Annotated in this window: 107 protein-coding genes and 1 tRNA gene (1 of these 108 running past the window's edge); 50 read left to right on the top strand and 58 right to left on the bottom strand. The window is 70.3% G+C overall.

Going from position 1 to position 110,207, the window contains the following annotated elements:
- The first annotated feature begins 321 nt into the window (after positions 1 to 321).
- Positions 322 to 1,536 (top strand): hypothetical protein, encoded by a 1,215-nt coding sequence (locus J8J14_RS15610; protein ID WP_209380467.1) that lies wholly within the window; start codon positions 322 to 324, stop codon positions 1,534 to 1,536.
- 70 nt (positions 1,537 to 1,606) lie between these two features.
- Complete coding sequence (locus J8J14_RS15615; RefSeq protein WP_209380468.1) at positions 1,607 to 2,326, top strand: DUF1028 domain-containing protein; 720 nt, start codon at positions 1,607 to 1,609, stop codon at positions 2,324 to 2,326.
- Between the two features lie 9 nt (positions 2,327 to 2,335).
- Here J8J14_RS15615 and J8J14_RS15620 read toward each other — a convergent pair whose 3' ends face one another.
- The 4 genes from J8J14_RS15620 to minC all read right to left on the bottom strand — a co-directional run bounded on the left by J8J14_RS15620 (position 2,336) and on the right by minC (position 6,805).
- Positions 2,336 to 4,705, bottom strand: a complete 2,370-nt coding sequence (locus J8J14_RS15620; protein ID WP_209380469.1) for a putative bifunctional diguanylate cyclase/phosphodiesterase — start codon at positions 4,703 to 4,705, stop codon at positions 2,336 to 2,338.
- Between the two features lie 114 nt (positions 4,706 to 4,819).
- The gene (gene minE, locus J8J14_RS15625; protein ID WP_209380470.1) at positions 4,820 to 5,101 is read right to left on the bottom strand and encodes a cell division topological specificity factor MinE; all 282 of its coding nucleotides are present in this window, start codon (positions 5,099 to 5,101) and stop codon (positions 4,820 to 4,822) included.
- Positions 5,098 to 5,916, bottom strand: a complete 819-nt coding sequence (minD, locus tag J8J14_RS15630; protein ID WP_209380471.1) for a septum site-determining protein MinD — start codon at positions 5,914 to 5,916, stop codon at positions 5,098 to 5,100. Before minD ends, minE begins: the two co-directional genes overlap by 4 nt.
- Before the next feature lie 148 nt (positions 5,917 to 6,064).
- Positions 6,065 to 6,805 (bottom strand): septum site-determining protein MinC, encoded by a 741-nt coding sequence (gene minC, locus J8J14_RS15635; protein ID WP_209380472.1) that lies wholly within the window; start codon positions 6,803 to 6,805, stop codon positions 6,065 to 6,067.
- A 143-nt stretch (positions 6,806 to 6,948) separates the two neighbouring features.
- On the opposite strand from minC, the gene J8J14_RS15640 reads away from it, so the two are divergent.
- Positions 6,949 to 7,389 carry an acyl-CoA thioesterase gene (locus J8J14_RS15640; RefSeq protein ID WP_209380473.1) on the top strand — a complete coding sequence of 147 codons (441 nt, stop codon included), beginning with the start codon at positions 6,949 to 6,951 and terminating at the stop codon, positions 7,387 to 7,389.
- Between the two features lie 101 nt (positions 7,390 to 7,490).
- Here J8J14_RS15640 and ggt read toward each other — a convergent pair whose 3' ends face one another.
- The 7 genes from ggt to J8J14_RS15675 all read right to left on the bottom strand — a co-directional run bounded on the left by ggt (position 7,491) and on the right by J8J14_RS15675 (position 14,778).
- Positions 7,491 to 9,140 carry a gamma-glutamyltransferase gene (gene ggt / locus J8J14_RS15645; RefSeq protein ID WP_245215838.1) on the bottom strand — a complete coding sequence of 550 codons (1,650 nt, stop codon included), beginning with the start codon at positions 9,138 to 9,140 and terminating at the stop codon, positions 7,491 to 7,493.
- A gap of 100 nt (positions 9,141 to 9,240) precedes the next feature.
- Entirely contained in the window at positions 9,241 to 10,026 is a 786-nt protein-coding gene (locus J8J14_RS15650; protein WP_209380474.1) for an ABC transporter permease, read from the bottom strand.
- A 4-nt stretch (positions 10,027 to 10,030) separates the two neighbouring features.
- Positions 10,031 to 10,876, bottom strand: a complete 846-nt coding sequence (locus J8J14_RS15655) for an ABC transporter permease (RefSeq protein ID WP_245215839.1) — start codon at positions 10,874 to 10,876, stop codon at positions 10,031 to 10,033.
- Positions 10,873 to 11,955: an ABC transporter ATP-binding protein gene (locus J8J14_RS15660; RefSeq protein WP_209380475.1), complete on the bottom strand. Its 1,083-nt coding sequence runs from the start codon at positions 11,953 to 11,955 to the stop codon at positions 10,873 to 10,875. Before J8J14_RS15660 ends, J8J14_RS15655 begins: the two co-directional genes overlap by 4 nt.
- Entirely contained in the window at positions 11,952 to 12,722 is a 771-nt protein-coding gene (locus tag J8J14_RS15665; RefSeq protein ID WP_342452459.1) for a class II aldolase/adducin family protein, read from the bottom strand. The genes J8J14_RS15660 and J8J14_RS15665 overlap by 4 nt, the downstream gene beginning before the upstream one ends.
- Before the next feature lies 1 nt (position 12,723).
- On the bottom strand, positions 12,724 to 13,659 hold the full coding sequence (locus J8J14_RS15670; protein ID WP_209380477.1) for a 2-hydroxyacid dehydrogenase: 936 nt from the start codon (positions 13,657 to 13,659) through the stop codon (positions 12,724 to 12,726).
- 3 nt (positions 13,660 to 13,662) lie between these two features.
- The gene (locus J8J14_RS15675) at positions 13,663 to 14,778 is read right to left on the bottom strand and encodes an extracellular solute-binding protein (RefSeq protein WP_209380478.1); all 1,116 of its coding nucleotides are present in this window, start codon (positions 14,776 to 14,778) and stop codon (positions 13,663 to 13,665) included.
- Between the two features lie 112 nt (positions 14,779 to 14,890).
- Between J8J14_RS15675 and J8J14_RS15680 the strand changes: the two genes are divergently transcribed.
- Together J8J14_RS15680 and J8J14_RS15685 are read left to right on the top strand one after the other, a co-directional pair.
- Positions 14,891 to 16,543 (top strand): amidohydrolase, encoded by a 1,653-nt coding sequence (locus tag J8J14_RS15680; RefSeq protein ID WP_209380479.1) that lies wholly within the window; start codon positions 14,891 to 14,893, stop codon positions 16,541 to 16,543.
- Positions 16,544 to 16,657: 114 nt separating this feature from the next.
- Entirely contained in the window at positions 16,658 to 17,206 is a 549-nt protein-coding gene (locus tag J8J14_RS15685) for a peroxiredoxin (protein WP_209380480.1), read from the top strand.
- 275 nt (positions 17,207 to 17,481) lie between these two features.
- Here the strand turns inward: J8J14_RS15685 and J8J14_RS15690 are convergent, their stop codons facing one another.
- The 4 genes from J8J14_RS15690 to J8J14_RS15705 form a co-directional block, all read right to left on the bottom strand.
- A complete protein-coding gene (locus tag J8J14_RS15690; RefSeq protein ID WP_209380481.1) occupies positions 17,482 to 18,762 on the bottom strand; it encodes a TRAP transporter large permease in 1,281 nt (426 codons plus the stop codon).
- A 54-nt stretch (positions 18,763 to 18,816) separates the two neighbouring features.
- Positions 18,817 to 19,350 carry a TRAP transporter small permease gene (locus tag J8J14_RS15695; protein WP_209380482.1) on the bottom strand — a complete coding sequence of 178 codons (534 nt, stop codon included), beginning with the start codon at positions 19,348 to 19,350 and terminating at the stop codon, positions 18,817 to 18,819.
- 2 nt (positions 19,351 to 19,352) lie between these two features.
- Positions 19,353 to 20,369, bottom strand: a complete 1,017-nt coding sequence (gene dctP / locus J8J14_RS15700; RefSeq protein WP_209380483.1) for a TRAP transporter substrate-binding protein DctP — start codon at positions 20,367 to 20,369, stop codon at positions 19,353 to 19,355.
- Positions 20,370 to 20,433: 64 nt separating this feature from the next.
- Positions 20,434 to 23,640 (bottom strand): YhdP family protein, encoded by a 3,207-nt coding sequence (locus J8J14_RS15705; RefSeq protein ID WP_209380484.1) that lies wholly within the window; start codon positions 23,638 to 23,640, stop codon positions 20,434 to 20,436.
- Positions 23,641 to 23,657: 17 nt separating this feature from the next.
- Here J8J14_RS15705 and J8J14_RS15710 point away from each other — a divergent pair, with 17 nt between their 5' ends.
- From J8J14_RS15710 to J8J14_RS15730, 5 genes are all read left to right on the top strand, one after another.
- Entirely contained in the window at positions 23,658 to 26,648 is a 2,991-nt protein-coding gene (locus J8J14_RS15710) for a bifunctional [glutamine synthetase] adenylyltransferase/[glutamine synthetase]-adenylyl-L-tyrosine phosphorylase (protein ID WP_209380485.1), read from the top strand.
- On the top strand, positions 26,645 to 27,097 hold the full coding sequence (bcp, locus tag J8J14_RS15715; protein ID WP_209380486.1) for a thioredoxin-dependent thiol peroxidase: 453 nt from the start codon (positions 26,645 to 26,647) through the stop codon (positions 27,095 to 27,097). The genes J8J14_RS15710 and bcp overlap by 4 nt, the downstream gene beginning before the upstream one ends.
- A 125-nt stretch (positions 27,098 to 27,222) precedes the next feature.
- Complete coding sequence (locus tag J8J14_RS15720; protein ID WP_209380487.1) at positions 27,223 to 28,428, top strand: MFS transporter; 1,206 nt, start codon at positions 27,223 to 27,225, stop codon at positions 28,426 to 28,428.
- Positions 28,429 to 28,543: 115 nt separating this feature from the next.
- Positions 28,544 to 29,005 carry a hypothetical protein gene (locus J8J14_RS15725; RefSeq protein ID WP_209380488.1) on the top strand — a complete coding sequence of 154 codons (462 nt, stop codon included), beginning with the start codon at positions 28,544 to 28,546 and terminating at the stop codon, positions 29,003 to 29,005.
- A 106-nt stretch (positions 29,006 to 29,111) separates the two neighbouring features.
- The gene (locus tag J8J14_RS15730) at positions 29,112 to 29,849 is read left to right on the top strand and encodes a sulfite exporter TauE/SafE family protein (RefSeq protein ID WP_209380489.1); all 738 of its coding nucleotides are present in this window, start codon (positions 29,112 to 29,114) and stop codon (positions 29,847 to 29,849) included.
- 21 nt (positions 29,850 to 29,870) lie between these two features.
- Here the strand turns inward: J8J14_RS15730 and J8J14_RS15735 are convergent, their stop codons facing one another.
- Together J8J14_RS15735 and J8J14_RS15740 are read right to left on the bottom strand one after the other, a co-directional pair.
- Positions 29,871 to 31,208, bottom strand: a complete 1,338-nt coding sequence (locus J8J14_RS15735; protein ID WP_342452460.1) for an ATP-binding protein — start codon at positions 31,206 to 31,208, stop codon at positions 29,871 to 29,873.
- Between the two features lie 34 nt (positions 31,209 to 31,242).
- Entirely contained in the window at positions 31,243 to 31,962 is a 720-nt protein-coding gene (locus J8J14_RS15740; RefSeq protein ID WP_209380491.1) for a response regulator, read from the bottom strand.
- Between the two features lie 214 nt (positions 31,963 to 32,176).
- Between J8J14_RS15740 and J8J14_RS15745 the strand changes: the two genes are divergently transcribed.
- Together J8J14_RS15745 and J8J14_RS15750 are read left to right on the top strand one after the other, a co-directional pair.
- On the top strand, positions 32,177 to 32,863 hold the full coding sequence (locus J8J14_RS15745; protein ID WP_209380492.1) for a DNA-3-methyladenine glycosylase family protein: 687 nt from the start codon (positions 32,177 to 32,179) through the stop codon (positions 32,861 to 32,863).
- A 1-nt stretch (position 32,864) separates the two neighbouring features.
- The gene (locus J8J14_RS15750; protein WP_209380493.1) at positions 32,865 to 33,257 is read left to right on the top strand and encodes a VOC family protein; all 393 of its coding nucleotides are present in this window, start codon (positions 32,865 to 32,867) and stop codon (positions 33,255 to 33,257) included.
- 4 nt (positions 33,258 to 33,261) lie between these two features.
- On the opposite strand, the gene J8J14_RS25465 is transcribed toward J8J14_RS15750, so the two are convergent.
- Positions 33,262 to 33,393 (bottom strand): hypothetical protein, encoded by a 132-nt coding sequence (locus tag J8J14_RS25465; RefSeq protein WP_280842968.1) that lies wholly within the window; start codon positions 33,391 to 33,393, stop codon positions 33,262 to 33,264.
- A gap of 267 nt (positions 33,394 to 33,660) precedes the next feature.
- Here J8J14_RS25465 and J8J14_RS15755 point away from each other — a divergent pair, with 267 nt between their 5' ends.
- The 3 genes from J8J14_RS15755 (at position 33,661) to J8J14_RS15765 (ending at position 36,602) form a co-directional block, all read left to right on the top strand.
- Positions 33,661 to 35,145 carry a circularly permuted type 2 ATP-grasp protein gene (locus tag J8J14_RS15755; protein ID WP_209380494.1) on the top strand — a complete coding sequence of 495 codons (1,485 nt, stop codon included), beginning with the start codon at positions 33,661 to 33,663 and terminating at the stop codon, positions 35,143 to 35,145.
- Positions 35,145 to 36,086, top strand: coding sequence for an alpha-E domain-containing protein (locus J8J14_RS15760; RefSeq protein ID WP_209380495.1), 942 nt, complete (start codon positions 35,145 to 35,147; stop codon positions 36,084 to 36,086). The genes J8J14_RS15755 and J8J14_RS15760 overlap by 1 nt, the downstream gene beginning before the upstream one ends.
- A 318-nt stretch (positions 36,087 to 36,404) precedes the next feature.
- The gene (locus J8J14_RS15765) at positions 36,405 to 36,602 is read left to right on the top strand and encodes a hypothetical protein (protein ID WP_209380496.1); all 198 of its coding nucleotides are present in this window, start codon (positions 36,405 to 36,407) and stop codon (positions 36,600 to 36,602) included.
- A 12-nt stretch (positions 36,603 to 36,614) separates the two neighbouring features.
- On the opposite strand, the gene alaS is transcribed toward J8J14_RS15765, so the two are convergent.
- Positions 36,615 to 39,263 (bottom strand): alanine--tRNA ligase, encoded by a 2,649-nt coding sequence (gene alaS, locus J8J14_RS15770; protein ID WP_209380497.1) that lies wholly within the window; start codon positions 39,261 to 39,263, stop codon positions 36,615 to 36,617.
- Between the two features lie 94 nt (positions 39,264 to 39,357).
- Complete coding sequence (locus tag J8J14_RS15775; RefSeq protein WP_209380498.1) at positions 39,358 to 39,948, bottom strand: transposase; 591 nt, start codon at positions 39,946 to 39,948, stop codon at positions 39,358 to 39,360.
- Positions 39,949 to 40,080: 132 nt separating this feature from the next.
- Here J8J14_RS15775 and J8J14_RS15780 point away from each other — a divergent pair, with 132 nt between their 5' ends.
- The 3 genes from J8J14_RS15780 to J8J14_RS25045 all read left to right on the top strand — a co-directional run bounded on the left by J8J14_RS15780 (position 40,081) and on the right by J8J14_RS25045 (position 42,403).
- Complete coding sequence (locus J8J14_RS15780; protein WP_209380499.1) at positions 40,081 to 41,934, top strand: ATP-dependent nuclease; 1,854 nt, start codon at positions 40,081 to 40,083, stop codon at positions 41,932 to 41,934.
- A gap of 112 nt (positions 41,935 to 42,046) precedes the next feature.
- A complete protein-coding gene (locus J8J14_RS25040) occupies positions 42,047 to 42,223 on the top strand; it encodes a hypothetical protein (protein ID WP_245215840.1) in 177 nt (58 codons plus the stop codon).
- A 30-nt stretch (positions 42,224 to 42,253) separates the two neighbouring features.
- On the top strand, positions 42,254 to 42,403 hold the full coding sequence (locus J8J14_RS25045; RefSeq protein ID WP_342452461.1) for a M20/M25/M40 family metallo-hydrolase: 150 nt from the start codon (positions 42,254 to 42,256) through the stop codon (positions 42,401 to 42,403).
- Positions 42,404 to 42,492: 89 nt separating this feature from the next.
- Here J8J14_RS25045 and recA read toward each other — a convergent pair whose 3' ends face one another.
- The 8 genes from recA to J8J14_RS15825 all read right to left on the bottom strand — a co-directional run bounded on the left by recA (position 42,493) and on the right by J8J14_RS15825 (position 48,528).
- Positions 42,493 to 43,530 (bottom strand): recombinase RecA, encoded by a 1,038-nt coding sequence (recA, locus tag J8J14_RS15790; protein ID WP_209380500.1) that lies wholly within the window; start codon positions 43,528 to 43,530, stop codon positions 42,493 to 42,495.
- Positions 43,531 to 43,705: 175 nt separating this feature from the next.
- Entirely contained in the window at positions 43,706 to 45,259 is a 1,554-nt protein-coding gene (locus J8J14_RS25470; protein WP_209380501.1) for an ATP-binding protein, read from the bottom strand.
- Between the two features lie 35 nt (positions 45,260 to 45,294).
- Positions 45,295 to 46,350, bottom strand: coding sequence for an EscU/YscU/HrcU family type III secretion system export apparatus switch protein (locus tag J8J14_RS15800; protein ID WP_209380502.1), 1,056 nt, complete (start codon positions 46,348 to 46,350; stop codon positions 45,295 to 45,297).
- Positions 46,351 to 46,353: 3 nt separating this feature from the next.
- On the bottom strand, positions 46,354 to 47,130 hold the full coding sequence (locus J8J14_RS15805) for a flagellar biosynthetic protein FliR (protein WP_209380503.1): 777 nt from the start codon (positions 47,128 to 47,130) through the stop codon (positions 46,354 to 46,356).
- Complete coding sequence (locus J8J14_RS15810) at positions 47,127 to 47,402, bottom strand: flagellar biosynthetic protein FliQ (RefSeq protein ID WP_209380504.1); 276 nt, start codon at positions 47,400 to 47,402, stop codon at positions 47,127 to 47,129. Before J8J14_RS15810 ends, J8J14_RS15805 begins: the two co-directional genes overlap by 4 nt.
- A gap of 17 nt (positions 47,403 to 47,419) precedes the next feature.
- Complete coding sequence (gene fliE / locus J8J14_RS15815; protein ID WP_209380505.1) at positions 47,420 to 47,710, bottom strand: flagellar hook-basal body complex protein FliE; 291 nt, start codon at positions 47,708 to 47,710, stop codon at positions 47,420 to 47,422.
- Complete coding sequence (gene flgC / locus J8J14_RS15820; RefSeq protein WP_209380506.1) at positions 47,710 to 48,117, bottom strand: flagellar basal body rod protein FlgC; 408 nt, start codon at positions 48,115 to 48,117, stop codon at positions 47,710 to 47,712. The genes fliE and flgC overlap by 1 nt, the downstream gene beginning before the upstream one ends.
- Before the next feature lie 12 nt (positions 48,118 to 48,129).
- Positions 48,130 to 48,528: a flagellar basal body rod protein FlgB gene (locus J8J14_RS15825; protein WP_209380507.1), complete on the bottom strand. Its 399-nt coding sequence runs from the start codon at positions 48,526 to 48,528 to the stop codon at positions 48,130 to 48,132.
- A 96-nt stretch (positions 48,529 to 48,624) separates the two neighbouring features.
- On the opposite strand from J8J14_RS15825, the gene J8J14_RS15830 reads away from it, so the two are divergent.
- From J8J14_RS15830 to fliP, 3 genes are read left to right on the top strand one after another with little or no spacing between them, the layout of a single operon-like run.
- Positions 48,625 to 48,876, top strand: coding sequence for a hypothetical protein (locus tag J8J14_RS15830; protein WP_209380508.1), 252 nt, complete (start codon positions 48,625 to 48,627; stop codon positions 48,874 to 48,876).
- Positions 48,877 to 48,888: 12 nt separating this feature from the next.
- Positions 48,889 to 49,134, top strand: a complete 246-nt coding sequence (locus tag J8J14_RS25060) for a FliO/MopB family protein (RefSeq protein ID WP_245215841.1) — start codon at positions 48,889 to 48,891, stop codon at positions 49,132 to 49,134.
- Positions 49,131 to 49,865, top strand: a complete 735-nt coding sequence (fliP, locus tag J8J14_RS15835) for a flagellar type III secretion system pore protein FliP (RefSeq protein ID WP_408896153.1) — start codon at positions 49,131 to 49,133, stop codon at positions 49,863 to 49,865. Before J8J14_RS25060 ends, fliP begins: the two co-directional genes overlap by 4 nt.
- A gap of 251 nt (positions 49,866 to 50,116) precedes the next feature.
- Here the strand turns inward: fliP and speE are convergent, their stop codons facing one another.
- The 9 genes from speE to J8J14_RS15880 form a co-directional block, all read right to left on the bottom strand.
- On the bottom strand, positions 50,117 to 50,986 hold the full coding sequence (gene speE, locus J8J14_RS15840; protein ID WP_209380510.1) for a polyamine aminopropyltransferase: 870 nt from the start codon (positions 50,984 to 50,986) through the stop codon (positions 50,117 to 50,119).
- Positions 50,987 to 51,059: 73 nt separating this feature from the next.
- Positions 51,060 to 51,506, bottom strand: a complete 447-nt coding sequence (gene speD / locus J8J14_RS15845; RefSeq protein WP_209380511.1) for an adenosylmethionine decarboxylase — start codon at positions 51,504 to 51,506, stop codon at positions 51,060 to 51,062.
- A 159-nt stretch (positions 51,507 to 51,665) separates the two neighbouring features.
- Entirely contained in the window at positions 51,666 to 54,410 is a 2,745-nt protein-coding gene (locus J8J14_RS15850; RefSeq protein WP_209380512.1) for a hypothetical protein, read from the bottom strand.
- Positions 54,410 to 54,964: a protein phosphatase CheZ gene (locus J8J14_RS15855; RefSeq protein ID WP_209380513.1), complete on the bottom strand. Its 555-nt coding sequence runs from the start codon at positions 54,962 to 54,964 to the stop codon at positions 54,410 to 54,412. Before J8J14_RS15855 ends, J8J14_RS15850 begins: the two co-directional genes overlap by 1 nt.
- A complete protein-coding gene (locus J8J14_RS15860) occupies positions 54,957 to 55,337 on the bottom strand; it encodes a chemotaxis response regulator CheY (protein WP_456307524.1) in 381 nt (126 codons plus the stop codon). The genes J8J14_RS15855 and J8J14_RS15860 overlap by 8 nt, the downstream gene beginning before the upstream one ends.
- Positions 55,338 to 55,353: 16 nt before the next feature.
- Positions 55,354 to 55,983, bottom strand: coding sequence for a MotE family protein (locus J8J14_RS15865; RefSeq protein WP_209380515.1), 630 nt, complete (start codon positions 55,981 to 55,983; stop codon positions 55,354 to 55,356).
- Complete coding sequence (locus J8J14_RS15870) at positions 55,983 to 56,390, bottom strand: DUF6468 domain-containing protein (RefSeq protein ID WP_209380516.1); 408 nt, start codon at positions 56,388 to 56,390, stop codon at positions 55,983 to 55,985. Before J8J14_RS15870 ends, J8J14_RS15865 begins: the two co-directional genes overlap by 1 nt.
- The gene (gene fliM / locus J8J14_RS15875) at positions 56,387 to 57,439 is read right to left on the bottom strand and encodes a flagellar motor switch protein FliM (protein WP_209380517.1); all 1,053 of its coding nucleotides are present in this window, start codon (positions 57,437 to 57,439) and stop codon (positions 56,387 to 56,389) included. The genes J8J14_RS15870 and fliM overlap by 4 nt, the downstream gene beginning before the upstream one ends.
- Positions 57,436 to 57,969, bottom strand: a complete 534-nt coding sequence (locus J8J14_RS15880; protein ID WP_209380518.1) for a flagellar basal body-associated FliL family protein — start codon at positions 57,967 to 57,969, stop codon at positions 57,436 to 57,438. The genes fliM and J8J14_RS15880 overlap by 4 nt, the downstream gene beginning before the upstream one ends.
- Positions 57,970 to 58,198: 229 nt before the next feature.
- On the opposite strand from J8J14_RS15880, the gene J8J14_RS15885 reads away from it, so the two are divergent.
- The 5 genes from J8J14_RS15885 to J8J14_RS15905 all read left to right on the top strand — a co-directional run bounded on the left by J8J14_RS15885 (position 58,199) and on the right by J8J14_RS15905 (position 62,925).
- The gene (locus J8J14_RS15885; RefSeq protein WP_209380519.1) at positions 58,199 to 58,942 is read left to right on the top strand and encodes a flagellar hook basal-body protein; all 744 of its coding nucleotides are present in this window, start codon (positions 58,199 to 58,201) and stop codon (positions 58,940 to 58,942) included.
- A 92-nt stretch (positions 58,943 to 59,034) separates the two neighbouring features.
- A complete protein-coding gene (flgG, locus tag J8J14_RS15890; RefSeq protein WP_209380520.1) occupies positions 59,035 to 59,820 on the top strand; it encodes a flagellar basal-body rod protein FlgG in 786 nt (261 codons plus the stop codon).
- Positions 59,821 to 59,825: 5 nt separating this feature from the next.
- Complete coding sequence (gene flgA, locus J8J14_RS15895; protein WP_209380521.1) at positions 59,826 to 60,758, top strand: flagellar basal body P-ring formation chaperone FlgA; 933 nt, start codon at positions 59,826 to 59,828, stop codon at positions 60,756 to 60,758.
- Complete coding sequence (gene flgH, locus J8J14_RS15900; RefSeq protein ID WP_245215842.1) at positions 60,755 to 61,519, top strand: flagellar basal body L-ring protein FlgH; 765 nt, start codon at positions 60,755 to 60,757, stop codon at positions 61,517 to 61,519. Before flgA ends, flgH begins: the two co-directional genes overlap by 4 nt.
- A 95-nt stretch (positions 61,520 to 61,614) precedes the next feature.
- Positions 61,615 to 62,925: a PQQ-dependent sugar dehydrogenase gene (locus J8J14_RS15905; RefSeq protein ID WP_209380522.1), complete on the top strand. Its 1,311-nt coding sequence runs from the start codon at positions 61,615 to 61,617 to the stop codon at positions 62,923 to 62,925.
- Positions 62,926 to 62,967: 42 nt separating this feature from the next.
- Here the strand turns inward: J8J14_RS15905 and J8J14_RS15910 are convergent, their stop codons facing one another.
- Positions 62,968 to 64,419: a M81 family metallopeptidase gene (locus J8J14_RS15910; RefSeq protein ID WP_209380523.1), complete on the bottom strand. Its 1,452-nt coding sequence runs from the start codon at positions 64,417 to 64,419 to the stop codon at positions 62,968 to 62,970.
- Between the two features lie 168 nt (positions 64,420 to 64,587).
- Between J8J14_RS15910 and J8J14_RS15915 the strand changes: the two genes are divergently transcribed.
- Positions 64,588 to 64,953: a YMGG-like glycine zipper-containing protein gene (locus tag J8J14_RS15915; protein WP_209380524.1), complete on the top strand. Its 366-nt coding sequence runs from the start codon at positions 64,588 to 64,590 to the stop codon at positions 64,951 to 64,953.
- Between the two features lie 407 nt (positions 64,954 to 65,360).
- Here J8J14_RS15915 and ypfJ read toward each other — a convergent pair whose 3' ends face one another.
- Both ypfJ and J8J14_RS15925 read right to left on the bottom strand, forming a co-directional pair.
- A complete protein-coding gene (gene ypfJ, locus J8J14_RS15920) occupies positions 65,361 to 66,275 on the bottom strand; it encodes a KPN_02809 family neutral zinc metallopeptidase (RefSeq protein ID WP_209380525.1) in 915 nt (304 codons plus the stop codon).
- A 68-nt stretch (positions 66,276 to 66,343) separates the two neighbouring features.
- The gene (locus J8J14_RS15925) at positions 66,344 to 66,769 is read right to left on the bottom strand and encodes an organic hydroperoxide resistance protein (RefSeq protein WP_209380526.1); all 426 of its coding nucleotides are present in this window, start codon (positions 66,767 to 66,769) and stop codon (positions 66,344 to 66,346) included.
- Between the two features lie 178 nt (positions 66,770 to 66,947).
- Between J8J14_RS15925 and J8J14_RS15930 the strand changes: the two genes are divergently transcribed.
- Complete coding sequence (locus J8J14_RS15930; protein ID WP_209380527.1) at positions 66,948 to 67,391, top strand: MarR family winged helix-turn-helix transcriptional regulator; 444 nt, start codon at positions 66,948 to 66,950, stop codon at positions 67,389 to 67,391.
- Positions 67,392 to 67,399: 8 nt separating this feature from the next.
- Here the strand turns inward: J8J14_RS15930 and J8J14_RS15935 are convergent, their stop codons facing one another.
- A complete protein-coding gene (locus tag J8J14_RS15935) occupies positions 67,400 to 68,251 on the bottom strand; it encodes a Rossmann-fold NAD(P)-binding domain-containing protein (protein ID WP_209380528.1) in 852 nt (283 codons plus the stop codon).
- A 46-nt stretch (positions 68,252 to 68,297) separates the two neighbouring features.
- On the opposite strand from J8J14_RS15935, the gene J8J14_RS25475 reads away from it, so the two are divergent.
- Entirely contained in the window at positions 68,298 to 69,143 is an 846-nt protein-coding gene (locus J8J14_RS25475) for a tetratricopeptide repeat protein (protein WP_209380529.1), read from the top strand.
- A 6-nt stretch (positions 69,144 to 69,149) separates the two neighbouring features.
- On the opposite strand, the gene fzlA is transcribed toward J8J14_RS25475, so the two are convergent.
- The 4 genes from fzlA to J8J14_RS15960 all read right to left on the bottom strand — a co-directional run bounded on the left by fzlA (position 69,150) and on the right by J8J14_RS15960 (position 77,085).
- Complete coding sequence (gene fzlA, locus J8J14_RS15945; RefSeq protein ID WP_209380530.1) at positions 69,150 to 69,818, bottom strand: FtsZ-binding protein FzlA; 669 nt, start codon at positions 69,816 to 69,818, stop codon at positions 69,150 to 69,152.
- A gap of 154 nt (positions 69,819 to 69,972) precedes the next feature.
- Positions 69,973 to 74,490, bottom strand: a complete 4,518-nt coding sequence (gene gltB, locus J8J14_RS15950) for a glutamate synthase large subunit (RefSeq protein ID WP_209380531.1) — start codon at positions 74,488 to 74,490, stop codon at positions 69,973 to 69,975.
- Between the two features lie 14 nt (positions 74,491 to 74,504).
- Entirely contained in the window at positions 74,505 to 75,941 is a 1,437-nt protein-coding gene (locus J8J14_RS15955; protein WP_209380532.1) for an NAD(P)-dependent oxidoreductase, read from the bottom strand.
- Between the two features lie 214 nt (positions 75,942 to 76,155).
- Entirely contained in the window at positions 76,156 to 77,085 is a 930-nt protein-coding gene (locus J8J14_RS15960; RefSeq protein ID WP_209380533.1) for a complex I NDUFA9 subunit family protein, read from the bottom strand.
- A gap of 172 nt (positions 77,086 to 77,257) precedes the next feature.
- Between J8J14_RS15960 and J8J14_RS15965 the strand changes: the two genes are divergently transcribed.
- From J8J14_RS15965 to hpf, 7 genes are all read left to right on the top strand, one after another.
- Positions 77,258 to 77,344: transfer RNA gene (locus J8J14_RS15965), tRNA-Leu, on the top strand.
- Between the two features lie 47 nt (positions 77,345 to 77,391).
- Entirely contained in the window at positions 77,392 to 78,045 is a 654-nt protein-coding gene (locus tag J8J14_RS15970) for a ribonuclease D (protein WP_209380534.1), read from the top strand.
- Between the two features lie 95 nt (positions 78,046 to 78,140).
- Positions 78,141 to 78,908, top strand: a complete 768-nt coding sequence (gene lptC / locus J8J14_RS15975; protein WP_342452462.1) for an LPS export ABC transporter periplasmic protein LptC — start codon at positions 78,141 to 78,143, stop codon at positions 78,906 to 78,908.
- Positions 78,908 to 79,882, top strand: coding sequence for an LptA/OstA family protein (locus tag J8J14_RS15980; protein ID WP_209380535.1), 975 nt, complete (start codon positions 78,908 to 78,910; stop codon positions 79,880 to 79,882). Before lptC ends, J8J14_RS15980 begins: the two co-directional genes overlap by 1 nt.
- Positions 79,879 to 80,631 carry an LPS export ABC transporter ATP-binding protein gene (gene lptB / locus J8J14_RS15985; protein ID WP_209380536.1) on the top strand — a complete coding sequence of 251 codons (753 nt, stop codon included), beginning with the start codon at positions 79,879 to 79,881 and terminating at the stop codon, positions 80,629 to 80,631. Before J8J14_RS15980 ends, lptB begins: the two co-directional genes overlap by 4 nt.
- A 106-nt stretch (positions 80,632 to 80,737) precedes the next feature.
- Positions 80,738 to 82,195 (top strand): RNA polymerase factor sigma-54, encoded by a 1,458-nt coding sequence (rpoN, locus tag J8J14_RS15990; RefSeq protein ID WP_209380537.1) that lies wholly within the window; start codon positions 80,738 to 80,740, stop codon positions 82,193 to 82,195.
- A gap of 73 nt (positions 82,196 to 82,268) precedes the next feature.
- On the top strand, positions 82,269 to 82,874 hold the full coding sequence (gene hpf / locus J8J14_RS15995; RefSeq protein ID WP_209380538.1) for a ribosome hibernation-promoting factor, HPF/YfiA family: 606 nt from the start codon (positions 82,269 to 82,271) through the stop codon (positions 82,872 to 82,874).
- A gap of 58 nt (positions 82,875 to 82,932) precedes the next feature.
- On the opposite strand, the gene J8J14_RS16000 is transcribed toward hpf, so the two are convergent.
- Both J8J14_RS16000 and J8J14_RS16005 read right to left on the bottom strand, forming a co-directional pair.
- On the bottom strand, positions 82,933 to 83,154 hold the full coding sequence (locus J8J14_RS16000; protein ID WP_209380539.1) for a DUF1150 family protein: 222 nt from the start codon (positions 83,152 to 83,154) through the stop codon (positions 82,933 to 82,935).
- Positions 83,155 to 83,248: 94 nt separating this feature from the next.
- Positions 83,249 to 83,686 (bottom strand): Hsp20 family protein, encoded by a 438-nt coding sequence (locus tag J8J14_RS16005; protein ID WP_209380540.1) that lies wholly within the window; start codon positions 83,684 to 83,686, stop codon positions 83,249 to 83,251.
- A gap of 182 nt (positions 83,687 to 83,868) precedes the next feature.
- Between J8J14_RS16005 and def the strand changes: the two genes are divergently transcribed.
- Genes def through truA form a run of 3 tightly spaced genes read left to right on the top strand, consistent with a single transcriptional unit; the run spans position 83,869 to position 86,091 of the window.
- Positions 83,869 to 84,402 carry a peptide deformylase gene (def, locus tag J8J14_RS16010; RefSeq protein WP_209380541.1) on the top strand — a complete coding sequence of 178 codons (534 nt, stop codon included), beginning with the start codon at positions 83,869 to 83,871 and terminating at the stop codon, positions 84,400 to 84,402.
- Between the two features lie 11 nt (positions 84,403 to 84,413).
- Positions 84,414 to 85,325 (top strand): methionyl-tRNA formyltransferase, encoded by a 912-nt coding sequence (fmt, locus tag J8J14_RS16015; RefSeq protein ID WP_209380574.1) that lies wholly within the window; start codon positions 84,414 to 84,416, stop codon positions 85,323 to 85,325.
- Between the two features lies 1 nt (position 85,326).
- Positions 85,327 to 86,091 carry a tRNA pseudouridine(38-40) synthase TruA gene (truA, locus tag J8J14_RS16020; protein ID WP_209380542.1) on the top strand — a complete coding sequence of 255 codons (765 nt, stop codon included), beginning with the start codon at positions 85,327 to 85,329 and terminating at the stop codon, positions 86,089 to 86,091.
- A 117-nt stretch (positions 86,092 to 86,208) separates the two neighbouring features.
- Here truA and J8J14_RS16025 read toward each other — a convergent pair whose 3' ends face one another.
- Complete coding sequence (locus J8J14_RS16025) at positions 86,209 to 87,648, bottom strand: NAD-dependent succinate-semialdehyde dehydrogenase (RefSeq protein ID WP_209380543.1); 1,440 nt, start codon at positions 87,646 to 87,648, stop codon at positions 86,209 to 86,211.
- Between the two features lie 17 nt (positions 87,649 to 87,665).
- The gene (locus J8J14_RS16030) at positions 87,666 to 89,207 is read right to left on the bottom strand and encodes an acetolactate synthase large subunit (protein WP_209380544.1); all 1,542 of its coding nucleotides are present in this window, start codon (positions 89,205 to 89,207) and stop codon (positions 87,666 to 87,668) included.
- A 156-nt stretch (positions 89,208 to 89,363) separates the two neighbouring features.
- Here J8J14_RS16030 and J8J14_RS16035 point away from each other — a divergent pair, with 156 nt between their 5' ends.
- From J8J14_RS16035 to mobA, 4 genes are all read left to right on the top strand, one after another.
- The gene (locus J8J14_RS16035) at positions 89,364 to 91,637 is read left to right on the top strand and encodes a fused MFS/spermidine synthase (protein ID WP_209380545.1); all 2,274 of its coding nucleotides are present in this window, start codon (positions 89,364 to 89,366) and stop codon (positions 91,635 to 91,637) included.
- A 105-nt stretch (positions 91,638 to 91,742) separates the two neighbouring features.
- Positions 91,743 to 93,092 carry a 4-aminobutyrate--2-oxoglutarate transaminase gene (gene gabT / locus J8J14_RS16040; protein WP_209380546.1) on the top strand — a complete coding sequence of 450 codons (1,350 nt, stop codon included), beginning with the start codon at positions 91,743 to 91,745 and terminating at the stop codon, positions 93,090 to 93,092.
- 10 nt (positions 93,093 to 93,102) lie between these two features.
- A complete protein-coding gene (locus J8J14_RS16045) occupies positions 93,103 to 93,501 on the top strand; it encodes a hypothetical protein (RefSeq protein ID WP_209380547.1) in 399 nt (132 codons plus the stop codon).
- Complete coding sequence (gene mobA / locus J8J14_RS16050; RefSeq protein WP_342452463.1) at positions 93,494 to 94,090, top strand: molybdenum cofactor guanylyltransferase MobA; 597 nt, start codon at positions 93,494 to 93,496, stop codon at positions 94,088 to 94,090. The genes J8J14_RS16045 and mobA overlap by 8 nt, the downstream gene beginning before the upstream one ends.
- A gap of 317 nt (positions 94,091 to 94,407) precedes the next feature.
- Here the strand turns inward: mobA and J8J14_RS16055 are convergent, their stop codons facing one another.
- Positions 94,408 to 94,860, bottom strand: coding sequence for a MarR family winged helix-turn-helix transcriptional regulator (locus J8J14_RS16055; RefSeq protein WP_209380548.1), 453 nt, complete (start codon positions 94,858 to 94,860; stop codon positions 94,408 to 94,410).
- A gap of 193 nt (positions 94,861 to 95,053) precedes the next feature.
- Between J8J14_RS16055 and J8J14_RS16060 the strand changes: the two genes are divergently transcribed.
- Together J8J14_RS16060 and J8J14_RS16065 are read left to right on the top strand one after the other, a co-directional pair.
- A complete protein-coding gene (locus J8J14_RS16060) occupies positions 95,054 to 95,773 on the top strand; it encodes a class II aldolase/adducin family protein (RefSeq protein ID WP_209380549.1) in 720 nt (239 codons plus the stop codon).
- Positions 95,774 to 95,787: 14 nt separating this feature from the next.
- Positions 95,788 to 96,750: a Bug family tripartite tricarboxylate transporter substrate binding protein gene (locus J8J14_RS16065; protein WP_209380550.1), complete on the top strand. Its 963-nt coding sequence runs from the start codon at positions 95,788 to 95,790 to the stop codon at positions 96,748 to 96,750.
- 153 nt (positions 96,751 to 96,903) lie between these two features.
- Here J8J14_RS16065 and J8J14_RS16070 read toward each other — a convergent pair whose 3' ends face one another.
- Together J8J14_RS16070 and gtdA are read right to left on the bottom strand one after the other, a co-directional pair.
- Complete coding sequence (locus tag J8J14_RS16070; RefSeq protein WP_209380551.1) at positions 96,904 to 97,170, bottom strand: WGxxGxxG family protein; 267 nt, start codon at positions 97,168 to 97,170, stop codon at positions 96,904 to 96,906.
- A 108-nt stretch (positions 97,171 to 97,278) separates the two neighbouring features.
- Complete coding sequence (gene gtdA / locus J8J14_RS16075) at positions 97,279 to 98,337, bottom strand: gentisate 1,2-dioxygenase (RefSeq protein ID WP_209380552.1); 1,059 nt, start codon at positions 98,335 to 98,337, stop codon at positions 97,279 to 97,281.
- 120 nt (positions 98,338 to 98,457) lie between these two features.
- Here gtdA and J8J14_RS16080 point away from each other — a divergent pair, with 120 nt between their 5' ends.
- Both J8J14_RS16080 and J8J14_RS16085 read left to right on the top strand, forming a co-directional pair.
- Positions 98,458 to 99,678 carry a 3-hydroxybenzoate 6-monooxygenase gene (locus J8J14_RS16080; protein WP_209380553.1) on the top strand — a complete coding sequence of 407 codons (1,221 nt, stop codon included), beginning with the start codon at positions 98,458 to 98,460 and terminating at the stop codon, positions 99,676 to 99,678.
- A 147-nt stretch (positions 99,679 to 99,825) separates the two neighbouring features.
- Positions 99,826 to 101,442 (top strand): sensor histidine kinase, encoded by a 1,617-nt coding sequence (locus J8J14_RS16085; RefSeq protein ID WP_209380554.1) that lies wholly within the window; start codon positions 99,826 to 99,828, stop codon positions 101,440 to 101,442.
- A 27-nt stretch (positions 101,443 to 101,469) separates the two neighbouring features.
- Here the strand turns inward: J8J14_RS16085 and sugE are convergent, their stop codons facing one another.
- The 4 genes from sugE to J8J14_RS16105 all read right to left on the bottom strand — a co-directional run bounded on the left by sugE (position 101,470) and on the right by J8J14_RS16105 (position 105,389).
- Positions 101,470 to 101,790, bottom strand: a complete 321-nt coding sequence (gene sugE, locus J8J14_RS16090; protein WP_209380555.1) for a quaternary ammonium compound efflux SMR transporter SugE — start codon at positions 101,788 to 101,790, stop codon at positions 101,470 to 101,472.
- A 105-nt stretch (positions 101,791 to 101,895) separates the two neighbouring features.
- Positions 101,896 to 102,135, bottom strand: coding sequence for a hypothetical protein (locus tag J8J14_RS16095; protein ID WP_209380576.1), 240 nt, complete (start codon positions 102,133 to 102,135; stop codon positions 101,896 to 101,898).
- 168 nt (positions 102,136 to 102,303) lie between these two features.
- Positions 102,304 to 103,374, bottom strand: coding sequence for a tartrate dehydrogenase (locus J8J14_RS16100; protein WP_209380556.1), 1,071 nt, complete (start codon positions 103,372 to 103,374; stop codon positions 102,304 to 102,306).
- A gap of 68 nt (positions 103,375 to 103,442) precedes the next feature.
- Entirely contained in the window at positions 103,443 to 105,389 is a 1,947-nt protein-coding gene (locus J8J14_RS16105; protein WP_209380557.1) for a sensor histidine kinase, read from the bottom strand.
- A 170-nt stretch (positions 105,390 to 105,559) separates the two neighbouring features.
- On the opposite strand from J8J14_RS16105, the gene J8J14_RS16110 reads away from it, so the two are divergent.
- A complete protein-coding gene (locus tag J8J14_RS16110) occupies positions 105,560 to 106,162 on the top strand; it encodes a hypothetical protein (protein ID WP_209380558.1) in 603 nt (200 codons plus the stop codon).
- On the opposite strand, the gene J8J14_RS16115 is transcribed toward J8J14_RS16110, so the two are convergent.
- Positions 106,143 to 107,111 (bottom strand): mitochondrial fission ELM1 family protein, encoded by a 969-nt coding sequence (locus tag J8J14_RS16115; RefSeq protein WP_209380559.1) that lies wholly within the window; start codon positions 107,109 to 107,111, stop codon positions 106,143 to 106,145. The two genes, J8J14_RS16110 and J8J14_RS16115, sit on opposite strands and share 20 nt — an antisense overlap.
- A 72-nt stretch (positions 107,112 to 107,183) precedes the next feature.
- Here J8J14_RS16115 and J8J14_RS16120 point away from each other — a divergent pair, with 72 nt between their 5' ends.
- Positions 107,184 to 107,906, top strand: a complete 723-nt coding sequence (locus J8J14_RS16120) for an orotate phosphoribosyltransferase (protein ID WP_209380560.1) — start codon at positions 107,184 to 107,186, stop codon at positions 107,904 to 107,906.
- A 47-nt stretch (positions 107,907 to 107,953) separates the two neighbouring features.
- Here J8J14_RS16120 and J8J14_RS16125 read toward each other — a convergent pair whose 3' ends face one another.
- Positions 107,954 to 108,574 (bottom strand): DUF4412 domain-containing protein, encoded by a 621-nt coding sequence (locus J8J14_RS16125; RefSeq protein WP_209380561.1) that lies wholly within the window; start codon positions 108,572 to 108,574, stop codon positions 107,954 to 107,956.
- Positions 108,575 to 108,753: 179 nt separating this feature from the next.
- On the opposite strand from J8J14_RS16125, the gene J8J14_RS16130 reads away from it, so the two are divergent.
- On the top strand, positions 108,754 to 110,207 hold the 5' portion of the coding sequence (locus J8J14_RS16130) for a peptide ABC transporter substrate-binding protein (protein WP_209380562.1). Its footprint extends 226 nt past the window's final position; only the first 1,454 of its 1,680 coding nucleotides appear in the window; its start codon is at positions 108,754 to 108,756; the stop codon falls past the right edge of the window.

Raw genomic sequence — 110,207 nt, forward strand, 5'->3', positions numbered from 1 at the left:
GAGGACCGGGGCGCGCGGATCTCCATCTTGGCAGGGAGCTTGCCTCCGGTGCCGGATACGTTGGCGTAGACTGATCAGACCAGGTCGTGAAAGCTCTTGCGGGCGGGGCGGGCCATACGTTTTGGAACGCGATGTTGTGGTGGCGCCGAAGAGCGGCGCAACACCCTTCCCCTATCCCGGCGGGGCAGCCTGCACGCCTTTCAGAACGCCGCGTGACGGCAGGGCGGGCTTGAGTTACATTATCGGAACATTCCGGCCCCGGCTATGGCCTGGTTGCTGCACCCGCTTGATCGCGCGCGCCAACCCCGCGACCCTGGCGCCATGCCGCACCTGAATCCTGGCGAGAATCCCGCCAACGATCCCGCCTGGGCCGGAGCTGCCCGTTTCCTCGAAGGCCGCGTGCCACAGGGCCAGCGGGTCGTCGCACCCGGGAGCTTCACGCCCGTCCTGGGCGAGGTCGCCGCGCCGGAACCCGATCCGCTCCCGGACTGGGCCGTGGTACCCACCGGCGGTGCCGCCGCCTTCCCCGGCGCCCTGGTCCGGCGCCTGCTCGCCGAAACCACGGCCGTCTATGCCAATGACGGCTATGTGGTCTTCGCCCGCCGGCCGACTTTCGGCCTGGCCGACATGCGGAACGCCCCCCCTGTGCGCGCCCTGGCAGACCGGACGCGAGCCGAGGCGGAGCCCAAGCCCGCAGCCGCCCCCGGCCCGACCCTGATCGAGGCAAGCCTGCCCAAGGCAGGGCAGCCGCCCGAGGCCTCCATCACCCCCCTCACTCCCCCCAAGGCGCCCGGCATCCCCCGCGCCACCCTGCCGCCCGAGGCCCTTGCCCTTCGGGTCCCCGCCCCGCCAGCCCGGCCCGAGCCTTCGCCGGCTGCCGCGCCCCCGGCCGCGGCTCCTCTTCCGGCCGCACTTCCCCCCAGCCTCGCCCCGGCGCCACCCCCGCCTGCCCCGGCCGCCGGGCCCCCGGCGCCCGTGGCACGGCGCGATACAGGCTGGGGCACACTTCCCTCCCGCATCGCCGCCCTGCTCGGCCCTGGCCCCGGGCGGCGCCTGGCGGCTCTCGGCACCGGCTCCATGGAACTGGCTGCGGCCGCCATGGGCCCCGCCGCCCTCCTGGCCGACGCGGCGGAACCCCAGCCCGAGAACTGCTTCGACGCCGTGCTGCTGCTGCCCGACGCCACCTCCCTGGCGCCGGACCTCGCTTCCGCCTCCCGCCTCCTGCGCTCCGGCGGCGTGGCACTGGTGGTGGCCGAGAACGCGGAATCGCTCGGCCGGCGCCTGGCCGCGGCGCTCGGCCGCCCGGCGGATAGCGCGGGTCTCTCGGCCGCAGCCATCCGGGGCGCCCTGCATGCCGCTTCCCTGTCGCCGCTGCGGCTGGAGGGCCACTCCCTGGACGCCTGGCGTGCGAGCGGCGACCAGCCGCCAGCCGGTCTGGCGCCTTCCGCCCCTGCCGCGGCGCTCATGGAGGAGGCGGGCGAGGCCGCCGGGCCCCGGCACGCCGCCTGGCTGCTCTTCCTCGCGCGGAAGGGCTGAGGCACGCGGCTGGCGCGGCTGGCGGACCGGTGTAGTCTCCTGCGTCTCACCAGAGAGAACGAGCCGGTCCATGACCTGGTCCATCGTGGCCCATGACCCCGAGAGCGGCGCCTTCGCCGTGGCCGTCACCACCTGCAGCTTCGCCGTGGGCGCGTCCTGTCCCCATGTCCGGGCAGGGGTGGGGGCGGTCTCCACCCAGTCCTTCACCAACCGCTATCTTGGCCCCGCCGTGCTCGACGCCATGGCCCGCGGCCTCTCACCGGCGGCGGCGATCGAGGGTGCGCTGGCCGGGGATGAGGGCCGGCACCTCCGCCAGATCCATGCGGTGGACCGCTTCGGCCGCAGCGCCGCCTTCACCGGCCAGAACTGCGTGGAATGGGCGGGCGAGCAGACGGCGCAGGGCTTCTCGGTCGCCGGCAACATGCTGGCCGGCCCACAGGTGGTGCATGACACGTTGGCGGCCTTCACCGTGGGGGCCAACCAGCCACTCCCCGAACGCCTTGCCATGGCCCTCGAAGCCGGAGAGGCGGCGGGCGGGGACAGGCGCGGCCGCCAGTCCGCGGCAATCCGCCTCGTCACCACCGAGGACTTCCCCGATCTCGATATCCGGGTGGACGACCATCCCGAACCCCTGAAGGAACTCACGCGCCTGCTCGGCATCTGGCGACGGGACCGGGCGCCCTATCTCGATCGCCAGCCCCGCAAGGCGAATCCCTCGGGGGTGATCGACATGGCGGCGACCGAGGCGGCCTGGAAGGCCGCGGGGCTGGATCTCCGCTTCGGGCGATAGGCAGGCGGCTCAGGCCGCGCGGCTGTCCTGCCGGCCGACCTGCGCCTGGAACTCCGCCGCGGACATGGGGCGCCCGAACAGGTAGCCCTGCGCCTCGTCGCACCCTTCCGCGCGAAGCAGGGAGAGCTGCCCCTCATCTTCCACCCCTTCGGCGTTGGTGGTCACGTCCAGGGCGCTGCCCAGCGCGATCACCGCGCGCAGCAGCGCCACCGCCTTCGCATCCCGGGACAGGTGCCGGATGAAGGAGCGGTCCACCTTGATCTTGTCGAAGCGGAAGCGCTGGAGGGTCGCGAGGGAGGAGTAGCCCGTCCCGAAATCATCCATGGCAAGCCGCACCCCCAGTGAGCGCAGGCGGGAGAGGATGCCCAGCGTCTCCGCGCTGTTGGCCAGCATCGCGGCCTCGGTGATCTCCAGCTCCAGGCGCTGCGGGGGAAGGCCGGAGCGCGCCAGCGCCTGCTCCACCGTGGTGACGAAGCTCGCCTGCCGCACCTGCTGCGCGGAGACGTTCACGGCCAGATGCAGCTCGCCCCAGCCCCGTGCCACGTGGCAGGCCTGCTCCAGCACCCAGGCGCCGATGGGCACGATCAGCCCGGTCTCCTCGGCCAGCGGGATGAACACATCCGGGCTGATCAGCCCACGGGTCGGGTGGTGCCAGCGCAGCAGTGCCTCGGCCCCCGTGATCCGGCGGGTGGCCGTGGAAACCTGCGGCTGGAACAGGATCGTCAGCTCCTGCCTCGCCATGGCATTGCGGAGATCCGCCACCAGCGCGCGGCGGGTGCGCAGCCTTTCGTCCATCTCCGGCTCGAAGACGCGCAGGCAGGACCCTCCTTCCGCCTTGGCCTGGTAGAGCGCGAGATCGGCGTCCTGCAGCAGCCCCTCCGGCCGCCCGTCAAAGCGGCCCGGCGGCATGATCGCCGCGCCGATCGAAAGCCCGACCAACCGGTGATCCGAGGCGACCGGCACCGGCTCCTCCATGGCAGCGAGCAGACGGCCCGCGAAGGTGGCCAGCTGCTCGGGCCCGTCCAGCCCCGGCGCCACTAGCACGAACTCGTCGCCCCCTGTCCGCGCCAGCGTGTCGGTCGCCCTCAGGCAGCCGCGCAGCCGCCCGGCCACCTCGCGCAGCACCTCGTCCCCGGCCGCATGGCCCAGGCTGTCATTCACCTCCTTGAAGTGATCGAGGTCGAGGGCGAGCACGACAAGCCCGGTGCGGTCCCGCTGCGCGGCCGCGAAGGCCAGGTCCAGCCGGTCCCCCAGGAGGGCGCGGTTGGGCAGTCCCGTCAGCCCGTCGAAATTCGCCAGCCATCGCAGCCGCTCGGAAAGGCGGCTCCGCTCCGCCGCGGCATCCCGGAACTGGATGCAGGCATCGGTCAGTTCGATCACCTCCCGCGGGGCGCCCCGGGGAGCGGGCGGGATGGGAACGGCCAGATCGCCGCGCCCGAGCCGCCGCAGCGCCTCGCTCAGCGCCGTCAGCATCGCGCCCAGCCGCCGCGCGGCCCCCGTTGCGAGGGCAACGCCCAGGCCCAGGATCAGCACCGCCGCCGGCAGCATCACCGCCAATGTTTCATTGATGGCCAGGATGCCCGCGCGCGGCGGCAGCAGCAGCAGGATCGCGGGCGATGGCGCCGACGCCCTTCCCGTGGTCGTCCCCGGCAGCGGTGAGAGGCGGGCAAGCCAGCGGCGCCCGGCGATCTCCAGCATCCCGGTCGAGGCCTGGTCCGCCACCACGGCCTGCTGGAGCCAGTCCGGCGCCCATCCCGCCAGCGGGCCGGCCGGCATGGCGATGGTGCTGACCACCACCCACCCATCCACCAGCAGGGCGAGCGCCCCCTGCTCCGCCACCGCCAGCCCCTCGGCCGCCTCATGGCCCAGGAAGGCGGAAATCCGGGCATGCAGCCTGCCCCCGTCCGGCAGGGCATGGCTGGTCAGGCTGGTCACGACGGGAAGGGCCGGGCCAGGGCAATGCGCCCCGGCGCCATGATCGCAGCGATCGGACCAGGAACCGCCGCGTCCGGAATGGCCGGGCCACTCGGCCCAGACCTCCAGCGCGCCGATTAGCGGCTCCCCCACCTGCAAGGCGGCGAGGACACGGCCGGGAAGATCATCCGGCACCGGCTCGTCAGGGGTGAAGCTCCGCGTGATGCGCTCGTCGCGCAGCATCAGGCGCGCCAGGCCATCGAGCCGGCCGCGCAGCTCCCCGATCCTCATCTCGATGCGGGTGCCGGCCGCCTGGATGGCCTGCCGGTCCATGTCCTTCTGCTGCTCGCGCGCGAGCCAGCCCACGCTCAGCGCCATGGCCAGGAGGCAGAGGAGAGAGGGCGCGGCGGAGAGAAGAATCAGCCGCGACCGCAAGCCCCGCCAGGGGAAAATCCGCCCCGCCATGCACCGATTCCCACGTCATTCCGGTGGGATGGTGCGGTCCGTGCCCTTGCCCGATCCTTAAGCTGGGCGGCGGAAGCTGTCCGCCCCGGCCCGGAGGGCGGGGCGGATGCCAAATCAGGAAGCGCGGCGAACCGGTTCCGGCCCCGGGATCTCGACCGCGATGGCCAGGGTGGAAAGATCCCCGCCCCGCTCCAGCGAGACATTCACCCGCCCCGGATCGATCGAGACATGCTTGGCCACCAGCTCGATGATCTCCTTTTGCAGCTTGGGCAGGAAATCCTCGCCCTTGCGGGAGATCCGCTCATGCGCGAGCACGATCTGCAGGCGTTCCTTGGCGGCGGAGGCCGTCGGCGGCGCTTCTTCCTGCTTGCCCCGGAAGAACTTCAGCCAGCTCATGCGGCCCTCCCACCGAACAGCCGGGAGAGGAAGCCCTTCTTCTCCGCATCGATGAAGCGCATCGGCCGGTCCTGCCCGAGGAAGCGCGCCACGGCATCCTTGTAGGCGTGGCCGGCCTGGGATTCCTGGTCGAGGATCACGGGATTGCCCGTGTTGGACGCCTTCAGCACGCTCTCGCTCTCGGGAATGACGCCGAGCAGGGGGATGCGCAGGATTTCCTGGATGTCCTCCAGCTTCAGCATCTCGCCCCTCTCGACCCGCGCCGGGTCGTAGCGGGTGACGAGCAGATGCTCCTTCACCGGGTCGCGCTTCTCCTCCGCCCGCTTGGACTTGGACTGGAGCACGCCCAGGATCCGGTCGCTGTCGCGCACCGAGGAGACCTCGGGGTTCGTCACCACCACGGCCTGGTCGGCGAAGTACAGCGCCAGCAGGGCGCCCTTCTCAATGCCAGCGGGGCTGTCGCAGAGGATATAGTCGAAATCCTTCGACAGCTCCTCGATGATGGTCTGCACGCCTTCCCGCGTCAGCGCGTCCTTGTCGCGGGTCTGGCTGGCCGGAAGGATCGAGAGGGTCTCCACCCGCTTGTCGCGGATGAGGGCCTGGTTCAGCTTCGCCTCGCCATTGATGACGTTCACGATGTCGAACACCACCCGGCGCTCGACCCCCATGATGAGGTCGAGATTGCGGAGGCCGACATCGAAGTCGATCACCACGGTCTTCTTGCCGGACTGCGCCAGCCCGGTCGCGAAGGCGGCGGATGAGGTGGTCTTGCCCACTCCCCCCTTGCCTGACGTTACCACGATCACCTGCGCCATGCGCTCTCTCCAGCCCCCTCAACCCGCCACCCGCCCCTGTCCGGGCAGCGGGACGTATATTCACTCCATCGCATGTCCGGCGCCGCCCCTGCAAAGGGGGAATCCGCCGGATGGACAGGCTCAGCCCCGCTCGGCCGGCCCGGCTCGCTCAGCCCAGCTTGTCGAACCGCATGCTCTCGCCGATCAGGCAGACCTGCACGGCCCGCCCGAGCGGCGCATCCCCCAGCCCGTCCCGCACGGCATAATAGCCCGCGATCGAGACGAGTTCCGGCTCGAAGTTCAGCGCGAAGATGCGGGCGGAGAGATTTTCCGCCCCCCCGGCGATCGCCCGGCCACGCAAGGTGCCGTAAACGTGGACATTCCCGTCCGCGATCACCTCGGCCCCGGGATTCACCGTGCCGCGCACGATCAGGTCGCAGCCCTGGGCCCAAATGCGCTGCCCCGCCCGCACGGCCTGGTCCACCACCATGGTCGGCTGCCAGCCCGAAGGCGGCGGCGGCTCGGGCATGGGCATCGGCTCCGGCGCGGGGGCAGGCGCCGCCTGCACCGGCTGGTCCCCCCCGGCGGCGCGCAGCGGCGGCAGCCCGGCGGCCTGCGCGGCGGCACGGATCTCCGGCCCACCGCCCGTGGTGCCGATCGGGGCAATATGGACGCTCCGCAGCTGGCTCGTCAGATGGGCGAAATCCGGCGCCGCCGCCGGGTCCAGGTCGTCCAGCCCCAGCACGATCGGCGCGTTCCGCAGGAAGCCAGGCGCCCGCCGGAACTGGTCCGCCAGGGCCGGCACGATCACCTCCACCCGCGGGTCCAGCAGCCGGAGCACCAGCAGGTTGAAATTGGCCCCGCGCAGCCGGAACGGCTCCAATCGGGCTTCGGACGCGGGGGAGGACATCGGCCGGGGGGTGATCCTATGGCGGGTTCTTTGCCTCACATTACAGGGAAGTGTCCGGCAGGCGAAGCCTTGCGCACCTGCTCCGGTCCGCAGACCCTGCGCCGCGGCACCCAGGCCACAGCAGACCACGCAGGCGAGGCAGGATGAGCGAGAGGAAGCGCCCGACCCGGGCCGATTACCGGCATTTCCTGGAGATCCCCACGCGATGGGGCGACAACGACGCCTATGCCCACCTCAACAACACCGTGTACTATTCCTTCTTCGACACGGTCGTCTCGCGGTTCCTGCTGGCCTCCGGCGCCATCGACCTGAAGACCTCCGCCGTGATCGGCGTGGTGGTGGAAACGGGCTGCCGCTACCTGGCCCCCATTTCCTTCCCCGACCTCGTCACCGCCGGCCTGCGCGTGACCCGGATCGGCAACACCTCCATCCGCTACGAGATCGGCATCTTCCGCAACGCGGAGGAGCAGGCCAGCGCCGAGGGGCACTTCATCCACGTCTATGTGGACCGCGAAACCCAGGCCCGGCCCACCCCCCTGCCCCAGGCCCTGCGGGACGCCGTGGCGCCCCTGCTGGTGACCTGACCGCCGGCGCCCCCGGGCGGCCACGCCGCCGCGGCATCCCGCCCACTCTCCCGCAGGAGCCGGCAAGGCGAACAACCCGGAACGGAAGAACCGGATGCCCGCTAGAACCGCTGGTCCGGCACGAAGCGCACGCCCGGCCGCGCCAGCCCGCCGCCGATCCCGACCGGCGTGCCATCGGCGCGCCAGCAGGCCGCGCCCGTCATCATCCCTTCCGCCCCGAAGGCCACCGCACCCATCCCGCCACCCACCGTCGGCACGCGCAGGATCGCATGGCCACGGGCGATGAGGGCCGCCTCCGTCTCGGCGCTGATCCCGGGCTCCAGCTCCAGCCGGTGGCCCTGGGTCCAGACCCGCGGCGCCTCCACCGCCTCCTGCAGGCTCATCCTGTGATCCAGCAGGTTGATGATGGCCTGCATGGCCGAGCCGAAGATCCGCAACCCGCCCGGCAGCCCGAGCGCCACGACCGGCACGCCATCCCTCATCACGATCATCGGCGCCATGGAGGTGAAGACCCGCTTGCCCGGCGCGATGGACAGTGCCTTACCCGGGTGCGGATCGAAGTTGTACATGTAGTTGTTGGCCACCATCCCCGTGCCGGGCACGGTGAACCGGGCACCGAACAGGCTGTTGATGGTCTGGGTGGTGGTGATGATGGTGCCCTGCCCATCCGCCACGGTCACATGCGTGGTGTTGGGGGATTCCAGCAGCCCGGCCCCCGGCGCCCAGTCCCGGGCACGGGCGGGGTCGATCTCGGCCCGGCGCGCCGCGGCATAGTCGCGCGAGATCAGGCGCCCGACCGGCACCTTGACGAAGGCGGGATCCGCCGTCGCCACCGCCCGGTCCGCGAAGGCAATTTTCAGCACCTCGGCCAGCAGATGCACCGTCTCCGGCGTGCCGGACCCCATGGCGCGCAGGTCGAAGCCCTCCAGCACCGCCAGCATCTGCGCGATATGAACCCCCGCCGAGGAAGGCGGCGGCGGCCCGATCACCTCATGCCCGCGATAGCTGGCCCGCACAGGCTCCCGCTCGATCGGGGAGACGCCGCGCAGGTCCTCCGCCGTGATCAGCCCGCCTCGTGCCTCCATATGGGCCACCAGCGCATCACCGAGCTGTCCGTCATGCAGCGCATCGGGCCCGACCGAGGCGATCAGGCGCAGGGCATCGGCATAGTCGGGCCGCAGCACGCGGTCCCCGGCGCGTAACGGGGCCCCGTGCGGCAGGAACACGGCCGCCAGCCCCTCATCCGTCGCCAGCTCCCTGGCATTATCCGCCACGCAATCCGCCAGATAGGGCGTGGCCCGCCAGCCCCGGGCGGCACAGCGTATGGCGGGCTGCAGCACATCGCCCAGCGGCATGGTGCCGTAGCGTTCCAGCGTGTGGCACCAGGCCCGCAGCGCACCGGGCACCGCCATGGCCAGCACCCCGAAATGGTTCTGGCGCCCCTCCGTCTCCTGGTAGTCCGGCAGCACCTCCGAGACGGTCCGGTACATGTCCGGCCGCGCCGCGCCGGGGGCGGTGGACAGCCCGTCCACCACCGCGTGCCGCCCGTCGGGGAGGCGCAGATGCGCCACCCCGCCCCCCAGGATGCCCACCATCATCGGCTCGACCACCGTGAGGGCGAAAAGGGCAGCGATCGCCGCATCCACCGCGTTCCCGCCGGCCAGCAGCATCTCCGACCCGGCGGCGGAGGCCAGGGGATGGTTGGTCACCACCATGCCCTTCCTGGCGGTAACGGGGTGCTTCTCAGTCATTCCTGGCCCCTCGGCGGCTCATGCCCGGTGCCCGCCACGAAGCCCGCAGCGCGCGACGGATGAGCAGAATTGGGATTCATGCCGCATCTGCGGCGCCGCGTTAATCCCTGCGCTGCTGGCGAAGAGCGAGGTCGAGCAGCAGGAGCAGCACGGTCATCCCCACCAGCAGCACGGCAACCGCCGCCATGGCGGGATCCAGGTTCTCGTTGATCCCGTCCCAGATCTTCCGGGGAAGGGTGAAAACCCGGCGGGAGGCGATGAACAGCACCACCACCAGCTCATCCCAGGAATGGATGAAGGCGAAGATCGCGCCCGAGACAATGCCGGGCATGATCCGGGGCAGGATCACCCAGCGGAGTGTCTGCCCCAGCGAGGCCCCCATCCCCCGCGCGGCGCTCTCCAGCCGGGGATCGAAGGCCGCGAGCGCAGTGGAAACGGTGATGACCACATAAGGTATGCCCGTCACCCCATGGGCGATCACCACCCCGGTGAAGCTGTCCAGAAGCCCCAGCCCGGCGAAATACCGGTAGAGCCCGATTGCATAGGCGATGCTGGGGATGATGATCGGCAGCAGCATCAGCGCCCGCACCAGCTCCGTGCTGCGGCGGGACAGCCGCCAGCAACCGATGGCGCAGAGCGTGCCCAGCACCACGGCCACCAGGGTGGAAGCCGTGGCGATGTAGGCGGATTGCAGGATGGCGTTGATCCAGGCCGGCGTGGTCAGCAAGCGGGCATAATGCTCGCCCGAAAGCGCGTGCTGCGGCAGGGAGAGGAAGCGCTGGTCGGTCAGGGAGACCGGCAGGATGATGGTGATGGGCAGGATCAGGTAGATCACCGTCGCCCAGGCGATGGTGCCGTTCAGCCAGCCCGGCCGGTATCCGCCCATCGCCTCAGCCCCCCGCCCCGAAGAGCCGCCGCAGATTCACCAGCCGCGAGAACACCGCGAGGGTGGCCAGGATCGCCACCACCAGCATCGTCGCCAACATGGCGCCCAGCCCCCAGCGGATGAGGTCCAGGATCTGAAGCTTGATCCATTCCGCCGCCATCAGCGTCTTGCCGCCGCCCAGGATGGCCGGGGTGATGTAGAAGCCCAGCGAGAAGATGAAGACCAGCACGCCCGCCGCGATCACCCCCGGAAGGGAGAGCGGCAGGAACACGCGCAGGAAGGCCCCTGCCCGGCTGGCCCCCAGCCCCCGGGCCGCCGCCAGCACGCGCGGGTCGATCTCCCGCATCGCCGAGAGCATGGGCAGCACCGCGTAGGGCACCATGTAGTGCACCATGCCAATGACGATGCCGAGCTCGTTCCAAACCAGGGCGAGCGGCTCCTCAATCACGCCCGCGGCCAGCAGCCCCTCATTCACCAGCCCCTGCCGCCGCAGCAGAGTGACCCAGGCGAAGGCGCGCACCAGCACCGAGATCCAGAGCGGAACCAGCACCGCCAGCAGCCACCAGCGCTGCGCGCGCGGCCCGGCCAGCGCGATGCGATAGGCCAGCACATAGCCCAGCAGAAGCGAGATCACGGTGGTGATGAAGCCGATCCGCAGCGTGGTGCCGATCACGCGCTGCACGCTCTCGCTGGTGAAAAGCCGCTCGTAATTGCCCAGGCCGGGCTGCGGCTCCGTCACGCTGATCGCCAGCACCTGCAGAATGGGTGCGACATAGAAGGCCGTCATCAGCAGGAAGGCAGGCATGATGAGGGCCCACCAGCCCAGCGCGTGCCGGCCCCGCGGGTTCAAGCCGCGTCCTCCGCCACGGCCACGGCCGCATCGCGCGACCAGCCCAGCCGCACCGCAAGCCCTTCCGAAGGCGCCACCGGGATCCGCCAGGCCGGCAGATGCACGCGAAGCTCTCCCAGGTCCTGCGTCGCCACCGTCACGGCATAGCCCGTGCCGAGATAGGACCAGGCCGCGATCCGCCCCTCCACCACATTGTCCTCCACCCCGCCCCCTGGCAGCAGCGCGATCTTTTCCGGCCGGAGGGAGAGCAGGGCCTTGCCCGCCGGCGCCGTGCCGCGCGCCAGCACCACCGTGCCGCCGCGCCGCAGCGCCATGCCACCCGCATCCGGCGCGGCCTCGCCCTCGATGAAGTTGGACTTGCCGAGGAAATCCGCCACGAAACGGGTGGCCGGGCGCTCATACAGCCCTTCCGGCGAGCCGACCTGCACCACATTGCCATGGTTGAGGATGGCGATCCGGTCGGAAAGGCTGAGCGCCTCCTCCTGGTCATGCGTCACGTTGATGAAGGTGCGGCCCACGCGCCGGTGCAGCGCCTTCAGCTCCTCCTGCAGCTCCGCGCGCAGCTTCTTGTCCAGCGCGGAAAGCGGCTCGTCCAGCAGAAGCAGGGCGGGATCGAAGACGAGCGCGCGCGCCAGCGCCACGCGCTGCTGCTGCCCGCCCGAAAGCTGCGCCGGACGGCGGTCCGCGAAGCGGTCCAGCTGCACCAGGTCCAGCGCCGCCCGCACCTTCGCCTCTCGATCCCCCCGGCTCATCCGCCGCACGCGCAGGGGAAAGGCCACGTTCTCCGCCACCGTCATGTGCGGGAACAAGGCATAGCCCTGGAACACCATGCCGAAGTCGCGTCGCTCCGGCGGAAGCGCCGTGATGTCGCGCCCATCCAGAAGGATCCGCCCCGCGCTCGGCTCCACGAAGCCCGCGATCATCATCAGGATGGTGGTCTTGCCCGAACCGGAAGGACCGAGCAGCGTCAGGAACTCGCCATTCCCCACCTCCAGCGTGGCGCCCTGCACGGCGGTGAAGTCGCCATAACGCTTCGCGACACCCTGCAGGGAAAGCGCATGCCCGGCCACGGCGCTCATTCGGCGTAGTCCGGCTGCTCGCGGTCCAGCTTGCGGCGCAGCGCCTGCCAGGGCAGCCAGCCCTTCACGGGGCTGTCGCCCATCTGGTCGCGCGCCCGGACCACCACATCCTCCGGCGGGATATCCAGCGGCGCGCCGCTGGACTGCGCCGCGATCTGGATGCGGCAGGACTGCTCCAGGTAATACATCCAGTAGAAGGCCTCGGCGACGGTGCGGCCCACCGTCAGCAGCCCATGGTGCCGCAGGATCATGCAGGGCTTGTCGCCCATGTCCCGCACCAGCCGCTCCCGCTCCCCCAGATTGTCGTCCGCGGCGATCCCCTCATACTCATGCACCGCGACGCGCCCATGGAACTCGGTGCTGATCTGGTTGAGCGGCAGCAGCCCACCCTTCTGCGCGGCCACGGCCATGCCGGCCAGCGTATGGGTATGCATCACGCAATGCGCCTGCGGCGCGCCCAGATGCAGCGCGGAATGAATGACGAAGCCCGCCGGGTTCACCGGCCAGGCCGTCTCCTGCGCCGGCGCCCCGGCCGCGTCCACCAGCACGAGGGACGAGGCCGTGATCTCCTCGAAGAGCAACCCGTAGGGATTGACGAGGAACCGGTGCCCCTCCCCCGGCACGCGCACCGAGAGATGGGTGAAGACGAGGTCTGTCATGCCGAACAGCGCGATGAGCCGATAGGCCGCCGCGAGGTCGCGCCGCAGCTCCGCCTCCGTCGGCACATGGTTCGGATCGGGACGCCGGGGCGGCGGGGGAAGTGGCACGTCAGTAACCCCGCTCGGGATCATACAGGTTGGGAAGAGGCCCGCCCGCCTCGAAGGCGGCGATCGCATCGGCCACGTAGCGCGCCCGTTCCCGGCGCCGCGCCACGCTCGCCACATGAGGGGTGACCGTGACCTTCGGATGGGCCCAAAGCGGGCTGTCCACGGGCAGCGGCTCGGGATCGAACACATCCAGCACGGCGCCGGAAAGCTGCCCCGAATCCAGTGCCTCCAGCAGGTCGGGCAGCACCACATGCGGCCCGCGCGCGGCATTCACCAGGGAAGCGCCCCGCGGCAGCTTCGCAAGCAGGGCCGCATCCACGATGCCCATCGTCTCGGGCGTGGAAGGCAGCAGGCAGACCAGCACCTGGCTGCGCGCCAGGAAGGCATCCAGCTCCTCGGGCCCGGCGAAGCTCTCCGCCCCCTCCACCGTCTTGCGGGTGCGCGACCAGCCAACCACGCCGTAGCCCAGCCCGCGCAGCATCGGCACGGCCGCCGCGCCCAGCGTGCCCATGCCCATGATGCCCACGGTCAGGTCGCGCGCCGTGTCCTCGCCGACCTTGTAGGCCCAGCGGCGCTCGGCCTGGGCGATCGCGTGGTCGCGCCCGTCGCGCAGAAGGGTGAGGCAGGCCCAGGCGATGTACTCGCCCATGCGCTGCCCCGTCTCCTCGCCGCCCATCCGGACCAGCGGCACGCCGCGCGGCCAGCTCGGGTCGCGGGTGATGTGGTCCACCCCCGCGCCCAGCGAGAAGATCACCCGCAGCTTCGGCATGCTGGCAAGCCAGCCCGGCTCCGGCTCCCAGGCCAGCGCATAGGTCGCGTCTTCCACCCGGATACCCGGCGCGTCATAGGGCCTGGCCACCAGCCCCGGGCGGAACTCCGCGAGCAGGTCGCACCAACTCTGGCGCACACGCGCGCCCTCAGCCTTCACCAGAAGCATGAATCAACCCGTGATGATGTCGATCACGTCCTGGTTCAGCTGGGCGTAATTGTCACCCCACCAATTCCCGTCCAGCGTCACCTGCTGCGCGGCATTGGCCGGATCGGTGGGGTTGAAGCGCTTGAACTCCTCCGGCACCAGCGCGGCCGCGCGCGGATTGGTCGGACCGTTGCCCAGGAACTTCAGCAGCTCCACCTGCGGCTCCGGATGGGCCAGCATGCTCGCGAGCAGCCGTTGCGAAGCCTCACCGCCCGGCGCGCCGCGCGGGATCACGAAGATGCCGGCCTGCAGCAGTCCCTGGTTCCAGATGAACTTGATCCGGCCATTCGTCTCCTGCTCCAGCACCTTCGCGCGCGTGTGCCAGATCTGGCCCATCACCGCCTCGCCCGTGCGCATGAACTGCTCGCTTTCCGAGCCATTCGCCCAGAACACCGCGTTCCGGCGAATCTCCTTCAGCTTGTTCAGGGAGGCACGCGTATCCAGCGGGTAGAGGTTCTTCGGGTCCTTCCCCAGTGCCATCTGCGCCGCATCCAGCACCGCGAGCGCGTCGCGCCGCATCAGCCGCGTACCCGGGAACTTCCGCAGGTCGTAGAAATCCGCCCAGTTTTGCGGCCCGCCATTCGGGAATTTGCTGCTGTCATACGCGAGCACGGAGGAGAAGGAATAAGGCGCCGCACCATGCTCGAGGGCAAAGGCCTCCGAGATCACGTCGCTCTTCTTCACGATGTCATAGTTGATCTTCGCAACCAGGTTCTGCTTGCCCAGGAGCCGCGCGGAGGTCGCTGAACTGTCGCAGATATCCCAGGTGACGGAGCCGCTATCCACCATGCTCTTGATGCGCCCGGCCGAAGGGCCCGTGCTGTTCTGCACCACCTTGAAGCCCGGATTCGCCGCCTCGAAGGGCGCGCCATAGGCGCGGGCGAAGCCCTCATTCGCGATGCCGCCCCAGTTCACCATCACCAGCTCCCGGGTGCCCTGCGCCTGAGCGGAGCCGCCGGCCGCGAGCGGCGCGAGGCCGAGCGCGCCCAGCAGGCGGAGCGCGCCGCGGCGGTCCAGCCCGCCTCGGCCGAAGGCATGCTGCGCGCGCTCGACGCAGTCCTCGTGGAAGCTCTGCAACATCGGTGCTCTCCCCTCGGCTTCGCGCCCCTTGCCGAAACGCCGGCGCGGCGCAACCCTGCCATGTCCTGAGAAGGATGCCAGCAATTTTGATACCAGCCGGGGCGCCGCCGCGATGAGCCACCCACCTCTCACCCCGGAAGCGCGGCCGTCAGGCGCCGTCCCGGAGCTGATCCTGCTGAATGGCCGCGTGGCCACGATGGCAGATTCCGGGGACTGCACGGCCTTTGCCGTGCTGGATGGCAAGTTCATCGCAACAGGAGATGACCAGGCCATCCGCGCCCTCGCCGGCCCCGGCACGCGCGTGCTGAATGCCGAAGGCCGCCGCGTGATTCCCGGCATCATCGACAGCCATGCCCATCCGGACACATACGCCGTCCGGCTGCGAGGCTGGACTCTTCTCTCGCCCGAGCAGGTGGGCGACCGCACCGAGCTGCTGGCGGCCATCCGCGCCCGCTGTGCCGCCCTGCCGCCGGGCCGCTGGTTCGCCGGCCACCGGCTGAACGAGCGCGCGATCGGCGGCTATCCCAGCCTTGCGGAGCTGGACGAGGCCACCGGCGACCGCCCCGCCTTCATCCTGCGCACCGACGCGCATATGGGCCTCGCCAATTCCGCGGCCTTCGCCGCCTGCGGCATCACGCCCGAAACCCCCGACCCGCCCTTCGGCCGATTCGACCGGGCGGATGGCAGGCTGACCGGCCTGGTGCGCGAAACAGCTGCCCATGTCTTCCTCAACGCCATCCATGGCCAGGACACCGAGGAGGACATTATCGAGGGCATGGAGATGGTGCAGGATACCTGCCTCTCCCACGGCATCACCTCCGTCTCGAATGCGCTCTGCCCCTCCAAGGCCATCCGCGCCTACCAGATGATGCGGCGCCAGGGCCGCTTCCGCATGCGGATGGGCATCATGGCCTCGGGCCGCGAGGATGGGCTGGTGGAAGCGCTGATCGCCGCCGGAATCCAGTCCGGCTTCGGCGATGCGACGCTGCGGCTCATCGGCGTGGAGTGGTGCCCGGACTGCTCTACCTCCGGCCGCACCGCCGCCTACTACGCGCCCTATCGCGGCAGGCCTGCCGAGGGCGAGCCCGTGCCGAACACCGGCATGCTTCTCTACGACAAGGAAGACCTCACCCGGCGCGCCACCGCCGCCCACAGGGCCGGGTTGCAGCTGATGATCGAGGGCGTGGGCGACCGCGGCATCGATTTCGCGCTGGACGTGATGGAGGCCGCCCTCGCCGCCCATCCCGTGCCCGACCACCGGATGCGCGTGGAGCATTGCTGCAACGTCACGCCGGACATCCTGGCCCGCCTCAGGCGCGGCGGCTTCATCGACAGCTCCGCCACGGGCTTCATGGACGAGCTGGGCGAGGCCTATGTCGCCCATCGCGGGCAGGAGGAGATGGTGAATATGTGGCCCCACCGCTCCCTGATCGATGCCGGCATCCCCGCCCCGGGCCATTCGGACTTCGCGGTGTGCCGCGCGAACCCCTTCACCGCGATCGCGGCCATGGTCACACGCCGCAGCGCCAGCGGTGCTGACCTGGATGCGCGGCAGGCCATCACCCCGCGCGAGGCCCTGGCGGCCTACACCACCCTCGGCGCCTTCGCGCAGCGCGAGGAAGACGAGAAAGGCCGCATTGCCCCCGGCCTGCTGGCCGATTTCGCCATCCTCGACACCGATATCCTCACCTGCGATCCCACCGCCATCGCAGGCACCCGGGTGCTCTCCACCCATGTCGGCGGCATCGAGCACTTCCGGGCCTGAGTACATCCGCGCGCTGGAGAACAGTTCATTGGAGCACCCGCAGCGCAGCCGGCATAGTCCCGCGCGTCGCGGGCCGCGCTCTCCCGCCCCAACCCGAGCGGGAGAACCAACTGCATGCTCACCATCGGCGACCAGTTCCCGACCTTCCGGCTGACCGGCGTGGTGGGCGGCCCGAAAGGCCTCGATCCGAAAACCGCCTTCACCACGGTCACGGATGCCGATGACCCCGCCCTTTGGAAGGTGGTCTTCTTCTGGCCGAAGGACTTCACGGTGCTCTGCCCCACCGAGATCACCTCCTTCGGCAGGCTGACGGACGACTTCCAGGCCCGGAATGCCGCCCTCTACGGCGTCTCGGTCGAAAGCGAACTCGCCCATATGAACTGGCGCATCCACCACGCCGACCTGCGCGACCTGCCCTTCGTCATGCTCTCCGATATCCGCCGCGAACTCTCCCAAGCCTGCGGCATCCTCGACCGCAACGAGGGCGTGCCAATGCGCGCGACCTTCATCCTGGACCCTGACGGAATCATCCGCTTCGTCTCTGTGAACGACTTCTCGGTGGGCCGTAATCCGCAGGAAGTACTGCGCGTGCTCGACGCGCTGCAGAGCGGCGAGATCTGCCCGAGCGAGTGGCGGAAAGGCGATCCCGTCCTTTCCGCATGATCCTGGCCTGCGTCGCTTGTGGCCCCGGGGAGAGGAAGAAGGAATTCTTCCTCTCCCCGGCCCCCTCACCATCATCTTTTTCTATCAGTTGGGGCGGCTCGGCTGGTGGTGCGCCTCCGGTCCATGACCGGAGGCGACTGCCAAGGGCAGGATGAGGGGCAGAAACCCCTGCTTGCATCGCATCCGCGGCAGCCAGCCGGGGTTCCAAGGGCCTCAGGCCCTTGGCGGGCGAGGTCCGGAGAGGGCAGAGCCCTCTCCGGGAACCGCAGCCGGGCTCAGTTCCCGTAGCCGGCCAGCCGCGGCAGCCAGAGCGCGATCCCGGGAAAGGCGATCAGCAGGCCCGTCCCGAACGCCATCATCAGCATATAAGGGATGATGGAGCGGTTCACCTCGCTCAGCGGCGCGCCCGTGATGGCCTTGATCACCACCAGGTTCATCGCGACGGGCGGGCTGATCAGCGCCATTTCGAGCGAAAGCGTCAGCAGCACGCCGTACCAGACCTTGTCGATCTCCAGCACGCCCATGGCTGGCAGGATCGCCGGCATGGTCAGCAGGATGATGCTGAAGCTCTCCAGCACAAGCCCCAGCACGAAGAGCAGCACCATCATCGCCACAAGGAAGCCGGTGCGCGAAAGCCCCATATCCGTCACCAGCGCCGCCAGCTCCTGCGGGATGCGCAGCTTGGTCAGCATGTAGCCATACACGGCCGCGCCGGCGATGATCATCAACAGCATCGCGCTGGTGCGCGTGGCATCCTGCACCCCGTCCCACAGGTCACGCCAGGTCAGGGTGCGGTAGATCAGGGCGGCGATGGCGATGGCATAGAGCGTGCCCGTCCCCGCCGCCTCGGTCGCGGTGAACACGCCCATATAGATGCCGCCCAGCACGAAGATGGGCAGTGTCATGGACCAGCCCGCGCGGCGCATGGAGGTTCCGATGCTTTCCGGCGGTGGCTCATCCGCCGGCGCCACTGCCTTGCCCTCGGTAAGGAACACATAGGCGGCGAACAGGAAGGCCATCAGCAGCCCGGGCAGCAGCCCCGCAAGGAAAAGCGCGCCCACGCTCGTCTCGGTCACGAAGGCATAGAGCACCATCGGCGCCGAGGGCGGGATCAGGATCCCAAGCGTGCCGCCCCCCGCCACCACGCCGAAGGCCCCGCGGCGCGACATGCCGTAGCGCAGCATCTGCGGGATGGCGATCTTGCCGATCGTCAGCGCGGTCGCGACCGAGGAGCCGGAAATGGCCGCGAACACGGTGCAGGCCAGCACGGTCGCGATCCCCACCCCGCCGCGGATGCCGCGCAGCAGCGCGAAGGCCGCACCGTAAAGGTCGTCCACCACCCGCCCGCGGACCATCACATGGGCCATCATCATGAAGAGCGGGATGGCGACCAGCAGATAGCCGTTGATGTTCCCGATGACGATCTCGCCCAGCGCGGGAACGCCGCCCTCGACATAGAGCAGCACGCCCAGCGGCAGCAGGAACAACGCCGCGAACATCGGCAGGCCGAGATAGAGCAGGCCGATCAGCACGGCCATCAGGATCAGGAAAGACATCGGGATCCCCGTTGGAGAAGCCGGCCAGGCCGCCAGTCCGGGCGGCCGCCGGCCCTACTCGCCGTGCGCCAGCGTATCGCGCGGCAATTCCTCATCGCCGCTGGGCAGGTTCTCCGGCCGCCCGCCCGTTGCCAGCACGATGCATTGCGCCAGCGCGACCAGCAGCAGCACCGCCGACCCCACCGGCAGCAGCAGCTGGATCCACCACTCCGGCACGCCCTCGATCTCGGTCATCAGCCCGACCATGCGGGAGAACTCCACGGCCTCCCACCCAGCCCAGAGCAGGATGGCCGCCACCGCCGCCACCGAGGCGGCGCCCAGCAGATGGGCCGCCCGCGCCAGGCCAGGCCCCATCCGGCCCACCGCGACATCCACCCCGATATGCTCGAAGCGCCGCTGCGCCTCGGGCGCCGCCAGCAGCACCAGCGCCACCACCAGCCAGCCCGCCACCTTGTCGATCCAGGGCTGCGGCGTATGGAAAAGGTAGCGCGCCACCACCGATGCCCCGATCAGCACGAGGCAGACCACTGTCGAAACCGAGGCCAGGCCACAGGCGAAGCGGGACAGGAGGGCGATGGCGCGCTGCATTGTCACACCGCCCGCAGCAGCTCGAGCACGCGGGGGCCGCCTTCAGGGGCCAGCCGCAGGAAGGCGTCCATCACCGGCTTCTGCATGGCGTCGCGCCAGCGCGCCACCTCCTCGGGGGACTGCTCATGCACGGTCATGCCCTTCTCGCGCAGCTCGCCCACGGCCGCATTGGCCGTGCGGACCGTGGCCTCCACCGCATCCGTCTCGGCCTTCGCCAGCGCGGCCTCGATCGCCTGCCGCGCCTCGGGCCGCAGCCCGTCCCACCAGCGCGGATTCACATAGACCTGCGTGGAGACGCTGAAGAAGGGCGACACCGTGCCGAACTTCTGCACCTCATAGAAGCGCCGGGACACGGCGGCGGAGACATCCGTCAGCCCCGCATCCAGCACGCCCGACTGCAGCGCGCCCACAACCTCCGGCGCGGGCGTCGCGGCCGGCGCGGCGCCCACGGCGGTCAGCGCGTTGTCGATCAGGCTGTTGATGCCGCGGATCTTCACGCCGCGGAAATCCTCGGTGGCCAGCAGCGGCTTGCGGGAGGAGGTGAAGATCGCCCGGTTCGTGGTGAACAGCCAGCCCACCGAACGCACGGCGCGCCGGGCGGTCAGCTGGTCCAGGAACCGCCGCGCCTCCGATTGCGGGAAGCGGCGGTTCTTCTCCAGGTCCGAGAAGAAATAGGGGATGGTCGGCGCCGACATCTCGGGGATGGTGTTGCCCCAGGTGAAGTTCGTCGCCACCGCCGCCTCGAAGGCGCCGCGGGCCACGCCGGGGAAGTTCTCGGCCACCTTCGCCAGCTGCTCCGCCGGGAAGACCTGCACATCGACCGCGCCGTTGCTGCGCGCCTTCACATCCTGCGCGAAGGCGTTCAGCACCCCGGCGATATGATGGGAGGGCGGATACTGGTGCGACAGCCGCATCACCGCCGCCGCCTGCGCCCGCGCCGTGCGGACCGCCGGGAACGGCAGGGCCGCCGCGGCCGGGCCGGCAAGGGACAGAGTCAGGAAATTGCGTCGCGAGGCCATCTTGCGCCCTCCGGATTGCGTTCCGCCGGGTTTGCGGCGCCGCTTCCGATCGGTCAAGCAGGCTTCAGCGCCTGTCCGTTCCGCCGAACAGCCCCCGCAACGCACCGGGGACAAGGATCGAAAGCGGGTCGATCTGGATGTCCGGATCGTCCAGCTTGCCCGTCATGCGGAAATTCGCCGCGAACAGCCCTCCGTTCCGCTCGGATGTGAACAGCTGCCCGATGCCGGGAAGCCGCCCCAAGGCGCTGTTCACCGCATAGGACGGCACGATGGTTCCACGCAGGTCATAGCGTTCCGCCTGCCGCAGGATGCGCCCCTGCACAGTGACCCCCAGTGAGGCGGACACGGCCCGCGCATCGGTCAGCGTCAGGGCCTGGGGCGTGAGGGTGAAAGGCGCGTTCGCCAGGGTGAAGCGCAGCCCCGGGCCGCGCATCGCCTCGGCGATGCCGTAGATCGAGAGCGCCTGAAGCAGCTTGCCGATCGAGGCCGCCTCCCGCACCCCGAAATCCCGCAATTCCGCCACGCCCCGCAAGGGCGCGTTGGGGCCATTCCCCGGCCATTCTCCAGAGGCATGGAAGCTCCCGCCATCCAGGGCGTCGAACAGGTCCAGCCCGCGCAGCAGCCCCCCGAAATTCTCTGACTTCACCTCCATGGCCCGGCCGGCGCCCCGGGGCACCACCACCGCGTCGAAGCCCCCGCCCCGCACGCCGCGCCCGCTCGCGCGCAGTTCGCGCAGCACGCCCTGGGCATCCACGAACAGCTCCGCCATGGCCGGCGCCAGCTCCCGGCCGCCGGAGAGCACCACGCGGTCGAAGGTCGCGCGCACCCGCATCGGGGTGGAGCGCCCATTGCCCGGCCCGTCGCCCTCCCCGTCCAGCCCCAGCTCGCGCATGATGCCGCGCGCATCCAGCACCGCGCCCCGTGCCTCGACCTCCCATGGGCCGCCGCGCGATGAAGGCGCCGCCACCCGCCCCGTGAAGCGGCTGGCCCCGACACGGGCTTCCAGCACCTCCGCCCGGGAGAAGTCGCTGCCGCCGCGGAAATCCACCCCCCCGCGCGCCGAAAGCCCCGGCCCCTCGATCCGCACATCCTTCAGCGCGCTCAGGTCGTCGCCACGGAACACCACGGTTCCCTCGGCCTGCGCAGGCGCCCCTGGCGCCTTGGAATAGGCCAGCGGCGCCAGCGCGATGCGCGCATCCCGCATGTCCACGCGCCCCGATATCCGCGTCTCCCCGGAACGGCGCCGCTCCACCAGGATGTTGTAGTTGAGCGGCCCCTGCACATAGGGCGCCGCCTCCACCCCGATCCGCGCCAGGTTCGCCGCCGGGGTCCGCCCCTCGGCCCGCACCCGCTCCGTCACCTGGCCCGGCGGGCCGCTTGTGAAATCCAGCTCCGCCTGCACCCGCCCGGGAATGGAGGCCAGCTCCGCCGTGCCGGAGAGGCGCATGCCGTTCGGGTCCACCTCCACATCCATCTGCGCCCGCTCGATCATGTGCCCCGCCACCGCATTGGCGACGCGGCCATCGATCACCTTGCCCCGCGCACTGATCCGCAGCGCCTCGACCGGCAGGTCCTTCACAAGTGGCAGCCCCACCGAAAGCCGCGCATCCACCGTGCCGGATGCGGGTCCCAGCTCCAGGGGCCGCCGGTCGAACAGGTGCAGGCGCGGATGGCGGATCAGCGTCAGCACGTCGTTCAGCGGCCCCTTGACCTGCCCGTCCACCTCCAGCTTCTCCACCTCGGGCCGGGGCGCGGCGAGGTCATAGATCCGGATCCGGGCTTCCGGGACGGAAAGCCCCGTCCCCGCCTGCCGCGCAGCGCGGGCCTGGATCCGCACCTCATCCACCGAGAAGGTGACGGTCCCATCCACCCCCTCCATCGGCGCGATCGGGCGCAGCCAGTGCACCGTCAGCCCCTCGGCCTGCAGCGTGCCGCTCGCGGCGGTTATCCGGCCGCCGGAGAAATCGACCGGCGTCTCGCCCTCGATCACCCAGCGCCCATCCCGCGCCCGCCCGGCCGTCAGGTTCTCGACAATCCAGCTCCGCGCGCCCTCCGCCACGCCGGGCGGCCAGTAGAGGGAAAGGTCGGGCACGGCGATCGCGCTCAGCCCAAGCTCCAGCCGCCCCTTCCACATCATGTCCTGACGGTCCGCATGCGCGCGCGCCGTTATCCGGGGCGACGGATGGCCGGGCCGCCCGGGCGGTAGGTTCAGCTCCAGCTGCTCAAGCTCCAGCCGCCGCCCATCCCCGGTCAGCACGGCCCGCGCACCCTGGAACGGCGTGCGCGCCTCCCCCGTCACGATCCGGCCGGGGGAGGCATTCAGCTCCGCCCGCCCGTTGAACTCGCCGGAGCTGAAGTCGTAGAGCGCCGAGAACCGCGCCGCCAACTCGGATTCCAGCATCGCCAGCGGGCGGAGCGAGGGCAGCGCCATCGCCAGGGCGGGCGGGGTCACCGCCTCGATCGCCAGCGAAATCTCGGCGACGGGCGGCTCTCCGCCGGCCCGGCCCGCGATACGGACAGGGATCTCGTCCGCCCCAAGCCGCAGCTTCCCCGCCCCCGCAAGCCGGGTGCTGCCATCCTCCGCCCGGGTTACGGACAGGGCGGCCCCGTGGATCGCCCAGGCCAGGGGGATCAGCTCGTCCCGCACCTGCAACACCGCCCCGTCCACCCGGATCTCCCGCAGGGCGGTCAGCGGCGAATCCGGATCGGGGCGGCGCAGCAGCCGCGCGATCGTCTCCGCCGTGGCATCCGGCTCGGTCTCGGGTGCGGGTTCGGTGCCGCTATCCGGCACCGCGCCGGAGGAGATGCCGAGATCGATGGAGAGATCGCCCGCGGCATCCCGCCGCAGCAGCGCCACAGGCTCCTGCAGAACCACCGCCACCGGCGCCACCACCCCGCGCAGCAGCGGCGGCACCGCGATGGAGACCTCGGCCGACCGGAGCGAGGCCCGGGTGCTGCCGGCGCCATCCACCGCCCGCAGATCCTCCAGTCGCAGGAAAAGAGGCTCCGGCGCCCCGTCCTTCCAGCCGTCCCAGGCCACCCAGGCCTGGCCGAAATGGATGTTCAGCCCCGGCGCGAGAATGGCCAGGCGCGCCGCCACCGCCTCGTTCAGCGCGGTGATGGAAGGCAGCGGCAACGGGCCCTGCGCCAACCGCCATCCCAGCGCGGCAATCCCCACCCCACCCGCCAGGACCAGCAGCATCGCGACCCGCAGCAGGAAGGAAACGCCCTGCAGCAGCAGCCCTGCCACTTGACCTGACAGGCGCCTCACGCGTTGCCTTCCCGCGCATGCCCGACGCCGAGCCCCCCCGCCGAAGCCCGCCAGCCCCCTATGATGCCGCCGCGGCCAGCCGGCTGGCGGAGGATTTCGCCGCGAAGGGCGCGGCAGAGGCGGCCTTCGCCGAGGCCCCCGCCGGCGCCGCCCTGCTGGCCGCGCTGGGCGGCCACAGCCCCTTCCTGGCCGATCTCGCCCTGCGCGAGGCGACCACCCTGCTGCGCTTCGCCGAGCGCGGGGCGGATGCCGCCTTCGCCGCGGCGCTGGACCCGCTCGGCCGCGCGGATCCGGCCGCCAGCTTCGCCCAGCTCGGCGCCGCGCTCCGCCTGGCCAAGCGCCAGGCCGCCCTTATCATTGCCGCCGCCGACCTGTCCGGCGAATGGGCGCTGGATCAGGTGACGGGCGCCCTCTCCTCCCTCGCCGATACCTGCATCGACCTGGCCTGCGTTCATCTCCTGCGGGAGTCCGCCGGGCGCGGCGAGATCCACATGCCCAACGCGGCCAAGCGGGACCCACGCGGCGCCGGCAAGGGCTCGGGCCTCGTGATCCTCGGCATGGGCAAGCTCGGCGGGCGCGAGCTGAACTACTCGTCCGATGTCGATCTGATGGTCCTCTTCGATCCGGCGGCCGCCATCGATCCCGACCGGGCGCAGGCCATCTTCGTGCGCCTCGCCCGCGACCTCGTACGGCTGCTCGAGGAACGCACGGCGGAGGGATATGTCTTCCGCACCGATCTCCGCCTCCGCCCCGATCCCGCGGCCACGCCGCTCGCCGTCTCCATCCCCGCCGCCATTTCCTACTACGAGAGCTTCGGCCAGAACTGGGAGCGCGCGGCGATGCTGAAAGCCCGCCCCGTGGCCGGGGACAGGGCGCTGGGCGAGGGCTTCCTGGCGGAGATCCGGCCCTTCGTGTGGCGCCGCCACCTCGATTTCGCGATGATCGCGGACATCCATTCCATCAAGCGCCAGATCCACGCGGTGCACGGCACCAAGCGCGGCGCAAGCGCCGAGATCCCCCATCTCGACAAGCTCGCCGGCCACGACGTGAAGCTCGGCCGGGGCGGCATACGCGAAATCGAGTTCACGGCACAGGTGGCCCAGCTCATCTGGGGCGGGCGCGAGCCGGCGCTGCGCGACCCCACCACCCTCGGCGCCCTCGTCGCCCTCGCCGCCGCGGGGCGGATGGACCGCCGCGCCGCTGCGGATCTGGCGGATGCCTATGTCTTCCTGCGCGATGTCGAGCACCGGTTGCAGATGGTGGCGGACCGCCAGACGCACCGGCTGCCCGAGGACCCGGAGGGACTCGCCCGAATCGCCTCCTTCATGGGCTTCTCCGATCCGGATTCCTTCGCCTCCACCCTCTCAGCGCATCTTCGCCGCGTCGCCAGCCAGTATTCCCGGCAATTCGAATCCGCGCCCCCCCTCAGCCTAGCGGGCGGCGACGGGTTCGAGGGCGGCAACCTCGTCTTCACCGGCCCGGAGAACGACGCGGCGACGCTCGAGACGCTGAAAACCATGGGCTACGGCAATCCCGCGGCCGCGTCGGGCATGGTGCGCGCCTGGCATCACGGCCATCGCCGCGCCACGCGCACCGAGCGCGCACGCGAACTGCTCACCGCCCTCATGCCATCCCTCCTGGCCGCCTTCGCGCGGCAGCGCGAACCGGATCTCGCGCTCAGCCGCTTCGACCAGCTCCTGGAACGCCTGCCCGCCGGCGTGCAGGTGCTGAGCCTTTTCCACCGCAACCCCGTCCTGCTGGACCGCGTGGCCGGCGTCCTCGGCGCCGCCCCGGCGCTTGCCGATCACCTCGCGCGGGATCCGGGCGCGCTCGAAGGCCTGCTGGCCGGCGGCAGCGGCATGGCCGCCGCCTCCCTCCCCGCCCTCGTCGGCGCCGCCCGACATTACGAGGAGGCGCTGGAGTCGGTCCGCCGCATGGTCACGGAGGGCAAGTTCGAGGTGGATGTCGCCGCGCTCGAGGGCAAGCTGGACGTGGACGCCGCCGGTATCGCTCGCAGCGAACTGGCGGATGCGGCGATCACCTGCCTGCTTCCCCAGGTCTCGAAGGACTTCGCCACGCGCCACGGCAAGATCCCGGGCGGCGCCATGGCCGTCGTCGCCATGGGCAAGCTGGGCGGGCGGGAGATGCTGCCGGGCTCCGACCTCGACCTGGTCCTCATCTACGACCACGCGGAGGACGCGACCGAGAGCGACGGCCCGAAGCCGCTGCCCGTCCCCACCTACTTCTCCCGCCTCGCGCACCAGTTCGTCGCCGCCCTCACCGCCCCAGGTGCTGAGGGCAAGCCCTATGAGGTGGACATGCGGCTCCGCCCATCGGGCAACAAAGGGCCGGTCGCCGCCAGCATCGCGGCCTTCGAGCGCTACAACGGCCCGAAGGAGAACGGCGGCCAGGCCTGGACCTGGGAGCGCATGGCCCTCACCCGCGCCCGCCCGGTTGCCGGCCCGCCCGCGCTCCGCAAGCGCATCGCCGAATGCTGCCGCCAGGCCCTGGCCATCCATGCCGGCCCACAGGCCATCGAGGACGCGCGGGCCATGCGCATCCGCATGCTGCGCGACCTTCCACCCGACGGCCCCTGGGACGTGAAGGCGATCCCCGGCGGACTTGTGGAGGTGGAATTCATCGCCCAGGCGCTGCAATGCGCTCATGCCGCCGAGCATCCGCGCATCGTCGCCCCCACCACGCGCGATGCGCTGGCCAACCTCGCCCGCGCCGGCCTGATGCAGGAGGCGGAGGCTGCGCGCCTCATCCGGGCGGAGCGCTTCTGGCGCAGCCTGCAGTCCCTGCTGCGCCTCACGGTCGGAAGGATGCGGGCGGAGGAGCTTCCCCCCGCCTCCGCCCATGCCCTTCTCCACGGCCTCGCCCCGGCCTGCGGATCACCGCCCGTTGACCTCCCCGCACTCCAGGGACAGATGCAGGAGATCGCGGCCGGGGTGCGCGACTCCTTCGAGCGCCACCTCGGCCCATTGCCGGTCAGGGGGGCCGCATGATCGCTGTCGGGGACAAGGCGCCGGAATTCGACCTTCCGGCCGCGGGCGGCGGGCGCGTCAGCGCCGCGCTGCTGCGGGGCAGGCGCTACGCGCTGTATTTCTATCCCAAGGCCGATACCTCCGGCTGCACCGTGCAGGCCCAGGGCGTGCAGGAAAACCTGGCGGCGCTGGAAAAGGCGGGCATCACCGTGATCGGCGTCTCGCCGGACCCGGTGAAGAAGCTGGACGCCTTCGCGAAGAAGTTCGGGCTGACCTTCCCCCTCGCCTCGGATGCCGACCAGTCCCTCGCCAACGCCTATGACGCCTGGGTGGAGAAATCCATGTATGGCCGGACATATATGGGCATGGAGCGCAGCACCTTCCTCGTCGGCGCGGACGGCACGGTCGAGGCCATCTGGCGCAAGGTGAAGCCGGCCGAGCACGCCGCCCTTCTGCTCAAGGCGGCCTGAGCCGGTTGGGCCGGGCGGGGAGAAGGCACCTCCGCTGCGCGCGCCCCTGCCCAGCGCGCGGCGCGATGGACCCCTTTCCACGCCCCCGCTAGCCTTCCCTTAAACAGGGACGGGAGCGGGACGTCATGCAGGGCCGGCCACTCGCCATTCTCCTCATGCTCGCCGTCGCCTGCGCCGCCCTCGCCATGGGGCTGCGCCAGTCCTTCGGCCTCTATCTCGCCCCCATGACCACCGCCCTCGGATGGTCCACCAGCGGCTTTGCCCTGGCCATCGCCATCCAGGTGCTGGTGAACGGCTTCAGCCAGCCCATCGTCGGCCAGCTGGCGGACCGCTACGGCGGGCGAGTCGTCGTTATCGGGGGCGCGCTGCTCTACGCGGCGGGCATCGCCGGAATGGCCCTCTCGCCCGGCCTCGGCACCTTCACCTTCTTCGCGGGTTTGGTGCTCGGCGTGGCCGTCTCGGCTGCCGGCATGCCCATCATCGTGGCCTCCCTCACCCGCCAGCTGCCGGATTCCATGCGCGGCCGCGCGGCGGCCCTGGGCACGGCGGGCTCCTCCATGGGCCAGTTCCTCGTCGTCCCGCTCTCCGGCGCCGCCCTGTCCGGCTTCGGCTGGCAGATGGCCCTCCTCGCCATGGCCGTGGCCGCCCTGCTCATGGTGCCCCTGGCCCTGCCGCTCGCCGGCAGGCCCGCGCCGAAGCCCGCTTCCGAAGCACCGGAGGAATCCGCGCGCGAGGCCCTGTCCCGCGCCCTGGGCTCGCGCCTGTTCTGGTGCCTCTTCTTCGGCTTCTTCGTCTGCGGCCTGCATGTCTCCTTCCTGGCGGTCCACATGCCGGGCTTCGTGGCCTCCTGCCACCTGCCCCTGCAGGTCGGCGCCTGGTCCATCTCCCTCATCGGCCTCTTCAACATCGTCGGCTCGCTCGGCGCGGGCGAGCTCACCCAGCGCTGGCGCCGGCGGGAGCTGCTGGTGGCGATCTACGGGCTCCGGGCCCTCGTGATGGCCGTGTTCTTCCTCGGCATGGAGAAGACCACCGGCTCCGTCCTCGTCTTCTCGGCCTTCATGGGCGTGCTCTGGCTCTCCACCGTCCCGCCCACGGTCGCGCTCTGCGCCCGGCTCTTCGGCACGCGCTGGCTTGCCACCATCTTCGGCCTCGTCTTCCTCGGCCACCAGATCGGCGGCTTCATCGGCGCCTGGCTGCCCGGCCTCATCTTCGACCGCACCGGCACCTACGACGCCATGTGGTACATTTCGATCGCCGCCGGCATCTTCGCGGCCCTCATCCACCTCCCGGTCCGCGAGCCCGCCCCGGCCGTGAAGCCGGCAACGGCGTGAGGGGCACCTGCCGCCGCGTCGCCGGTGGCGCGGGCTGAAACAAATCGGCGGCGGGGTGGACAGGCGGCCCGTCCTCCCCTTTTCTGCGGCCGGCTATCTGGTCGAGGAGCGTGGCATGCGGCACAGCTGGGCGAAGTGGATTTTGGTCGCGGCGCTGACGGCGCCCCTGGCCGCGGCGGATGCGCAGCAGCCCCAGGCCCAGGCGGCGCCCCATGCCTGGCTCTTCGGATCCTGGACCGGCGGCATCTTCCCGGCGACGGAGACGGAAGGCGCGACCTGCGCCGCCCAACCCACCGTCATCTTCACGCGGGACGTCATCATGCGCGTGTCCCTGCTGGAAGTTCCCTACCGGCAGCGCCTGATCGAAACCGTCGCGGGCGGGCCGGATGCCGTGGAGTTCCGCCTGGCCCCGGCCGCTGCCTCCGTGCCCCCGCTGGGCGGCCGCCTGCCTCCTGACAGCGCCTTCGGCTGTGCCAATCCGAACAACCTTCGGGTGGAGCGGCGCGGGCCGAACGAGATCGTCTTTCCCGACTGCGCCGAATTCCCCAGCCCGCTGAAGCGCTGCACCGCACGCTGACCCTGTCATGCCGGATGACCCGCCCCCCATCCGGCTGACAGCCCCCAGGCACGGCCCCTCGCCTTTCCGGATCCGACGGCACGATCCTGCGCCGGGCTGAGCCGCCATGGACCTGCCGCCCGCCCCCATCCTGGCCGCGACCCTGGCCACCGCCCTGGTCGCGGGGCTGGCGCGCGGCTTCTCGGGCTTCGGCGCCGCGCTGATCTTCATCCCGCTCGCCAGCGCCACCCTCGGCCCACGCGTCGCCGCGCCCTTGCTGATGCTGGTGGACAACATCACCGCGCTTCCGCTGGTGCCCGGTGCCTGGCGCGGGGCGGAGCGGAGCGAGGTCGCCTCCCTCACTGCCGGCGCCCTGCTGGGCGCGCCGGCCGGCGCCTGGTTGCTGCTCCACCTGGACCCCGGGGCGCTCCGCTGGGGCATGTGCCTCCTCGCCATCGCCATGCTGGCCCTGCTCGCCTCGGGCTGGCGCTATCACGGGCGCCCCGCCCTTCCCCTCTCCCTCGCTGTCGGCGCCAGCTCCGGCCTGTTCTCGGGCGCGGCGCAGATGGGCGGCCCGCCCGTGGTCGCCTACTGGCTGGGCGGCGCCATCCCCGCGGCGCGGGTGCGCGCGAACATCGTCCTCTTCTTCGCCGCCAGCGGGCTCATCAGCGCCGCCACCTACCTCGTCAGCGGCCTCCTCACGGCGGAGGTCGTGCTGCTCTCCGCCCTCGTCGCGCCCACCTACGGGCTGGGGCTGTGGTGCGGCAGCCGCCTCTTCGGCCTGGCCAGCGAGGCCAGCTTCCGCCGCGTCTGCTTCCTGCTCATCGCGCTCGCCGCGCTGATCGGCCTGCCGCTCTGGGGATGAGCCGTCTGGAAATGACCCTGGTCAGGCCGGCAGGTTCACCAGCGCGGCCAGCCCGCCCTCCGGCCTGTTCTGCAGCACCACGTCGCCCCCATGGGCGCGCAGGATGTTGCGCGCGATGGGCAGGCCGAGCCCGACCCCGCCCGTCTCGCGGTTCCGGCTCACCTCCAGCCGCCGGAAGGGCTGGAACACCGCCTCCTGGCTCTCCACGGGAATGCCCGGCCCATCATCCACCACCCGCAGATGGATCTGCCCGCCCGAGGGCGGGGAAAGGATCACCCGCGCGCCGCCACCGTAATTGGCCGCGTTCGCCACCAGATTGGCGAGGGCGCGCTTGAGCGCGATCGGCCGGCCACGCAGCGTCAGCCGCTCCGGCCCGGAATAGGTGAAGGCCTCCGGATCCACATCTGGCCGGGCATCCGCCGCCTCGTCGAGCACGGTCCGGCACAGCGCCGCGATGTCCAGCGGCACGGAAGGCTCCGCTGCCGCGTCGTCCCGCGCGAAGGCGAGGGTGGCGTTCACCATCGCCTCCATCTCCTCCAGATCGGCCAGCATCTTCGCGCGCTGCTCGTCATCCTCCATGAACTCGGCGCGCAGCTTCAGCCGCGTGATGGGCGTGCGCAGGTCATGGCCGATCGCGGCCAGCATCTGCGTCCGGTCGCCCACGAAGCGGCGGATCCGCTCCGCCATGGTGTTGAAGGCATGCGCCGCGGTCGCGACCTCCAGCGGGCCGTCCTCCGGCATCGGCGGCGCGTTCACGTCCCGCCCCAGCGCATTGGCGGCGCGCGCCAGGTCGCGCACCGGCCGCGTCAGCCGCCGCGTCGCCCAGACGATCAGCAGCGCTGCCGCCGCCGTCATCAGCAGGAAGGCCATCAGGAAGGTTTCGGAATGCCAGGGGCGTGGCGTCGGCATGTGCACGCTGATGTTCAGCCACCCCGTCCCATCCGGCAGCTGGATGGCCAGGTAGATCCGGCCGAAGCGCATTCCTGCCTGGACCTCCCGCGGGCGCAGCCGCGGCGGCCCGCCCATCATGAAATCCGGGCGCACCATGCGCAGCACGGGCGGCGGCGCCGGCAGCATTCCCACCCGCACGACCGGCTGGTCGTCCAGCGTCGCCTCAAGCCCCTGCGGCAGCTCAATATCGGAGAGAATGGAGCTGCGCCGCTCCGGCGGCGCCACCACGATGGCCCGCCACAGCCCGAAGAGCCGGGCGGACATCTCGCGCTCCGTCGCGGCGCGCTGCAGGTCCACGCGATCCAGCGCATGGATGGTCAGCCCCGCCGCCTGCACCGCCATCAGGGCCAGCAGCAGGAACAGCGCCGTCCGCCCCGCGAGGCTCGGCGGCAGGATGCGGCGGAGCACCGAGCGTGCGCGCCCCTTCACAGGAAGGCGCGCATCAGGCGGCCCGCTCCACATCGGCGGCCAGCACATAGCCGCCGCCGCGCACGGTCTTGATCAGGCTCGGATTGCGCCCGTCATCCTCCAGCTTGCGGCGGAGGCGGGAGACGGCGACATCGATTGCACGGTCGAAAGGCCCGGCCTGGCGGCCCCGCAGCAGGTCCATGAGCATGTCGCGCGTCAGCACGCGGTTGGGCCGCTCCACTAGCACGGTCAGCAGCTCGTACTCGCCGCCGGTCAGCGGAACCTCCGCGCCGTCAGGGTTCAGCAGCCGCCGGCGTTGCGGCTCCAGCGTCCAGCCACCGAAGCGGATGGCGCTGGGCAGCGGGTCGCGCCGGGCCCCCTCGCCATGGGCGCGGCGCATCACGGCGCGGATGCGCGCCAGCAGCTCACGTGGGTTGAAGGGCTTCGCCACATAGTCGTCCGCGCCCAGCTCCAGCCCGACGATCCGGTCCGTCTCCTCCCCCATGGCGGTGAGCATCACGATCGGCACGTCGGACTGGCCGCGCAGCCAGCGGGCGAAGTCCAGGCCGGACTCCCCGGGCATCATCAGGTCCAGGATCACGATGTGGTACCGGCCCAGCGGCCAGGCCCTGCGTGCCTCCCGCGCCTCGCGCGCCGTGGTCACGCGGAAGCCCTGCTTCTCCAGGAAGCGGGCCAGAAGCTCGCGGATCTCGCGGTCATCATCGACGACCAGGATGTGCGGGGCGGGTTCCATGCGCTGTTACATAGCGCGCCCGGGCGCCATGTCGCGGGGGCCGTTGTTACATTCCATGTCTGAAGGGCTTCCCGTTGCCTGGCGTTTCACCGGCGCGCCCGGGTCCTTGGATCTGCGCCCCGCAGCCACCAGTTAGGGGGCGTGCCAGGGCCCCTCGCCCCCCTATCCCCCGGGGCCTTGCACGCAACGGCGGCGGGTGGATTCGCATCCCCCCTTGTCGCGGCCCCCGCCGCCGTCCACCACCTTCCCCATGCATCCTCCTCCGGAATGGGCCGAGCGCGGCCTGGCGGCCCTTGCCGGGCTGGATCCCGCGCTTCACTGCGTCCTGGCGCGCTGCGGCCCCCTGCCCTGGCGGCGGCGCCCGCGCGGCTTCCCGGGCTTGCTCCGGACCATCTGCGGCCAGCAGATCAGCAACCGCGCCGCGGGCGCCATCTGGGCAAGGCTCAGCGCCATCCCCGGCGCGCTGGAACCCGCCACCCTGCTGCTTCTGGACGACGCCACCCTCTGCGGGGCCGCGGGGCTTTCCCGCCCCAAGGCCGCCCATGCCCGCAGCCTCGCCACAGCCATCCTGGAGGGAAGGCTGCGCCTGGAGGCTCTACCGGACATGCCGGACGAGGAAGCGGTGGCCCATCTCTGCACCATCCGTGGCCTCGGCCGCTGGACCGCCCAGGTCCATCTCCTCTTCGCGGAGGACCGGCCGGATATCTTCCCCGAAGGCGACATCGCCCTTGCCGCCTCCCTCGCCCATCTGCGCGAACTTCCCGCGCGTCCCGCCCCGAAGGCCCTCACCGCGCTCGCGGCGGAATGGCGCCCCTATCGGTCCCTCGCCGCCCGCCTGCTCTGGCACAACTGGCGGCACGCCACCGGCCGCCCCGGCGCGGATCCAGAGGATGACGGCTGACATGAACCCACCCGACCTCACCGGCGGCCGCACCATCACCTTCCTCTACACGGACGACCTGCCCCGCCTCTCCCGCTTCTACGAGGAGGTGCTCGGGCTCGCCTGCGTGGTGGACCAGGGACGCTGCCGGATCCTGCGCGCCAGCCCGACCGCCCTGATCGGCATCTGCGACATCCCCGGTCGGCCCAGGGGTACGGACGGGGTGCTGGTCAGCTTCGCCGTTGAGGATCTGGACGCCGCCCATGCGGCGCTCTCCGCCCGCGGCGTGCGCTTCGAGGGCCCGGTGAGCCTCGGCATGGGCGGCACGGTCCGCAGCGCCTTCTTCCGGGATCCGGAGGGCTACCGGCTGGAGATCCAGTCCTTCCTCCAGGACGGACTGCCCTGGCTTCCCTGAGCCCTCAATAACCCAGCGCCACCGCCACCTCGCCCAGCAGCCAAAGGGAGGGAAAGGTGATGACGAAGGCCAGCATGGCTTCGCGGATCGTATCATTCGGGACGATCGGGCGTGTCGCGGCATGGAGGTATCGCATGGGCAGCAATGAACAAAACATGAACAACCTTGGCAAGCAAAGACCGCCGCCATGAGTCGCGCGGGCCGCCCCCCGTGGCCTGGCCGCATCACTCCGCTCCGCCCTCCGAAACCCTGGTGCAGCGCCGGGCGTCTTTCACCCGAGGCGCATGCCCCGGGCGGAAGATCGCCGCAGCCTCTCGCCCCGGCACGCGACTTGCTGCAACCATGGCGCGGCGGCCCATCCCGGCCACGCATAACGGAGGACAGGGTGCCGGCCTTCGACGAAATGAGTGAGGGGAGCCGGATCCGCTCCCCCTATGCGGAAATCGCCCGCTATCTCGATGCCGCGGGCAGCGCGGCACTGGAAGCCAAGAGGCGGGAGGCCGAGGTGCTTTTCCGCCGGATCGGCGTCACCTTCGCCGTCTATGACCAGGGCGGCGATCCCGAGCGCCTGATCCCCTTCGACGTGATACCCCGCATCATCGCCCGGCAGGAATGGGAACACCTCCGCCGCGGGCTGGAGCAGCGTGTCCGCGCCCTGAACTTCTTCCTCGCCGATATCTACGGCCCCCGCCGCATCCTGCGGGAAGGCCTGGTCCCGGCCGAGCTGGTCCTCAAGAACGAGGGCTACCGGAGCGTCATGGAGGGCTTCACCCCGCCGGGTGGGGTTTACACGGTCGTCTCGGGCATCGACCTCGTCCGCACCGGCGCCGAGGAGTTCTTCGTGCTCGAGGATAACTGCCGCGTCCCCTCCGGCGTCTCCTACATGCTGGAGAACAGGGAGGCGATGATGCGCCTCCTGCCCAATCTCTGTGCTTCCCACCGCATCGCCCCGGTGAGCCACTACCCCGAGGAGCTGCTCGAAACCCTGAAGTCGCTCGCCCCTCCGGCCTGCCAGGGCGAGCCCACCGTGGCGGTGCTCACGCCTGGCCCCTTCAACTCCGCCTATTACGAGCACTCCTTCCTCGCCGATGAGATGGGCGTGGAGCTGGTCGAGGGCGCCGACCTTTTCGTGCGCGATGACACCGTGTTCATGCGCACCACCGCCGGCCCGCGCCGCGTGGACGTGATCTACCGCCGCGTGGATGACGAGTTCCTGGACCCGCAGGCCTTCCGCCCGGATTCCATGCTTGGCGTGCCCGGGCTGATCTCCGCCTATCTCAAGGGCCGAGTCACCCTGGCCAATGCGCCCGGTGCGGGCGTGGCGGATGACAAGGCCGTCTATCCCTTCGTGCCGGACATGATCCGCTTCTACCTCTCCGAGGAACCGATCCTGCGGAACGTGCCGACCTATATGTGCGAGCGCGACGAAGACCGCGCCTATGTGCTGGACCATCTGCATGAGTTGGTGGTGAAGCTTGCCCGCGGCTCGGGCGGCTACGGCATGCTGGTGGGCCCGCACAGCACCGCGGAGCAGCGCGAGACCTTCGCCGCCCGCATCCGTGAGAAGCCGGCCGACTACATCGCCCAGCCCACCCTCGCGCTCTCCACCGTGCCGACCCTCTGCGAGGCCGGCATGGCGCCGCGCCACGTGGATCTGCGCCCCTTCATCCTCTTCGGACGCGAGCAGGTCCGCATGGTGCCTGGCGGGCTCACCCGCGTCGCGCTGCGGGAGGGCTCGCTCGTCGTGAACTCCTCCCAGGGCGGCGGCACGAAAGACACCTGGGTGCTGGAGGAGGATCCCCCGCCCATGACACAATCCATGGGCAGCAAGGGCATGAGCCAGAGCATGGGCGGGATGACCCAGAGCCTGGGCGGGAGCCAGGGCTGATGCTCGCGCGCACCGCAGACAGCCTCTTCTGGCTTGGCCGCTACATGGAACGCGCCGGCAATGTCGCGCGCGGCCTCAACGCCACGCTCCGCATGGCCTCCCTTGCCGCCCCGCGCGGGACGGAGACCGCGGAATGGGCCGGCTTCCTCGATGCCACCGGCACCAGGGGCCACTACCAGGAGCTCTATGGCGATCCCACGCCCGACCAGGCCGCCCGCTGGCTTACCCTGGACACGCTGAACCTCTCCTCCATTGCCTCCTGCTTCGAGTCAGCGCGCCGCAACGCCCGGGCCGTTCGCACCGCGCTGACCGTGGATATGTGGGAAGCGGTGAACGATACCTGGATCGACCTCCGCAAGCTCGACCCGGGCGAGGCCGGCGGCGACCGGCTCATGGGCTTCAATGACTGGGTCATGGCCCGCACCGTCCTGTTCAACGGCGCGGCCATGGACACCATGCTGCGGGACGATGCCTGGCGCTTCGTGCGGTTGGGCGTGATGCTGGAACGGGCGGACAACACAGCCCGCCTTCTCGCCTCCCGCATCTCGGCCTTCGGCGTGGCGGCGGATGAGGACGCCTCGAACCACGCCCAGTGGCAGGCGTTGCTCCGCTCCGTGGCGGCGCTGCGCGCCTACCAGCACCTGTTCCGAGAGCGGCTGCGGGCCGCGCGGGTGGTGGAACTGCTGCTGATGCGGCCGGAGCACCCGCGATCCGTCAGCGCCTGCTACGAGGAGGTTAACGATATCCTCGGCGTGCTCGCCATGTCCGATGGCGAGGACCGCGTGGCCTGCCGGCGGCTTGCCGCGGCCCTGCGCGGCCGCTGCGTGGAGCACACGCCGGCCCGCCTGATGGATGGCGGGCTGAAAACGGTGATCGACGAGATCATCGCCGGCAACGGGCGGCTCGGCGCCTCGATCGGGAAGTGCTTCCTCATCGGCTGAGTTAGGCGGCGGGAGGGCGGCCTGCTCTCCCGTCCGGTGCCGCTTAGATCGGCAGGTCCTCAGCCATGCCATTCGGTGCATGGGGCAGCCCGGACACGCCGCCGGGAAGCCGGACCAGAGTTCCGAGGCCCGCTTCCGCGCATGGTTCACGGATGCAGGCGCGCGGTGCGCCGTGTCGAGATCTGCGACGCAGGAAGGCTGCTCGGCGAGGAGGGCTGCCGCCCGGCAACTGGGGGCGGTGTGTCGGCTGGGTCACAGGATTGAAAGGAATCATCACGAGACTGTGAATGCCGGCAATTCTGAAGCTAGGCTTCTCCCATGAGCAGCTTCCGCACCCAGGCCATCGCTGGCCGTGTCGTCCTGGTTCATGACATGCCGGACCAGGTCGTCGTCTCCGAATTCGATGCGGCCGAGGCCGCGACTCTCATCCGCCAGCTGGAGGATTCGCTGGCGGAGGTGCTGCGCGGCCTCGCCCAGCAGGCGAGCGGACCGCTCAGGCCGGAGATGGTGGGCTAGGCCCACCGCCTCTCAGGCGGCCAGGGCGGCGCGGATGGCCGCGAGGGCTTCCGCGGATTTCTCGCCCTCGGGGCCGCCGGCCTGGGCCATGTCGGGGCGGCCGCCGCCGCCCTTGCCGCCGACGGCGGCGGAGGCGGCGCGGACGAGGGCGACGGCGTCGGCCTTGCCCTTCCCGGCCTCACCTACCGCGACGACGATGCTGGCCTTGCCTTCCGCGGAGGAGACGAGGGCTACGACATCGGCGGTGCCGCCCTTGAGGATGGCCTCGGCGAGGGATTTCAGGTCGCGGGGCGGCACCTCCCCGAGGTCGCGGAGGGCGACCCGGAGTTCGGCGATGGTTTCCACCTCGGACGCGGCGCCGCCGGTGGCGAGCTTGCGGCGGAGGTCGGCCACTTCGCGCTCCAGCTTGCGGCGGTCCTCGAGCAGGGCGGCGACGCGGGCGGGGAGCTCGGTGGCGGAGACCTTGAGGGTGGCGGCGGCCTCGGTGAGGAGGCGCCCCTCCTCCTCGATCACGGCGAGGGCGGCGGGGCCGGTGACGGCTTCCACGCGGCGGACGCCGGCGGCGACGGCGCTTTCACCGACGATCTTGAAGAGGCCGATATCGCCGGTGCGGGCGACATGGGTGCCGCCGCAGAGTTCCAGCGAATAGACGCCGTGCTTCGAGGTGGCCTCGGGGTCCTCACCCATGCCGACCACGCGGACCTCGTCGCCGTATTTCTCACCGAAGAGGGCCATGGCGCCGGCCTTGACCGCCTCGTCGGGAGTCATGAGGCGGGTGGTGACCTCGGTGTTCTGGCGGATGCGGGCGTTCACCTCCTGCTCGACCCAGGCCAGGTCCTCGGGGGACATGGGGGTGGGCTGGGAGACGTCGAAGCGCAGGCGGTCCGGGGCGTTGAGGCTGCCCTTCTGGGCCACATGCTCACCCATGCGGCGGCGCAGGGCTTCGTGCAGCAGGTGGGTGGCGCTGTGATGGGCGCGGATGGCGCTGCGGCGGTGATGCGCGACCTCGGCCAGCACGGGGGCGCCGACATTCGCGGTGCCGTGCTGGACGATGCCGATATGGATGTGGAGGCCGAGCTTCTTCTGAGTGTCGCGGATGGCGATCTGGAGGCCTTCGGGGCCGGTGATGAGGCCGGCATCGCCGACCTGGCCGCCGCTTTCGGCGTAGAAGGGCGTCTGGTTGAGGATGACGGAGACTTCCGTGCCCTCGGGGGCCGACTGGACCTCCTGGCCGTTGGCGACGATGGCGAGGATCGAGGCCTCGGCGCGTTCGGTGGTGTAGCCCTGGAATTCGGTGCCGGTGCCGAGCTTTTCCTTCAGGTCGAACCAGAGGGTTTCGGTGGCGGCCTCACCGGTGCCGGACCAGGCGGCGCGGGCGCGGCGGCGCTGCTCGGCCATGGCGGTTTCGAAGCCGGCGGTGTCCACGGGGCGGCCCTCGGCGCGGAGGGCGTCCTGGGTGAGGTCCAGGGGGAAGCCGTAGGTGTCGTAGAGCTTGAAGGCGACATCGCCCGGGAGGGGCTGCTTGTCTCCGAGCCGGGCGGTTTCCTCGGCGAGGAGGCCGAGGCCGCGTTCCAGCAGCGAGCGGAAGCGGGTTTCCTCAAGGCGGAGGGTTTCGGTGATGAGGGATTCCGCGCGGACCAGTTCCGGATAGGCGGCGCCCATCTGGCGGATCAGCACCGGGACCAGGCGGGGGAGCAGCGGGTCCCGCGCGCCCATCATGTGGGCGTGGCGCATGGCACGGCGGAGGATGCGGCGGAGGACATAGCCGCGACCTTCATTGGAGGGGAGCACGCCTTCGGCGATGAGGAAGGCGCCGGAGCGGAGGTGATCCGCCACGACGCGGTGGCTGGCGCGGAAGGGGCCGTCGGGGTCCTGGCCGGTGGCCTCGGCGCTGGCGAGGATGATCGCGCGGAAGGTGTCCGTGTCGTAGTTGTCGTGGACGCCCTGGAGGATGGCGGTGAAGCGTTCCATCCCCATGCCCGTGTCGATCGAGGGGCGGGGCAGCGGGTTGCGGACCCCGGCCGGTTCCTCGAGGAACTGCATGAAGACGAGGTTCCAGATCTCGATGAAGCGGTCACCGTCCTCATCCGGGGAGCCGGGGGGGCCGCCAGGGATCTTTTCGCCGTGGTCGTAGAAGATTTCCGAGCAGGGGCCGCAGGGGCCGGTATCGCCCATGCGCCAGAAGTTATCTGACGTGGCGATGCGGATGATCTTTTCTTCCGGAAGGTTTGCGATCTTCTTCCAGAGGGTCGCGGCTTCCTCATCCTCATGGAACACCGTGACGAGGAGCTTTTCCTTGGGGAGGGCGAAGTCCTTGGTCAGCAGGGTCCAGGCATGGGTGATGGCCTGTTCCTTGAAGTAGTCGCCGAAGGAGAAGTTCCCCAGCATTTCGAAGAAGGTGTGGTGGCGGGCGGTGTAGCCGACGTTATCCAGATCATTGTGCTTGCCGCCGGCGCGGACACACTTCTGGGCGGTGGTAGCGCGGGTGTAGGGGCGCTTTTCGGCGCCGGTGAAGACGTTCTTGAACTGCACCATGCCGGAGTTGGTGAAGAGCAGCGTGGGATCGTTGCGCGGGACCAGGGGGCTGCTGTCCACAACGGAGTGACCGTTGCGGGCGAAGTAGTCCAGGAAGGTGGCGCGAACGTCGTTGCTGCTGGTCATGGTGCGGTTTTACTTCCGATTCCTCGCGGGAACGCGACCGGGGCGTTTACCGCGGAGGGGGCCGGTGCGTCGAGGGTGCGCGGGGGCGTGGGGTTCATGGCCAGGCGAGGCGCACGGTGCGGGGGATACGGGTGCGGCCGAGGGCGGCCCTGGCCAGGGCGGCGAGGCTTCGGAAGTGGTCCTTCGCGGTTTGGAACTGGCGTTTCGTGCGCGGCACCGGGGGTGGCGGGAGGCGGGCGAGGGTTTCGGACAAATGGGGATCCGGCAGGAGCCAGGGTGGGCCGTTCAGCGCCGTGCGGAGGCCGAGTTTACGGATGAGGAGAAGGAGAGGCATGCCGCCGAGGCGTGCGGCGCGGCGTGTGGCGCGGCAGATGGCGTATTCGATCTGACGCAGGGGGTGGTTGGGGGCGGCATCGGCCAGGGCTTCGAGCAGGCGGTGCCAGAGGCCGGCGTGGGTGAGGCGGCGGAAGAAGCGGGCGACGGTATCGGGTTTGCCGTAGTGGCTGGGGAGGTTCTTCCAGGGTTCGCCCGGGGTGTGGGCGAGGTGGAAGATGGCGTTCATGCGGGAGCGGAGATCGGCGATGCGGCGGCCCTGGGGGGAGCGGGGCAGGACGTAGGGGAGGAGGGCGTGCCACTGGAGATCGGTGAGGGGGGCGAAGGGGCGGGGTAGAGTGAGGCGGGACATGGACACAACTCCTACTTCAGCGATTTATTAGGAATTTCCGCCTTCTGTCAAGTTTGTCATGTCGTCGCTCGACGATCTCGCGCCAGAGCTCCGACATTCGAATATAAAGAGCTGTCTCAAGAAGGAACTCCCATGCGACTGCTGAAAGCTAAAGTGAAGGGTTATCAGTCCTTCGAAGATTCTGGAGAGATATTTTTCCAAGATCGGACCAACTTAATTGTTGGCCAAAACAATGCCGGAAAAAGTGCGCTCCTACGGTCGTTAACTTCCCATTTTAGTGACGATCGACATCGTACTCCTGAGCGTTGGGAGGCGTTTCGACTACCACTACCTGAGGTAAACTTGACCTTATCGGTAAACGGTGCAGAAATCCGGTCAGCAATCTTGCAGAGCAACTCACCCCAGGTTATTCCGATAGCGCAAGACCAGTTATTCGATGGAGTAGGATTTGTACAAAATTTCCTGCAGATGAAAAGCCTTGAGATAACTCTGAGGAGGGCCGCCGGCCAGCAATTCACCAGCTCCTATCCAACCCACGGTCTTTTTTATCATGCACCCGAATCACCTCAGTACGGCGTTACTCTGTACCCGCAGAATGGCGACGTTATCATCCAAATGAATGACAAGAGCGGCGACACGCTAGCTGGCCTTATCGGACATGCATGGGAACAGGATATGTTCCACTTCACCGCCGAGCGCATGACGATTGGTGAATCATCTTACGGATATGCCACTCGTCTGCTGCCTAATGCAGGAAATCTCCCCAACGTTCTACACACGCTCTACACAGAACGTTGGAATGTTTTCCAACGCCTTGTCGGGCACGTGAAAGATGTGTTCTCGACAGTTGGCAACCTCAGCGTTCGCATACGACCAGAAAACAACAATATTGAGGTTCGTGTGTGGCCCACCGAAGATATGGAACGGGTAGAATTAAGCTTTCCTCTCAACTCCAGCGGAACTGGAGTGTCACAGGTTGTCGCCATCCTCGCCGCCATCATGACACGGGAGAGCGCGACAATCATCATCGACGAGGTAAATAGCTTCTTGCATCCTGCAGCAGTCAAAGCTCTCCTTCGAATTTTGCAAACGAATTACTCAAATCACCAGTATATTATCTCGACTCATTCGCCGGAAGTTATTAGTTACAGCAACACCACAACTGTCCACCTTGTAAAACGGCGCGGCTACAGTTCCTCGGTGGAACTCCTAAATCTCTCGGAAGTCGGAAATTTTCAAGATGTAGCTCAACACCTTGGTGTCTCTATGTCCGATGTATTCGCCGCCGATCGTGTCATTTGGGTAGAAGGACCCACAGAGGAAATCTGCTTTCTATACTTGTACAGAGAGCTTGTTGGTCCGCTACCACGGGGTCTGATTATCAGCTCCGTTGCGGCAACTGGTGACTTCAACTCCAACAAGAGAGATCCCGCGATTGTATTCGATGTTTATAACCGTCTAGCGAGCGCAACTGCCCCCTTGGTGGCCTCGGTGATTTTCAGCTTTGATACAGAGAAATTGACCGAAATCGAAAAAAACGAAATGCGCCGAGCGTCGAGAAATCGACTCCACTTCCTTCCAAGGAGACATCTCGAATGCTATTTACTGAATGCAGAAGCAATTGCAGATTTCATTAATACAAAGTTGCGTCAGACGGCAGAGACAGTCAACCCGGCTCAGGTTCAAGAGATATTAGTAAGGCTAGCGAGTGCACGCCCATTTTTAATCCGGGAATGGTCTGGCGACTTGCGTGATACGGAGTGGCTGGCTCGAGTAGACGGAGCCAATCTAATCAAAGCAGCATGCAGTGAAATTTCCTCAAATAGAGCACCGTTCGCCAAGAACAAAGACTCGCTGCATCTGCTTCGGTACATAGTAAAAAACTCACCAGAATTCGTAAGTTCCTTAAGAGATTACGTTTCCGATCTTGTAGAAACAGCATCCAAATCCGATAATGAACAAGTTGGAACCGCACCCGCAACCTAGCGACCAGCGCTGCTTGCAATCAACCTTTTAGGCTGGGAGCAATGGTGATCTAGGCAGACCCATTGGGGAGGATCGAAGTGCGTAGGTAGCATTGTAGACGGACCTCTCCCCCATGGCCAACACCGCCCGCGCCGCGATCAAGGCACTCCAGCCCGAGCTGATCGCCATCCGCCGCGACATCCTTGCCAATCCGGAGATGGGGATGGAGGAGGTGCTGACCTCCAGGCTGGTGGCCGACACCCTGCGGGGCTTGCGGCTGGAGGTGGCTGGAGGTGACGGAGGGCGTTAGGAAGTTCGGGGTGGTAGCGACGCGCAAGGGGTGACTGCCCGGCCAGCGGGCGATCGGGCGGACATGGACGCGCTGGCGATAAAGGAGGTGACGGGGCTGCCGCACGCCTCCACGACTAGGGGCACGATGCACGCCTGCGGGCATGACGGGCACACGACGATGCTGCTGGAGGCGGCGTAGAGGCCCCTGCCCCAGTGCCGGTCAGCAGCAACGAAAAGGGCCGCACCCCGTGAGGTGTGGCCCTTCGTCGTTCAGCGCTGTCGCGCGGATCACTCCGCCGCGGCGGCTTCCTCGGCGTCCGGGGTGGTCATCATGGCGTTGGCCACGACGCCCGCCTGTTCGCGGATGCGGCGCTCGATGCTGTCCGCCAGGGTGGGGTTGTCCCGCAGGAACTGCTTGGCGTTCTCGCGGCCCTGGCCGATGCGCTGGCTGTCGGCCGAGAACCAGGCGCCGGACTTCTCGACCACGCCGGCCTTCACGCCGAGGTCGATGAGCTCACCGACCTTGGAGACGCCTTCGCCGTACATGATGTCGAACTCGACCTGCCGGAAGGGCGGGGCCATCTTGTTCTTCACCACCTTCACGCGGGTCTGGTTGCCGACGACTTCTTCCCGATCCTTGATCTGGCCGATGCGGCGGATTTCCATGCGGATGGAGGCGTAGAACTTCAGCGCGTTGCCGCCCGTGGTGGTCTCCGGGTTGCCGAACATGACGCCGATCTTCAACCGGATCTGGTTGAGGAAGATCATCATGCAGTTGGAGCGGCTGATGGAGCCGGTCAGCTTACGCAGTGCCTGGGACATGAGGCGGGCGTGGAGGCCGACATGGCTGTCGCCCATTTCGCCTTCGAGTTCCGCGCGCGGCACGAGGGCGGCGACGGAGTCGATGACGAGCACGTCGATGGCGCCGGAGCGGACCAGCGTATCGGCGATTTCCAGGGCCTGCTCACCGGCATCGGGCTGGGAGATGAGAAGGTTGTCCACATCCACGCCGAGCTTGCGGGCGTAGCCGGGGTCGAGGGCGTGTTCCGCGTCGATGAAGGCGCAGGTGCCGCCCTTCTTCTGGGCTTCGGCGACGGCCTGGAGGGCCAGGGTGGTCTTGCCCGAGGATTCCGGCCCGTAGATCTCGATGATGCGGCCCTTGGGGAGGCCGCCGATGCCGAGGGCGAGGTCGAGGCCGAGGGAGCCGGTGGAGATGACCTCCACCTCCTCGTTCATCTGCTTGCCCCCCATCCGCATGATGGAGCCCTTCCCGAAGGAGCGCTCGATCTGGGAGAGAGCGGCTTCGAGAGCCTTGTTCTTATCCATTTTGGGAAGTGCCCTTTGCGATCGGTGGACGCTTTCCGGCGTGCCACCGGCGGATGAGGGGGCGGGGTTTCACGCCGCGACCTCACGCGCTTGTTAACCAGCCGAAGTGATCGCGCACAAGCGGTGGCGACGACTCCGGTCCGGGATGTTCATATTACGTTCCTGGGGTGAAAGTTCAAGCTCCGTCGGCGGTCTGGGGGAGGCTGGCGACGATTTCGACGAGCTGGGCCGGGCGGTAGGGCTTGGGGAGGAAGTTGATGCCTTCCCGCGTCATGTCGGCGCCGAGGGCGGCTTCGGCGTAGCCGCTGGTGAGGATGATGGGGAGGGTTGGGAGGTGGGTTCGGGCGGCACGGGCGAGCGCCATGCCGTCCAGGCCGGGCATGGCGATATCGGAGATCATGGCGGCGGGGTGGAGGCCGGATTCGAGGAGTTCGAGGGCGGCTTCGCCGTCCTCGGCCTGGGTGACCTGGTGGCCGGCGCGTTCGAGGGCGGTGGCGGCGAGGCGGCGGAGGGGGGCTTCGTCGTCCACCAGGAGGATATGGGCCTGGGGCGGGGTTGTGGCGAGGGGTGTGGGCGCGGGGGTGGCGGGGTGTTCGGCGGGATGTTCGGCGGGGGCTTCGTGGCGCGGCAGGTGGATGCGGAAGCGGGTGTGGCCCGGGCGGGAGGTGATCTGCAGGGCCCCGCCGGACTGGCGGAGGATGCCGTGGATGGTGGCGAGGCCGAGGCCGGTGCCGCCTTGGTTGGCGCGGGTGGTGAAGAAGGGTTCGAGGATGCGGGGGAGGATGTCCGGCCGGATGCCGGGGCCTGTGTCGGTGATGTCGAGGACGGCCCAGCGGCCCGGAGGAAGCGGGTCCGGGAAGCCGGGTTCTTCCTGGAGGGAGATGGCGGTGTCCGTGGCGATGGTGAGGGTCCCCTGCCCTGCCATGGCGTCCCGCGCATTGGTGGCGAGGTTGAGGAGGACCTGATCGAGCTGGACGGGGTCCACGCGGACGCGGCGGCCGAGGGCGGCGGGGCGGAATTCCAGGGCGATGCGCGGGCCGAGGAGGCTGCGCAGCATGGGGATGGCGGCGGCGACGGCTTCGTCGAGGTCGAGCACGCGGGGTTCGAGTTGCTGGCGGCGCGCGAAGGCGAGGAGGCGGCGGACGAGGGCGGCGCCGCGGGCGGCGGCATCCTGGGCGGGGCGGAGTTCCGGGGCGGCGGCGGGGGCGGCGAGGATGGCGGCGTCCATGGCGCCGAGGATGATGGCGAGGAGGTTGTTCACATCATGCGCGATGCCGCCGGCGAGCTGGCCGATGGCGCGGAGGCGTTCGCCGGCCTCGGCTTCCTCGCGGCGGCGGCTGCGTTCGGAGAGGTCCTCGGCGAGGAGGAGATGGCGGCCGGCGGGAAGCGGGGCGAGGCGCAGGAGGGCGAGGATAGGGGGGCGGCCTTCCGGGGCGGCCAGGGGGGCTTCCAGCGGGGTGGTGCCGCCCTGTTCGAGCCATGGGCGCAGGGTGGCGCGGGCCTGGGGGTCGAAGAGGGAGAGGGCGGGGGTGCCGGGGCGGAGCGGGAGGGAGGGGCCGAGCATGTCCCGCAGCGCCGCGTTGGTGCGGAGGATGGAGGCGGCGGAATCGAGGAGGGCGGCGCCTTGCGGCAGGGCTTCGAGCAGGGCGTGCAGGGTGGGATCCACGGGTGGCTCGGCGGCGCCTTTCTTGCGCGGGAAACCCAGGATTGTCCGGACGCCATCGGCCATGGCGCGGAGCCTAGAACGAAGCGCCCGGCGGCGCATCAGGCGGGCGGGCGGCGGCGGGCGCGCCAGATGAAGGCGATGATCTCGGCGACGGCCTGGTAGTGCTCGGCGGGGATTTCGGTGTCGAGTTCCAGCTTGAAGAGGGCGCGCGCCAGGGGTGGGTTGGAGACGAGCGGGACGCCGGCCTCGCGCGCCTTTTCGCGGATTCGGGCGGCCACCTCGTCGGCGCCCTTGGCCAGGATCTTCGGGGCGGCGCTGGAGCCTTCCTCATAGCCGAGGGCGACGGCGTAATGGGTGGGGTTGGTGATGACGACGGCAGCGCGTGGAACGGCGGCGAGCATGCGCTGCCGGGCCTGCTTCTGCCGGATGGCCTTCTGCTTCGCCTTCACATGGGGATCGCCCTCGCTGTCCTTCGCTTCCTCCTTCATGTCCTGGCGGCTCATGCGCAGGCGGCGGAGGTGGCGGAAGCGGGTGAGGAAGAGGTCCGCCGCGGCGATGAGGGCAAAGGCCGCGAGGGTTGCGGCGACGAGGCGCATCGCTTCATCGGTGATGGCGGAGAGGAGCGCGGCGGGGGGCTGGTGAAGCAGGGATTCCAGCCGTTCCGGAGCGCCGCCGACATGCCAGATCGCGCCAGCGACGAGGGCCATCTTGAGCAGGGTCTTCAGGAACTCGATGACGGCGTCCATCCCCAGCAGGCGCTTGAGGCCGGCCAGGGGGGAGATGCGCGAGAGCTGCGGCGCGAGCCCTTTTCCGGAGACGAGGCCGCCTGTCTGCAGAAGGGTGGTGGCGAGCGCGCCGAGGGCGGCGGCCGAGAGCACGGGCAGCAGCACATGGGTGGAGGGAAGCAGGACTGCCCAGGCCTGTTCCGGGGTGAGCTGATGCGCGTGCTCCAGGATGCGTCGCAGGGCGCGCAACAGATCTCGGCCGAGGGTGGGCAGCGCCAAGCCGGCGGCGAGCACGGCGGCGGCGAGCGCCACAAAGCCGGAGAGTTCGCGCGAGTTGGGAGCCTGGCCCTCTTCCCGGGCTTTCTGGAGGCGCCGGGCGCTGGGGGCTTCGGTCCGGTCCTCGGATTCGTCGCTGCCCTCTTCGGCCATGCTTCAGCGCAGCCCGGGGAGGTTGGACCAGCCGGCCTGGAGGGTCTGGTGGAAGCTGGCCAGGATTGCGGGGCCGAGCAGCGCGAGCAAGGCAAGGCCTGCGAGGATCTGGCCCGGGGCCGCGATGAAGAAGACCTGCACCGATGGCGCCACGCGCGCGATCAGCGCCATGGCCAGGTTGATGGTGACCGCGGCGATGATGAAGGGAGCGGCGAGGCGGAGCGCGAGGGCCAGCATGGCAGCCCCGGATGCGGCGATCTCGGAGGCGGCATCGCCGGCTGGCCAGGGTGCGCCGGGGGGCATCAGGGCGTAGGATTCGGCCAGGGCCCTGAGCGGGAGGCCGTGCAGCCCGGTGGAGAGGATGAGGACGGCCGCCGCGAGCGTGCCGAGGCGGCCGAGGGCGGATGCGCCTCCGCCAAGCTGTGCATCGGGCACGAGCAGGGCGGAGAGGCCGAGCAGCAGGGCGGCGGCCTGCAGCGCGACCGAGAGCGACAGGGCGAGGAGGCGTGCCAGCCCCCCGATCCAGAGGCCGGTCAGGACTTCCAGGGCAAGCAGCCACAGGGCCTCGGCGGGCATGTCGGGCGTGGCGGGCAGGCCGGGCGCGAGGAGCGGGAGCAGGAGGGGCACGAGGGCAAGGGCGAAACCGAGGCGGACGGATGCGGGCACATCCCCCTCCCCCAGCCCCGGAAGGATCATCGCGGCAGCGCCGAGGCGGGCGAGCAGCAGCACCGCGCCGAAGGCGAGGTCGGGCAGGGCCTGAAGCAGCATGGCCTCGCTCATGGGAGGCCGCCCAGCGTGACCATCCGGTCGAAGAGGGTGATGGTCCAGTCCCGCAGCGCGCCCGCCATGAAGGGCCCGAGAAGCATCAGCCCGCCGCCCGCGACGGCAAGCTTGGGCAGGAAGGCCAGCGAGGCCTCCTGCACCTGGGTGAGCGCCTGGACGACCGAGACGGCCAGGCCCACGGCGAGGAGCGCGACCAGCAAGGGCGCGCCGAGCTGCAGGGTGATCCACAGCGAGTCGCGAAGCGATTGCGCAACGATGTCGTTTTCCATCCCCGGCTTGCTCCGCGCTAGATCGGCATCCGCATCACGTCCTGATAGGCGGAGACGACGCGGTCCCGCACCGCCACGGCGGTTTGCAGGGCGAGTTCGGCGCGGCTGACGGCGAGGACGGTTTCCGTGACGCTGGCCTGGCCCAACAGGGCACCGGCGGCGGCCTGGTCGGCCTGGCGGCCGGATTCCACCGCGCCCTCCAGCGCCCGCTTCAGGGCGCCACCGAAGCCTTCCGCGCTGGCGGCGGCGGGGGAAGTGGCGTTGCGGTAGGCGGCGGCGGCACCGGCCGCGCCGATCGCGGCGGGCATCAGCGCAGCGCCTCGATGGTGCGGGAGAGCATGCCGCGCGTGGTTTCCAGCACCGAGAGGTTGGCGCTGTAGGAACGCTGCGCCTCCCGCATGTCCATCACTTCAATCAGGCTGTCGATGTTCGGGGTTTTCACATAGCCCTGGGCATCGGCCGCGGGATGGGCGGGATCGAAGCGGCGCGGGAACTCGCCCGCGGCCTGGCCGACACGCGAGACACGGACGGCGCGCGCGCCGGTCTCGCGGTCCAGCTTCTCGGCGAAGGTGACGGTGCGGCGGCGATAGGGATCGGCACCAGGGGTGTCGCCGGTGCTGTCGCGGTTTGCGAGGTTCTCCGCGACGATGCGGAGGCGCGTGGACTGCGCCGCCATGCCGGCGGCGGAGATGCGGAGCGCCTTGTCGAGTTCCATGCGAAGCTCCTGTTACCCGTTGCGCCCGAGCGCCGTGCGGTAGAGCGCGAGCCAGCGGCGGTGCAGGCCCATGGCGAGGGCATGGGCAGAATCGGTTTCGGCAACCTTGATCGCCTGCTCATCGAGGGAGACGGTGTTGCCATCGGGCGAGATCTCCCCGGCCGGTGCTGCGACGGTGCCGGCCGCGCGGCCCGTTCCGGCGCGATGCGCCGGATCCGTGCGGGCGAGGCTTTGCGCTCCCCCGGCCTGCCGGAGATGCTGCGCGAAGGGCGCGATGTCCCGCGTGCGGTAACCGGGCGTGTCCGCCTGCGCGATGTTCCGTGCGAGCACTTCCTGGCGGCGATCGAGCCAGCGCAGGCGTGCCTCGGCCAGTTCGATCGGGTTCCGCGCGGTGGCGCCTGAAGAGTTCATGCCGGGAAGCTTGCGCGGGGAATGGCTAAGACTTGGTTGATGGCGCATGGCCGGGCGTTAGGGAATCATCAGGGACTGTGCGGCAGGATCGGCCGCATGGACCGCACGCCGCAAAATGCCGTGCTCGCCGCCGTGGATGAACTGCATGGCGTGCTGAGCCTCGCCGAGGCCCTGCTCCTGACCGGGCGGGAACTGGATCTGATCGGGCTTGAGGCGGAGGTATCGGCGATCTGCGCCGCCGCCGCCGGCCTGCCTCCGGAGGAAGGACGCGGGCTGCGGGCCGCGTTGTCCGCGCTGCTGCGGCAGGTGGAGGGGCTGCAGGCCAGCCTTTCCGGCAACCGGGCATGAGGGACGCGGAGGATGGGCGGCGGGTTGGGCCAGTGGGCCACGGTGGCCGGGGCGCTGGCGGTGGTGCTGGGGTTGCTCTGGGGTGCCGCGCGGCTGGCGCGGCGGAGCGGGTTGGCCGCGCAGGGCGCGCGGCGCATCCGCCTGGTGGAGACGACGCCGATCGATTCGCGGCGACGCGCGGTGATCCTGCGCGTGGATGGGCGGGAGGCCCTGATCGTGACGGGAGGGCCGCAGGACAGCTTCATCGGCTGGCTCTGACCGCGGCGCTGCTGCTGCTGCTGCTGCTGCCGCTACTGCCCTGGGGCGCGGCGCACGGGCAGTCGGTCTCGCTCGACCTGGGCGGCTCGGGGGCGGGGAGCACGGCGCGGCTTGTGCAGCTGACGGCGCTGATCGGGCTTCTTTCGCTCGCCCCTTCGCTGCTGGTGATGGCCACGGCCTTCGCCCGCATCGTCATCGTTCTCTCGCTGCTGCGGAGCGCGATCGGGGCGCAGGGTATTCCGCCGAATCCGGTGGTGATCGGGCTGGCCCTGTTCCTGACCTTCTTCGTCATGCAGCCGGTGATGGAGGCTTCCTGGGCGCAGGGGATGCAGCCGATGTTGGCGGGGCAGATGGGGGAATTGGACGGGCTGGCCGCGGCGGCGGAGCCCTTCCGCCGCTTCATGGCCGCGAATGCGCGTGACTCGGACCTGGCCTTGTTCGTGGAGCTGGCAAGGCTGCCCGCGCCGGAGAGCGCGGATCAGACACCCTGGCGGGCGCTGGTTCCGGCCTTCATGGTGAGCGAGCTGAAGCGGGCCTTCGAGATCGGCTTCCTGATGTTCCTGCCCTTCCTGGTCATCGACCTGGTGGCGGCATCGCTGCTGATGTCGCTGGGCATGATGATGCTGCCGCCGAGCGTGGTGGCCCTGCCCTTCAAGATCATCTTCTTCGTGATGGTCGATGGATGGCGGCTGGTCTCGGGCAGCCTGGTGCAGGGCTTCGCCGGGAGCTGACGGCGTAGTGCCGCGCGCCTCAACGAAGAACGGCCGCCATGCCCCCGCGCCCCCAATCCGTCACCGCACGCCGCCATCCTTGGATGGGCGACGGGCGACGGCCAAACCGGGGGGCCGGTGGAGCATGGCGGCCGAAGCTGGAGACGGCCGCCGCGCTGCCGCGTTCCCAATCCATCACCGCGCGCCTTTGCAGGCGGGCGACGGCCAGAGAGGGGAACCGGTGAGACGCGGCGGCCGTAGCCGCCCCTGCCCTACTTGGCGGGCAGGTGCTTCGCGATATAGGGGGGCAGGTTGAAGGCCCCGACATGGATCTCCGGCGTCCAGTAGCCGGTCTTGCCGAGGATGCCGGCGCGTTCGGCGCGGGCACGGATCTCCTCGGCGGGCACGGCGCGCATGGACGCGTCCTTCGCGGCCCAGCCCAGGGTCATGTAGCCGCCGACATAGGTCGGGACGGCAGCGACATAGGCCCAGATATCCGGGAAGGCCTTGCCACGGCGGACCGAGGTCTCGGCGAGCTCCTCGGCCTGCATGGCGGGAACGCCGCACTGGTTCACGATCAGGCCGCGATCCGAGAGCAGGCGCGCCGCATTGGCGTAGAACTCATCGGTGAAGAGCACCTCGCCCACGCCGATGGGATCGGTGCTGTCCACGATCACGACATCGAAGCTGCCATCCGCAGCCTTGCGGACGTAGTCGATGCCATCGGCGACGAGGACTTCCGCGCGCGGGTCGTTCCAGGCATCGCCGGCGATCTTGGGCATGTGCTCCTTGGCAAGGCGGATCACCTCGCCGTCGATCTCGACCATAACGGCCTTCTCGACATTCTTGTGCTCAAGCACGCGACGGAGCACGCCGCCATCGCCGGCGCCGATGATGAGCACGCGCCTGGCATCGCCATGCGCCAGCAGAGGCACATGGGTCAGCATCTCCTGATAGACGAACTCGTCCATCTCGGTGATCTGCACGACTCCATCGAGCAGCATGACGCGGCCATGGGTCTCGGATTCGAAGACCATGATGTCCTGGAACTCGGACTTCACCCGCGCGAGTTCCCGGACCACGCGGAAGCGCTGGCCCCAGGACGGATAAAGCGTTTCGTTCACCCAGGAATCAGTGGTCATCTCATCCTCCGGACAGAAGAAAGGGGGCGGACCCTAGGGCCCGCCCCCGGTCTCGTCTCGTGACGTCTTGGCGTCAGGCCTGCATGCCGCGGCGGTGTTCCGCGAGCTGCACGCGCTCCGGCAGGAAGCCGCGCTTCAGGACCGGGATCGCCAGATAGGGGTCGCAGACCCCGCAGACGAAGATGTCCAGAGCAGCGTAGTTCTTCTCCGGCCAGGTGTGGATCGAGACATGGCTCTCGGCCAGCACGAGCACGCCGCTCACTCCGCCATTCGGCTGGAAGTGGTGGAAGTGACCGTGGAGGATCGTCGCCCCCGTCTCGATGGCTGCTTCGCGCAGCACTTCGTCGATATGCGCGGGGTCGTCGAGATTCGTCGCCCCCCACAGATCGATAATCAGGTGAGTCCCGGCGAAGCGAACGCCGTTCTTCTCGACGAAGTAATCCTTCGCCTCTTCAGTGAACTGGGCTTCGCTCGGGCTTTCATCCGAGACCATCCCCAGTTGAGCAACGTGAAAGTCCATTTGGGCCCCCATTCCTCGACCGGCAGATGACCAGGGCGATCGGAAATTCGATCAGGTCAACGGAGGCGGCATATGAGGCACCCGGCCCCCCATCGCAAGTGAAATTGAGACCCACCAGGCCGAAAAAAACGCGGCTCCCCCCCGCGCCTGACGCGTGGCTCATCTTGAACTTGCGTCCGCTGTCCGGAAGGCCTCCAGCTTGTTGGGAAATCCCCGGAAAAGGTCCAGTTCGCGCTGGAGGCGGGGCAGGTCCGACAGGCCACGCGCCGGGTCGGCCGTGAGAAGGGCCAGTGCTTCCGCCAGGGAGCCCTGGCCGATCCGCTGCAGCCATGCGGCGCGGATGGCGGCGAGCCGGGCCGCATCCCCGCCCAGGGCGGCGAAGGCGGCGGCGCGTAGCACATGCTGCGGGGTGGCGGGATCCTCGGGCCGCGAGGCGGAGAGCGCGATGAAGGCATCCGAGGCGCCGATCCAGTCCTGGCGCTCCGCCAGCAGGGCCGCGAGCGCGGGGAGAGCCGGGGCGCCGAGGCCGCGCAGGATCGAGACAGCCTCCGCCCCCGCGCCGAGGGCGGATCTGGCGCGGGCTGCGACGAGGCCGCGCGACAGGGCGTTTTCCGGATCGTCCGGCACGGCTTCCAGGGCGTGCAGCGCGGCGGCGGGCTTGCCGGCCGCGAGGCGTAGCTCCGCCAGCCGCATGGCCAGGGCGGGGCGCTGGGCTGGTGCCGCGCGATCCAGCGCCTGCTCCATCAGGGCCACGCCGCGATCGGGCAGTTCCATGGCGGCGAGGCGGTCTGCGAGGCTGGCGAGGGCGGTGGCCCCGCGCTGGTCCTTGGGCAGGAGCGCGGGCTGGGATTCCCAGAGCGCGGCCGCGGTCAGCGGCGGTTCCTGGCCGATAGCCTGGAGGAATGCGGCTTCCTGGGCAGGGCGGATCCGGTCGCCCTGGTCTGGGTAGATGGCCGCCGTGTCCTTCAGGAGATCGAGGGCAGCGCGGGCATTGCCCGCCGCGCCGCGCAGGGCGGCGATGCGGAGGCGCAGGCCGAGTTCCTCCGCATCGCCCCGCCAGGCGAAGAGGGCGGCTTCCAGGGCGGCGGCGGCACCAGCGGCATCCAGCGTACCGGAGGCGAGGCGCAGCTCGGCGGCGCGGCGCAGCGCACGGGCCCGGACGAGGCGGTCCCTTCCACTCGCGAGGGTGGCGTAGAGGGACAGCGCTTCCTCCGCCCGCCCCTCGGCTTCGGCCATACGGGCGCGGGCGAGGGCCAGGAAGGGGAGATCCCCGGCGGACTGGAGGAGTTGCCGGGCCGCCCCTGCATCGCCGGCCTCCTGCAATGCCTCGGCGGCCAGGGGAAGCAGGCGTGCCCGCATCGGCTCGGGGTAGCCGAGCAGGAGCGGCAGGGTCCTGGCGAGGCCCGGCGCGGCGGCGCTGGCATCGCCTTCCATGGCTGCGAGGAGGGCGCGCCAGAGCGTTACCTCGTCATTGGCGGGCATCTCTGCGGTGGCGAGGGGGCGTGCCTCGGGCAGGCGGTTGGCCAGCAGGGCGGCAGCGGCGTTCAGGAGGATGCTGCGAGGGTCCGAGGAGGCCCGTGGATCCTCCTGGAAGGCGAGGCGGATCATGGCCTGGGCTTCCTGCGCCAGGCCCAGCGCCAGCATGCCTTCCGCCGCGGCGCGGCGGAGCGGCATGCGGGTGAGAGGCGGGGCGGCGGCGAGGCTGGCGTGCTGGGCGCGCAGGCGTTCCTGCCCCGCGGCGGGATCCAGGCGTGGCAGCTCCATCAGCCGGCTCATTTCGGTGCCGGCGGGGTCGGGGCCTGGCCGGATCGCCCCGCTCACGCCGAGGAGGAGGAAGTGGTCCCCACTGCGGCGGAGAGCGACCGTATCGGCCCGCGCGAGCGCGGCGACGCCGAGCTGGGTGGGAAGCAGATCCACCTGGGCGAGGCTGCGCGCCGAGGAGACGGCCTGGCCGCCCTGGTGGACCGTGCCGACCAGGATGGGCAGGCCCGTCTCGGGGTCGGCGACCGGGATGGGGCGCCCCGGGGCGGTGGCGCGGAGTTGCACCCTTCCCTCCCCTGGTTCGGGGAGGATCGTGGCTTCCCTCGCACCGGCGGGCGAGAGGGTGAGAAGCCAGTGATGACCCTGCCGCTGCGCCTGCAGGGCGGCGGGTGCTGCGATGGGCAGGCGCAGGATCGTGGCTTCGGGCAGCGTCTCGGCCTCGATCCTGCCGAAGACGGGATCCGACCTGATGCCATCGAGGTTGAACGGCCTTGGCCCGTCGAGCACGGCCAGGATCAGCTCGCCGCGCCGGAAGATGGCGAGGCCTGTTTCCTCGGGCAGGGGCAGGAGGAGAGCCGGCCCCTGTTCGGAGGCCAGGGTGCGGAGCGGGAGGCCTGCCGGCGCGGGCTGGGCGGGAATGGCGGCAGGCCGGGGGGCTGCGGCTTCGGCGGGACGCGGGGGATCGGCCAGGGGTGGGATGGGGGACGTGACGGGGAGCGGGGCGGTGGGCGCCGGCGCGGCCTGGCGCGGCGCGGGCGGACGGCGCGGCTCGCCTGCGCGTGGCGGGCTGGGCGGCCCGCTGTCCATGACATCGAGCACGAGGCGGTTGCCCAGGCGAAAGTGGCGAAGCCGCGTGCCCGGGCGCGTGGTGAAGCGCAACCCGTCCGGCGCCGGGCCGAGGGAGAGGATGTTGCGGGGAAGGCGGCGGGTGGCGGGGAGTTCCGCGACGGTGCCGGGGGCGAGGCGCAGCAGCGTCGCCTCCCCTTCTTCCCGGATCGTGTAGGGGATGTCGGGCGCGGCGAGGTCCAGCACGATGCGTCCATGGGTCGGGTGCTCGCCGAGGCGCACGCCCGCCCGCTCCGCCAGGGCCTGGGGCACGAGGAGGATGGTGGCGCAGAATGCCAGGCCCGCCGCGCCGCGCATCAGTCGAAGCTCGCGAGGAGGGCGTCGATTTCCGCCTGGGAGGATGCGGCGGCCGCGGGCTGGGGGCCGTTCGCCAGGCGCTCCCCTTCCGTGCGGGGCGGGGCGGTGCGCGCCGGGAGGATGGCCGATGGCGCGTAGCGGCCGGTGGTCTCCCGCACGCGGTGCTCGATCTGCTTGAGCGCGTTCACCACCTTGCCGATCCGCTGGCCCGTGATGTCCTGGAAGGCGCAGGCTTCGTAGATGCGGGTGACGCAGTTGCCGACGGTCTCGGCGGCCTCGGCTGCGAGGCTGGGCTGGAGGTTCTCCAGCGTCTCGCAGACATCGAGGATTTCGTTGGCCGCGTCGGCGGTGCTTCTTACCACCTCGTCCAGCTCGTCGGTCGCGGCGGGGAGATGGGTGGCGTCCACATTCTCCACGCGCATCGCTGCGATTTCCTCCTTCGCGGCGGCGACCATGCGGCCCAGGGATTCGAGTTCGGCCAGGAGGGCGGCCTCGGTTCGGTTGAGGCCGGACATGACCTGGAGGGCGATCTCCGCGCGGTCCACCTTAGGCATGCGCCATCACCTTCTCGATCTTCTCGCGCAGGGTTTCGGCGTTGAAGGGCTTGACGATGTAGTTGGAGACGCCGGCGGCGCGGGCGGCGACGACATTCTCGGTCTTGCTCTCGGCGGTGATCATGATGAAGGGCGTGGATTTCAGCTTCGCGTCGGCGCGCACCTCCTTCAGCAGGTCCAGCCCGGTCATCGGCTCCATGTTCCAGTCCGAGATGACGAGGCCGAAATTGCCCGCGCGGAGCTTGGAGAGAGCCTCCTGCCCGTCCGTCGCCTCCTCCACATTGTTGAAGTCGAGCTGCTTCAGCAGGTTCCTGATGATGCGCAGCATCGTCTTGTAGTCGTCGACGATCAGCACGTTGGTGTTCTTGTCCATCGCCATGACTCTCCTTTCAGTCCGTCCGGTTTCCGTTGGCGCGGAGGCGGGCCAGCTCCGCCGTCAGGCTGCGGGCCCGGTCGGGGCGCATGGCCCCGATGACCGGGGCGGCCTTCGCCTCCCGCATCCGATTCACGATCTGTACGAGCACAGGCATTTCCAAATCGTCGAAGACCGTGGCGGCGTCGCGCGGGCGCATCGCCTCATAGGTCTTGACCAGGCCGCGCCATCCCGCCTCCTCCCGCTCGCCCCGGTTGCGGTCCAGGGCTTCGAGGCGGGACTGGATGGCGGCCAGTTCCTCCAGCCGCGCGGTGAGGCGGCGCTCGGCGGCGGCCATGACGGCCTCGCGCGCGGCCAGCGCGGCCTCGCGCGCCTCGATCTCGGTGCGGCGTTCCCGAAGCCGGCCAAGGAGGGCGCGCTCGGCGGCGTCAACGGGATCGGGCGCCGGCTCCGGGGCGGGCGGTGCCGGCGGGCGCGGGGCGGGCTGCGGCGCCGGCGGCGACGAGGCGGCTGCGCTGGCGACGAGGCCCCCCTGCCCCGGCGCGGCCTGCCAGAGCGAATGCGCCTTCACCAGGGCCAGGCCCGCGAGGCCGCAGAGAATGACGGGGAGAAGCCTCGGGCGCGCGAGGCGAAGGGGAAGGCGCATCAGCGGGCCATCCGCAGGGCGCGCAGCAGGTCGCGCTCGGCCTGGCTGCGGGGTGAGGGCTCCGAGGCTTCGGGTGTTGGCGGGGCGGAGGCGTTGCGGCCCTGGCGGACAAGGATCTCCAGCCGGTCCGCCAGGGGCTCCGCGCGTTCCAGCAGGAAGCGGAGATCGTCCCGCAGCGCCTCGGCACTCGCGGATTGGCGGGCCTGGGTTTCCAGCGCGGCGCGCAAGCCGGAGAGGGCGAGATGTGCCTCGCGCGTCGCGGCCTCGAATCCGGCGGCGCCTTCGGCCAGGGCGGCCCGGTCCTTGCGGAGCGCGGCCAGCCCGCGTTCGAGGCGCATGGCATAGGGCAGCGCGGCGAGGAGGAGCAGCAGCAACAGGCCCTGAAAGGCCCATTCCAGGGAGCTCATGCCGCTGCCTCCGTGCCGATGCGTTTCAGCTCCCGCTCGATCCTGACGGCGAGGCGGTTCTCGCGCCGGCCCAGCACCGCTTCGAACAAGGCGACCTCGCCGCAGCGCAGGCGGACCGGGGCGCCGGGGCCGACATTCAACGTCAGCCTGTCGCCCGGGCGGAGATTGACGACGGTGGAAAGGGGGAGCGGCTGTTCGTCCAGGACGATGTCCAGCGCCACCTCGGTATGGCGCAGCTCATCGGCGAGGTGGTTTTCCCAGATGGAGTCCCGGCCGAACTTCTCGCCCATGAACTGCTGCAGCAGCAGCTCGCGCACCGGTTCGAGCGTGGCATAGGGAAGGAGCAGGTCCATGCGGCCACCGCGATCCTCCATCTCCACGCGCAGCTTCACGAGGATGCAGGCATTGGAGAGGCGGGAGATGGCGGCGAAGCGCGGGTTCACCTCCAGCCGCTCGAACTGGAACTCGACGGGGCAGAGGGGTTCGAAGGCAGTGGAGACGTCCCGCAGCACGACACCGATCAGGCGTTCGACGAGGGTGCGCTCGATGGTGGTGTAGGGGCGGCCTTCGATCCGCATGGCGGCGGTGCCGCGGCGGCCGCCCAGGAGCACGTCGACGACCGAGTAGATCATGGCGGAATCCACCACCATGAGTCCGTAGTTGTCCCATTCGCGCACCTTCGCGACGGCCAGCATGGCGGGGAGCGGGATGGAGTTCAGGTAGTCGCCGAAGCGGAGCGAGGTGATGGCGTCGATCGAGACCTCCACATTGTCGGAGGTGAAGTTGCGCAGCGTCGTGCTCATCAGCCGCACGAGGCGGTCGAACACGATCTCGAGCATCGGCAGGCGTTCATAGGAGACGAGGCCGCTGCTGATGATCTGCTCGATGGCCGATTTCGCCTCGGCGGCCTCCTCGCCGTCGAAGCCGAGAAGGCTGTCGATCTCCGCCTGGTTCAGGACCCGGGTGGCGTCCGCGCCGGCGGGGGATGCGGCCTCCTCATCGAGGGAGGCGCCCCAGGCGGCGGCGAGGTCCTCCTCCTCCGTGCTCATTGGATGATGAGTTCCAGGAAGAGGATGTCCTGCACCCTGGCCGGGCTGACGGCGAGGGAGGCGCGGTTCCGCAGTTCCTCGCGCAGGCGGTAGGTGCCCTGGCTGCCGCGAAGCTCCTCTGGCCGCATCTCGCGCAGATAGGTCTGGAAGAGGTCCAGCAGGCGCGGCATGGCGGCCTGGACGGCGGCCGTGTCCGCATCGGGGGAGAGTTCGAGCTTCGCCTTCAGGCGGATGAAGGTGGCGCGGCGGCCGGCGACGTTCAGGTTGGTCAGGATCTCCGGCATGTCGAAGAAGACAGGCGGGCGGCTGGGCTGGGGCGTGGCGGTGCCGGGCCCGGAGGGCGTGGTGCCTTGCGCTTCCGCGTGGGGCGCGGCCGGGGAGGCGGGACCGCCGAAGGGCAGCAGGCCGGTGAACCAGAGCCCCGCCCCGACAGCGGCGGCGACCAGCGGCAGCGCGAGGAGGACGAGCTTCTTCCGCCCGCCTTTGGCCGAGCTTTCCTGGCTTCCTTCCGCTGCCGCCGCTTGCGCCATGTGGACCGGGTGCTTCCTGCCTTTCCGATGGCGCATGGTCGCGGGGATTCGCTTAACGCCGGGTTTCCGGGCGGCTGGATGCGCCGGCTGGGCGGCAAGGCTTGCCGGGGCCGGGCAGTCCGGGCCGGGCGAATGCGGCGCGCGGGCTGGCATGCGGGTTGCGCAAAGGCTTCGGCAACCATGGCGGCCCCATGCTGGGGGCCCGGATGGCAGGAGGCTGGCGGCACGGATGGACAATCCCGGCTACATCGCGCTCTCCCGGCTGGTGGCGCAGAACCGCGCGACCGCCGTGCTGGCCCACAACCTTGCGAATGTGGAGACGCCGGGATTCCGTGCCGCGCGCCCGGTCTTCGCCGAGCATCTGGAACGCCAGCGCGGGCTGCGGACGGCGCCGGGCGGCGAGGCGTTGCATTTCTCGCAGGACCGGGCGACCTGGCGCGACGAGGCGCCGGGCACGGTGCAGGTGACGGGAAATCCACTGGATGTCGCGATTTCCGGCGAGGGCCTGTTCGCCGTGCAGACGCCGCGCGGGGAGCGCTACAGCCGCGCCGGTCGCTTCTCGCTGGGGCCCGATGGCTGGATCGTGGACATGGAGGGGCACGCGCTGCTGGACGCCGGTGGCAACCCGCTGCGCGTGGCGCCGGGGGACACGCGGCTGACCATCAAGGGCGACGGCACGCTGTCCAGCGAGAATGGCGAGATCGGCCGCATCCGTGTGGTGCGCTTCGCGGAACCGCAGCGGCTGGTGGCGGAGGGTGACCGGCTTCTGGCGGCCGGGGCGGGCCAGGCGCTCGAGGCGATGGAACGGCCCGCGCTGGTGCAGGGGGCGCTGGAGGGCAGCAATGTGCGGCCCGTGCTGGAGATGACGCGGCTGACCGCGGAGATGCGCGAGTTCCAGTTCATGGCGCAGTTCGCGGAGAAGGAGGGCGAGCGGCTCTCCGGTGCCGTGGAACGCATCCTCCGGAAGCGGTGATGCGGGCGGTGGCTTTCGGTTCCGGCGCGGCACAGGCCGTGGCGGGGAATGGGAAACAGGGCCGGCCCGCGCCGGCGGGGAGAGGTTGAGCCATGCGCGCGCTCTGGACGGCCGGCACGGGCATGATGGCCCAGCAGACGAATGTCGAGGTCATCTCCAACAACATCGCGAATATGAGCACGACGGGCTTCAAGCGGCGGCGCGCGGAGTTCCAGGACCTGATGTACCAGAACATGCGGCGGGTCGGCTCGCAGTCCTCCGACACGGGGACCACCCTGCCCTCGGGCGCGCAGGTCGGGCTGGGCGTGCGAACGGCGGGCGTGTACCGCATCCATGAGCAGGGCAGCCTGCAACAGACGGAGAACCGGTTCGACATCGCGATCCGGGGCAATGGCTTCCTGCAGGTGACGCTGCCTTCGGGCGAGACGGCCTATACGCGCGACGGGACGCTGGGGCTTTCGCCGGAGGGGGTGATCGTGACCGCGGAGGGTTACCCGGTGCTGCCGGGGATCACCATTCCGGCGAATGCGACGGATGTGACGATCAACGGGAATGGCGAGGTTCTGGTGAAGCTGGCCGGCCAGACGGCGGCGCAGAATGTGGGGCAGTTCCAGCTGGCGATCTTCGCGAATGAGGGCGGGCTGGAGGCGGTGGGGGACAATCTGCTGATGGCGTCGGCCTCCTCCGGCGCGCCGCAGCAGGGGGCGCCGGGAGGGCCGGGCTTCGGCAATGTGATGCAGGGCTTCATCGAGACCTCCAACGTGAACGTGGTGCAGGAGATCACGAGCCTGATCACGGCGCAGCGCGCCTATGAGATGAACAGCAAGGTCATCACGGCAAGCGACGAGATGCTGAACACCGTCGCGCGGTTGCGGTGAGCGGCATGAGAGGGCTCGTCTTTCTCCTGCTGCTCCTCTCCCTGCCTGCGCGCGCCGACCTGGCGGTGCTGCGGCCGCATGCGGTGGTGGAGGATGCGGTAATCCGCCTTTCCGACCTGTTCGACGGGGCTGGGCAGAATGCCGGCCGCGTGGTCGGGCCCGCCCCCGCGCCAGGACGGCGCGTGGTGGTGGAGCCCGCGCAGCTTCTCGCCATCGCGCGGGCGCATAGGGTGGCCTGGCGGCCGCTGACCTCGGCCGATGCGGTGGTGGTGGAGCGGCCCGGGCGCGCGGTGCCGCGGGATGAGGTGCTGGACCTTCTGCGGGCGGAGCTGGTCCGGATGGGGCTGGACGGGCAGGCGGAGCTGGAACTGCCGGGGTTCCAGGCGCCGATGGTGCCGCTGGCGGCCTTCACGCAGATCGCGCTGGAGCAGCCCTCCTTCGAAGTGGCGAGCAATCGCTTCTCGGCCACGCTGGTGGTGGTGGCGGAGGGTATGCCGGTGCTGCGGCAGAGGCTGACCGGGCGGGCCGTGGCGACGGCGGCGGTGGTGGTGGCGGCGCGGCGCCTGGCGCTGGGCGATGTGGTGGGGCCGGATGACCTGCGGCCGGTGCGGATGCGGGTGGAGCGCGTGCGACCGGGGCTGGCGAGCGATCCGGGCCAGGTGGTGGGCAGGGCGCTGCGGCGGCCGGTGGCGGAGGGGGCCGGCTTCGCGGTGGCGGATCTCGCACTGCCTCAGGTGATCGCGAAGAACGCGATGGTGACGCTGGTGATGGAGGGGCCCGGGATGAGCATGACGGCGCAGGGGCGCGCCATGGCGGCGGCGGCGCGGGGCGAGGTGGTGCCGGTGATGAACCTTGCCTCCCGCGCGGTGGTCGAAGGCGAGGTGATCGGGCCGGGGCGCGTGCGCGTGGCCTTCGGCAGCAGCCCGGTGGTGCGATGATGTGGGGTGCGGTGATGCGGGGCGTGGCGAAGCGGGGGCTGCTGCTGGCTCCGCTGCTTCTCGCCGGGTGCGGGACGGCGGAGCGGCTTTCGCGGGTGGGGCGGGCCCCGGAGATGGCGCCGATCAGCGATCCGACGCAGGGGCCGGGCTACCAGCCCGTTTCCATGCCGATGCCGCCGCCCGGCGATGCACGCCACCTGGTGGCGAACAGCCTTTGGCGGCCGGGAAGCCGGACCTTCCTGCGGGACCAGCGGGCGGCGAATACGGGGGACCTGATCACCGTGCTGGTTTCCATCAAGGATGCGGCGGCGCTTTCCAACACCACCGAGCGGAGCCGGGACAATTCGGAGAGCATGGGAATGCCGCGGCTGCTGGGGCTGGATGCTTCCTATGCGCGCTTCCTGCCGAACGGTGTCGATCCCTCGAAGCTCGTGGAGGCGGCTTCCGCCAACTCATCCACCGGGGCGGGGCGGGTGCAGCGGAACGAGGCGGTGACGATGCGGATCGCGGCCACGGTGACGCAGGTGCTGCCGAACGGGAACCTGGTGGTGGCGGGGCGGCAGCAGGTGCGGGTGAACCACGAGATGCGGGACCTGAGCATCGCGGGAATCATCCGGCCGCAGGACATCGCCAGCGACAACACGGTGCAGCATGACCGGCTGGCCGAGGCGCGGATCGCCTATGGCGGGCGCGGGACAGTGAGCGATGTGCAGCAGCCCCGCTATGGGCAGCAGGTGCTGGACGCGATCCTGCCGTTCTGAAGGCGCCTGGTTGCCGCGTGTAACGTGAAGGGCGGTCGGTGCATCGCGCGGGCAGGCGTGGAGTTGTGCGGGCGCCAAGACGGAGCCCCTTGCAGATGACGCTTTCGCGACGCTCGCTTCTTCTCGCCGCGCTTGCATCCAGCCCCGCCCTTGCCCAGCAGGGGCCGGCCGAGCTACCGGGCATGGGGACGGATCCGCGGCTGCCGCCGCCCGATATGAGCCATGAGGTGACGAAGCACCCGCGTGCGATCGGCTGGCCGGAAGGCCGGATGCCCCGGGCGGCGGAGGGCTTCGCCGTGACGCGCTTCGCGGGCGGGCTGGAGAATCCGCGCTGGCTGGAGGTGCTGCCGAACGGCGATGTGCTGGTGGCGGAGGCGGCCACGAAGCCCAAGCCGGCCGAGACCGAGGAGGAACGGCGCAAGCAGGAGGAGCAGCGCCGTTCCGGCACGGTGCGCGAGAGCGCGGACCGGATCACCCTGCTGCGCGACGCGGATGGCGATGGCCTGGCCGAGACCCGCTCGGTGCTGCTGGAGGGGTTGAACCAGCCCTTCGGGATGGCGGTGATCGGGGAGCGGCTGTTCGTCGCCAACACGGGTGGGGTCATGCGCTTTCCCTTCCGTCCCGGGCAGCAGCGGATCGAGGGGCGGGGCGAGAAGATCCTGGAGCTGCCGGCCGGGGGCTACAACAACCACTGGACGCGCACGCTGCGCGCCACCCCGGATGGGAGCCATCTGCTCATCGCCGTCGGATCGGCCAGCAATGCCGGCGAATACGGGATGGAGCAGGAGCACCGGCGGGCCGCGATCCTGCGCGTGGACCTGGATGGGCGGAACGAAGAGATCCATGCCTCGGGGCTGCGGAACCCGGTGGGGCTGGGCTTCGAGCCGCGCAGCGGCCAGCTCTGGGCCGCGGTGAACGAGCGCGACAAGATCGGCGACGACCTCGTGCCCGACTACATCACGCGCGTGCAGCAGGGCGCCTTCTACGGATGGCCGTACAGCTATTTCGGGCAGCACGAGGATCCGCGGATGGCGGGGAAGGCGCCGGAGCTGGTGGCGCGGGCCGTGGTGCCGGATTACGCGCTGGGGCCGCACACGGCCTCGCTCGGGCTTGCCTTCTACACCGGGGATGCCTTCCCGCAGGGCTGGCGCGAGGGCGCCTTCATCGGGCAGCGCGGGTCCTGGAACCGCTCGACCTATAGCGGGTACCGCGTGGTCTTCGTGCCCTTCGAGAACGGGCGGCCGAACGGGCAGGCGCGCGACTTCCTGACGGGCTTCATGGCTGATGCCGGCACGGGAGAGGTCTATGGCCGCCCGGTCGGGGTGGCGGTGGATGGGCGTGGGGCGCTGCTGGTGGCGGATGACACCGGAAACACGGTGTGGCGTGTGGCGGCCGCGCGGCGCTGAGTCCACCGGGGCTGGGGGAAGGCAAGGCCTTCCTCCGGTACGTCAGAGCCAAGCGCGCGGGACGTGGCGGAACGGCAGGGCGGCCAAGTCCAGCGAGGCCGGGCCGGGGCAGTCGCATTCGACGATCAGCGAGCAGCGCGCGGCGAAGGCGGCACGGAAATGGTTCTTGCCCTTGTTCGCCATCAGCCGGGTGGCCGCGAGGTCGATGCCGTGCAGTGCGAAGAAGGCGGGATCCACTGCCGCTTCCTTGCGGGTGGTGACGATAATTCGGAGATCGCCGTCGCGCAGCACGGCGGTGGGGCCGAGATCGACGGGAGAGCCGCGCTCCATCGGGCCCTCATTGGTGAAGCGGCCCTCGGTGAGGCGCTCGACGATGCCGGAGAAGGGAACGGGCGGGCCGAATGCGCTGGTGAGCTGGGCGGCGAGCGGGCGGGTGATCTGCCCTCCCTCCCCTGCCGCGCGCGCTGCTTCGACAGTGACCGGATCGTGCAGGAAGGCGAAGACGGTGGGCACGCCCGGCGGCTTCCCGAGCAGCACGCGGAGGAGTTCCGGCGTGTCGGCGATGCCGCCCGAGAAGGGGTTGTCGGCGGGGTCGAGCAGGGCGACGAGGCCTGGGGGGCCGGACAGTGCCCGGGCAAGGCCTTCTTCCGGTGTTGGGAGGGTGACGGAGAAGCGGGGGCGGCGGGCCTCGATGGCCTCGGCGATGCGGGTGGCGGCGGCGCGGGCCGCGGCAGGGTCCTCGGCCCAGGCCATGCCGGAGGGACCGGCATGGGGGCTGTCTCCCCAGGCGAAGCCGCCGAAGGGGAAGGCCTCGCAGACCGGGCCTTCCTCCAGTTCGGCGGCCAGCGCCCAGACCTCGGCCATCGGGCCTTCGGCGGAGCGCATGTGGAAGGAGTGGAGGACGAAGGGCCGCTTCACCACGGCGCCGTGCAGGCGCGGGCCGCCGAGGATGCGGCGCTCCAGCATGGCCAGGGCACGGGCGGCGGCGATGTCCATGTCGGTATGCGGGTAGCTGCGATAGGCGCTGGCGCCGTCGAGCAGAGTGGCGGCTTCCTCGGCCATGTCGGCGTGGAAGTCGAAGGAGGCGGTAAGCGGCACATCCGGGCCAATGGCGGCACGGACGGCGCGGAGGATGGTCAGGTCCGCCTCGGGGTCCGATGCGGTGACGCAGGCGCCGTGGAGGGAGAGGTAGACTCCGTCGAAGCCGCCGGCGCGGAGGGGCGGGAGTACCTCGTCCAGCCATGCCTGGAGAACCGCATCCTCCATGGGGCCGCCGGGCTGGGCGCTGGCGCAGCGGAGGACCTGCCCGGACCAGTCCGGCCGGGCCGTGAGGAAGGCAGCGACGGCGCCGAGCTCCATGGAAGTGCCGGCATAGCGGGCGAGGGCTTCCTCGCCTTCCACCCATTCGCGGGAGCGGAAGGCCTCCATTCCGGTGGGGACGGGGGTGAAGGAATTCCCCTCGAACCAGAGGCGGGCGACGGCGATTCTTGGCATGGCCGGGAGTGTGCCCTGGCAGGCATGCGATGGGCCAGCGGCCGTGGTGCCGCAATTGCGGCGGTGGCAGCCACGATAAGGCCCGCTTCCCCTCCCAGGCTGGCAAGGAACGAAAGCCGGGCCCGGGTGTTCCTTCCCGTGACCGGAACCTGTTCAAGGGAGACGACGATGACGCGTTTGGCGACAACCGGGCTTGTGGCCGTGGCACTGGCAGCGAGCCTGACGGCCTGCACCAACCCCTACGACCCGGGCCAGCGCGCGGTGGGCGGTGCCGCGATCGGCGCGGGCAGCGGCGCGGCGCTGGGTGCGATTGCCGGTGGAGGGCGTGGCGCCGCGATCGGTGCCGTGGCCGGCGGCGCGGTGGGCGCCATCACCGGCGCGGCGACGACGCCGCAGCCGGCCCCGCCGGCCTATGGCTACGCGCCACCCGCCCCCACCTACTACGCGCCGCCCGCGCCGGCTTATTATGCGCCGCCGGCGCCTGCCTACTACGCGCCGCCGCCGCCTCCGCCGGGCTATTACTACCGCTACTGACGGCGGGTCCGGCGGTGCTGATCGTCTGATCCCGCGCTGTTGCACTGCGGGCGGAGAAGGAGCGCCCTTCTCTTCCCCGGCCCGTCGAAGGCAGTTCCTTCGATCCGGCGTCTTCCTCCGGCGGTTCGGGTCCTGTCGGTACCGGAACTCCTGCATGAGCGGGACCTCCCGCAATTGCGGGGAGTGCAATGTTCAGACGGACGAGCAGTCAGTGAGGCATTGGCAATGGCGGGGGAAATCTTCGGCGATCTCTCGCCGATGCCGGGCAGGCGGGTGAGATCGGCCGCATCCTTGCTCTCGCCTGCAGCGACGAGGTGATCTTCGAACTCGACGCGCCCACGCGTCGGTCCTGAAGCATCAGGGACCTGCATCGCCTTGAAAGGTGGGCCAGGCAGCGCGGGCCGTGATCAGCCCTGGAAGGTGTCGCAGTCCCGGATATTGCCGCTCTCGAGCCCACGGCGGAACCAGCGGGTGCGCTGCTGGGCGCTGCCATGGGTGAAGCTTTCCGGGCGGATGCGTCCGCCGCCCACGCGGTCATCGCCGACGGCGGCGGCGGCGCGGAGGCCTTCCTCGATGTCGCCCTGTTCCAGGATGTTGCGGGAGCGCTGGGCCTGGTTGGCCCACATCCCGGCCAGGCAATCGGCCTGGAGTTCCACCCGGACCTGGAGCTGGTTGCGCTCCACATCGGAGAGCCTTGCCTGGGCCTGCTGCACGCGGGGGAGAACGCCCAGGAGATTTTGGACGTGGTGCCCGACCTCATGCGCGATGATGTAGGCGGCGGCGAAATCGCCGGTGGCACCGAGCTGGCGCTGCAGCCGGTCCATGAATTCGAGGTCGATGTAAACGCGCTTGTCCGCGGGGCAGTAGAAGGGCCCGGTCTGCGCCTGGGCGAAGCCGCAGCCGGACTGGGTGGCGCCGGAGAAGAGCACGAGGACGGGCTCCTCGTAGCGGCGGCCGAGGGATGAGAATTGCTGGTTCCAGACGCGCTCGGTCTCGCCCAGGACCTGGGCGACGAAGCGGCGTCCGGAATCCTCCTGGCCGCCCTGTGCGGGGCGGGGAGCGGCCTGGCCACGGCCATCCGCGTAGGGGCCGGGATCGAAGCGGCGTTCCTGCGGGGCGGGCTGGGGTTCGGGGCCCATCCCGCCGCCACCGAGGATCACGGAGGGATCGATCCCCAGCAGCAGGGAGACCACGAGCAGCACAACGCCGCCGATGCCTCCCACCGCAACGCCGCCGCCCCGGCGCCCGCCGAAGCCTCCACCGAAGCCGCCGCGGCCGCGGCGGTCCTCGACATTCTGGCTCTCGGGTCCGTCGAGGCGCATGGCGATCCGTCTCCCTGGTTGCGGGCGGAGGGCGAACGCCCGCCCGCGAGCCAGGGTTTCGGGTTGGTTCAGGCGACGGTCAGCTGCACGTCCACATTGCCGCGCGTGGCGTTCGAATAGGGGCACACCTGGTGCGCCTTCTCGACCAGGGCCTGGGCGTCCTCACGGGTGAGGCCGGGAAGGGAGATGGTGAGGGCGGCGGTGATGCCGAACCCGCCTTCGCTGCGCGGGCCGATGCCGATCTCGGCGGTGACGGTGGTGTCGGCCGGGACCTTGGGGCCGCCCTGGGACGCGACGGCCTTCATGGCGCCGAGGAAGCAGGCGGAGTAGCCGGCGGCGAAGAGCTGCTCGGGGTTGTTGCCGGTGCCGCCGGCGCCGCCGAGTTCCTTCGGCGTGGAGAGTCGAACATCGAACGCGCCATCGGCGGTGCGGGCATGGCCCTCGCGGCCACCCGTGGCGGTGGCGGAGGTACGGTAGAGGACGTTCACGGACATGGTCGGTCCTTTCGGGGTGTGGCCGGCCTGGTCAGCAGGGAACCGGCGCCGGGGCCTTCATGTCACGCCACTCCGTCGCGCGCGATATAATCGCGCGCATGGCTGCCATGATGGGAAAGGCTGTGTGGCGGGATCGCGCGCGCCCTAATTCCTTGAAGGATTCCGGAGGCCCCCTTCCATGTCTGACGTGCTGCCCCGGCCGGCCGAGATGCTCTGCTTTTCCCTCTATGCCGCCAATCACGCGCTGACCCGCGTGTACAAGCCGCTGCTGGAACCCCTGGGCCTGACCTATCCGCAGTTCCTGGTGATGCTCAGCCTCTGGGCCGAGGATGGGCTGACGGTGGGGCAGATCGGGGACCGGCTCTTTCTCGAATCCAACACGCTGACGCCGCTGCTGAAGCGGCTGGAGGCGGCCGGGCTGGTCGCGCGCGCGCGGGATGCGCGGGACGAGCGCGTGGTTCGGGTGCGCCTGACCCCGGCCGGGCGCGGCTTGCGCGAGGGGGCCGAGGCGATTCCGGGCTGCATCCTGCAGGCGAGCGGCCTTGAGGCGCAGGAGGCGACCCGTCTGCGGGAGGAGGTGGAGCGGCTGCGGCGCGCCCTGGAGACGAGCGGCGCCGGCTGAGGCGGGGCTCAGCCGCCTTCCGCGAGGATGGCGGCCAGGCCTTCCCGCCAGCCGGGATAGCGCCAGGTGATGCCCAGCGCGGCCTTGGTGCGGGTATTGGCGATGCGGCGGTTCTCCGACCAGAAGGAGAGCGCCATGGGGGACATGGTGTTGCGCGCCTCCGCGAAGGGGATGGCGGGGGGCGGGTCCCGGCCGAGCAGGCGGGCGGCCCCCTCGGTGACCACGGCGCTTTCGGCCGGTTCGTCATCGGCGAGATGCAGGACGCGGATGCCGGGCGGCGGTGGCGCCGTGGCGGCGGCGAGCACGGCGCGGGCGATATCGTCGCGGTGGATGCGGCCGAAGGCATGGCCGGGTTTGAGCACGCGGCGGGCGCGGCCGGCGCGGAGGTCGTCGAGCACGCTGCGGCCCGGCCCGTAGATGCCGGCGCAGCGGAACAGGTCCACCGCGGCGCCGGGGGCGAAGGCTTCCCATTGCGCCTCCGCGGCGCGGCGGCGGATGGAGCGGGGCTGGGTGGGGGCCGGCGCGGTTCCCTCATCCACCCAGGCGCCACCGCGATCCCCGTAGACGCCTGTGGTGGAGAGATAGCCGATCCAGCGGAGCGGGGCCTGGCGAAGGGCCGGCCCATGGGCGGCGAGGGCCGGGTCGCCCCCCTCCCCCGGCGGTGCGGTGACGACGAGATGGGTGGCGGTGGCGAGGGCCGGCCCGGCGGCGCCGAAGGGGAGCAGGGCCACGCCCTCCGGCGCCTCCGCGGTGTCCGGGTTGCGGGCGGTGGCGCGGACGCGCCAGCCGGCTGCCCGCGCGGCGCGGGCGATGGCCGTGCCGCTGTAGCCGAGGCCGATGATGAGCAGGTCAGGCGTCATCCGCCATCCATGGCGGCTGGCGGCTTCGCCCGCTAGATTGGCGGTGATGCGAATCACCTTCCGCCATGCGCTCATGGGTGCTGCCACCCTTCTGGTGGCGGCTGGTCTGGCGGGCGGCCTGTGGTGGACCACGCCCGGGCCGACGCCGCCCGCCGTGCCCGAGGCGGCCGAGGAGGTGCTTCCCCTGCCCCCGGAACCGCCCCGTGTGGCGGACAGCGCGGAATACGAGGCCTGCCTGGGGCAGCTTCGGAACGATGCCCAGGGCGCGTTGAGTTTCGCCGAGACCTGGGAGGCGCGCGGGGGCGCGGATGGGGCGCGGCATTGCTCGGCCCTGGCGCTGCTGGGGCTGGGCGAGCCGGAGCGCGCGGCCGCGCGGCTGGAGGCGCTGGCGGCCCGCGCGACCGCCGCACCCGCGGCGCGTGCGGCACTGTTCGGCCAGGCCGGGCAGGCCTGGATGGTAGCGGGCCAGCCGGTGCGGGCCTATGGCGCCTTCACCATGGCACTGGCGCTGGCACCGAACGATGCGGAGTTGCTGGTGGACCGGGCCGTCGCCGCCGGCACGCTGGGGCGCTTCAGTGACTCGCTGGCGGATACGGACCGTGCGGTGGCGCAGGATGCGCGGCGCGCCGAGGCCTGGATCTACCGGGCGGCCGCGCTGCGGCACCTGGACCGGGCGCAGGAGGCGCTGCAGGACATCGAACGGGCGCTGGCGATCGAGCCGGGAAGCCCGGAGGCGCTGCTGGAGCGCGGGATCCTGCGGCAGTTGCAGGGGGACACGGCGGGAGCGCGCCGGGACTGGGAGGCGGTGATCGCGAACAGCCCGGACAGCCCGGCGGCAGACCTGGCGGAGCAGAACCTGGCGCTGAACGCGGCGGGGCCGGCGCGGCGCTAGCGCCGTTCAGAAATCCAGGTCGGCGTAGTGCGCGGGTGGGGTGAGGCCGCTGACGCGGTCTGCCAGGATGGGGCGGAAGGCCGGGCGGGACTTCACGCGGGCATACCAGTCCTTCATCGCGTCGTTCAGGGACCAGTCGATGTCGCCGATATAGTCCAGGCAGGAGAGATGGGCGGCGGCGGCCAGGTCGGCCAGGGAGAGCTGGTTGCCGGCGAGCCAGGCGCGGGTTTCCGCGAGCCAGCCGAGATATTCGATATGCGGGCGCAGATTCGCGTATCCCGCGCGCAGCGCGCCGGCATCCGGGTTGCCGCGGCCAAGCTGGCGCTTCAGCTGCTTCTCGAAATACAGGTTGCGCGTGACCTCGCGCGTGAACTTGTCGTCGAACCAGGCGACGAGGCGGCGCACTTCGGCGCGCTCGGCATGGGTGCGGCCGAGCAGCGGCGTGTCGGGATAGGCTTCGTCGAGATACTCGCAGATGGCGTAGCTGTCCGCGACGACGAGGCCGTTCTCCTCCTCCAGCACCGGCACGGTGCCGGCGGGGTTCATCGCCAGGAATTCCTCGCGCCGCTCCCAGATCCGTTCGGCGCGCAGCTCGAAGGGAATGCGCTTCTCATGGAGCGCGAGGCGCACCTTTCGGCAGGCCGGGGAGAGCGGGAGGTGATGGAGGATGCGCACGGTGCGGTTCTTCTGCCACCCGTGCGCCGCTTCGGCAAGATAGAGGGCGGTTGAAGGAAGCCGCCCAAATCCTTGTTGCCATTCTGTTTGTGCTTTGCGTGACAGGAACGTCACGCGGCCGGGCCGGCCAGGCTGGCCGGCCCGGCGGAGCGGGCTACTCCGCGGCCATGAGCTGGTCGCTCATCGGCTGCGGGAGGAGCTTCGCATAGTCCTTCGGCACGACGTGCCAGAAGGAGCCACGCTCCTCGTTCCAGTCGTTCAGGATGCGGGCGGCGAGGCGCGAGCCCGTTTCCCGCGCGTGGCGCGCGATGAGGCCGCGCAGCACGCCTTCCCAATGGGCGGAGCCGAGGCGTGCCCAGAGCAGCGTGTCCGGGTTCAGACGGCGCTCGAAGGTGTTGTCCGAATCCCAGATGAAGGCGTGGCCGCCGGTGAAGCCGGCGCCGAAATTGTCGCCGACCGCGCCGAGGATGACGACCGTGCCGCCGGTCATGTATTCGCAGCCATTGGCGCCGATGCCCTCGACCACCGCCGTGGCGCCGGAGTTGCGGACGGCGAAGCGCTCGCCGCCCTGCCCTGCCGCGAAGAGCTCACCCGCCGTCGCACCGTAGAGCACGGTGTTGCCGAGGATGGTGTTCTCCTCCCAGACGAAGTTGGCGGAGGGACCGGGGCGGACCGTGATGGTGGCGCCGGACAGGCCCTTGCCGACATAGTCGTTGGCATCGCCCAGCACCTCCAGCTTCAGGCCGCGCACGCCGAAGGCGCCGAGGGACTGGCCGGCGGAGCCGCGCAGGCGGACGGTGAGATGACCGGGCTGCAGGCCGGTCATCCCGAACTGGCGCACGATCATCGAGCTGGTCTTGGTGCCGATGGCGCGGTGCGTGTTCTGGATGTTGTATTGCAGCTGCATCTTCTCGCCGCGCGAGAAGAGGGCCTGGGCGTCGCGGATCATGTCCGCGTCCAGCGTCTCCGGCACCTCGTTGCGGCCCTCCAGCGTGCAGTGGGAGGGATGGCCGCCGGCATCGGCCTGGACCAGCAGCGGGTTCAGGTCGAGGTCGTCGAGGTCGTCGGCGCCGCGGGAGACCTGCTTCAGCAGGTCGGTACGGCCGATGATGTCCTCCAGCTTGCGGAAGCCGAGCGAGGCCAGGATCTCGCGCACCTCCTCCGCCACGAAGGAGAAGAGGGAGATCACCTTCTCCGGGCTGCCCTCGAACTTCTTCCGCAGATCCTCATCCTGCGTGCAGACGCCGACGGGGCAGGTGTTGGAGTGGCACTGGCGGACCATGATGCAGCCCATGGCGACGAGCGAGGCCGTGCCGATGCCGAATTCCTCGGCGCCGAGCATGGCGGCGATCACCACGTCGCGGCCCGTCTTGATGCCGCCATCCGTGCGCAGCTTCACGCGGTGGCGCAGGCGGTTGAGCAGCAGCACCTGATGGGTCTCGGAGAGGCCCATTTCCCAGGGGAGGCCCGCATACTTGATCGAGGTGACGGGGGATGCACCCGTGCCGCCGGAATGGCCGGAGACAAGGATGGCATCCGCCTTCGCCTTGGCCACGCCCGCCGCGATCGTGCCGATGCCGGAGCGCGAGACGAGCTTCACGCAGACGGTCGCATCGGGGTTGATCTGCTTCAGGTCGTAGATGAGCTGGGCGAGATCCTCGATCGAGTAGATGTCGTGGTGCGGCGGGGGCGAGATCAGCGTCACGCCGGGGGTGGAGTGGCGGAGCTTCGCGATGAGGCCCGTGACCTTGAAGCCCGGGAGCTGGCCGCCCTCACCGGGCTTGGCGCCCTGGGCGACCTTGATCTCGATCTCGCGGCAATTGTTCAGATACTCCGCCGTGACGCCGAAGCGGCCGGAGGCGATCTGCTTGATGGCGGAGTTCGCGTTGTCGCCATTCGCGCGCGGCTTCGCGCGCGAGGGATCCTCGCCGCCCTCGCCGCTGTCGCTGCGGGCGCCGATGCGGTTCATGGCGATGGAGAGCGTCTCATGCGCCTCCGGGCTGAGGGCGCCGAGGGAGATGCCGGGCGCGAGCAGGCGCTTGCGGATCTCGGTGATGCTCTCGACTTCCTCCAGCGGGATGGGCTTCGCGGCCTCCCCACGGAAATCCAGCAGGTCGCGCAGTGCCACGGGGGGCTGCTGGCGCACGGCGTGGCTGTAGCGGCGGAAGGTCTCGTAGCTGTCCGTGTCCACCGCCTTCTGCAGCAGGTGGATCAGGCTGCCCTCGAAGGCATGGGCCTCGCCGCGGCGGCGGAGCTTGTAGAGGCCGCCGACGGGAAGCGTGACCTTCGCCTGGTCCCAGGCGGCCTTGTGCATGTCCAGCACGCGGCGGGCGATGCCCGAGAGGCCGATGCCGGAGATGCGGGACTGGGTGCCCGGGAAGAACTCCGCCACCAGCGCGCGGGAGAGGCCGATCGCCTCGAAATTCATGCCGCCGCGATAGGAGGAGAGCACGCCGATGCCGATCTTCGACATGGTCTTCAGCAGGCCCTTGTCGATGGCCTTGCGGTACCTGGCCACGCTCTCGTCCAGCGTCATGCCGGGGAAGAGGCCGCGGCGGTGGCGGTCCGCGATGCTTTCCTGCGCGAGATAGGCGTTCACCGTGGTGGCGCCGGCCCCGATCAGCACCGCGAAGTAGTGCACATCCATGCACTCGGCCGAGCGGATGTTGAGGCTGGTGAAGGTGCGGAGGCTGTGGCGCACGAGATGGGTGTGCACCGCGCCGACCGCGAGGATCATCGGGATGCAGGCGCGCTCGGCGTTCTGGCCCTCATCCGAGAGGATGACATGGGAGCAGCCGGAGCGGACACCCTCCTCCGCCTCGCGCCGGATGCGCTCCAGCGCGCGGCGCAGGCCTGGCTCGCCCTCCGCCACGGGGAAGGTCGCGTCCACCTCGCAGGCCGTGTCGCCCATATAGGCGCGCATGGCGGCGAACTCGGCGTTGGAGAGCACGGGGCTGTCCAGCATGAGCATGTCGCACTGGGTCGGGTCCTCGTCGAGGATGTTCCCGAGATTGCCGAGGCGCGTCTTGATCGTCATCACCCGTGTCTCGCGCAGGCTGTCGATGGGCGGGTTGGTGACCTGGGCGAAGGCCTGGCGGAAATAGTGGTGCAGCCCGCGATACTGGCGGGAGAGCACGGCGATGGGGGTGTCGTCGCCCATGGAGCCGACGGCCTCGGCGCCTTCCTCCACCATCGGGTGCAGGATCGCTTCCAGATCCTCGAGCGTGTAGCCCATGGAGAGCTGGCGCCGGCGGAGGGTTTCGCCTTCGAGCAGAGCGGCCTCACGCGCATCGGCCTTGACGATCTCGTCGATGCGGGTGGTGCGCGCGGTCCAATCGCCCCAGGGCTTGCGGTTGGCCAGCATGTCCTTGAGCTGGCCGTCGTCGTAGAAGCGGGCCTCGTTCAGGTCCACGCCGATGCACTGGCCCGGGCCGAGGCGGCCGCGGGCGAGGATCAGGTCCTCTGGCACGCGCACCATGCCGGTCTCGCTGCCCACCACGAGCATACGGTCCGCGGTGATGGTGTAGCGCATGGGGCGCAGCCCGTTGCGGTCCAGGCCGGCGACGACCCAGCGGCCATCGGTGGCGGCGATGGCCGCGGGGCCGTCCCAGGGCTCCATGACCGCGTTGCAGTACATGAAGAGGTCCTGGTGCGCCTTGGGCATGGTGGCGTTGCTGCCGATGCTCTCGGGGATCAGCATCGCCTTGGCCATGGGCGCGTCGCGGCCGGCGCGGACCAGCAACTCGAAGACATTGTCCAGGCTCGCCGTGTCGGAGTTGCCGGCCTGAACGACAGGCTTCACATCCTCCATGAACGGGTCGAGCGAGGGATGGGAGAGCCGGGTCTCGTGGCTCTTCATCCAGTTCACATTGCCATGCACCGTGTTGATCTCGCCGTTATGGGCGAGGGTGCGGAAGGGCTGGGCCAGGCGCCAGGTGGGGAAGGTGTTGGTGCTGTAGCGCTGGTGGTAGATGGCGAAGCGCGAGACGAAGCGCGGATCCACCAGGTCCGGATAGAAGACCGAGAGGCTCTCGGCCAGGAACATGCCCTTGTAGATGATGGAGCGGCAGGAGAGCGTGCAGAGATAGAGGTCGGGGATTTGCGCGGCGATGGCCTGCTTCTCGATCCGGCGGCGGATCACGTAGAGGTCGCGCTCGAAGAGATTCTCGTCCCGCTGCTCCGGGTCGTAGATGAGGATCTGCTCGATCTCGGGGCGGGTGGCGTTGGCCTTCTCGCCGATGCAGGTGACGTCGATGGGCACCTGGCGCCAGCCATAGATGCCGTAGCCGGCGTTCAGGATCTCGGTCTCGACGATGGAGCGGCAGCGCTCCTGCGCGCCCAGGTCGGTCTTGGGCATGAAGACCATGCCGACGCCGATGCGGCCCGGGCGCAGCTTGTCGCCGCCGCGCGCCACGGCTTCGGCGAAGAAGTCCTGCGGGATCTCGAGATGGATGCCGGCGCCGTCGCCGGTCTTGCCATCCGCGTCCACGGCGCCGCGGTGCCAGACGGCCTTCAGCGCGTTGATGCCGGCTTCCACCACGTCGCGGCGCGCGACGCCATCGAGCGCGGCGACGAGGCCGACCCCGCAGGCATCGTGCTCGGCGATGTCGACATGCGCCTCGTCGCGGAGCGCGGCGGCGTTGCGGAGGTGCTGGGAGACGTAGTCGGTCATGGTCTGCTCTCCGCTCACTCGGCGGCCTGGGCGACGCTGTCGCGCGCCATCACGTATTCGGCGATCCGGTCCGCGACATCGCGCCCGTCGCGGATGCCCCAGACGACGAGGGAGGCGCCGCGCACGATGTCGCCGGCGGCGAAGACGCCGGGGAGGCTGGTCATCATGGTCCTGCGGTCCACGGCGAGGGTACCCCAGCGGGAGACCTTCAGGCCGGGCTCGTTGAACATGACGGGCAGGTCCTCCGGGTCGAAGCCCAGGGCCTTGATGACGAGATCGGCGGATTCGATGAAGGAAGAGCCGGGGATGGGCTCGACCTGCTGGCGGCCGGTGGCGTCGGGCAGGCCGAGATGCATGCGGGTGACGCGAACGCCGGTGACGCTGCCCTCTCCCTCGAAGCCTTCCGGCGCCGTCAGCCAGGAGAAGCGCACGCCTTCCTCCTCGGCATTGTGCACCTCCCGCATCGAGCCGGGCATGTTCGCCTTGTCGCGCCGGTAGAGGCAGGTGACGGAGGCGGCGTCCTGGCGGATGGAGGTGCGGAGGCAGTCCATCGCCGTGTCGCCGCCGCCGATCACCACCACGCGCTTGCCCTTGGCGTTCAGCGCGCCGCTGTCGAATTCCGGCACGGAATCGCCCAGGCCCTTGCGGTTGGAGGCGGTGAGGAAATCCATGGCGGGGACGACTCCCTCGAGATGGGAGCCCGGCACCTCGATGTCGCGCGCCTTGTAGACGCCGGTGGCGATGAGGACGGCGTCGTGGCGGGAGCGCAGCTCCTCCATGGTCACGTCACGGCCGATCTCGCAGTTCATGTGGAACCGGATGCCGCCTTCGGCGAACTGGGCGGTGCGGCGGGTGATGACATCCTTCTCCAGCTTGAAGTTGGGGATGCCGTAGATCATCAGCCCGCCCGCGCGGTCGTAGCGGTCATAGACATGGACCTGCCAGCCCTGGCTGCGCAGGCGCTCGGCCGCGGAGAGGCCGGCGGGGCCGGCGCCGATGATGCCGACGGAAAGGTCCAGTTCCCGCACCGGCTTCGGCGGCTTGACCCAGCCCTTCTCCCAGGCGGTGTCATTGATGTAGCGCTCGACGGCGCCGATGGTGACGCTCTCGAAGCCCTTCTCGATGACGCAGTTCCCCTCGCAGAGCCGGTCCTGCGGGCAGACGCGGCCACAGATCTCGGGGAAGGTGTTGGTCGCGGAGTTGACCTCGTAGGCCTCTTCCAGCCGTCCCTCGGCCGTCAGCTTCAGCCAGTCCGGGATGTTCTGCTGCAGAGGGCAGTGGACGGAGCAGAAGGGCACGCCGCACTGGGAGCAGCGGCTGGCTTGCTCGGCGGCTTTCGACGGCTCGAAGCGCTTGTAGATCTCGTCGAAATCCTCGCGGCGGATCGTCGCCGGACGCTTTTCGGGCGTCTGCTGCGAGAGGCGGACGAATTGGAGCATGCGCTCGGCCATGGCGCGATCCTTACGGAACAGGCCCGGGCCATAGGGGCCCGGCGCCTAAGGGCGGGCCGTTCGGGCCCGTTTCGGCGGCGTCTTGCCATGCCGGAACGGGTCCCGCGAGTTGAAAATGGCGGTTATGGCAGAATGAGTGTCCTTTTTAGTGGGGAGTTCCGTCCTTCGGAATTGAGAAACGCTCTCAGTTCCCGCACTAAGGTCCGATTCGGTCCTACTGGCCGCCACCCCGCCGGAAGCGGGCCAGATAGCCCGGCAGGATGGTTTCCATTGCCTTGGGCTCGATACCCAGATCGCGCAGCCCGGGCCGGTCCGCGGCGACCACATTGTCCTTCTTCAGCAGCAGAAGCTGGTCGCGCGTGAGCGGCGGGTTTGGCATCCAGCCCGTGAGGCCGGCCTGGAAGCGCGCGAGTCCTTCGGGAAGCTCCACCACCCGGCGGCGGCGGCGGATCACGCCGAGCATGTATTCCATCAGCGCGCGGAAGCTGGCGGCGCGCGGCCCGCCGAGCTCATAGACCCGGGCGGCGGCGTCCGGCCGTTCCAGCGCGGCCATGATGGCGTCTGCCACGTCGCCGACATAGACGGGCTGGAACCGTGTCTCGCCCCCCACGACCGGGAGAACGGGCAGGAAGCGCGCCATTCCGGCGAAGCGGTTGAAGAAGCTGTCCCCCGGCCCGAAGACAATGGAGGGGCGGAGAATCGTCGCGGTGGGGAAGGCCGCGAGCACCTCCGCCTCCCCTTGCGCCTTGCTGCGCGCATAGAGGCTTTCCGCTGCGGAATCGGCACCGATGGCCGAGAGATGCACGAGATGGCCCACGCCGGCCGCCGTGGCGTGGCGCGCGACGCGGCCGGGCAGCGCGCCGTGAATCCGGGCGAAATCCCCTTCCCGCTTTTCCGCCAGGATGCCGACGAGGTTCACCGCGACATTCGCCCCCGCCACGGCGCGGGCCACATGGCCGTCATCGAGCGGCCCGGCGGCGAGCGGCACGATCTGGCCGACGAGGCCCTGGGTCATCAGCGGGCGGGCCGCTTCGGGCGCGCGGGTGACGACGCGGACGACATAGTCGCGCTGCGCCAGGCGCTGGACGACATGGCGCCCGATAAAGCCCGTGCCCCCGAAAACCACTGCCACGCGACGCGCCATGTTCCGTCCTTCCGCTATGGGCCTGCAATGCATCTAGGGCCCGTTGCGGCGCGCGCAAAAGGGCGGGGCGGGAATGATTGCGGAATTCTGTCGGAAGGTGCCTTGACGGGTTCTCCGGCCGGCCATAGAAGCCCGCCCACGCCGCTGCGATGCAGAGGCGCCCGGCCCCCTTGCCCAGGTGGCGGAATTGGTAGACGCGCAGGTTTCAGGTACCTGTGACCGCAAGGTTGTGAAGGTTCGAGTCCTTTCCTGGGCACCATCTCCCGGCCAGTTGCCGGGAGGACAGAGCGGGTGGCAGATCCCCTGATGGGAACCACCCTTTTCATGCCGAATGCCACGATCCATCTGCACCGGGACGATCTCCCGGATGGGCTGTCGCTCGGCCCTGTCGTGGCGATCGACACGGAGACCATGGGTCTCAATCCTCATCGCGACCGGCTTTGCCTTGTCCAGCTCAGCGGCGGGGATGGCGTTGCGCATTGCGTCCAGATCCGCCCCGCACGTCTGGGCGGGCGTGGGGCGGATTGCCCGAACCTGAAGGCGTTGCTGGCCGATCCCGCGCGGGTAAAGCTGTTCCACTTCGCGCGCTTTGATGTGGGGATCCTGCGCCGGGAGCTCGGGGTGGAGGTGGCGCCGGTGCGCTGCACGAAGATCGCCTCGAAGCTCGTCCGGACCTATACGGACCGCCATGGGCTGCGGGACCTGTGCCGGGAACTGCTCGGCGTGGACATCTCAAAGCAGCAGCAGAGCAGCGACTGGGGTGCGGCGGAGTTGACGCCGGAGCAGCTGGCCTATGCGGCCTCGGATGTGCTGCACCTGCATGCTTTGTGGGAGCGGCTGGAGGGCATGCTGCTGCGCGAGGAGCGGCTGGACCTCGCGGAGGCCTGCTTCCGCTTCCTGCCCACCCGGGCGGCGCTGGACCTGCTGGGCTACCAGGAGCCGGACCTGTTCGCCCACTGATCGGGTTACGGTCCGGAAATGCTTGGCACGATTCTTGATTAGCTAATGTTGTCCAGCGCGTTGACCGCGCCTGCGGGCGGCTCCATACAAAGGGGGTGACCGCCCGCGCCCCATCGCCTGCCGAAGCCGTGCCGAACGGCCCTGAGGGCCATGATGGCGGCGTTGCAGCCTCCCCTTCCTCCGGCCCCGCGCCGGGCGAGCGCGCGCCCGCCGCCGCGATCGCGGATTGGCGGCAGCGCATGGTGCCTTCGCGCGCGCGGCGGAACTACACGCGCGGGGCCATCCTACGCCGGCGCATCCTCGTGCGGGCGCTCAAGTTCCTGCTGCCGCTCGGCGCCCTGGCGCTGCTCAGCGCCATCGTGCTCTGGCCGGAATTCGAGAATGCGGGGGAGAATGCGCGGCTTTCCTTCCGCCGCATCGGCCGCGCCACGCCCGAATCCGTTCGGGTGGTGGACCCGCGTTACCAGGGGGTGGATGAGCAGGGCCGTCCCTTCAACGTCACCGCCTTCACCGCTTCGCAACAGGGAAGCACGAATGTGGTGGATCTGGAGGCGCCGCGCGGCGACCTGATGCTGTCCGGCGATGGATGGATGCTGCTGGAGAGCCGGAACGGGCGGTATGACCGCGATGCGAACATCCTGGACCTGCGGGGCGACGTGACGATCTGGCAGGACGACGGGACCTTGATCGAGACCCAGGAGGCGCGGGTGGATGTGAAGGGCGGGAATGCGGAGGGCGACCGGCCCATCGCGGCCCAGGGAACATTCGGGACCATCACGGGTGATGGCTTCCGGCTTCGGGAGCGCGGGGCTGTGGTGGTGTTCACCGGCAATGCCCGCGCCGTGCTGGAGGGTGGCAAGTGATGATGCCTCGCTTGGGCCTTGCGGCCTTCCTCGCCCTGCCCCTGCTGGCGGGCCCTGCCCTCTCGCAGCCGATCGACCTGTCCGGCGGCGGGCCGGTCGAGGTCACGGCGACCGAAGGCATCGAGTGGCGCCAGAACGAGCAGGTGGTGGTGGCGCGCGGCAATGCGCGCGCCGTGCGCGACGGCGTGACCATCGAGGCGACGCGGCTGATCGCGCGCTACCGGCCCCGCGCGGGCGGGCAGCCCGCACCGGCGCAGCCGGCGGGCCAGGCGGAGGGCGCGAGCCCGCTTTCCGGCGGCGAGATCTGGCGCCTGGAAGCCGAGGGGAATGTCCGGATCAGCACGGAGACGGACAAGGCGCAGGGTGACCGCGCGGTCTATGACATGGACCAGGCCGTGATGGTGCTGACGGGCCGGGACCTGCGCCTGGCGACGCCGAACGACACGATCACGGCGCGGGACAGCCTGGAATACTGGTCCCAGCGCCGCATGGCGGTGGCGCGGGGCGCGGCGAAGGTGGTGACGGGCGAGAACCGCCAGATCACGGCCGACACGCTGGTGGGTTATTTCCTTGAACAGGCGCCGCCCGTGCAGACTGCGGCGGCGCGGCCGGCGCCGGCCCGCGGCGGCCCTGCCCCGGCCCGCGTGCCGGGCGAGGGCTCGAAGCTCGACCGGGTCGAGGTGTTCGGGAATGTCGAGATCCGCACGGAGGCCGAGGTCGTGCGCGGGGACCGGGCCGTCTACAGCCCGGTGAGCGGCATGGCGCGGATACTCGGCAATGTCCGCATCACGCGCGGGCAGAACCAGTTGCAGGGGCAGGAAGCCATCGTGAACCTCCGCAGCGGCGTCTCGCGCCTTGTCTCGGCGCCCGGGCAGCGGGTGCAGGGGCTGGTGCTGCCCTCCTCCGGCCAGGAGGGTGCGGCGGCCGGGGCTGGCGCGGCGCGGCCGGGCCAGCCGCAGGGACGCGCGCGATGAGCGAGGCGCAGCGCGCCCTGCCCGCGGATTCCGGCCTTGTCGCCCGAAGCCTGGGCAAGCGCTACAAGAAGCGCCCGGTGGTGCGCGGCGTGTCGCTGAGCCTCAAGCGTGGCGAGGCGGTCGGGCTGCTCGGGCCGAATGGCGCGGGCAAGACGACCACCTTCTACATGATGACGGGCCTCGTGCGGCCGGATGAGGGTCAGGTCTTCCTCGACGGGCATGACGTGACCATGCTGCCCATGTACCGCCGCGCGCGGCTGGGGCTGGGCTACCTGCCGCAGGAGGCCTCGATCTTCCGGGGCCTCTCGGTGGAGGACAACATCCGCGCGGCGCTGGAGGTGGTGGAGCCGCATCGCGAGCGGCGCGACCAGATGCTGGATTCGCTGCTGGCGGAGTTCGGCATCGCGCATCTGCGGCGCTCCCCTGCCCTGGCGCTTTCGGGCGGCGAGCGGCGGCGCTGCGAGATCGCGCGCGCGCTGGCGACGCATCCCGCCTATATCCTGCTGGACGAGCCGCTGGCGGGCATCGACCCGATCGCGGTGGGCGAGATCCGCGACCTGGTGAAGCACCTGAAGAACCGCGGGATCGGCGTGCTGATCACCGAGCACAATGTGCGCGAGACGCTGGCCATCATCGACCGCGCCTACATCCTCCATGACGGCCAGGTGCTGATGGAGGGAACGCCCGAGGAAGTGGTGGCGCATGAGGGCGTGCGGCGCGTCTATCTGGGCGAGACCTTCAGCTGGTGAACGAAGCCGGGGCCTTCCGCATCGGGGGACCGGCGCCGGGCCGACGGCGCGGGGGCATCCTCTGTGGCCCAACCATTCTTTCCCCTGGCCGGGATAGGCGCTGACCATGTCCCTCGGGCCGCGGCTGGACTTCCGGCAGACGCAGCAGCTGGTGATGACGCCGCAGCTGCGGCAGGCCATCAAGCTGCTGCAGTCGAGCAACATGGAGGTGACCGCCTTCGTCGAGGAGGAGTTGGAGCGGAACCCGCTGCTGGAGCGGGAGGAGAGCAGCGCCCCTGCCCCCGCGGCAACGGTGGAGCCGGATTGCTTCGAGGCGGCTTCTTCCGCGACCATGCCGGCGGAGAACGCCGCGCCGACCGAGGCGGACTGGTCCGGCCAGTATGAGAGCGGCGAGGCCCTCTATCCCTCCCGCGGGGGCCGGGCGGATGCCTGGGACGAGGATGGGCGCAGCCTTGAGGAGATCGCCGGCGAGCGCCCGCGCTCCCTGCGCGAGCTGCTGGCGGAGCAGGTGAGCCTGGCCTTCGGCGATGCTCGGGAGCGGTTGATCGCGGGGCAGATGATCGCGCTGCTAGACCCGGCCGGGCGGCTGACCGTTCCCGATGCCGCCTTCGCGGCCGCGCTGGGCTGCGACGAGGCGCTGGTGACCTCCATCCGCCGGCGGATGCAGCGCTTCGAGCCTACCGGGCTGTTCTGCGCCGATCTGCGGGAATGCCTGGCGGTGCAGCTGGCGGAACTGAACCGGCTGGACCCGGCGATGGAGGCCCTGCTGGACAACCTGCACCTGCTCGCGCGGCGGGATATGGCAGGGCTGCTCCGTGTTTGCGGGGTTGATGCCGAGGACCTGGCGGAGATGGTGGCCGAGATTCGCCGCCTGAATCCGAAGCCCGGCGCGCTGGCCGATGCGGAGCCGGCGCCCATGGTGGTGCCGGACGTGCTGATGCGCCGCCTGCCGGATGGGACCTGGCAGCTGGAGCTGAACCCGGAGACCTTGCCCCGTGTGCTGGTGAACCGCGGTTTTCATGCCACCGCCCAGACCGGCACGCGCAACAAGGAGGACAAGGCCTTCCTGGCCGAGAAGCTGCAGGCGGCGAACTGGCTGGTGCGGAGCCTGGAGCAGCGGGCCAACACCATCCTGCGCGTGGCCGCCGAGATCGTGCGGCGGCAGGAGGGCTTCTTCCGCCATGGCGTCGGGCATCTGCGGCCGCTGATCCTGCGCGACGTGGCGGATGAGCTGGGGATGCATGAAAGCACCGTCTCCCGCGTGACGGCGAACAAGTACATCGCGACCCCGCGCGGGACGCTGGAGCTGAAGTACTTCTTCACCACCGCAATCGCGGGCATGCGTGGCGGCGAGAGCTTCTCGGCCGAGGCGATCCGCCACCGCATCCGCGACATGGTGGATGCGGAAACGGCGGAGGACATCCTCTCGGACGACGCCATCGTGGAGCGGCTGCGCGCGGAGGGCGTGGATATCGCCCGCCGCACCGTGGCCAAGTACCGGGACGCGCTGCGCATCCCATCCTCGGTGCAGCGCAAACGGGAAAAATCGGTTCCGGCGCTCTGAACGCTCCCCTTTAAAGCTGCCCGGCGGTCCTCAGTTGACCTATGTTACAGGCGCGAGACAGGGGAGCCGATCCATGCAGATCACGGTCGCCGGCAAGGGAGTGGATACCGGCGAGGCGCTGAAGACCCATGTCCGGGACGGACTGGCCCTGATCACCCGGAAGTATTTCGACCATGCGATCGACGCGCATGTCACATTCCGGAAGGACCGGGCCTTCTTTGCCTGCGACATCAACCTGCGTGCCGGGCGAGGCCTGAACATGCGGGCGGAGGGCGAGGGCACGGATGCGCACCGGGCCTTCGCGGATGCCGCCGAGCATATCGGCAAGCGGCTGCGCCGCTATCGCCGCCGCGTGAACGAGCATGCCCGCAGCCTGGCCGACAGCCGGGAGCCGCCGCCCGAGCCGGCGCGGGATGTGGTGCTGCGGGGCGAGGAGGATACCGCGGAGGGGCAGGAGGAGGCCGAGCCCGTCGTCACGCCCGAGGGCTACATCAATGGTGCGGTGGTGGCGGAACGCCCGACCGAGATCAGCCGGCTGTCCGTCCAGGAAGCGGTGATGCGGCTGGACCTGGCGCAGGAGCCGGTGCTGATGTTCCGCAACCGCGACACGGGGGTGCTGAACGTGGTGTACCGCCGCGCGGACGGGCATGTGGGATGGGTTGACCCGCAGCGGGCCTGACGCCGGGGGGACCTCATCCAAGGGGGCGGCTGCCCCCCTTGGGCCGGGGCGCGCGGCCCTAGTGTACCAGGACCGGCGCCATCTCGTGCTGGAGGATGGCCGCGATGGCCAGGGCCTCGTTCGGGGCGGCGCCGATCGGGGTGCCATCGGCGGCATGGATGGCCACGGCCTGGGTTCCGTTGACGGTCACCGGACGGATATAGGCCATCTCCTGTGCCCCGAAGCGCGCCCAGTCGAGCGCGGACAGGTTGCGGAGCGTGGTGATCGGGTTCGGGTTCATCGGTCTCTCCTCGCCCGCAGCCGGAATGGCCTGCGGACTGGTAACGCCCGTTTCGCTCCCCGGTTCGGCGAAGCGTTCAGGGCGGGGGAAGGATTCAGGCCTCGCCGTCCACCAGGGGTCGGGTTCGGCCGTTGATCTGGATGGTGCGGACGCGGACCTCGGGCTGGGGGCGGCGCAGTTCCACATGCAGCAGCCCGTTGTCCAACCAGGCGCCCTCGATCTCGATGCCCTCGGCGATGACGAAGGCGCGCTGGAACTGCCGGGCGGCGATGCCGCGGTGCAGGAAGACCCGGCCCTCGCCATCGTCCTTCTGGCGGCCGCGGATCACGAGCTGGTTGTCCTCCTGGGTGATCTGGAGGTCGTCCATGGCGAAGCCCGCCACGGCCAGGGTGATGCGGAGCCGGTCGGCGGCGATCTGCTCGATGTTGTAGGGCGGGTATCCGTCGGCGCTCTTCTGCACGCGGTCGAGCATCTGCTCCAGATGGTCGAAGCCAAGGAAAAGCGGCGATCCGAAGACCGGGGAACGCGACATGGAAGCGGCATCCTTCAGGAAGCGAGGCCACGCGGACCGGCCCATCAGGCACCGGCCCACGGGTGGGGATATTGGCGATCGCGACCGGGGTTGCAAGCCCGTGCATTGCAGGGCGTTAACATCCACGTGGCATGCCGCATTCCGCCGGGGCGCGTTCTGCCCTACATGCGGCGGGCAAGGCCATGAACGACGTTCCTCTCCTCCCCATCCTGCTTCACCCCGCGCCCGTGCTGCGCGCCAAGGCCCGCGCGGTCGCCGAGGGCGATGGCGACCGGGTGCGCGCGCTGGCGCCACGCATGCTGGCCACCATGTACAAGGCGCCCGGCATCGGGCTGGCGGCGCCCCAGGTGGGGGAAAGCCTGCGGCTGGTGGTGATCGACATCCAGAAGGATGACCAGCCCAGCCCGATGGTGCTGGTGAACCCCGAGATCGTGGCGGTGAGCGAGGAGCGCGCGGTGCGGGAGGAAGGCTGCCTTTCCATCCCTGGCCAGTACGCGGATGTGGAGCGGCCGGCGCGGGTGAAGGTGCGCTGGCGGGAGCTGGACGGCACGCGGCGGGAGATGGAGGCCGATGACCTGCTGGCCACCTGCCTGCAGCACGAGATCGACCACCTGGACGGCGTGATGTTCACGGACCTGCTGAGTCCGCTGAAGCGGAACATGCTGCTGAAGAAGTTCCTCAAGGAGCAGAAGCTGAAGTCGCGGGAGGCAATGTGACCGCGCGCAAGCTGCGGCTGGCCTTCATGGGCAGCCCGGCCTTCTCGGTGCCGGCCCTGCAGGCGCTGCATGGGGCCGGGCATGAGATCGCGATGGTCTATGCCCAGCCGCCGCGCCCCGCCGGGCGCGGGCAGCGCGAAACCCCCTGCCCCGTCCACCAGGCGGCGCTGGAGCTGGGACTGCCGGTGCGGACCCCGGCGCGCCTGCGCAAGGATGCGGCGGAGCACGAGGCCTTCGCGGCGCTGGATCTGGATGCCGCGGTGGTGGTGGCCTATGGCCTGATCCTGCCGAAGCCGATGCTGGATGCGCCGCGGCGGGGCTGCCTGAACATCCATGCCAGCCTGCTGCCGCGCTGGCGCGGGGCGGCGCCGATCCATGCGGCGGTGCTGGCCGGGGATGCAGAGACGGGCATCACCATCATGCGGATGGATGAGGGGCTGGATACCGGCCCGATGCTGCTGCGCGAGGCCACGCCGATCGGGCCGCGCGACACGGTGGTGGCGGTGCATGACCGGCTTTCGGAAATGGGGGCGCGGCTGATCCTGCGCGCGCTGGAGGAGGATCCTCCGGCCGTGCCGCAGCCCGAGGAGGGTGCGACCTATGCCCCCAAGCTGGGCAAGGAGGACGGACGCCTGGACTGGACCCAGCCGGCCGGGGCGCTGGACCGGCGGGTGCGCGCGATGAATCCCTGGCCCGGTGCCTATACGGGCTGGAACGGGGAGATGCTCCGGGTGATCTCGGCGGCGCCGGAGCCCGGGCGCGAGGCGGCGCCGGGGACGGTGCTGGACGATGCGCTGCTGGTGGCCTGCGGCGGTGGCACGGCGCTGCGGCTGGCGCGGGTGCAGCGGGCCGGGCGGGCGGCCATGGATGCGGATGCCTTCCTGCGCGGCTCGCCCGTGCCGGCGGGCACGGTGCTGGGCTGAGATGCCGCGCTACGCGCTGCTGGTCGAATATGACGGAGCCCCTTTCGTCGGCTGGCAGCGGCAGCGGGACGGGATGTCCGTCCAGCAGGTCCTGGAGGAAGCCGCGGCGCCGCTGAATGGCGGGGTTGAGCCCGTGGTGGGCGCCGCCGGGCGCACCGATGCCGGCGTGCATGCCGAGGGGCAGGTTGCCCAGGTGGACCTGGGGGCGGAGTTGCCGGTGGAGCGGGTGCGCGAGGCGCTGAACACCCGGAGCCGGCCCTATCCGGTATCCGTGCTCTCGGTGGCCCGGCCCGACGAGGAATGGAGTGCGCGTTTTTCCGCGGTGCACCGGGCCTACCGCTACCGCATCCTGAACCGGCGCGCCCGCCCCGGGCTGGATATGGGGCGCGTGTGGCACGTGCCGCAGCGCCTGGATGCCGAGGCGATGCATGAGGCGGCGCAGGGGCTGCTTGGGCATCACGACTTCTCGGCCTTTCGCGCCTCATCCTGCCAGGCGCGGGATGCTCTACGGACGCTGGACCGGCTGGATGTGAGCCGGCAGGGCGAGGAGATCGTGGTGCGGGTGGAGGCGCGGTCCTTCTTGCACCATCAGGTCCGCAACATGGTGGGCACGCTGGCCCAGGTGGGGCGCGGTCTGCGGCCGGTTTCCTGGCCGCGGCAGGTGCTGGACGCGCGGGACCGGCGGCACGCGGGGCAGACGGCGCCGGCGGAGGGGCTGTGTTTCGTCTCGGTGCGGTATGAGCCGGGGCTGGAGTGGCCGATCTAGGGGCTGGTGCCCCCAGGGGGTGTCACCAGCCAGGCCCCGCTGCGCGCGATGGGGTTTCCCGGGAACGCGGCGCGGGAGGTCCGGGGGAAGCGCCGCTTCCCCCGGGGCCAGTGGAGCCTACAGCCCGGCCTGGGTGACGAACTTGGTCACCAGATAGGGCTCCAGAGCCTCGGAGCCGCCCTCGGAGCCGTAGCCGCTGTCCTTCACGCCGCCGAACGGCACTTCCGGCAGGGCGAGGCCGAGATGGTTGATGGTCATCATCCCGGTCTCGACGCTGGCGGCGATGCGCTGGGCCGTGGTGGCCGAGCCGGTGAAGGCATAGGCGGCCAGGCCGAAGGGCAGGCGGTTGGATTCCTGCACCACCTCGTCGAAGTCGGAGAAGCGGTTCACCAGGGCGAGCGGGCCAAAGGGCTCCTCGTTCATGGCGCGGGCATCGAGCGGCAGGTCGGAGATGACCGTCGGCTCGTAGAAATAGCCCTTGTTGCCGATGCGGCTGCCGCCGGCCTGGAGCTTCGCGCCGCGGCCGACCGCATCCTGCACCAGCGTCTCGATGGTGGGCACGCGGCGGTCATTGGCGAGCGGGCCCATCTGCACCCCCTCCTCCATGCCGTTGCCGACCTTCAGGGACTTGGCATAGCTGGTGAAGGTCTCGAGGAACTCGTCGAAGCTGCGCTCCTGGATCAGGAAGCGCGTGGGCGAGACGCAGACCTGGCCGGCGTTGCGGAACTTCGAGGTGGCGAGGGTCTTGGCGGCCTTCTGGATGTCGGCGTCGTCGAAGACGATGGCCGGGGCGTGGCCGCCCAGTTCCATGGTGGCGCGCTTCATGTGCTGCCCGGCGAGGCCCGCGAGCAGCTTCCCGACCGGGGTGGAGCCGGTGAAGGTGATCTTGCGGATGGTCGGGTGCGGGATGAGGTAGGAGGAGATCTCCGCCGGCACGCCATAGACCAGCTGCACGACGCCCTTCGGCAGGCCCGCATCGATGAAGGCGCGGATCAGCTCGGCCGGGGAGGCCGGGGTTTCCTCGGGCGCCTTGACGATGATGGAGTTGCCCGTGGCCAGCGCCGCCGAGAGCTTGCGGACGACCTGGTTGATGGGGAAGTTCCAGGGCGTGAATGCGGCGACGGGGCCGACGGGCTCGCGCACCACGAGCTGGTAGATGCCCTCGGCGCGCGCGGGGATGACGCGGCCATAGGCGCGGCGGCCTTCCTCGGCCATCCACTCGATGATGTCGGCGCCGGCCAGCGTCTCCATCTTCGCCTCGGGCAGGGGCTTGCCCTGCTCGGCCGTCATCATCGCGGCGATGGCGTCGGCGCGGCTGCGGAGGATGTCGGCCGCCTTGCGCATGAGCTTGTAGCGATCGAAGACCGAGGTCTTGCGCCAGATCGCGAAGCCGCGCTCGGCCGCCTCCAGCGCCTCGTCGAGATCGGCCTTCTCGGCATGGGCGACGGTGCCGATGACCTCTTCCGTCGCGGGGTTGATCACCTCGATCGTCTTGCCCGAGCGCGCGTCGCGCCACTCGCCGTCGATGTGAAGCTGAACCTTGGGGTAGTTCGCCATGATGTCGTGAATCTCCGTCAGACGACGAGTTCGATGAGGAAGGGACCGGTCCGGCTCACGCTCTGGGACAGGAGGTCGCCCAGCGTGTCGAGGCTTTCGGCGCGCGCGGCCTCCACCCCCATGCCCTCGGCGAGCTTCACCCAGTTGAGGTCCGGATTGCCCAGATCAAGCATGTTCATCGCGGTCGGGCCGGGATTGGCGCCCACGCCGGCATATTCGCCGATGAGGATCTGGTACTTGCGGTTCGAGATGATGATGGTCGTGACCGGCAGCTTCTCGCGCGCCTGGGTCCAGAGGCTCTGGAGCGAGTACATGGCCGAGCCATCCGCCTGAAGGCTGATGACGCGGCGCTGGCCGCCCGCGCCGATGGCGGCGCCGGTGGCGACGGGCAGGCCGTCGCCGATCGCGCCGCCGGTGAGGTGCAGCCAGTCATGCGGCGGGGCGGCGTGGGTCTCGGGATAGAAGCCGCGGCCGTAGGAGACGCTCTCGTCGGAGATGATGGCGTTTTCCGGCATCAGCGCCGCGACGGTGCGCGCCAGGCCTTCCGGCGTGGGGGCGCCGCGCACGGGCTCGGGGCGCGGGCCAGGATCGGGGATGGCGGCCTGGGGGGCGCCCAGCTCGTCCACCAGGGCCTGGAGGGCGGCCTCGGCATCCTGCTCGAAGCGGGAGAGGACGTGGACCTGGGCGGATGCCGGGTAGTGGATGGAGGGCTTGTTCGGATAGGCGAAGAAGCCGACCGGGGCCTTGGCGTTCACCAGGATGAGGTGCTCGACATCGGCGAGCGCCTTGATGGCAACGTCGGCGACATAGGGCACGCGCTCGAGCTGCACGCGGCCCCGGCCGCGGGCGACGCGGGCGTTGGAGCCTTCCGCCAGCAGCCTGGCGCCGGTGTGCTGGGCGATGCGCCAGGCGAGGGCCTGGCCGTTCTCCCGCACGGCCGGGCCGCCGAGCAGGATGAGGACGTTCTTGCCCTCGCGCAGGATGCGGGCGGCGGTGCGGACGGCCGCTGGGTCGGGCGCCTGGGCCTGGGGCACGGGCAGGGCCTCGGCCACCTCGCCGCCCTCGTTCCAGGAGGCATCGGAGGGGAGGATGAGGCTGGCGATGCCGCCCGGGGCGGTGCGGGCGGCCTGGACGGCCACCGCGGCGTCGCGCCCGACATCGGCCGAGGAGGCGCTGGTGCGGACCCAGGCGGAGACCGGGCGGGCCCAGCCCTCGGTGTCCGCGGTCAGTGGGGCGTCGTAGGGGCGGTGGTAGGTGGCGTGGTCGCCGACGATGTTGACGATGCCGGAGCGTGCGCGGCGGGCGTTGTGCAGGTTGCCCAGCCCGTTCGCCAGGCCGGGGCCGCAGTGCAGCAGGGTGCAGGCGGGCTTGCCGGCGAGGCGCCAGTAGCCATCGGCCATGCCGGTGACGACGTTCTCCTGCAGCCCGAGCACGCAGCGCATGCCCGGGATCTGGTCCAGGGCGGCGACGAAGTGCATCTCGCTCGTGCCCGGGTTGGCGAAGCAGGTGTCCACCCCTGACTTGAGCAGGGTGTGGACGAGGCTATGGGCACCGTTCACGGCGTTCGACTCTCCCGGAAAAAAGGCGCCGCACGTTGCGCGCGGGGGCTTCGCGCCGCAAGGCCGCGAGGGGCAATCAATTCGCTTCACAGAATCGAGAGATGAACGAATAGTAACCGTACGGCCAGCGAAACGGCCGAGACGGGGAAACCTGCCATGCTGCGCCTTTCAGTGGCCTTCTTCCTCTCGGGCTTCGGTGCCCTGCTCTGCCAGATCGTCTGGCAGCGCATGCTGGGCATCTTCGCGGGCTCGGACAGCGTCTCGGCGGCGCTGGTGGTCGGCGCCTTCCTGGCCGGGCTGGGGCTGGGTTCGATTCTCGGGGCGAAGCTGGCTGACAGGCTCTCCCCGGCGCGGGCGCTGCTGGGCTTCGTGGTGGCGGAGACGGGGGTGAGCAGTTTCGCCCTGCTCTCCAAGCCCTTCCTCTACGACCTCCTCGCGATCGACCTGGCCGGGGTGGTGGACAGCCCCGCAGCGATCTTCGCCCTGTGCTTTGCCGGGCTGGTGCTGCCCACGACGCTCATGGGGGCATCGCTGCCCCTGCTCGCGCGGGCGGTCGCCACCTCGCTGGACACGGTGGCGGAGCGTGTGGGGCGGCTTTACGGGCTGAACACGCTGGGCGCGGGGCTGGGGGCGCTGCTGGGGGGCTGGCTCCTGGCGGGGAATCTGGGCTTTGTCGGTGCGCTCTGGCTCGCGGCGGGGCTGGACCTGGTTGCGGGGCTGCTCGCCCTCACCCTCCTGCCCGGGATGCGGCGGCAGGCCGTGCCGGTGGCTGCGGCGAGCGTGGGCCCGGCGGCCGCACCTTTCGGCGGGCTGCCGCTCTGGTGCGCCCTGGTCTTCGTCTCGGGCTATGTGATCGTCGCGCTGGAAATCGTCTGGGTGCGGCTGCTCGGGCAGGTCGGGCAGTACCACGCCTATCTGTTCCCCACGGTGCTCGGCATCTTCCTGCTGGCGGATGGGCTGGGGATGGAGGTGGCATCGCGGATGCTGCGGCGGATCCGGGATCCGCGCCCGGCCTTCTTCGCCGCCCAGGCCGGCGGCTTCGCCCTGGCGGCGCTGCTCATCCTCGGGCTGTGGTGGGCTTTGCCGCACTGGCCGCTGGACCAGGTGCTGGGCGCGGACCGGCACCGGCTGCACGGCGCGGGGCTGGCCACCACCGTCGCCCTTACCCTCCTTGTGGTCGGGCCGCCCTCCTTCCTCATCGGGATGACCTTCCCCTTTGTGCAGCGGGCGGTGCAGCAGGACATGACGAGCATCGGGGCTCGGGTGGGCTGGGTGCAGCTGGCCAATATCCTGGGGAATGCGGCGGGCTCGGTGGGGACGGGGCTCGTCTCCTTCCACCTGCTCGGCACGGCCGGCACGCTGCACCTGCTCGGGGCGCTCTCGGTGGGGCTGGCGGGGCTTTGGCTGTTCCGCGCGCGGGGCCGGGGCATGGCGCTGGGAATGGGGGCGGCCTGCGCGGCGCTGACCCTGGCCATCCCGGGCAATGCGCGCTTCTGGTCGCGGCTGCATGCGGAGCGGGATGGCCACGCCGTCTCCTGGGCGGAGGACCGGTCCGGCATCGCCTTCTTCCGGGATGAGAACCGGCCTGGTGCGGGCCCGGAGGGGCCGTTCTTCATCCAGGGCTTCAGCCAGGGGCGGCTGCCCTTCCTGCCCATCCACCAGTTCCTCGGCGCGCTGGGGCCGCTGGTGCATCCGGAGCCGCGGCGGGTGATGGTGGTGGGCATCGGCTCCGGCGGCACGCCCTGGGCCGCCGGGGTGCGGCCGGAGACGCGGGAGATCCGGGCGGTGGAGCTGGTGGGGCCGGTGCTGCCGGCGCTGGAAGGGGTGGCGCGGCGCCATCCCGGCGGGGCCGTGGCCGCGCTGCTCTCCGATCCCCGCTACAGGCTGGAATATGGCGATGGCCGCCGCGCCCTGGCGATGGACCAGCAGCTGTGGGACGTGATCCAGGCCGACGCGATCCTGCCGGAGGGCTCGCATTCCGGGCTGCTCTATTCGGCGGAGTTCCTGCAGACCGTGCGGCGGCGCCTGGCACCGGGCGGACTCTATGTGCAATGGGCGCCGACCGTGCGGGTGGCGGAGACCTTCGCGGCGAGCTTTCCCCATGCCGTGCTGCTGATGCCGGCGAGCGTGCTGATCGGCAGCAACGACCCGCTTCCGCTGGATCTCCCGGCGCTGGCGGCGCGCTTCCGTGAGGAAGGCGTGCAGGCCCGCCTGCTGCGCGGCAATGCGGAGATGCGCGATTATGCCGCGATGTTCCGCGACGTGCCGGTGGTGTGGGAGCCGGGGATGCCTCGTGGGGAGGCGACTCTCACCGATATCTTCCCGCGGGACGAATTCTACCTGAACAACCCCGTTCACGGTGCGGAACTGCTGGCCAGGCGGCTGCGCGCGGCAGGAAGCACCGCGACGACCATGCCATCATCCCGCTGAGGGGGCGGGCGCCACGCAGGCGCGGCGAAGCCTCCCGCTTTGGCCTTGCCGGCGCGCGCGAGCCGGCGCAATTTCCGGCCTCCGCGCGCATAGGGATTTGTATTCATGGGCACGACGATTTCCGGCGAGACCACCGCCCCGATCCAGGAAGGGCCGACCAATGCGGCGCTGCAGGCACGCCGCGAGGCGGCCGTGCCGCGTGGCCTGGGCATTTCCCTCCCCGTCTTCGCCGCGAAGGCGAAGGGCTCCGAGGTCACGGATGTCGAGGGCAAGCGCTACATCGATTTCGGCGGCGGCATCGCCGTGCTCAACACCGGCCACCTGCACCCGAAGGTGAAGGCCGCGGTGCAGGCGCAGCTGGAGAACTTCTCCCACACCTGCATCCAGGTGACGCCCTATGAGAGCTATATCCGCCTTGCGGAGCGGCTGAACGCCATCGCGCCGGTTCGCGGCCCGGCCAAGACCATCTTCCTCACCACCGGCGCCGAGGCGGTGGAGAACGCGGTGAAGATCGCCCGCGCCCATACGGGCCGCCCGGGCGTGATCGCCTTCTCCGGCGCCTTCCACGGCCGCACGCTGCTCGGCATGGCGCTGACCGGCAAGGTGGTGCCGTACAAGGTGGGTTTCGGCCCGATGCCGGCCGACATCTACCACCTGCCCTTCCCCGTGGCGTATCACGGCAAGGAGGTGGCGGACACGCTCGAAGCCATCGAGACGCTGTTCAAGTCCGACATCGACCCGAACCGCATCGCCGCCTTCATCATCGAGCCCGTGCAGGGCGAGGGCGGCTTCTACCAGGCGCAGCCGGAGCTGATGCAGGGCCTGCGCGCCATTGCGGACAAGTACGGCATCCTGCTGATCGCGGACGAGGTGCAGACCGGCTTCGCCCGCACGGGCAAGATGTTCGCGATGGAGCACACCGGCGTGAAGGCCGACCTCGTCACCATGGCGAAGTCCCTCGCCGGCGGCTTCCCGCTCTCCGCGGTTTCCGGCACCGCCTCCATCATGGACGCGCCGAATGTCGGTGGCCTCGGCGGCACCTATGGCGGCTCGCCGCTGGGCTGCGCGGCGGGCAATGCGGTGCTGGACGTGATCGAGGAGGAAGGCCTCATCGAGCGCGCCAATGTCATCGGCGACCTGCTGGTGGCGCGCATCAAGGAGCTGCAGGCGAGCAACACGCTCACCGGCATCATCGGCGATATCCGCCAGGTCGGCGGCATGGTGGCGATGGAGATGGTGGCGGATGGCGATGCCAGCAAGCCGGACCCGGACCTGACCCGCGCGCTGGTGGCGCGCGCGGCCGAGAAGGGTCTGATCCTTCTCTCCTGCGGCGTGCGCGCGAATGTCATCCGCTTCCTCTGCCCGCTGACCACCAGCGACGCGCTGGTGAACGAGGGCATGGACATGCTGGGCGAGGCGCTGCGCGAATGCGTGGCCGAGCGCAGCGCGGGCTGAGGCTTCGCCCGTGAAGGAGGATATCCGCAGGGCGCTGCTGTTCGGCGCGCCCTGCGGGGCCGCCGCGGTCATCGTCTTCCGGGATTCGACGCTGTTCCTGCTGCATCACCTGTTCAAGGTGATGCCGCTGGCGGCCTATGTGCAGACGATCGGCCCCTATGGGCTGCCCTATGTCTGGTGGTTCTGCCTGCTCGGCGCGGCCGGCGGCTTCATCATCGGGCTGGCGCTGCGCTGGCTTCCGGTGCCGGACCTGCTGACCGGCGCGGTGCTCGGCGTCGGCGCGGCTTACCTGGTGCCGCAATACCTGCCCCGGAGCACGCCACCCTGGGTGCTGCCCCTTGTAGGAGCGGCCTGGGGCTGGGGTGCGACCTTCCTCATGCGGCCGCTCTCGCTGCGTGGGCGTGGCTGAACCGGCCATCCTTGGCGTCGTGCTGGCCGGCGGGCTGGCACGGCGGATGGGTGGCGGGGACAAGACGCTGCTGCCGCTGAACGGGCGGCCCATGCTTTCCATCCTGCTGGAACGGCTGGCGCCGCAGGTCTCGGCCATCTCGATCAGCGCCAATGGTGACGGCGCGCGCTTCGGGGCGGTTGCGCCGGGCGTGCCGGTGCTGGCGGATCCCCTGCCCGGCTTCCCCGGGCCGCTGGCCGGCATCCTGGCCGGGATGGATCACGCGGCGCGGCTCGGGCTCTGCTGGGTTCTCTCCGTGCCCGGGGACACGCCCCTCATCCCTCCCGATCTCGCCGCTCGGCTCCGCGCGGCCTCTTCGCCCATCGCCTGCGCGGCATCGGCCGGGCGGACGCATCCGCCGATCGCGCTCTGGCCCGTGGGGCTGCGGGAGGAACTGCGCGCCGCGATCACGGCTGGCGAGGGCAAGGTCAGCCGCTGGGCCATGGCGCAGGGCTGTGCGCCGGTGGAATGGCCGGGCGATCCATTCATCAACGCAAACCGGCCGGAAGACCTGCCCTTGCTGGAACGGGCGGAGCGAGAGGGCGCCTGAGCTCCCTGCGGCGCGCTCGGGCTGCGTGTCGGGCAGGGTCGGGTATCTTCCGGACCTGTCGGTTCCCGGAGAGGGCTCTGCCCTCTCCGGACCTCACCCGCCAAGGGCCTGAGGCCCTTGGAACCCCGTCTGGCTACCGCGGATACGGTGCAACACGGGGTCTCTGCCCCTGCTCCTGCCCTTGCAGTCGCCTCGGGTCATGGACCCGAGGCGCACCGTCAGCCGAACCTCTCAAACGGACAGAAAAAGATGATGGTGAGGGGTCCGGGGAGAGGAAGAATTCCTTCTTCCTCTCCCCGGGAATAGGTGCAGCGGACCTATTCGGGGCAGTCATCCATTCCCGGAGTTCCGGCATGCAGTTGGGTGAGTTGCGCCAGGAGGCGCAGGAAGGTGGCGCGGTCACCGGGCGGCAGTGGGGCGAGGAGTCTTTCCTGCACCCGCCGAACGGGTTCCTCGACGTCGCGCAGCAGCTTCTCGCCCTCTGCGGTCAGGTGCAGCCGCTTCGCCCGGCGGTCGCCAGGAGCCGGATCGCGCCGGATCCAACCTTTCGCCTCCAGCCGTTCGATCACGCCGCCCAGGGTGGAGCGGTCGAAGGCGATCAGCGAGGACAGGCGGGTGGCGTCCACGCCGGGATGGGCCCGGATGGCGTAGAGGGCACCGAACTGCACCGAGGTAAGGTCGAACCCATCCAGTTCCTCGGCGAAAAGGGCGCCGGAGATCTGGTGGGCCCGCCGGATGAGATGGCCCGGCATTGCGTAGAGATGCTGCATCGGGGTGCCGTGGTTCCCTTGATCGCCTCCCTCATAGCCGCTCACCCTGATCCGGGCGATGTTGCACGGCATCGGAACAGATTGACCGCATGCTTATTGACCGCATACGGTCTTTTCAACCACTTCCCCACGGGAGAGGCCGGGGAGGCGCCGGCCCGCGCGCCATCCGCTGGTCCATAGGGACGGACGCCGCATGACATCGGACCTGCACGCCCTTCTGGGCGATCTGGTGATCGCCAACCGAATCCTGGCCCATGAGGGGGTGCTGGATGATTTCGGCCATGTGGCGCTGCGCCATCCCGGGCGGCCGGACCGGTTCTTCGTCTCCCGCTCCCGCTCACCCGAGCTGGTGACGCGGGAGGATCTGCTGGAATTCACGCTGGATGGCGTGCCGGTCGATCCCAAGGGCATGCGCCCTTATCTGGAAAGCGTGCTGCATGCGCGCATCTTCGCCGCGCGACCGGATGTGCAGGCCACGGTGCATCACCACTGCCCCGCGGTGCTGCCCTATACGGTGACGGAGGTGCCGCTGCGGCCGATCTTCCACATGGCCTCGGTGCTGGGCGGGCCCGTGCCGGTCTGGGACAGTCGCGACGAGTTCGGCGACACCAACATGCTGATTGACGACGTGCCACGCGCCGACAGCCTGGCACGCGCGCTGGGCGGCGGGACCTCGGTGCTGCTGCGCAACCACGGCGCCACCTGCGCCGCGCATTCCCTGCCCGCCGTGGTCTTCATCTGCGTGCGGATGAAGGACAATGCGGAGCTGCAATCCCGCGCCATGGCCATGGGCACGCCGCGCTATCTCAGCGAGGGCGAGGCGCGGCTGACGGCGGAGATGCTGATGGGCGAGCGCCCGCTGGACCGCGCCTGGTCCTGCTGGCGCGCCCGCGCCGGCTTCGGCGGCATTTGAGGAGGATCCCGGCCATGCCGTTCAGCCGCCGCGCCTTTGCCGCCGCCACACTCCTCGCCACCCTCCCCGCGGGCGCCATGGCCCAGCGCCGCAGCGTGCGCCTGGTGGTGCCCGCCGCCCCGGGTGGCGCCATCGACGTGATCGGGCGCCTCTATGCCGCTCGCCTCGGGGAGGTGACGGATGCCGCCTGGGTGGTGGAGAACCGCTCGGGCGCGAACAACACGCTCGGCGCCGCCGAGGTGGCGCGCTCGGCGCCCGATGGCCAGACATTCCTGGTGAATGCCGATATCCACCTGATGGCCAGGCGCGTGATGCGCAGCGTGCCCTATGATCCCATCGCGGACTTCACGCCCATTGCGAGGCTGGCCACCGCGCCGATGGTGCTGGTGGGCAACCCGCGGCTGACACCGGAGGGCGGCGTGGCCGCGCTGGCCGCGGCGATGAAGGCGCAGCCGGAGAAGCTGCCCTTCGCCAATTCCGCGCTGGGTGCGATGGGGCATCTGGCGACGGAGAGCTTCAAGCGCGAGGTGGGCGCCGATACGCTCGTCGTCTCCTATCGCGGCACCGCCCCGGCGCTGACAGACGTCATCTCGGGCAATGCCGCGCTGATGGTCGCGCCGCTCGGTTCGGCCCTGCCGCATATCGAGGGCGGGCGGCTGCGCGCCTATGCCATCATGGGCCCGCGCCGTTCCTCCCGCGCGCCGGACATTCCCAGCATTGCCGAGCAGGGCATGCCGGGGCTGGACTTCACGCTGTGGTACGCGCTTTGGGCACCGAAGGGTCTGCCGGAGGCGGAGGCGGAGCGGCTGAACGCGGCCATCCGCTCCATCGCGCGGGAGCCGGAGATCCGTGCGCGGATCGCGGACCAGGGCGCGGAACCGGTTTCCGAGAGCCGTTCCGATTTCGCCCGCTTCATCGAGGCCGAGGCGGAACGCAATGCGCGCATCGCGCAGCTCGCGGGCATCCAGCCGGAATAGGCCGAAGCCCGCAGGAGCCGCGCCGGGAGGCCGGCCGGACGATGTGCAAGCTTCGCAATTGAAAAGCCCGGCTGCGGGGAGGTGGCTGCAGCCGGGCCATTCGTGAAGGCGCATCGCCGATCGGGAGAGCGCCCTTCTGCGGCTCTCTATGGACTACCGGTTAAGCGTGGATGTGTGGGTGTTGCGGTTCCGCCCGGACAGGCCGGCGAGGCCAGCAAGGCCGATGAGGCCCAGCCATCCCCAGTTGAAACCGTCGCGATCGTCGCGGGCGCCTGTCATGGCAGTCGTCGAGGCCGTGCCGGTTCCCGCGGTCGTGCCGGTTCCTGGCGTTGTTCCGGTTGTCTGGGCGATGGCGGCACTGCTGAGCATGCACGCGGCAGCCGCTGCCAGGGCAAGCGTCTTGGTCCGGTGTTGGCGCATGTAACCTCCTGCTTTTTCCAGACGTCCCTCGCGCTGACGTCATGGAAATGTAACAGAAAATCACGGGGATGGTTGCGCTGGCGGGAAGGTGCCGGGGCGGGCTGGCCGTCAGGCCCCGCCGCGATCCTCGCGGAAGAGGTGCAGCGCTTCCTGGATCGGCCGGTCTGAGAAGGAGAAGAGCACGCTGTCCTCCGACGCCTCGTGGCGGACCTTCTTCCAGGAGGGGACGACGAAGATGTCGCGCCGGCCCCAGTCCACGACGAAGTCATCGCCGATGACGCTGCGGCCGCGCCCCTCGATCGGCACAAAGATCGTCGCGTCCGTGGAGCGGTAGGCGGCGCTGGAGAAGCCCTTGGGCAGGAGCTGGATGAAGGTGCCCATGGTGGCCATGGCATGGCCGCCGGTCACGGGGTTCGTGTAGCGCATCTTCAACCCGTGGCAGGGGTCCCAGGCCTCCGCGCGCCGCATTCTCTCAAGCGCCTCGCGCGTGCGGGCATAGGGGTAGTTGAAGACGGGCGAGCTGCCGGCCCCGCCGCGGTGGTCCACTGGCAGCAGGTTCGCGCCGAAGCGGGCATCGCTGTCACCCAGGGGACGGGAGATGGGCTGCTCGTCCTGGCCAAGATGCTCGGCGAAGGAGGCGTCCAGGAACTGCACCACCGGGATGTCCAGCCCATCGAGCCAGAAGATGGGCCTGTCGCTGTCATTCCCATGGTCGTGCCAGGCCATGGGGGGCGTGATGATGAAATCGCCTTCCTCCATCATCGTGCGCTCGCCATTCACGGCCGTGTAGGCGCCGCTTCCCTCCAGCACGAAGCGCAGCGCGGTCTGGGTATGGCGATGCGCGGGCGCCACCTCCCCGGGCAGGACGAGCTGCACGCCGGCATAGAGGCTGGTGGTGATGCGGGACTGGCCGCGAAGGCCGGGGTTCTCCAGCACCAGCACGCGCCGCTCGGCTTCCTTCGCGGTGATCAGGCCGCCGGCCTCCATCATCGCGGCGCGGATCTCGTCGAAGCGCCAGCTGGCCGGCCGGCAGGCGCTGCGCGGCTCCGGCGTCACCAGCTCGGCAAGGGAGAGCCAGAGCGGCGTCAGGTTCTGCTGGCCGATGCGTTCGTAGAAGGCCTGGCGTGCCGCTTCCTGGGCGGGTGGGATGCGGGGTTCGGCGGCCATGGCTTCCTCCGTTCTACGGAATTGACCGTATGCTGAATATATGCATTGTGTCAAACCTTCCGAAGCCGGTCCCGGCGCGAAGGCCGGGGCGTGGCGGCGGGGGTTTGCGGGAGCAGCGCGATGGCCCAGGACAGGCCGATCCTCGTGGCCGGCGGCGGCATCGGCGGGCTGGCGGCCGCGCTCGGCCTGGCGCGCGCGGGCTTCACGGTCACGGTGCTCGAACGGGCCCCGGCGCTGGCCGAGATCGGCGCCGGCATCCAGCTCGGCCCCAATGCCTTCCAGGCCTTCGACCACCTGGGCATCGGCGACGAGGCCCGGGCTCTGGCGGTGTATGTGGACCGGCTGCGGCTGATGGACGCGCTGACGGCCGAGGACATCGCCAGCATCGACCTGACCGAGCCCTTTCGCCGGCGCTTCGGCAATCCCTATGCCGTGGTGCATCGGGGGGACCTGCATGGGGTCATGCTGCGCGCCTGCCAGGCGGAGCCGCGCGTCACGCTCCGCACATCAAGCATGGTGACGGGCTATGAGCAGGACGGCGCCTCGGTCACGGCGCTCCTGCAATCCGGCGAGTCCGTGCGGGGCGCAGTCCTGATCGGCGCGGATGGCCTGTGGTCCCGCATCCGGCAGCGCGTGGTGGGGGATGGGCCGCCGCGCGTGACGGGGCACACGACCTACCGGTCCGTGATCCCGACGGAGCAGATGCCGGAAGATCTGCGCTGGAACGCGGCCACGCTCTGGGCCGGGCCGAAATGCCACATCGTCCATTACCCACTCTCGGGCTGGAAGCAGTTCAACCTCGTCGTCACCTACCACAACGACGCGCCGGAGCCGGTGGCCGGGCAGCCCGTGGGCGAGGAGGAGGTGATGGCCGGCTTTCACCACGTCCATCCCCGTGCGCAGAGCATCATCCGCCATGGGCGGGACTGGAAGCTCTGGGTGCTCTGCGACCGGGACCCGGTGGAGCGCTGGGTCGATGGCCGCGTGGCGCTGCTGGGCGATGCGGCGCATCCCACGCTGCAGTACCTGGCGCAGGGCGCCTGCATGGCGATGGAGGACGGGGTGGTGCTGGCCCAGGAGATGGCCGCCCGCCCGGAGGCGCCCGAGGCGGCGCTGGAGGCCTATCGGCGCCGGCGCCTGCTGCGCACCGCCCGGGTTCAGCTGCAGTCCCGCCAGGTGGGGGAGCATATCTACCACCCCGCCGGGGCCCATGCGGCGCTGCGAAACAGCATCATGGCCGCGAAGTCCCGGGAGGCGTGGTACGACGCGATCAACTGGCTGTATGGCGAAACCGGGCTCGACGATGCCCCCTCCCCCCGCGCGGCCCTGGCCGGGGCCTGAGGCCGGGGAACACATCGTGCCGGCCCATGCGGCTTCCTTCCGCGGCGCCTTTTTGTCATTCTCGGCCATGCGCTGGTGCCAAGCCTTTCGTCGTCCGACTTCGCCCGGGTCCGGCGGCCGCCTTGCCGCCCCGGTGCCGAGCCGGGCGTGAGCAGCATCACGGGCTCCCCAGCCCTGGTCCCGCGGCGGGCCGAGGGCGCGCCCGATCCGGCGCCCTCCGCAGATGGCGGTGCCGTGCAGGCCGAGCTGGCTGCGAGCCGTGACGCGCTCCGCGCGCGATCCGACCTGCTCTCCACCATTACCGACAACGCTGCCGAGGCCATGTTCCTGCTGGACGAGCACGGCCGCGTCACCTTCATGAACCCGGCGGCGGAGCGGATGTTCGGCTGGCGCCGGGAGGAGATGCTGGGCGAGCTCCTGCACGACCGGGTCCATCACCACCGCCCGGATGGCCGGCCCTACCCCATGGCGGAGTGTCCGCTCGGCCATGTCTTCGCGACCGGCGAGACCCTGCACGCGCATGAGGATGTGTTTTTCCGGCGGGACGGCTCCGCCATCCCCGTGGCCTGCTCCAACGCCGCCATCGTCACGGAGGGCAGGACGAGGGGTGGCGTGCTCATCGTGCACGACATCTCGGCGCGGAAGGCCTCGGAGGGGCGCCTGGCGGCGCTGGTGGAACTCGGCGACCGCCTTCGCGAGACCGGCGATCCCGCGGGGATCGCCTATGTGGCGGCGGAGATCGTGGGGCGCACCCTCGGGGCGGACCGCGCGGGTTATGGCATGGTGAACAATGCCGCGCAGACCATCAGGATCGACCGGGACTGGGCGGGCGCCGCGCTCCCGAACCTGAGTGGCATATTTTCGCTGCCGTTGTACTGGGAGGGCTTCGCCGAGATCCTCCGGCGCCGAGAGGTCGTCGTGATCGAGGACGTGCTCACGGATCACCGGATCGGGGCCAGCGCCGCCAAGTTCATGGCATTGGGCGTTCGCGCCTGCCTGCACGCACCCTGGACCGAGGCCGGGCAGGTCTCCTCCCTGCTCTATGTCCACTCCGCCGCGCCACGGCGCTGGACCGAGGAGGAGATCGCCTTCGTGCGCGGCGTGGCCGAGCGCGTCTGGGCGGCGGCTGAGCGCGCGCGGGGAGAGCGGCAGCATGAGCTGATGCTCATGGAGCTGAACCACCGCGTGAAGAACATCCTCGCCACGGTGCAGGGGCTGGCCGCCCAGACGCTGAAGGGCGTGGGCGGGGATCCGCGCCGCTTCGCGGGGCATTTCGGCGCGCGGCTGCGGACGCTTGCGCGGGCGCATGACCTCCTGACCGCCCAGGGCTGGGAACCGGCGGGAATCGAGGTCACGCTGCGCGCGGCCCTGGCCCCCTGGCTGGAGAATGGCCGCGCGATCCGGATCGAGATGCCCGATGGCACGGATGAGGCGGAGGTCTCTCCGAGGCAGGCGCAGGCCCTGGTGCTGGCCTTCCATGAGCTGGGCACGAACGCGACGAAATATGGCGCGCTTTCCGTGCCGGAAGGGTCCGTCACGATCCGTTGCGAGGCTGCCGAGGGGAAGGAGGTCGTGCTGCGCTGGCAGGAGCGGGGAGGCCCCCCCGTGGTCCGCCCCCCAGACCGCCGCGGCTTCGGAACCCGGCTTCTCGAGCGCGGGCTCGCCCAGGACCTCGGGCCCGGGAGCAAGGTGGAACTGCTGTTCGAGCCCGCCGGGCTGCGGGCCGCGATCCGCATCACTCCCGTTACCCGGCCCGGCCACTAGGGACCGCGCGCGGCCTGGCGCCGCGCCTCAATCGCCGGCGGAAAGCTTCAGCCCCACGAGTCCCGCCAGGATCAGCGCCGCGCTGGCCAGGCGCATCGGCGTGGCAGCCTCGCCCAGCACGACGATCCCGACGATGAAGGCGCCGAGCGCCCCGATACCGGTCCAGATGGCATAGGCGGTGCCAAGGGGCAGGCTGCGCATGGCCAGGGCGAGCAGCCCCACGCTCGCCACCATCGCGGCCAGGGTGATGGCGCTCCAGCCCAGGCGCGTGAAGCCGTGGGATGCCTTCATGCCGAAGGCCCAGACGACTTCGAGAAGACCGGCGAAGACAAGGAGAATCCAGGCCATGTGACGGCCCCTCGTATTGGGGCCGGGCCGTCCCGGCGTGATCGGGTATGGCGCCGGGGTCGTCCCCGGCGGGCAGGTCAGGCCATCAGGCCTGGCCCGCAGGCATCAGTCGCACTCGCAGCCCGGCGTGGGGCCGCTCGCGACGCGCACGACATGGTGGTCGATCCATTCGGCCACAAGGCGCCGCGCCTCGGTCACGGAGGCTTCGGGATGGTGGATGCGGTAGAGCGACGTGCAGGCACCGAAGGCGCTGAAATCATTCGTGCCCGAATCGCGCAGCTCGCGATACGCCGTCACCACGGCGCGCTCGCAGTTGCGGGCGATGTAGCTGTAGTCGTGCCCCATCCGATCGAACCCCATTCCCGTGTTGCGATGCCGTTGAGAATAACTCGCAACACCTGAGCAGTTTATACCGACATATGAACAAGCGTTCAAGTGTCGATTGATGCAGTGCATCGGGAACCCCGGGGCCCGGCCCGCGCGTGGCAGCGCCGGCCCCGGGGTGCGGGGAGCCTAGCCCCGCGCCACCACCTCCGCCAGGGCCCTGCCGACATCCAGGGTGCCCGCATTGCCGCCCAGGTCCCGCGTGCGCGGCCCGCCCTCCGCCAGCAGCGATTCGATCGCGTTGGTGATGGCCAGGGCCGCCTCCGCCTCGCCCAGGTGCTCCAGCATCAGCGCGCCGGACCAGATCTGCGCGATCGGGTTCGCGATGCCCTTCCCCGCGATGTCCGGCGCGCTGCCATGCACCGGCTCGAACATGGAGGGATGCTCGCGCTCCGGGTTGATGTTGGCCGAGGGCGCGATTCCGATGGAACCGGCGACCGCGGGCCCGAGATCGCTCAGGATGTCGCCGAAGAGGTTGGAGGCCACCACCACGTCGAACCAGTCCGGGTGCTGCACGAAATGGGCGCAGAGAATGTCGATGTGGAACTGGTCCGTCTTGATCTCCGGGTAGCTCTTCGCGATCTCCGCGAAGCGCTCGTCCCAGAACGGCATGGTGAAGGTGATGCCGTTGGACTTGGTCGCGGAGGTCAGCTTCTTCCGCGGCCGCTTCATCGCCAGCTCGAAGGCGTACTTCATCACCCGGTCGCAGCCATGGCGCGTGAACACGCTTTCCTGCGTGACGAATTCCCGCGCGGTGCCGCGGAACATCCGCCCGCCGGAGGAGGAATACTCACCCTCCGTGTTCTCGCGGACGACGACGAAATCGATGTCCTCCGGCGCGCGGTCGGCCAGCGGGCTGCGCACGCCGGGCATCAGCCGGCAGGGGCGAAGCGAGATGTACTGGTCGAAGTCCCGCCGCATCGGGATCAGCAGCCCCCAGAGGGAGACATTGTCCGGAACCCCCGGCCAGCCCACCGCGCCCAGGAACACGCTGTCATGCTGGCGCAGCTGCTCCAGCCCGTCATCCGGCATCATCTTGCCGGTCTGGGCGTAGGTCTCGCAGGACCAGCCGTAATGCTTCAGCTCCAGCTCGAAGCCGAAGCGGCGCGCGGCGGCATCCAGCACGCGCAGCCCCTCCGGGGTCGTCTCCTTGCCGATCCCGTCGCCGGGAATCACCGCGATCCTGTGCTTGCGCGCCATGGACTTCTCCCTCCGCCGCCTGTTCGTGGTGGTGCCCCCGATGCCGGCGCGGGACAAGCCCCCGCCACTCAGCGCGTGAGGCTGGCCTCGGGGACCTCCAGCCGCAGGACCAGCCCCTCGGGCCGCCATTCATGGGAAAGCCGGCCCCGCACCTGCCCGCCCATGCTGCGCGCCGCCAGAGCGGTGCCGAAGCCCCGCCGCGTCGGCGGGCCCGACAGGGGCGGCCCGCCCGTTTCCCGCCATTCCAGGTGCAGCACGCCCTCCGCCACGCGGGTGGTGATCGTCACCCGCCCCGCCGGAAGGGAAAGCGCGCCGTATTTCACCGCATTCGTGGCCTGCTCATGCAGCACAAGCGCCACAGCATTGGCCGCCGAGTAGCCCAGCGGCCTGTCCTCCCCTTGCACGGTGACCCGCCCGCCCCCGGTATCCGCATAAGGTGCGAGGAGCGCGCGCAGCAGGCCGTGAAGCGTGAGCACTGTAGGCGCGGGCGCCCCGCCCTGGCGGCCGGGCAGATCCGGCTGCACCAGGTCATGCGCCACGGAAAGGGCGCGCAGCCGGGCCTGCAGCCGCGCCGCGAAATCCTCCGCCTCCGGATCGCCACGGGCGGTGAGCGCCGCCAGCCCGCCGGTGATCATGAAGATGTTCTTGATCCGGTGCGACAGCTCCCGCGCCAGCAGGTCCCGCACCTCCTCAGCCCGCCGCCGCTCCGAGATGTCGAGCACCGAGCCGATGTAGCCGGCGAACTGCCCGTCCCCATCCCATCGCGGCGCGGCGGCATCGATCATCCAGGTATAGCGCCCATCGGCCCCTCGCAGCCGGTACTCGATCTGGAAGGCGGCGGCTTCGGCCGTGGCCTGGGCGAAGACCTGCCCGGCATGGCTCCGGTCCTCGGGATGCACGGCGTTCAGCCAGCCATGGCCGAGGCCGGTCTCGGGCGTCTGCCCAGTGAAGCTGTACCAGCGCTGGTTGAGATAGGTACAGGTCCCGTCCCGGCGCGTCATCCAGATCATCACGGGCGCATGGTCGGCCAGGTTGCGGAACCTGGCCTCGCTCTCGCGCAGCACGACCGCGGCGCGGCGCTCCTCCTCCTCCCGGCGGATCCGCCCGATCGTGTGGGAGAACTGCTCGGCCGCGAGGCCGAGATAGCTGGAATAGTCTCCATCCAGGCGGAGATTTGGGTGCAGCCCGGCCAGGAACACGCCCACCGCCTGACCGGCGGCCGTCAGCGGCACAGCCAGTGCACCGGACATCGGCTGCGGATCGGCCCGTTCCACCAAGGCCCGCATCGCCTCGGCCGTCGCCCAGGCCGGCACTTCCCCATGGTCCGCGACAACCGAGAACCCTTCCTTCCCGGCCAGCAGGATGCGCGCCCAGGGAAGGTCGGCCGGGTTCTCCGCGGCCATGGCGGCCAGGCCGCGGGCACATGCATCCCCCGGCCCGGCGGCGGCGCGCAGGGCGAGCCCGACCGCCCGCAAGGCCCGCAGCCGGCGATCCGCCTGCACGCGCCCCGTGGTCTCGGCCACCACGCACATCACCCCGGCCACCCGGCCATCCTCATGGATGGGGGAATAGGAGATGTCGAAGAACACCTCTTCCAGATAGCCGTGGCGGTCGATCAGGAAGGGATGGTCGCGGGCCTCCACCGTCCCGCCGGTTTCGCGGACCCGCCGGAGCAGGGGCTCGAGCGTGTCCCACATCTCCGCCCAATTCTCCCGCGCGGGCCGCCCCATGGCGCGCGGGTGCTTCTCGCCGATCGCGGGCGCGAAGGCGTCATTGTACAGGGCGACGTAGTCCCTCCCCCAGAAGACGCCGATCTGCGCGCGCGAGGGCAGGATGATGCCCATGATGCAGCGCAGCGTGGCCGACCACTTCGCCGGGTGGCCAAGCGGTCCCTCCGCGACGCGGGGCTGCCGGATCAGTTCCCCTGCGTGGCCGGCGCCACGGAGAAAGTCCGTGCCGCCTTCCATTGGCCCGGCATTCCCGGATTCTTCCTCTCCGGCCTCTGATCCGTGCAAGCTGTCTCCTTCAGACCGGTGCAATGACATCCCGGCCATCACAGATCGCAGAGATGTGTACATCGTTGCATCGTTAATTAGAATAAACTCAAAGAAGCTATCCCGGGTTGCTGGGCTGGGGTCCGGCTGGCCCATCCGGTCCGATTCGTTCTCCTGCCGAAGGTTCCCGGATGCGTGCTCCGGCCGCCCTGCTGCTCCCGCTAGTCCTCCTCTCCAGCGCCGCCTCGGCCCAGGCGCCCGCCAGGCCGGAGATGCCCTCCCTCCAGCCCAGCCGCGACGTGGCCGTGACCTACCGCGTTTCAGGCGCCGGGCCGGAAGCGCGGGAGATGCGCGTCGCCTGGCTCGCCTCGGCCGGCCTGTCGCGCATGGAGCCACCGGGCGCCCCGGGCTGGATCCTTGTGGAGCGCCAGCCCGCGCGGGCAACCATGGTCGTGGACAGCCAGCTCACCTTCATGCGCCTGCCACCCCATCTTGCCGCCGGCATGGCGCTGGACCTTCCGGCCGGGGCGGAGCTGGCCCGTGCGGGGGAGGATCGCGTGGCCGGCCAGCCCTGCACGATCTGGCAGGCCGGGCGTGCCCATGGCCGGGCAAGGCTTTGCGTCACCGCCGACGGCCTGCTCCTCCGCTCCGTCTCGCCTCTTCCCCATGGCGGGGAGAACCGGCTGGAGGCCGTCTCCGTCCGCTATGGCGCGCAGGACGCGGCGCGGTTCCGCATTCCGCAGGGCTACAGCGCCAGGACGGCACCCGGCCCGCTCATCCCCGAGCGGCGCTGACCAGCGCGGCTTCACCCGCCTGCAGGCGCGCCCTCACCGCCTCCGCCACGCGACCGGTTTCGTCGAGCGGCACGCGGGGCGGCGCCGCCGGAAAGTTGCCGAAGGGCACCGCCTGCCCTGCCTGGAACAGGGCCTGGTGCAGCGCCCGGTGGCGCGGTGCATCCGGCGGCGCCCCCGCCACGAAGACCGATGCCGGGCTCGCCAGCGCCTCGGACAGCATGGAAACCGAATCCCCCGTCACCACCACTGAATCGGCAGCGGCCAGGAAGCCGGCATAGGGGTTGGGCCCGGCCGAGCCCCAGCGATGCAGCATGCCCGGCACCCCGGCCAGCCGCCCCGCCAGGGCCTCCGCCGCCGCCTCCCCCGTGCGGCGGCTGGTGGTGGCCAGCACGCTCCCCGCATGAGGCAGGACCCGGTCCAGGATCTCCAGCGCTTCCTCCGGCGGCATGCCCTGGCCGCGCACGGCGCCGCCCAGCATCACCGCCACGCGGGGGCGCGGAAGCGCCAGCAGCGCTGCCCAGTCCCGCCGCGCGGCGTCCAGCACGGCGGGGGAGATCCGGTGGGTGGCGCCCAGGATGGGCATCACGTTGGGCGCCGGACGCGGGTTGTCGTGCCGCCCGACCACGAGCAGCCCGAACTCGCCTGCGCCGGCACCGGGCCGCATGCAATGCACCAGCCGCGCGCCGCGCCGCCCCAGCCAGCGCGCCACGGGCACGGAGCGCCGCCCGGCAGAGATCACCAGCCCCGGCCAGGGCGCCGCGATCCGCCCGCGGGCGGCCGGGGAAAGCCCCGCCAGCCCGGGCCAGGGCCAGGGCAGCGCCGCAAGCGGCCCCCATTCCAGGGGCAGGGTCCGGAAGGGCTGCCCCAGCCGCTCCGCGATACCCAGCGCCTGCGCCGCCGTCCCCGCCCTGGGATCGGCGAGAACCCAGATCCCGCCCGGGCCGCTCATTTACGCCGCCGCGCCGCGCGGCTAGGGAAACGCCATCCTCCAGCGCCGCCCCAGAGCATCGGGAAAGACATCATGGCCCTCCAGCACGCCTCCGAATGGGACCGCGACGCGGCGCTCACCACGGCCCGCATCCTCCTTGAGATCAAGGCGGTGAACTTCCGCCCGGAGGAGCCCTACACCTTCACATCGGGCTGGAAGAGCCCCGTCTATATCGACTGCCGCCGCATCATCTACTTTCCCCGCGCCCGCAAGACGATCTGCGACCTGGCCGCGGACAAGATCGGCCGCCATATCGGCTACGAGACCATCGAGGCCGTGGCGGGCGGCGAGACGGCGGGCATCCCCTTCGCGGCATGGATCGCCGACCGGATGATGACCCCCATGGCCTATGTCCGGAAGAAGCCCAAGGGCTTCGGCCGCAACGCCCAGATCGAGGGCGACGTGCCGGAGGGCAAGCGCACCCTGCTGGTGGAGGACCTGACCACCGATGGTGGCTCCAAGATCCGCTTCGCCCAGGCCCTGCGCGATGCCGGCGCCATCTGCAACGACACCTTCGTCGTCTTCTTCTACGGCGTCTTCCCCGGCGCCTTCGACACGATGAAGGCCATGAACCTCAACCTGCTGCATCTCTGCACCTGGTGGGACGTGCTCGAGGTCTGCCGCGAGCGCCCCTATTTCAGCGAGGAGGCCCTGCGGGAGGTGCGCCGCTTCCTGGAGGACCCGATGGCCTGGTCCAAGGCCCGCGGCGGCATCGGCAGCCATGAGGAGGCGGCTTCGAAGGGCATCACGGCCTGAGGCCGGGAGGGCCGGCGCGCCATGCGCCGGCCCCAGCCCTGCATGCCTCAGCGGGCGGGCGGCTGCCCGCCAGGCTGGTTCGGCGGAGGCGCCTGCATGGTCTGGTAGCCCTCCGGCAGCGTGAAGTGGGACGGGTCCACCGTGCCGTAGCGGAGCTCCGTTGCCTCCATGCGCATCGTCCCGCCCTGGGGCAGGCCGGGCCGCGCGGACAGTTCCGTCACCGCGCGCAGCATCACGCCATCCTCGGTCAGGCAGACCGTGCTCTTACCCGCGGTGATGGTCGTCTCCCACAGATTGCAGGCCGTGCCGGCAATCCGGTCCGTTCCCCTGGGGGTGAAGACCGTGTCCGCGGGCGGGTCCTGCATCATCGCCGCGGCGGCGGAGGACGGGATCTGCATCAGCATGCGCTGCGCATCCATCACCATCACCGCCGTGTTGGCCTTGCGGTCGATCAGCATCCAGCCCGGCGCACCCGGCGCCTCGATGCGCTGGCGCTCCGTCGATACGTCCCAGGCCATCCGCATCTCCTTTGGCTGCTGCGGGGACCCGCCTTCCATGCGGTAGGTCACGGCGACGTCCCGCGTCGGCCGGAGATGGGCGGGCCCGGTCTGCGCCAGCGCCGGCAGCGCGGCCAGGGCAAGGGCCGCCATCGTCACGGTTCTCAACATCAGCCTTCCTCTTCAACAGCCCCAGAGTTCTGGTGCCGCCCCGTATTCAAACAGCCTGGAACATCGCACGTTCGCGCGATAGGGGCGCCGCGGCGTTCTCCCTCCCGGATTTCCGGGGCGCCGCGCCGCGAGGCCTTCCCCCCTACCGGCGCCCCGCAAAGCCCACCATCATCGGGGGAATGACCGAAGCGTTGCCCCGCCGCGCGGCCACCCTGGCCCTCGCCCTCCTCGCCGCACCGGTGCTGCCGGGCCATGCCGGTGCCCAGCCGCGCGACACCCTGACCATCGGGCTTTCCCAGGCCACGGGCACCTTCCACCCGAATATCGAGAGCATGCTTGCGAAGTCCTACATCCTGGGCTTCGCGATGCGCCCCCTCACCGGCCATGGCCCGGACTGGAAGCCTCTCTGCCTGGCCTGCGACACCTTCCCCACGCTGGAGAACGGGCAGGTCACGCTGGAGAACACGCCGGACGGCAAGCCCGGCATGCGCGTCACCTGGCGCCTGCGGGAGGATCTGCGCTGGGGCGATGGCCGCCCGGTAACGGCGGAGGACATGCGCTTCGCCTGGGAAGCCGGCCGCGCCTTCGAGACGGGCTTCGGCGGCGCCGAGTTCTACCGGCAGGCCTATGAGTTCATCTCCACCGACCCGCGCAGCGTCACACTTCGCTTCGACCGCGTGAGCTTCGACGCCGGCAGCGCGGGCAGCTTCCAGCCCCTGCCCGCGCATATCGAGCGCCCGATCTGGGAGGCCGATCGCCGCAACTACCGCTCCCGCACCGCCTACGACACCAGCACCACCAACCCCGGCCTCTGGAACGGCCCCTACCGGATCACCGCCGTCCAGCCCGGCGCCGGTGTGACGCTGGAGCGCAACGAGGCCTGGGCCGGCCCCGCCCCCGCCTTCCGCCGCATCAACATCCGCGTGGTGGAGAACTCCGCCGCGATGGAGGCGCAGCTTCTCGCCGGGCAGATCGACATGATCGCGGGCGAGCTCGGCCTTTCCCTCGACCAGGCCATCGCGCTGGAACGCCGGGTGCGCGGGCGCTTCCGCTTCGAATACCGGCCCGGCCTGGTCTGGGAACATCTGGACCTGCGCCTGGACAACCCGGTCCTGCAGGATGCGCGCGTGCGCCAGGCGCTGATGATGGGGATCGACCGCCCCCGCATCGTGCAGAGCCTTTTCGACGGCCGCCAGCCGATCGCCGCCACCTCGATCCACCCGGATGACCCGATGCGCGACCCGGGCCTCGTTCCCTGGCCGCACGACCCTGTCCGCGCCGCCGCCCTGCTGGAGGAAGCCGGCTGGCGCCCCGGGCCAGACGGCATCCGGCGCAACGCCGCCGGAGAGCGCCTGTCCATCGATCTCCAAACCACCGCCGGCAACCGCTCCCGCGAGACGGTGCTGCAGGTCATCCAGGGCCAGTGGCGGGCCCTGGGCATCGAGGCCCGCATCGCCAACCAGCCCCCGCGCGTGCTGTTCGGGGAGACGCTGTCCAAGCGCCAGTTCAACGGCGCCGTGCTCTTCGCCTGGATCAGCAGCCCGGAGAACGTGCCCCGCACGACCCTGCATTCGGATGAAATCCCCAACGCCGCCCGCAACTGGTCCGGGCAGAACTATCCCGGCTATGCCAA

The sequence above is a fragment of the Pararoseomonas baculiformis genome (assembly GCF_017813395.1).
In the GTDB taxonomy this organism is placed as follows: Bacteria; Pseudomonadota; Alphaproteobacteria; order Acetobacterales; family Acetobacteraceae; genus Roseomonas; species Roseomonas baculiformis.

Bases quoted from the DNA above. Each gene is read 5' to 3' on its own strand.
- J8J14_RS15610 (WP_209380467.1), top strand. From the start codon at position 322: ATGCCGCACCTGAATCCTGGCGAGAATCCCGCCAACGATCCCGCCTGG.
- J8J14_RS15615 (WP_209380468.1), top strand. From the start codon at position 1,607: ATGACCTGGTCCATCGTGGCCCATGACCCCGAGAGCGGCGCCTTCGCC.
- J8J14_RS15620 (WP_209380469.1), bottom strand. From the start codon at position 4,705: ATGGCGGGGCGGATTTTCCCCTGGCGGGGCTTGCGGTCGCGGCTGATT.
- minE (WP_209380470.1), bottom strand. From the start codon at position 5,101: ATGAGCTGGCTGAAGTTCTTCCGGGGCAAGCAGGAAGAAGCGCCGCCG.
- minD (WP_209380471.1), bottom strand. From the start codon at position 5,916: ATGGCGCAGGTGATCGTGGTAACGTCAGGCAAGGGGGGAGTGGGCAAG.
- minC (WP_209380472.1), bottom strand. From the start codon at position 6,805: ATGTCCTCCCCCGCGTCCGAAGCCCGATTGGAGCCGTTCCGGCTGCGC.
- J8J14_RS15640 (WP_209380473.1), top strand. From the start codon at position 6,949: ATGAGCGAGAGGAAGCGCCCGACCCGGGCCGATTACCGGCATTTCCTG.
- ggt (WP_245215838.1), bottom strand. From the start codon at position 9,140: ATGACTGAGAAGCACCCCGTTACCGCCAGGAAGGGCATGGTGGTGACC.
- J8J14_RS15650 (WP_209380474.1), bottom strand. From the start codon at position 10,026: ATGGGCGGATACCGGCCGGGCTGGCTGAACGGCACCATCGCCTGGGCG.
- J8J14_RS15660 (WP_209380475.1), bottom strand. From the start codon at position 11,955: ATGAGCGCCGTGGCCGGGCATGCGCTTTCCCTGCAGGGTGTCGCGAAG.
- J8J14_RS15670 (WP_209380477.1), bottom strand. From the start codon at position 13,659: ATGCTTCTGGTGAAGGCTGAGGGCGCGCGTGTGCGCCAGAGTTGGTGC.
- J8J14_RS15675 (WP_209380478.1), bottom strand. From the start codon at position 14,778: ATGTTGCAGAGCTTCCACGAGGACTGCGTCGAGCGCGCGCAGCATGCC.
- J8J14_RS15680 (WP_209380479.1), top strand. From the start codon at position 14,891: ATGAGCCACCCACCTCTCACCCCGGAAGCGCGGCCGTCAGGCGCCGTC.
- J8J14_RS15685 (WP_209380480.1), top strand. From the start codon at position 16,658: ATGCTCACCATCGGCGACCAGTTCCCGACCTTCCGGCTGACCGGCGTG.
- J8J14_RS15690 (WP_209380481.1), bottom strand. From the start codon at position 18,762: ATGTCTTTCCTGATCCTGATGGCCGTGCTGATCGGCCTGCTCTATCTC.
- J8J14_RS15695 (WP_209380482.1), bottom strand. From the start codon at position 19,350: ATGCAGCGCGCCATCGCCCTCCTGTCCCGCTTCGCCTGTGGCCTGGCC.
- dctP (WP_209380483.1), bottom strand. From the start codon at position 20,369: ATGGCCTCGCGACGCAATTTCCTGACTCTGTCCCTTGCCGGCCCGGCC.
- J8J14_RS15710 (WP_209380485.1), top strand. From the start codon at position 23,658: ATGCCCGACGCCGAGCCCCCCCGCCGAAGCCCGCCAGCCCCCTATGAT.
- bcp (WP_209380486.1), top strand. From the start codon at position 26,645: ATGATCGCTGTCGGGGACAAGGCGCCGGAATTCGACCTTCCGGCCGCG.
- J8J14_RS15720 (WP_209380487.1), top strand. From the start codon at position 27,223: ATGCAGGGCCGGCCACTCGCCATTCTCCTCATGCTCGCCGTCGCCTGC.
- J8J14_RS15725 (WP_209380488.1), top strand. From the start codon at position 28,544: ATGCGGCACAGCTGGGCGAAGTGGATTTTGGTCGCGGCGCTGACGGCG.
- J8J14_RS15730 (WP_209380489.1), top strand. From the start codon at position 29,112: ATGGACCTGCCGCCCGCCCCCATCCTGGCCGCGACCCTGGCCACCGCC.
- J8J14_RS15740 (WP_209380491.1), bottom strand. From the start codon at position 31,962: ATGGAACCCGCCCCGCACATCCTGGTCGTCGATGATGACCGCGAGATC.
- J8J14_RS15750 (WP_209380493.1), top strand. From the start codon at position 32,865: ATGAACCCACCCGACCTCACCGGCGGCCGCACCATCACCTTCCTCTAC.
- J8J14_RS25465 (WP_280842968.1), bottom strand. From the start codon at position 33,393: ATGCGATACCTCCATGCCGCGACACGCCCGATCGTCCCGAATGATACG.
- J8J14_RS15755 (WP_209380494.1), top strand. From the start codon at position 33,661: ATGAGTGAGGGGAGCCGGATCCGCTCCCCCTATGCGGAAATCGCCCGC.
- J8J14_RS15760 (WP_209380495.1), top strand. From the start codon at position 35,145: ATGCTCGCGCGCACCGCAGACAGCCTCTTCTGGCTTGGCCGCTACATG.
- J8J14_RS15765 (WP_209380496.1), top strand. From the start codon at position 36,405: ATGAGCAGCTTCCGCACCCAGGCCATCGCTGGCCGTGTCGTCCTGGTT.
- alaS (WP_209380497.1), bottom strand. From the start codon at position 39,263: ATGACCAGCAGCAACGACGTTCGCGCCACCTTCCTGGACTACTTCGCC.
- J8J14_RS15775 (WP_209380498.1), bottom strand. From the start codon at position 39,948: ATGTCCCGCCTCACTCTACCCCGCCCCTTCGCCCCCCTCACCGATCTC.
- J8J14_RS15780 (WP_209380499.1), top strand. From the start codon at position 40,081: ATGCGACTGCTGAAAGCTAAAGTGAAGGGTTATCAGTCCTTCGAAGAT.
- J8J14_RS25040 (WP_245215840.1), top strand. From the start codon at position 42,047: ATGGCCAACACCGCCCGCGCCGCGATCAAGGCACTCCAGCCCGAGCTG.
- recA (WP_209380500.1), bottom strand. From the start codon at position 43,530: ATGGATAAGAACAAGGCTCTCGAAGCCGCTCTCTCCCAGATCGAGCGC.
- J8J14_RS25470 (WP_209380501.1), bottom strand. From the start codon at position 45,259: ATGGCCGATGGCGTCCGGACAATCCTGGGTTTCCCGCGCAAGAAAGGC.
- J8J14_RS15800 (WP_209380502.1), bottom strand. From the start codon at position 46,350: ATGGCCGAAGAGGGCAGCGACGAATCCGAGGACCGGACCGAAGCCCCC.
- J8J14_RS15805 (WP_209380503.1), bottom strand. From the start codon at position 47,130: ATGAGCGAGGCCATGCTGCTTCAGGCCCTGCCCGACCTCGCCTTCGGC.
- J8J14_RS15810 (WP_209380504.1), bottom strand. From the start codon at position 47,402: ATGGAAAACGACATCGTTGCGCAATCGCTTCGCGACTCGCTGTGGATC.
- fliE (WP_209380505.1), bottom strand. From the start codon at position 47,710: ATGCCCGCCGCGATCGGCGCGGCCGGTGCCGCCGCCGCCTACCGCAAC.
- flgC (WP_209380506.1), bottom strand. From the start codon at position 48,117: ATGGAACTCGACAAGGCGCTCCGCATCTCCGCCGCCGGCATGGCGGCG.
- J8J14_RS15825 (WP_209380507.1), bottom strand. From the start codon at position 48,528: ATGAACTCTTCAGGCGCCACCGCGCGGAACCCGATCGAACTGGCCGAG.
- J8J14_RS15830 (WP_209380508.1), top strand. From the start codon at position 48,625: ATGGACCGCACGCCGCAAAATGCCGTGCTCGCCGCCGTGGATGAACTG.
- J8J14_RS25060 (WP_245215841.1), top strand. From the start codon at position 48,889: ATGGGCGGCGGGTTGGGCCAGTGGGCCACGGTGGCCGGGGCGCTGGCG.
- speE (WP_209380510.1), bottom strand. From the start codon at position 50,986: ATGACCACTGATTCCTGGGTGAACGAAACGCTTTATCCGTCCTGGGGC.
- speD (WP_209380511.1), bottom strand. From the start codon at position 51,506: ATGGACTTTCACGTTGCTCAACTGGGGATGGTCTCGGATGAAAGCCCG.
- J8J14_RS15850 (WP_209380512.1), bottom strand. From the start codon at position 54,410: ATGCGCGGCGCGGCGGGCCTGGCATTCTGCGCCACCATCCTCCTCGTG.
- J8J14_RS15855 (WP_209380513.1), bottom strand. From the start codon at position 54,964: ATGCCTAAGGTGGACCGCGCGGAGATCGCCCTCCAGGTCATGTCCGGC.
- J8J14_RS15860 (WP_456307524.1), bottom strand. From the start codon at position 55,337: ATGGACAAGAACACCAACGTGCTGATCGTCGACGACTACAAGACGATG.
- J8J14_RS15865 (WP_209380515.1), bottom strand. From the start codon at position 55,983: ATGCGCCTTCCCCTTCGCCTCGCGCGCCCGAGGCTTCTCCCCGTCATT.
- J8J14_RS15870 (WP_209380516.1), bottom strand. From the start codon at position 56,390: ATGAGCTCCCTGGAATGGGCCTTTCAGGGCCTGTTGCTGCTGCTCCTC.
- fliM (WP_209380517.1), bottom strand. From the start codon at position 57,439: ATGAGCACGGAGGAGGAGGACCTCGCCGCCGCCTGGGGCGCCTCCCTC.
- J8J14_RS15880 (WP_209380518.1), bottom strand. From the start codon at position 57,969: ATGGCGCAAGCGGCGGCAGCGGAAGGAAGCCAGGAAAGCTCGGCCAAA.
- J8J14_RS15885 (WP_209380519.1), top strand. From the start codon at position 58,199: ATGGACAATCCCGGCTACATCGCGCTCTCCCGGCTGGTGGCGCAGAAC.
- flgG (WP_209380520.1), top strand. From the start codon at position 59,035: ATGCGCGCGCTCTGGACGGCCGGCACGGGCATGATGGCCCAGCAGACG.
- flgA (WP_209380521.1), top strand. From the start codon at position 59,826: ATGAGAGGGCTCGTCTTTCTCCTGCTGCTCCTCTCCCTGCCTGCGCGC.
- flgH (WP_245215842.1), top strand. From the start codon at position 60,755: ATGATGTGGGGTGCGGTGATGCGGGGCGTGGCGAAGCGGGGGCTGCTG.
- J8J14_RS15905 (WP_209380522.1), top strand. From the start codon at position 61,615: ATGACGCTTTCGCGACGCTCGCTTCTTCTCGCCGCGCTTGCATCCAGC.
- J8J14_RS15910 (WP_209380523.1), bottom strand. From the start codon at position 64,419: ATGCCAAGAATCGCCGTCGCCCGCCTCTGGTTCGAGGGGAATTCCTTC.
- J8J14_RS15915 (WP_209380524.1), top strand. From the start codon at position 64,588: ATGACGCGTTTGGCGACAACCGGGCTTGTGGCCGTGGCACTGGCAGCG.
- ypfJ (WP_209380525.1), bottom strand. From the start codon at position 66,275: ATGCGCCTCGACGGACCCGAGAGCCAGAATGTCGAGGACCGCCGCGGC.
- J8J14_RS15925 (WP_209380526.1), bottom strand. From the start codon at position 66,769: ATGTCCGTGAACGTCCTCTACCGTACCTCCGCCACCGCCACGGGTGGC.
- J8J14_RS15930 (WP_209380527.1), top strand. From the start codon at position 66,948: ATGTCTGACGTGCTGCCCCGGCCGGCCGAGATGCTCTGCTTTTCCCTC.
- J8J14_RS15935 (WP_209380528.1), bottom strand. From the start codon at position 68,251: ATGACGCCTGACCTGCTCATCATCGGCCTCGGCTACAGCGGCACGGCC.
- J8J14_RS25475 (WP_209380529.1), top strand. From the start codon at position 68,298: ATGCGAATCACCTTCCGCCATGCGCTCATGGGTGCTGCCACCCTTCTG.
- gltB (WP_209380531.1), bottom strand. From the start codon at position 74,490: ATGACCGACTACGTCTCCCAGCACCTCCGCAACGCCGCCGCGCTCCGC.
- J8J14_RS15955 (WP_209380532.1), bottom strand. From the start codon at position 75,941: ATGGCCGAGCGCATGCTCCAATTCGTCCGCCTCTCGCAGCAGACGCCC.
- J8J14_RS15960 (WP_209380533.1), bottom strand. From the start codon at position 77,085: ATGGCGCGTCGCGTGGCAGTGGTTTTCGGGGGCACGGGCTTTATCGGG.
- J8J14_RS15970 (WP_209380534.1), top strand. From the start codon at position 77,392: ATGGGAACCACCCTTTTCATGCCGAATGCCACGATCCATCTGCACCGG.
- J8J14_RS15980 (WP_209380535.1), top strand. From the start codon at position 78,908: ATGATGCCTCGCTTGGGCCTTGCGGCCTTCCTCGCCCTGCCCCTGCTG.
- lptB (WP_209380536.1), top strand. From the start codon at position 79,879: ATGAGCGAGGCGCAGCGCGCCCTGCCCGCGGATTCCGGCCTTGTCGCC.
- rpoN (WP_209380537.1), top strand. From the start codon at position 80,738: ATGTCCCTCGGGCCGCGGCTGGACTTCCGGCAGACGCAGCAGCTGGTG.
- hpf (WP_209380538.1), top strand. From the start codon at position 82,269: ATGCAGATCACGGTCGCCGGCAAGGGAGTGGATACCGGCGAGGCGCTG.
- J8J14_RS16000 (WP_209380539.1), bottom strand. From the start codon at position 83,154: ATGAACCCGAACCCGATCACCACGCTCCGCAACCTGTCCGCGCTCGAC.
- J8J14_RS16005 (WP_209380540.1), bottom strand. From the start codon at position 83,686: ATGTCGCGTTCCCCGGTCTTCGGATCGCCGCTTTTCCTTGGCTTCGAC.
- def (WP_209380541.1), top strand. From the start codon at position 83,869: ATGAACGACGTTCCTCTCCTCCCCATCCTGCTTCACCCCGCGCCCGTG.
- truA (WP_209380542.1), top strand. From the start codon at position 85,327: ATGCCGCGCTACGCGCTGCTGGTCGAATATGACGGAGCCCCTTTCGTC.
- J8J14_RS16025 (WP_209380543.1), bottom strand. From the start codon at position 87,648: ATGGCGAACTACCCCAAGGTTCAGCTTCACATCGACGGCGAGTGGCGC.
- J8J14_RS16035 (WP_209380545.1), top strand. From the start codon at position 89,364: ATGCTGCGCCTTTCAGTGGCCTTCTTCCTCTCGGGCTTCGGTGCCCTG.
- gabT (WP_209380546.1), top strand. From the start codon at position 91,743: ATGGGCACGACGATTTCCGGCGAGACCACCGCCCCGATCCAGGAAGGG.
- J8J14_RS16055 (WP_209380548.1), bottom strand. From the start codon at position 94,860: ATGCAGCATCTCTACGCAATGCCGGGCCATCTCATCCGGCGGGCCCAC.
- J8J14_RS16060 (WP_209380549.1), top strand. From the start codon at position 95,054: ATGACATCGGACCTGCACGCCCTTCTGGGCGATCTGGTGATCGCCAAC.
- J8J14_RS16065 (WP_209380550.1), top strand. From the start codon at position 95,788: ATGCCGTTCAGCCGCCGCGCCTTTGCCGCCGCCACACTCCTCGCCACC.
- J8J14_RS16070 (WP_209380551.1), bottom strand. From the start codon at position 97,170: ATGCGCCAACACCGGACCAAGACGCTTGCCCTGGCAGCGGCTGCCGCG.
- gtdA (WP_209380552.1), bottom strand. From the start codon at position 98,337: ATGGCCGCCGAACCCCGCATCCCACCCGCCCAGGAAGCGGCACGCCAG.
- J8J14_RS16080 (WP_209380553.1), top strand. From the start codon at position 98,458: ATGGCCCAGGACAGGCCGATCCTCGTGGCCGGCGGCGGCATCGGCGGG.
- sugE (WP_209380555.1), bottom strand. From the start codon at position 101,790: ATGGCCTGGATTCTCCTTGTCTTCGCCGGTCTTCTCGAAGTCGTCTGG.
- J8J14_RS16095 (WP_209380576.1), bottom strand. From the start codon at position 102,135: ATGGGGCACGACTACAGCTACATCGCCCGCAACTGCGAGCGCGCCGTG.
- J8J14_RS16100 (WP_209380556.1), bottom strand. From the start codon at position 103,374: ATGGCGCGCAAGCACAGGATCGCGGTGATTCCCGGCGACGGGATCGGC.
- J8J14_RS16110 (WP_209380558.1), top strand. From the start codon at position 105,560: ATGCGTGCTCCGGCCGCCCTGCTGCTCCCGCTAGTCCTCCTCTCCAGC.
- J8J14_RS16115 (WP_209380559.1), bottom strand. From the start codon at position 107,111: ATGAGCGGCCCGGGCGGGATCTGGGTTCTCGCCGATCCCAGGGCGGGG.
- J8J14_RS16120 (WP_209380560.1), top strand. From the start codon at position 107,184: ATGGCCCTCCAGCACGCCTCCGAATGGGACCGCGACGCGGCGCTCACC.
- J8J14_RS16125 (WP_209380561.1), bottom strand. From the start codon at position 108,574: ATGTTGAGAACCGTGACGATGGCGGCCCTTGCCCTGGCCGCGCTGCCG.